Origin of the sequence: Brevundimonas sp. (assembly GCF_036676055.1) — a bacterium.
GTDB lineage: Bacteria > Pseudomonadota > Alphaproteobacteria > Caulobacterales > Caulobacteraceae > Brevundimonas.
The window spans coordinates 1-83,886 of record NZ_JAKFDS010000049.1; the positions used below are offsets into that span (position 1 = coordinate 1).

Annotated in this window: 79 protein-coding genes, 1 tRNA gene and 1 pseudogene; 42 read left to right on the plus strand and 39 right to left on the minus strand. The window is 70.2% G+C overall.

Annotation, left to right across the window (positions count from 1 at the left end; translation table 11 throughout):
* A pseudogene (locus V6M45_RS07830) lies at positions 1-625 on the plus strand (translational GTPase TypA); the annotation flags it as partial.
* Between the two features lie 136 nt (positions 626-761).
* The gene (locus V6M45_RS07835) at positions 762-1,454 is read left to right on the plus strand and encodes a hypothetical protein (protein WP_332655254.1); all 693 of its coding nucleotides are present in this window, start codon (positions 762-764) and stop codon (positions 1,452-1,454) included.
* A gap of 74 nt (positions 1,455-1,528) precedes the next feature.
* On the opposite strand, the gene V6M45_RS07840 is transcribed toward V6M45_RS07835, so the two are convergent.
* Complete coding sequence (locus V6M45_RS07840) at positions 1,529-1,786, minus strand: GlsB/YeaQ/YmgE family stress response membrane protein (RefSeq protein WP_332655255.1); 258 nt, start codon at positions 1,784-1,786, stop codon at positions 1,529-1,531.
* A 183-nt stretch (positions 1,787-1,969) separates the two neighbouring features.
* Between V6M45_RS07840 and V6M45_RS07845 the strand changes: the two genes are divergently transcribed.
* Both V6M45_RS07845 and hisN read left to right on the plus strand, forming a co-directional pair.
* On the plus strand, positions 1,970-2,347 hold the full coding sequence (locus tag V6M45_RS07845; RefSeq protein WP_332655257.1) for a helix-turn-helix domain-containing protein: 378 nt from the start codon (positions 1,970-1,972) through the stop codon (positions 2,345-2,347).
* Positions 2,348-2,399: 52 nt separating this feature from the next.
* Positions 2,400-3,185, plus strand: coding sequence for a histidinol-phosphatase (hisN, locus tag V6M45_RS07850; RefSeq protein ID WP_332655258.1), 786 nt, complete (start codon positions 2,400-2,402; stop codon positions 3,183-3,185).
* On the opposite strand, the gene V6M45_RS07855 is transcribed toward hisN, so the two are convergent.
* From V6M45_RS07855 to V6M45_RS07865, 3 genes are all read right to left on the minus strand, one after another.
* Positions 3,182-4,219, minus strand: coding sequence for an alpha/beta hydrolase (locus tag V6M45_RS07855; protein WP_332655259.1), 1,038 nt, complete (start codon positions 4,217-4,219; stop codon positions 3,182-3,184). The genes hisN and V6M45_RS07855 overlap by 4 nt on opposite strands.
* Positions 4,216-5,118 (minus strand): class I SAM-dependent methyltransferase, encoded by a 903-nt coding sequence (locus V6M45_RS07860; RefSeq protein ID WP_332655260.1) that lies wholly within the window; start codon positions 5,116-5,118, stop codon positions 4,216-4,218. The genes V6M45_RS07855 and V6M45_RS07860 overlap by 4 nt, the downstream gene beginning before the upstream one ends.
* Before the next feature lie 105 nt (positions 5,119-5,223).
* Positions 5,224-6,051 carry a class I SAM-dependent methyltransferase gene (locus V6M45_RS07865; protein WP_332655261.1) on the minus strand — a complete coding sequence of 276 codons (828 nt, stop codon included), beginning with the start codon at positions 6,049-6,051 and terminating at the stop codon, positions 5,224-5,226.
* A 287-nt stretch (positions 6,052-6,338) separates the two neighbouring features.
* On the opposite strand from V6M45_RS07865, the gene V6M45_RS07870 reads away from it, so the two are divergent.
* Complete coding sequence (locus tag V6M45_RS07870; RefSeq protein ID WP_332655263.1) at positions 6,339-6,803, plus strand: Hsp20 family protein; 465 nt, start codon at positions 6,339-6,341, stop codon at positions 6,801-6,803.
* A gap of 58 nt (positions 6,804-6,861) precedes the next feature.
* On the opposite strand, the gene V6M45_RS07875 is transcribed toward V6M45_RS07870, so the two are convergent.
* The 3 genes from V6M45_RS07875 to gpmA all read right to left on the minus strand — a co-directional run bounded on the left by V6M45_RS07875 (position 6,862) and on the right by gpmA (position 9,563).
* Positions 6,862-8,136, minus strand: a complete 1,275-nt coding sequence (locus V6M45_RS07875; protein ID WP_332655264.1) for a pentapeptide repeat-containing protein — start codon at positions 8,134-8,136, stop codon at positions 6,862-6,864.
* A 66-nt stretch (positions 8,137-8,202) separates the two neighbouring features.
* Complete coding sequence (locus V6M45_RS07880; RefSeq protein WP_332655265.1) at positions 8,203-8,841, minus strand: bifunctional diaminohydroxyphosphoribosylaminopyrimidine deaminase/5-amino-6-(5-phosphoribosylamino)uracil reductase RibD; 639 nt, start codon at positions 8,839-8,841, stop codon at positions 8,203-8,205.
* 2 nt (positions 8,842-8,843) lie between these two features.
* Positions 8,844-9,563: a 2,3-diphosphoglycerate-dependent phosphoglycerate mutase gene (gene gpmA, locus V6M45_RS07885; protein WP_332655266.1), complete on the minus strand. Its 720-nt coding sequence runs from the start codon at positions 9,561-9,563 to the stop codon at positions 8,844-8,846.
* Between the two features lie 188 nt (positions 9,564-9,751).
* Here gpmA and V6M45_RS07890 point away from each other — a divergent pair, with 188 nt between their 5' ends.
* The 3 genes from V6M45_RS07890 to V6M45_RS07900 all read left to right on the plus strand — a co-directional run bounded on the left by V6M45_RS07890 (position 9,752) and on the right by V6M45_RS07900 (position 13,118).
* Entirely contained in the window at positions 9,752-11,251 is a 1,500-nt protein-coding gene (locus tag V6M45_RS07890; protein WP_332655267.1) for a phosphomannomutase/phosphoglucomutase, read from the plus strand.
* Positions 11,252-11,415: 164 nt separating this feature from the next.
* Positions 11,416-12,738, plus strand: a complete 1,323-nt coding sequence (locus V6M45_RS07895; protein ID WP_332655269.1) for an FAD/NAD(P)-binding protein — start codon at positions 11,416-11,418, stop codon at positions 12,736-12,738.
* Positions 12,735-13,118: a YkvA family protein gene (locus V6M45_RS07900; protein WP_332655270.1), complete on the plus strand. Its 384-nt coding sequence runs from the start codon at positions 12,735-12,737 to the stop codon at positions 13,116-13,118. Before V6M45_RS07895 ends, V6M45_RS07900 begins: the two co-directional genes overlap by 4 nt.
* A gap of 3 nt (positions 13,119-13,121) precedes the next feature.
* Here V6M45_RS07900 and V6M45_RS07905 read toward each other — a convergent pair whose 3' ends face one another.
* Positions 13,122-14,174 (minus strand): YeiH family protein, encoded by a 1,053-nt coding sequence (locus V6M45_RS07905; RefSeq protein ID WP_332655272.1) that lies wholly within the window; start codon positions 14,172-14,174, stop codon positions 13,122-13,124.
* Positions 14,175-14,182: 8 nt separating this feature from the next.
* Positions 14,183-15,532 carry a phosphoglucosamine mutase gene (gene glmM / locus V6M45_RS07910; RefSeq protein ID WP_332655274.1) on the minus strand — a complete coding sequence of 450 codons (1,350 nt, stop codon included), beginning with the start codon at positions 15,530-15,532 and terminating at the stop codon, positions 14,183-14,185.
* A gap of 174 nt (positions 15,533-15,706) precedes the next feature.
* On the opposite strand from glmM, the gene glmS reads away from it, so the two are divergent.
* Positions 15,707-17,521, plus strand: a complete 1,815-nt coding sequence (glmS, locus tag V6M45_RS07915; protein ID WP_332655276.1) for a glutamine--fructose-6-phosphate transaminase (isomerizing) — start codon at positions 15,707-15,709, stop codon at positions 17,519-17,521.
* 55 nt (positions 17,522-17,576) lie between these two features.
* Positions 17,577-18,455 (plus strand): UTP--glucose-1-phosphate uridylyltransferase GalU, encoded by an 879-nt coding sequence (gene galU, locus V6M45_RS07920; protein WP_332655278.1) that lies wholly within the window; start codon positions 17,577-17,579, stop codon positions 18,453-18,455.
* A gap of 58 nt (positions 18,456-18,513) precedes the next feature.
* Here the strand turns inward: galU and V6M45_RS07925 are convergent, their stop codons facing one another.
* Both V6M45_RS07925 and V6M45_RS07930 read right to left on the minus strand, forming a co-directional pair.
* Complete coding sequence (locus V6M45_RS07925) at positions 18,514-18,738, minus strand: hypothetical protein (RefSeq protein WP_332655280.1); 225 nt, start codon at positions 18,736-18,738, stop codon at positions 18,514-18,516.
* Between the two features lie 19 nt (positions 18,739-18,757).
* Positions 18,758-19,516 carry an alpha/beta fold hydrolase gene (locus V6M45_RS07930; protein ID WP_332655282.1) on the minus strand — a complete coding sequence of 253 codons (759 nt, stop codon included), beginning with the start codon at positions 19,514-19,516 and terminating at the stop codon, positions 18,758-18,760.
* Positions 19,517-19,587: 71 nt separating this feature from the next.
* On the opposite strand from V6M45_RS07930, the gene V6M45_RS07935 reads away from it, so the two are divergent.
* From V6M45_RS07935 to pheT, 10 genes are all read left to right on the plus strand, one after another.
* Positions 19,588-20,547, plus strand: a complete 960-nt coding sequence (locus tag V6M45_RS07935) for a glycosyltransferase family 9 protein (protein ID WP_332655284.1) — start codon at positions 19,588-19,590, stop codon at positions 20,545-20,547.
* Between the two features lie 123 nt (positions 20,548-20,670).
* Positions 20,671-21,192 carry a translation initiation factor IF-3 gene (infC, locus tag V6M45_RS07940; RefSeq protein ID WP_332655285.1) on the plus strand — a complete coding sequence of 174 codons (522 nt, stop codon included), beginning with the start codon at positions 20,671-20,673 and terminating at the stop codon, positions 21,190-21,192.
* 134 nt (positions 21,193-21,326) lie between these two features.
* Complete coding sequence (locus tag V6M45_RS07945; protein ID WP_332655287.1) at positions 21,327-22,577, plus strand: MFS transporter; 1,251 nt, start codon at positions 21,327-21,329, stop codon at positions 22,575-22,577.
* Positions 22,578-22,653: 76 nt separating this feature from the next.
* Complete coding sequence (locus tag V6M45_RS07950; protein ID WP_332655289.1) at positions 22,654-24,606, plus strand: alpha/beta hydrolase family protein; 1,953 nt, start codon at positions 22,654-22,656, stop codon at positions 24,604-24,606.
* A gap of 161 nt (positions 24,607-24,767) precedes the next feature.
* Positions 24,768-24,965, plus strand: coding sequence for a 50S ribosomal protein L35 (gene rpmI / locus V6M45_RS07955; RefSeq protein WP_003166435.1), 198 nt, complete (start codon positions 24,768-24,770; stop codon positions 24,963-24,965).
* A 54-nt stretch (positions 24,966-25,019) separates the two neighbouring features.
* Positions 25,020-25,379, plus strand: coding sequence for a 50S ribosomal protein L20 (gene rplT / locus V6M45_RS07960; RefSeq protein WP_332655291.1), 360 nt, complete (start codon positions 25,020-25,022; stop codon positions 25,377-25,379).
* 142 nt (positions 25,380-25,521) lie between these two features.
* Positions 25,522-25,725 (plus strand): dodecin family protein, encoded by a 204-nt coding sequence (locus V6M45_RS07965; protein WP_332655294.1) that lies wholly within the window; start codon positions 25,522-25,524, stop codon positions 25,723-25,725.
* A gap of 75 nt (positions 25,726-25,800) precedes the next feature.
* Positions 25,801-26,877 (plus strand): phenylalanine--tRNA ligase subunit alpha, encoded by a 1,077-nt coding sequence (gene pheS, locus V6M45_RS07970; protein ID WP_332655296.1) that lies wholly within the window; start codon positions 25,801-25,803, stop codon positions 26,875-26,877.
* 5 nt (positions 26,878-26,882) lie between these two features.
* Positions 26,883-27,308 carry a hypothetical protein gene (locus V6M45_RS07975; protein WP_332655298.1) on the plus strand — a complete coding sequence of 142 codons (426 nt, stop codon included), beginning with the start codon at positions 26,883-26,885 and terminating at the stop codon, positions 27,306-27,308.
* The gene (pheT, locus tag V6M45_RS07980) at positions 27,305-29,728 is read left to right on the plus strand and encodes a phenylalanine--tRNA ligase subunit beta (RefSeq protein WP_332655300.1); all 2,424 of its coding nucleotides are present in this window, start codon (positions 27,305-27,307) and stop codon (positions 29,726-29,728) included. The genes V6M45_RS07975 and pheT overlap by 4 nt, the downstream gene beginning before the upstream one ends.
* A gap of 4 nt (positions 29,729-29,732) precedes the next feature.
* On the opposite strand, the gene V6M45_RS07985 is transcribed toward pheT, so the two are convergent.
* From V6M45_RS07985 to V6M45_RS08005, 5 genes are read right to left on the minus strand one after another with little or no spacing between them, the layout of a single operon-like run.
* Entirely contained in the window at positions 29,733-30,167 is a 435-nt protein-coding gene (locus tag V6M45_RS07985; RefSeq protein WP_332655302.1) for a DUF1801 domain-containing protein, read from the minus strand.
* An 18-nt stretch (positions 30,168-30,185) separates the two neighbouring features.
* Positions 30,186-30,602 carry a DUF1801 domain-containing protein gene (locus tag V6M45_RS07990; RefSeq protein ID WP_332655304.1) on the minus strand — a complete coding sequence of 139 codons (417 nt, stop codon included), beginning with the start codon at positions 30,600-30,602 and terminating at the stop codon, positions 30,186-30,188.
* A gap of 3 nt (positions 30,603-30,605) precedes the next feature.
* Positions 30,606-30,824, minus strand: a complete 219-nt coding sequence (locus V6M45_RS07995) for a hypothetical protein (protein ID WP_332655306.1) — start codon at positions 30,822-30,824, stop codon at positions 30,606-30,608.
* Positions 30,825-30,853: 29 nt separating this feature from the next.
* Positions 30,854-31,288: an SRPBCC family protein gene (locus V6M45_RS08000; protein ID WP_332655308.1), complete on the minus strand. Its 435-nt coding sequence runs from the start codon at positions 31,286-31,288 to the stop codon at positions 30,854-30,856.
* Entirely contained in the window at positions 31,285-31,608 is a 324-nt protein-coding gene (locus V6M45_RS08005; protein ID WP_332655310.1) for an ArsR/SmtB family transcription factor, read from the minus strand. Before V6M45_RS08005 ends, V6M45_RS08000 begins: the two co-directional genes overlap by 4 nt.
* A 215-nt stretch (positions 31,609-31,823) precedes the next feature.
* Here V6M45_RS08005 and V6M45_RS08010 point away from each other — a divergent pair, with 215 nt between their 5' ends.
* Entirely contained in the window at positions 31,824-32,435 is a 612-nt protein-coding gene (locus V6M45_RS08010; RefSeq protein ID WP_332655312.1) for a DUF1134 domain-containing protein, read from the plus strand.
* An 8-nt stretch (positions 32,436-32,443) separates the two neighbouring features.
* Here the strand turns inward: V6M45_RS08010 and V6M45_RS08015 are convergent, their stop codons facing one another.
* From V6M45_RS08015 to thpR, 4 genes are all read right to left on the minus strand, one after another.
* On the minus strand, positions 32,444-33,364 hold the full coding sequence (locus V6M45_RS08015) for an SDR family NAD(P)-dependent oxidoreductase (RefSeq protein WP_332655314.1): 921 nt from the start codon (positions 33,362-33,364) through the stop codon (positions 32,444-32,446).
* A 10-nt stretch (positions 33,365-33,374) separates the two neighbouring features.
* On the minus strand, positions 33,375-34,610 hold the full coding sequence (locus tag V6M45_RS08020) for an NAD-dependent epimerase/dehydratase family protein (RefSeq protein WP_332655316.1): 1,236 nt from the start codon (positions 34,608-34,610) through the stop codon (positions 33,375-33,377).
* A 93-nt stretch (positions 34,611-34,703) separates the two neighbouring features.
* On the minus strand, positions 34,704-35,243 hold the full coding sequence (locus V6M45_RS08025; RefSeq protein WP_332655318.1) for a GNAT family N-acetyltransferase: 540 nt from the start codon (positions 35,241-35,243) through the stop codon (positions 34,704-34,706).
* Positions 35,240-35,779 carry an RNA 2',3'-cyclic phosphodiesterase gene (gene thpR / locus V6M45_RS08030; RefSeq protein ID WP_332655320.1) on the minus strand — a complete coding sequence of 180 codons (540 nt, stop codon included), beginning with the start codon at positions 35,777-35,779 and terminating at the stop codon, positions 35,240-35,242. The genes V6M45_RS08025 and thpR overlap by 4 nt, the downstream gene beginning before the upstream one ends.
* Positions 35,780-35,905: 126 nt before the next feature.
* Between thpR and V6M45_RS08035 the strand changes: the two genes are divergently transcribed.
* The gene (locus V6M45_RS08035) at positions 35,906-36,667 is read left to right on the plus strand and encodes a Bax inhibitor-1/YccA family protein (RefSeq protein ID WP_332655321.1); all 762 of its coding nucleotides are present in this window, start codon (positions 35,906-35,908) and stop codon (positions 36,665-36,667) included.
* Positions 36,668-36,720: 53 nt separating this feature from the next.
* Here the strand turns inward: V6M45_RS08035 and V6M45_RS08040 are convergent, their stop codons facing one another.
* The 5 genes from V6M45_RS08040 to V6M45_RS08060 all read right to left on the minus strand — a co-directional run bounded on the left by V6M45_RS08040 (position 36,721) and on the right by V6M45_RS08060 (position 44,474).
* A complete protein-coding gene (locus V6M45_RS08040; RefSeq protein ID WP_332655323.1) occupies positions 36,721-37,053 on the minus strand; it encodes a DUF2794 domain-containing protein in 333 nt (110 codons plus the stop codon).
* 340 nt (positions 37,054-37,393) lie between these two features.
* On the minus strand, positions 37,394-38,722 hold the full coding sequence (locus V6M45_RS08045) for a S1C family serine protease (protein ID WP_332655325.1): 1,329 nt from the start codon (positions 38,720-38,722) through the stop codon (positions 37,394-37,396).
* Between the two features lie 28 nt (positions 38,723-38,750).
* Positions 38,751-40,184, minus strand: coding sequence for a sensor histidine kinase (locus tag V6M45_RS08050; RefSeq protein WP_332655327.1), 1,434 nt, complete (start codon positions 40,182-40,184; stop codon positions 38,751-38,753).
* A 7-nt stretch (positions 40,185-40,191) separates the two neighbouring features.
* A complete protein-coding gene (locus tag V6M45_RS08055; RefSeq protein WP_332655329.1) occupies positions 40,192-41,010 on the minus strand; it encodes a response regulator transcription factor in 819 nt (272 codons plus the stop codon).
* 122 nt (positions 41,011-41,132) lie between these two features.
* Positions 41,133-44,474: an amidohydrolase family protein gene (locus V6M45_RS08060; protein WP_332655330.1), complete on the minus strand. Its 3,342-nt coding sequence runs from the start codon at positions 44,472-44,474 to the stop codon at positions 41,133-41,135.
* A 228-nt stretch (positions 44,475-44,702) separates the two neighbouring features.
* Between V6M45_RS08060 and V6M45_RS08065 the strand changes: the two genes are divergently transcribed.
* The 8 genes from V6M45_RS08065 (at position 44,703) to V6M45_RS08100 (ending at position 55,078) form a co-directional block, all read left to right on the plus strand.
* Entirely contained in the window at positions 44,703-46,145 is a 1,443-nt protein-coding gene (locus V6M45_RS08065) for an aldehyde dehydrogenase family protein (RefSeq protein WP_332655332.1), read from the plus strand.
* A gap of 304 nt (positions 46,146-46,449) precedes the next feature.
* Complete coding sequence (locus tag V6M45_RS08070; protein WP_332640023.1) at positions 46,450-46,536, plus strand: potassium-transporting ATPase subunit F; 87 nt, start codon at positions 46,450-46,452, stop codon at positions 46,534-46,536.
* Between the two features lie 13 nt (positions 46,537-46,549).
* A complete protein-coding gene (kdpA, locus tag V6M45_RS08075) occupies positions 46,550-48,259 on the plus strand; it encodes a potassium-transporting ATPase subunit KdpA (protein WP_332655334.1) in 1,710 nt (569 codons plus the stop codon).
* A gap of 15 nt (positions 48,260-48,274) precedes the next feature.
* Entirely contained in the window at positions 48,275-50,344 is a 2,070-nt protein-coding gene (kdpB, locus tag V6M45_RS08080) for a potassium-transporting ATPase subunit KdpB (RefSeq protein ID WP_332655336.1), read from the plus strand.
* A 14-nt stretch (positions 50,345-50,358) separates the two neighbouring features.
* A complete protein-coding gene (locus V6M45_RS08085) occupies positions 50,359-51,108 on the plus strand; it encodes a TorF family putative porin (RefSeq protein ID WP_332655337.1) in 750 nt (249 codons plus the stop codon).
* A gap of 12 nt (positions 51,109-51,120) precedes the next feature.
* A complete protein-coding gene (gene kdpC / locus V6M45_RS08090; RefSeq protein WP_332655339.1) occupies positions 51,121-51,699 on the plus strand; it encodes a potassium-transporting ATPase subunit KdpC in 579 nt (192 codons plus the stop codon).
* A gap of 1 nt (position 51,700) precedes the next feature.
* Entirely contained in the window at positions 51,701-54,382 is a 2,682-nt protein-coding gene (locus V6M45_RS08095; RefSeq protein ID WP_332655341.1) for a sensor histidine kinase KdpD, read from the plus strand.
* A gap of 6 nt (positions 54,383-54,388) precedes the next feature.
* Positions 54,389-55,078 (plus strand): response regulator transcription factor, encoded by a 690-nt coding sequence (locus tag V6M45_RS08100; protein ID WP_332655343.1) that lies wholly within the window; start codon positions 54,389-54,391, stop codon positions 55,076-55,078.
* 175 nt (positions 55,079-55,253) lie between these two features.
* On the opposite strand, the gene V6M45_RS08105 is transcribed toward V6M45_RS08100, so the two are convergent.
* Positions 55,254-55,330: transfer RNA gene (locus V6M45_RS08105), tRNA-Arg, on the minus strand.
* A 162-nt stretch (positions 55,331-55,492) separates the two neighbouring features.
* Between V6M45_RS08105 and V6M45_RS08110 the strand changes: the two genes are divergently transcribed.
* Entirely contained in the window at positions 55,493-57,304 is a 1,812-nt protein-coding gene (locus V6M45_RS08110) for a gamma-glutamyltransferase family protein (RefSeq protein ID WP_332655345.1), read from the plus strand.
* A 66-nt stretch (positions 57,305-57,370) separates the two neighbouring features.
* On the opposite strand, the gene V6M45_RS08115 is transcribed toward V6M45_RS08110, so the two are convergent.
* Both V6M45_RS08115 and V6M45_RS08120 read right to left on the minus strand, forming a co-directional pair.
* Positions 57,371-58,243 (minus strand): lipid A-modifier LpxR family protein, encoded by an 873-nt coding sequence (locus V6M45_RS08115; RefSeq protein ID WP_332655346.1) that lies wholly within the window; start codon positions 58,241-58,243, stop codon positions 57,371-57,373.
* 110 nt (positions 58,244-58,353) lie between these two features.
* Positions 58,354-59,385, minus strand: a complete 1,032-nt coding sequence (locus V6M45_RS08120) for a 2'-deoxycytidine 5'-triphosphate deaminase (protein ID WP_332655348.1) — start codon at positions 59,383-59,385, stop codon at positions 58,354-58,356.
* A 103-nt stretch (positions 59,386-59,488) separates the two neighbouring features.
* Between V6M45_RS08120 and apaG the strand changes: the two genes are divergently transcribed.
* A complete protein-coding gene (gene apaG / locus V6M45_RS08125; protein ID WP_332655350.1) occupies positions 59,489-59,896 on the plus strand; it encodes a Co2+/Mg2+ efflux protein ApaG in 408 nt (135 codons plus the stop codon).
* A gap of 222 nt (positions 59,897-60,118) precedes the next feature.
* On the opposite strand, the gene gcrA is transcribed toward apaG, so the two are convergent.
* Entirely contained in the window at positions 60,119-60,634 is a 516-nt protein-coding gene (gene gcrA, locus V6M45_RS08130) for a cell cycle sigma 70 cofactor GcrA (protein WP_332655351.1), read from the minus strand.
* Positions 60,635-60,960: 326 nt separating this feature from the next.
* On the opposite strand from gcrA, the gene V6M45_RS08135 reads away from it, so the two are divergent.
* The 4 genes from V6M45_RS08135 (at position 60,961) to argF (ending at position 65,020) form a co-directional block, all read left to right on the plus strand.
* Entirely contained in the window at positions 60,961-61,782 is an 822-nt protein-coding gene (locus tag V6M45_RS08135) for an ABC transporter permease (RefSeq protein ID WP_332655352.1), read from the plus strand.
* Between the two features lie 66 nt (positions 61,783-61,848).
* Positions 61,849-62,778 (plus strand): M28 family metallopeptidase, encoded by a 930-nt coding sequence (locus tag V6M45_RS08140; protein ID WP_332655353.1) that lies wholly within the window; start codon positions 61,849-61,851, stop codon positions 62,776-62,778.
* Between the two features lie 117 nt (positions 62,779-62,895).
* Positions 62,896-64,089 carry an aspartate aminotransferase family protein gene (locus V6M45_RS08145; protein WP_332655355.1) on the plus strand — a complete coding sequence of 398 codons (1,194 nt, stop codon included), beginning with the start codon at positions 62,896-62,898 and terminating at the stop codon, positions 64,087-64,089.
* A gap of 16 nt (positions 64,090-64,105) precedes the next feature.
* A complete protein-coding gene (gene argF / locus V6M45_RS08150) occupies positions 64,106-65,020 on the plus strand; it encodes an ornithine carbamoyltransferase (RefSeq protein ID WP_332655357.1) in 915 nt (304 codons plus the stop codon).
* A 3-nt stretch (positions 65,021-65,023) separates the two neighbouring features.
* Here the strand turns inward: argF and V6M45_RS08155 are convergent, their stop codons facing one another.
* Together V6M45_RS08155 and V6M45_RS08160 are read right to left on the minus strand one after the other, a co-directional pair.
* Positions 65,024-65,530 (minus strand): pyridoxamine 5'-phosphate oxidase family protein, encoded by a 507-nt coding sequence (locus tag V6M45_RS08155; protein ID WP_332655358.1) that lies wholly within the window; start codon positions 65,528-65,530, stop codon positions 65,024-65,026.
* Between the two features lie 60 nt (positions 65,531-65,590).
* Positions 65,591-65,797, minus strand: coding sequence for a hypothetical protein (locus tag V6M45_RS08160; RefSeq protein WP_332655383.1), 207 nt, complete (start codon positions 65,795-65,797; stop codon positions 65,591-65,593).
* Positions 65,798-66,017: 220 nt separating this feature from the next.
* On the opposite strand from V6M45_RS08160, the gene V6M45_RS08165 reads away from it, so the two are divergent.
* The 3 genes from V6M45_RS08165 to V6M45_RS08175 all read left to right on the plus strand — a co-directional run bounded on the left by V6M45_RS08165 (position 66,018) and on the right by V6M45_RS08175 (position 70,644).
* Positions 66,018-68,810 carry a hypothetical protein gene (locus V6M45_RS08165; RefSeq protein ID WP_332655360.1) on the plus strand — a complete coding sequence of 931 codons (2,793 nt, stop codon included), beginning with the start codon at positions 66,018-66,020 and terminating at the stop codon, positions 68,808-68,810.
* A gap of 104 nt (positions 68,811-68,914) precedes the next feature.
* A complete protein-coding gene (locus V6M45_RS08170; RefSeq protein ID WP_332655362.1) occupies positions 68,915-69,838 on the plus strand; it encodes a sulfite exporter TauE/SafE family protein in 924 nt (307 codons plus the stop codon).
* Positions 69,835-70,644 carry a TIGR02186 family protein gene (locus V6M45_RS08175; RefSeq protein ID WP_332655363.1) on the plus strand — a complete coding sequence of 270 codons (810 nt, stop codon included), beginning with the start codon at positions 69,835-69,837 and terminating at the stop codon, positions 70,642-70,644. The genes V6M45_RS08170 and V6M45_RS08175 overlap by 4 nt, the downstream gene beginning before the upstream one ends.
* A gap of 10 nt (positions 70,645-70,654) precedes the next feature.
* Here the strand turns inward: V6M45_RS08175 and hisC are convergent, their stop codons facing one another.
* Genes hisC through V6M45_RS08195 form a run of 4 tightly spaced genes read right to left on the minus strand, consistent with a single transcriptional unit; the run spans position 70,655 to position 76,356 of the window.
* Entirely contained in the window at positions 70,655-71,743 is a 1,089-nt protein-coding gene (gene hisC, locus V6M45_RS08180; protein WP_332655365.1) for a histidinol-phosphate transaminase, read from the minus strand.
* Positions 71,744-71,759: 16 nt separating this feature from the next.
* Positions 71,760-72,443, minus strand: a complete 684-nt coding sequence (locus V6M45_RS08185; protein ID WP_332655367.1) for a hypothetical protein — start codon at positions 72,441-72,443, stop codon at positions 71,760-71,762.
* Complete coding sequence (locus V6M45_RS08190) at positions 72,443-73,483, minus strand: DUF2125 domain-containing protein (protein WP_332655368.1); 1,041 nt, start codon at positions 73,481-73,483, stop codon at positions 72,443-72,445. The genes V6M45_RS08185 and V6M45_RS08190 overlap by 1 nt, the downstream gene beginning before the upstream one ends.
* Positions 73,480-76,356, minus strand: a complete 2,877-nt coding sequence (locus V6M45_RS08195) for an ATP-dependent DNA helicase (protein ID WP_332655370.1) — start codon at positions 76,354-76,356, stop codon at positions 73,480-73,482. Before V6M45_RS08195 ends, V6M45_RS08190 begins: the two co-directional genes overlap by 4 nt.
* Positions 76,357-76,414: 58 nt before the next feature.
* Here V6M45_RS08195 and V6M45_RS08200 point away from each other — a divergent pair, with 58 nt between their 5' ends.
* Entirely contained in the window at positions 76,415-79,096 is a 2,682-nt protein-coding gene (locus V6M45_RS08200; RefSeq protein WP_332655372.1) for a ligase-associated DNA damage response DEXH box helicase, read from the plus strand.
* The gene (gene pdeM / locus V6M45_RS08205) at positions 79,093-79,824 is read left to right on the plus strand and encodes a ligase-associated DNA damage response endonuclease PdeM (RefSeq protein ID WP_332655374.1); all 732 of its coding nucleotides are present in this window, start codon (positions 79,093-79,095) and stop codon (positions 79,822-79,824) included. The genes V6M45_RS08200 and pdeM overlap by 4 nt, the downstream gene beginning before the upstream one ends.
* Here pdeM and V6M45_RS08210 read toward each other — a convergent pair.
* The 4 genes from V6M45_RS08210 to V6M45_RS08225 are packed head-to-tail and all read right to left on the minus strand — an operon-like array spanning position 79,821 to position 82,787.
* Complete coding sequence (locus V6M45_RS08210) at positions 79,821-80,561, minus strand: lysophospholipid acyltransferase family protein (protein ID WP_332655376.1); 741 nt, start codon at positions 80,559-80,561, stop codon at positions 79,821-79,823. The two genes, pdeM and V6M45_RS08210, sit on opposite strands and share 4 nt — an antisense overlap.
* Position 80,562: 1 nt before the next feature.
* The gene (locus V6M45_RS08215) at positions 80,563-81,192 is read right to left on the minus strand and encodes a YdcF family protein (protein WP_332655377.1); all 630 of its coding nucleotides are present in this window, start codon (positions 81,190-81,192) and stop codon (positions 80,563-80,565) included.
* Between the two features lie 9 nt (positions 81,193-81,201).
* A complete protein-coding gene (locus tag V6M45_RS08220; protein WP_332655378.1) occupies positions 81,202-82,080 on the minus strand; it encodes a cell division protein FtsX in 879 nt (292 codons plus the stop codon).
* Positions 82,077-82,787, minus strand: a complete 711-nt coding sequence (locus V6M45_RS08225; RefSeq protein WP_332655379.1) for a cell division ATP-binding protein FtsE — start codon at positions 82,785-82,787, stop codon at positions 82,077-82,079. The genes V6M45_RS08220 and V6M45_RS08225 overlap by 4 nt, the downstream gene beginning before the upstream one ends.
* Before the next feature lie 70 nt (positions 82,788-82,857).
* Here V6M45_RS08225 and V6M45_RS08230 point away from each other — a divergent pair, with 70 nt between their 5' ends.
* Entirely contained in the window at positions 82,858-83,808 is a 951-nt protein-coding gene (locus V6M45_RS08230; protein ID WP_332655381.1) for an MJ0042-type zinc finger domain-containing protein, read from the plus strand.
* Positions 83,809-83,886 lie beyond the last annotated feature (78 nt).

Genomic DNA, 83,886 nt, shown 5'->3' on the forward strand with positions numbered 1-83,886 from the left:
GCTGGAGCCGATCGAGGACGTCGTCATCGACGTCGACGACGAATACACCGGCGTGGTCATCGAGAAGCTGTCGGCCCGCAAGGCCGAGCTGAAGGACATGGGCCCGTCGGGCGCCGGCAAGACGCGTCTGACGCTGAAGTCGCCGTCGCGCTCGCTGATCGGCTACCAGGGCGAGTTCCTGACCGACACCCGCGGTTCGGGCGTGCTGAACCGCGTGTTCAGCCACTATGAGCCGCACAAGGGCGCCATCGAGGGCCGTCTGAAGGGCGTGCTGGTCTCGAACGGCGATGGCGAGACCGCCGCCTTCGCCCTGTGGAACCTCGAGGAGCGCGGCGTCATGTTCGTCGGCGCCGGCGAGAAGACCTACCAGGGCATGATCATCGGCGAGAACGCCCGCTGGGACGACCTCGACGTCAATCCGATGAAGGCCAAGCAGCTGAACAACATCCGCGCCGCCGGCAAGGATGAAGCCGTTCGCCTGACCCCGCCGCGCCGCCCCAGCCTCGAACAGGCTATCGCCTATATCGAGGAGGACGAGCTGGTCGAGGTGACGCCCAAGTCGATCCGCCTGCGCAAGCAGGTGCTGAACCCGTCGTTCCGCAAGAAGCGCGTCCGCGAGGACTAAAGACGACGCTCCGGGAGCGGGAATCGGCCAATTCCGGCAGGCCCAAGGTGATTTCGGGGCAGGCGGAACGGCCGGGAGCATGACCGGTTGCCACATCGGTGCGAGCGCCAGGCTCGCGTAGATTTGAGGCAATCCCATGCGAAAGACCGCGCTCCTCACGGGTGTCGCCGGCCTGTTCCTGATGTCCGCTCCGGCGTTCGCGCAGGACGGCACGGCCCCGCAGACCCCTCCGTCGACGACGGCTGAAGCGCCGACCCTGTCCCTGCAGCCCGGCGCCACTGTGCGCGGCTCGGATGGGGAACTCGGCGTCCTTGTTGGCGCCCGCCTGAACGGCGGTCGCCAGCAACTGACGGTTCAGGGCGCTGACGGCGTCGTGCGCGCCGTGCCGATCGACGGGATCCGCCAGGAAGGCGATGTCGTCGTCGTCGACTTCACCCTCGAACAGTACGGCGCAGCCGACACCGTGACCCAGCCCGCGACCCCCGCCACGCCGGCGGAGCCGGGCGTGACGCCGGCGACCCCGGCGACGCCGGCCGTCCCGGGCGTCCGCAACCAGGACGATGCGGACGACGCCATGGACGAGGACATGGATGCTGACATCGACGACGGCGCGGAAGCCGACGAGGGCGAGGTCCGGGGCGCCACGCCAGCCACGCCGGCCGTTCCGGCCACTCCCGCCGAGCCGGGCGTGAGCCCCGCCGTCCCGGCCACGCCGGCTGAACCGGCGAGCCCGCCGGAGCCGACGCCGCCGACCCTGCCGCCGGAGACTCCGGCCTCGCCGAAGCCGGGCGAAGGCCCGGGCGCTGCTCCCGGCAAGCCGAACGGCTGATCGCACGAAGCGCAAAAGAGAAGGGCGGCTCCTTGCGGAGCCGCCCTTTTTTTTGTGCCTGAAGAGGCGGACCGTCAGGCCCGGCGTTTCACCAGACCCAGCAGGAACAGCAGGACGATCGCGCCGAGCGTGGCGACGATGATGCCGATGATCCAGTTGCCGCCTGCGTCTCCCCCGAGGAGGGTGTTGTAGAGGAAGCCGCCGATCAGGGCGCCGACGATGCCGACGATCAGATTGGTCAGGAGGCCGTGGTTGCGCCCCATGATCTGTTCAGCCAGCCAGCCGGCGATAATGCCGATGACAATCCACGCAATCCATCCAAAACCGCTCATAGTTCGCTCCTTCCAGCGATGGTCGATGGCCGTTTAATGCGCTGGAAGCGCAACGGTTGCCGAGGGTCCGTCGAACGGGGTTCGGCGGTTATCCCCTGCTGCGGGAAGGCGGCACGGCCCTTGCCCCCGGAAGGGCGAGCCGTCCCGCATCGGGACAGGTTGATAACCAGGGGACTTGGAGCCATGGCCACCGACATCGACCTTCATCTCGGACGCCGCCTCCGCCGTCGGCGGCGCCTGCTTGGCCTGACGCAGCAGCAGCTGGCCACCCAGGTCGGCATCCGCTTCCAGCAGATCCAGAAATACGAATGCGGCGCCAACCGCATCTCGGCCGCCCGCCTGTGGCAGCTGTCCGAGGCGCTGGAATCGCCGGTCAGCTATTTCTACGACGGGCTGGAAGAGGCCATCGAGCGCCGCGAGGCGGCCAACCAGGGCGGCGAGATGTTCTCCCGCAAGGAAACCCTCGACCTGATCCAAGCCTATTACCAGCTGGACGAAAAGCCGCGTCGCCGGCTGCTGGACCTCGCCAAATCGCTCCACGCGGATGGCCAGACCGCCTGAGCCGCGACAATGACACGGTGACATGAGGGCGGGGCGTGAGTATCCCGCCTGCATGACCGAGTATGAAGCGTTCGCCGTCGAACTGGCCCGCGAGGCCGCCCGCGTGTCCCTGCCGTATTTCCGGGGGGCGTACGAGCAGACGGACAAGGGCGGAGCCGCCGGTTTCGACCCCGTCACCCAGGCCGACCGCGAGGCCGAGGCGGCGATCCGGCGTCTGATCGCCGACCGCTATCCGGACCACGGCGTCATCGGCGAGGAATATGGCGAGGACCGGCCCGACGCCGAACACGTCTGGATCCTGGATCCGATCGACGGCACCCGAGCCTTCATCGCGGGCCTGCCGCTGTGGACCAATCTGATCGCCCTGAGAACGGCGGGGCGGCCGATCGTCGGCGTGATCGGCCAGCCGTGTCTCGACGAGATCTTCCTGGGCGGCCCGTCCGGCGCGCGCCTGCTGAAGGCGGGCGGCGAGACGCCGCTTGCGGTGCGGTCCTGCGCCCACCTCAATGAGGCCCTGATCGCCACCACCGACCCGGACCTGTTCACCGGCGCCGAACTGGGCGCCTGGACCCAGGTGCGCGCCGCCTCCCGGCTCGCCCGGCTGGGTTGCGACGCCTACGCCTACGCCATGGTCGCCGCGGGGCGGATCGACCTGGTCGCCGAGAGCGCGCTGAAGGTGTGGGACTGGTCGGCGCTGGTTCCGGTGATCGAAGCCGCGGGCGGCGAAGTCACCAACTGGCGCGGCGGAGTCCCCGACCACGACGGACAGATCCTGGCCGTGGGGGATGCGCGTCTGCGGGATCAGGCGCTGGTCGCCCTGCGCCGGGCGGCCGCCTAGGCGGCCTCTGTAGGCTCGCGCTCGACGAGGGGGCCGGGGATCGGCGACAGATCCTCGACCGGGGAGACATAGGCCCCCATGGCGTCGAACTCGTCGAGGAAGACCGCGCGCAGTTCGTCGGTCTCCATGATCACCTCGTGCTTCGCCCCGGGGATCTCGACGTAACGGCCGCGGCCCAGCCGCCGGGCGGCCCATTTGTTGGTCTGTTTCCAGACGCGGTCGTCCTCGCCGGCCTGCACGATCGCCACCGGGACCCGCACAGCCTTCAGGGCCTTGGGCTTGAGCGCCCGCTCGCCCGCATCCAGGGCAAAGGCTAGCCAGCCCCAGGTCGGCCCGCCGACGGCCAGATGGGGGCAGGCGTAAAGCTGCTGCCGCCACTGCTCGTAGCGGCTCTCGTCGGTGGTCAGGGCGTCCTTTTCGAAGGTGTGGTCGAACGGATCGTCGGGATTGTCGAGCACGTAGTCGCCGGCCTTGCCGTGACGCAGGTTCCACCGGACCGCCAGCTTGACCGACCACATCGACCGCTTGCCGGTCCTGATGCGCAGCATCGGACTGGTCAGCAGGGCGCCCGAAAAGCGTTCCTCACCGGCCTGCAGGGTCATCAGGTTGAGGACCCCGCCCATCGAGTGGCCGACCATGATCCACGGCTTGGGGGCGCGGGCCTCCCAAGCGTCGAGCAGGCGGGCGTAGTCGTCGAGGAATTCCTCGACCGCCCGTGCGTGGCCCTTGAGCCGGTCCGGCAGCAGCCGCGCCGAGAGGCCCTGACCACGCCAGTCGTGGGCCAGAACGCACCAGCCTCGGGCGAGGAAATTGCCGATGACCTCGAAATATTTCTCGATCGGCTCGGTGCGGCCCGGGCTGATCACCACGGTGCCGCGCGGCTTGCCGGTAAGGGCCGACGGCGTCCAGAAGGCGGCGCGCAGGCGCAGGCCGCCGGCTCCGCGGAACCACTCTCCGGTCCCGCCCGGAGGCGCGGACGCGCCCGGAACCCCCATCAGGGGGGCGTTGGCGGCGTAGGCGGCGGCTCGGCTCACTCGGGTTTCCTGAATCTCAAGGTCATGCGGTCGCTTTCGCCAATCTCATCGTATTTCGACCGGTCGAAGGTCGGGTCCGGCGGCGATCCTCTCGGGGCGGTCAGACCCATCGGCGGCAGGGTCTCGACGCCGAACGGATGATCCTTGGTATCCCTTTCATTCGCGTTGATTTCCGAGGCCGCGACGAAGGCGAACCCGGCCTCGGCCGCCAGCTGTTTGACGAACGCTTCCTGGACGTATCCGTTCGCCGCCGTCGGATCCTGATCCTTGTCAGGCCCCAGACGGTGCTGCTCGATCCCGAGCACGCCGCCGGGCCGCAGCGCGGCATAGGCGTCGGCGAAGGCCTTTTCCGCGATGCCCGCCGCCATCCAGGCGTGGATGTTGCGCATGAACAGGACCAGGTCCGCCGTGCCGGCCGGGGCCACGGGACCCGAGGAGGCGCCGAATTCGGCCAGTTCGATCTCCCCGTAGAGACGGCGATCGTTGGTGAAGCGCTTCTGGAAGGCCGCCATCAGTTGGGTCTGCGCCGGATCGGCGCCGGCTCCGGTCTGGAAGCCCGCGGCGATGTAGCGGCCGTCGCCCTCGGCCAGATAGGGCGCGAGGATCTCGGTCCACCAGCCGCTTCCGGGCCAGAACTCGATCACTGTCATGCGCGGCTGCAGGCCGAAGAAGCGCAGGGTCTCCATCGGGTGACGCCAGACATCCCGGGCGCGGTCCTGGGCGCGCCAGGGCCCGGCGACGGCCCACTCCAATGATCCCTTGGGGGGACCGTCCGGCTGGGGCGGCGGTTCGGCGGTCTTCTCGCGATTGCAGCCGGCGAGGACAAGCAGGGCCGCGCCGCCGGAAAGCACGCTCCGGCGCGACGCAAACGGTCGCCAAGCTTGTGTTTTGTCAGCCATTCACGTCCCCCGCGAGGCGACCGCGCCGTACGGTTCGTCCCCCGTCGGCGAAGGGCTTAACCCTGTTCCCGCGACCGGTCAAAGCCGTTGCGGCGGCGCTCGTCATCAGGCCGGCTTGCGGAAGCGGAGGGTCATCCGGTCGCTTTCGCCGATGGCGTCGAAGGCGGCCCGCTCGGCCTCGGTCAGCGGCGTCGGCCGGTCGGTGGCGACGCTTTCGCGCGGCGCGCTGACGCGGGTCGGGGGCAGGGTCCAGACACCGTACGGATGGTCGTGGTCGTCCTTCGGATTGGCGTTCAACTCGCTGCGCGCGTCGAGCACGAAGCCGGCGGCCAGGGCGGCCCGGATGACATAGCTCTCGGGCATGTAGCCGGTCGGCGCGGTCTGGTCGGGGTTGAGGCCGTCGACGCTGCGGTGCTGCTCCACCGCCAGCACGCCGCCGGGTTTCAGCGCCTTGAAGAAGGCGGCCATGTAGGGCTCCGTCCGGCCGGACCGATGCCAGTTGTGGAAGGCGCGGGCGACCACGATCATGTCGGCGGCTCCGTCGGCGACGCCCATGCCGTCGAGCGGCCGGTTCACCGGGACGTAGGTTCCGCCGGTGGCGGCCGCGTAGGGCTCGAGAATGTTGCGCCACCAGCCGGCCCGGCCCGGCTCGATTTCGACGACGGTCGACCCCGGCGTCAGACCCCAGAAGGTCAGGGTCTCGAACGGATGCCGATGGACGTCGCGCGCGGTGTCAGCGGCGGGGCGCGTGGGCGAGGCGACCGCCGCCTGCAGGGCCGCATCCTCCTGCAGCACGGGAGGCGTCATGGCGGCGCGGCGAGCGGTGCGCTGGGCCGGCGTCTCGTCGAGCGAAGGCAGGGCGGGCAGGGTTTGGGCGAAGGCCGTCGCCGGAAGGGCGAGCGCGGCGGTCACGGCGAGAGCGAGCAGTCGCATCGGTCGTCTCCAGGGGGAGGGGAAGAGGCGGCGGAACCCTGCGGGGTTCGGACGCGCCGGGCAAGTCATGATGGGCGCGCGGCGACAGATTGAAGCGGCCGGAAAGCCGGATCGGCGCCCCTTGACGACTTTTTCGCCAATCCCACATCTGTCCCCGAGGACGCCGGCATCGGGTCCTCCAGACCGGACGGGGCCGAACATCGGACTGTCGGGGCTGAACTCCCATCGCCGTCCCGGGCCGAAAGCGCAGGGACGGTTCAACCTTGCTGATCCTCAGGAGGATGACCATGCGTACCTATGACTTCACCCCCCTCTATCGTTCCGCCGTCGGCTTCGACCGGCTCGCCGGCCTGCTGGAAAGCGCCGCGCGCACCAGCCAGGAAAACGGCTGGCCGCCCTACAACATCGAAACCACGGGCGAGAACGCCTACCGGATCGAGATCGCCGTCGCCGGCTTCAAGCCGGACGAGCTGAACATCGAGGTGAAGGAGAACCTGCTCACCGTCACCGGGCGCAAGACCGCCAACGATGACGACGCCGGGCGGAATTTCCTGCATCGCGGTCTGGCCGAGCGTGACTTCGAGCGCCGCTTCCAGCTGGCCGACTATGTCGTCGTGAAGGGCGCGGATCTGATCAACGGTCTGCTGTCGATTGACCTGCAGCGCGAGCTTCCGGAAGCCCTGAAGCCCCGGCGCATCGAGATCGGCGGGGGCCAGGCCCTGATCGAAGGCAAGAAGGGCAAGGCGGCCTAACGGCCGGCCCTTCTCATGATCCCGAAGGGGCGGCGTTCGCGTCGCCCCTTTTTTTGTCTCAGGCGGCCGCCGCGTCGATCTCCATGCCGAGGGCGCCGGTCCGGATTGTTCCGGTCAGTTCGGCCTGTCGCAGGCAGGCCCCGCGCAGGATGGCGCGGCTCAGGTCGGCGTCGGTCAGATTGGCCCGCTTCAGGTCGGCCCCCGACAGATCGGCCCCCTTCAGGCAGGCCCCGGTCAGGTCGGCCGGCAGCAGGCGATCGGCCCCGATCATCAGCGGACCGAGCTGGGCCTGTCGCAGGTCGGCGCCGTTGAGACGGGCCCGGGTCAGCCGCGCCCCGCGCAGGTCGGCGCCCTTGAGGTTGGCCGAGCGCAGGTCCGCGCCCTCAAGATGCGCGCCCTGGAGCTGCACCCCTTCCATGTCGAGGCCGTAGAAGACCGCGCCCTTGGCGGACAGGGCCGTCAGATTGTAGCCGGTGATCGAACGCAGGGCCCGCAGGTCGACTCCGTCGAACACCGAGGGCTGGCCCGCGGCGCCGCCGGTCTCGCACCAGCGAGCGTGCTCGGCGAGCATGTCGGCGGCCGGCATCTTGTTCACGGGGCTGCCGGCGGATCGGTCGTCGGTGAGGACGCCGGTCATGTCCGCGCCGTCAGTCCGCCACATGGCCATCTTGGCCCCGACCAGCACGGCGTCACGCAGGTCGGCGCCGGTCAGGTCGGCGCCGGAAAGGTCGGCTCCGGCCATGTCGGCGCCGCGGAAGCTGGCCTGCTTCAGATTGGCCCGGACCAGCTTGCAGTCCTTCATGATGGCGTCGGAGAAGTCGGCCGCGACGGCGACGACGCCGGTCAGCTTGGACCGCTCCAGATTGGCTCCCGCCAGGCAGGCGCCGGTCGCCTGGGTGTCGTTGCGTTGTCTGGCCTCGACGACCCGGAAGCCGAGCCTGGAGTCGGCCGCGGCGATGGTCCCCTCGCGCAGGTCGGCCTCGAACAGGTCGGCTCCGGTCAGGTCGGCGCCACGCAGACAGGCCCCGCGCAGGTCGGCCCGCCGCATGCTGGCCTCGACCAGGATGCTGTCCTGCATGTCCGCGCCGAAGAAGGTGGCGTTGTCCAGCTTGGCCCCGGTCAGGTCGCAGCCGATCAGGCAGGCGGCGGCGAAGTCGGCGTCGGCCAGGTTGCGGCCGGCCAGCGACAGGCCGGCCAGGTCCAGCCAGGCGAACACGGCCCTCGCCCCGCCGGGCTTGGCCTGCCAAAGGCGGTCGTGCCGGGCGCAGATGGCGTCCAGTTCGTGTTGATCGATGCGCCTTCTGGCGGCGGTGGCGGCGGCGTTTCCCGACATGGGTCCCGCTATGGCACAGCGGCGCTTAAGGAAGACTGAAACATTTTAACCCTGTTCGCGATCCGCTCAGTCGGTCAGCAGGCCCTGGTCGGCGAGGGCCTCGGCCAGTTCGCCGGGGCCGACCCAGAGGCGGGTGTAGCCGGCCTCGCCGAGGCGTTTCAGCTCGGTGGTCAGATCGGCCTTCGGGGAGGCGGCGAAGCGGGCGTCGAAGCCTTCGCCGTCCTCGCTGATGCGGACCATCGGCCGGCCGGTCTCGACCCGGTGCAGATAGCCTTCGTAGAGGACGGCCGCGTCCTGGGCGAGCAGGCCGGTCTCGACCTGCAGCCCCGCCTTGCGCAGCCGTTCGACGCCCCGGCCCGAGGCGAAGGGGGAGGGGTCGACGGCGGCGACCACGACCCGGGCGATCCCTGCCTCCATCAGGAAGTTCGAGCAGGAGGTGCGGCCCGAGGAGCGGGCGCCGCACGGCTCCATGGTGACATAGGCGGTCGCGCCCTGCGTCCGGCCGCCGGCGGCGGGCACGGCCTGTTCCTCGGCGTGGGGGCGGCCGCCCGGCGCGGTGGCGGCCTCGGCGACCAGCTCGCCGCCGCTGACGATCACGCAGCCGACCGCCGGATTGGGCCAGGTCTGACCCATCCGGGCCCGGGCCAGGGCGATGGCGCGGCCCATGAAGCGGATGTCGTCCGAGGCCTGCTGCGCGTCGGTCATGGTCAGGCTCCCGGCAGGGGCGGCAGTTCGGTCGCCCGGGCCTGGTCGAGATAGCGGGCGGCGGTCGGCGTCAGATCGCCGTCAAGATCGATCTCCAGCGGATTGCCGGTCGGGATCTCGACCCCGACGATCCGGTCGTCGGGCACGGCGAACAGGTGTTTGACAATGGCGCGGAGCGAATTGCCGTGGGCGGCGATCAGAACGTCCTCTCCGGCCCGGAGGCGGGGCGCGACGGCCTCGTTCCAGTAGGGCAGGACGCGTTCGAGGGTGGTCTTCAGGCTTTCGGTGTCAGGGATGGCCTGGCCGGCGTAGCGGGCGTCGGAGGCGAAGTCGAACTCACTGCCGGGGGCCAGCGGCGGGGGCGGGACGTCGTAGCTGCGGCGCCAGATCTTCACCTGGTCCTCGCCGTGCTTCGCAGCGGTCTCGGCCTTGTCCAGCCCGGTCAGGCCGCCGTAGTGGCGCTCGTTCAGACGCCAGTCCTCGACGACGGGCACGTCCTTCAGCCCGGCGGAGTCGAGGGCCAGCGCCCCGGTGCGCTTCGCCCGCTTGAGCACCGAGGTGAACATCACGTCCGGGTTGAAGCCAGCTTCGGCGATCAGCTCGCCGCCCCGGCGCGCCTGGGCCTCGCCCTCGGCGGTCAGGTCGACGTCGACCCATCCGGTGAAGCGGTTCTCGAGGTTCCACTGGCTCTGGCCGTGGCGCAGCAGGATCAGGCGGGGCATTCAGGTCTCCGATGACGTCGGTCCGGGGGTAGGCCGGGGGTCGGGAAGGGTCAAGCTTTGCCCCCCGCGCCGGGTTCCCGGGACCAATCCCCGGTCTGAGGCGTTGTTGCGGCGCGATGGGACCGGGGGCTAGAAGCGTGGCCATGGCCGGGACCGTTCCGCAGCTCCCAGCCGAACGCAGAGGATCCATGCCGAAACCCCGTTCCGATCTCCGCCCCAACACCGCCGATTACGAAACCACTCCGCTGGTGAAGGCGACGGGCTTCCGCGAATACGACGCGCGCTGGATTCTCGAGAAGGAGATCAACCTGCTGGGCATTCAGGCGCTGGGCCTCGGTCTGGCGACCTATGTCCACGAGATCGGCCAGCGGCCGCGCATCGTGGTCGGCCACGACTACCGCTCCTATTCGCTGAGCGTGAAGCAGGCGCTGATCCTCGGCCTGCTGGAAGGCGGAATGGAGGTGGTCGACATCGGCCTGGCCCTGTCGCCCATGGCCTATTTCGCCCAGTTCGAACTGGACTGCCCGTGCGTGGCCATGGTCACGGCCAGCCACAACGAGAACGGCTGGACCGGGGTCAAGATGGGGGCGCAGCCGCCGCTGACCTTCGGCCCGGACGAGATCGGCCGGCTGAAGGACATCGTGCTGAACGGCGAGGGCGTGAGTCGGGACGGCGGCCGGCTGATCCGGGTCGAGGATTTCCGCGAACGCTACATCGCCGACATCGTCGCGAAGACGAAGCTGACGCGGAAGATCAAGGTGGTCGCAGCCTGCGGCAACGGCACGGCGGGCGCCTTCGCTCCCGAGGCCCTGCGCCGGATGGGGGCCGAGGTGATCGAGATGGATACGGACCTCGACTACACCTTCCCCAAATACAATCCGAACCCCGAGGACCACGCCATGCTGATGCAGATGGCGCAGAGGGTGCGGGAGACGGGCGCCGACCTGGCGCTGGGCTTCGACGGCGACGGCGATCGCTGCGGCGTGGTCGATGACACCGGCGAGGAGATCTTCGCCGACAAGATCGGCCTGATGCTGGGGCGCGACCTGTCGGCCCTGCACCCGAACGCCACCTTCGTCGTCGATGTGAAATCGACCGGCCTGTACAAGACGGACGAGGTGCTGAAGGCCAATGGCGCGACCACCGTCTACTGGAAAACCGGCCACAGCTATATCAAGCGCAAGACGGCCGAACTGGGCGCGCTGGCCGGGTTCGAGAAGTCCGGCCACTTCTTCTTCAACGCCCCGCTGGGGCACGGTTATGACGACGGCATTGTCGCGGCCGGGGCGGTTCTGGCCATGCTGGACCGCAATCCGGGGAAGAAACTCAGCGAGCTGAAGGCGGCCCTGCCGGACGCCTGGACCAGCCTGACCATGTCGCCGCATTGCGACGACGAGCTCAAGTACGAGGTGCTGGAGCGGATCGTCGCCGAGTATCAGGCGCTGGCCGACAGCGGCGGCTCGATCCTCGGCCGCAAGATCGTCGAGGCGATCACCGTCAACGGGGTGCGGGTGCATCTGGAGGACGGCAGCTGGGTGCTGGTGCGGGCCTCGTCGAACAAGCCGGAACTGGTCGTGGTGGTCGAGAGCATGCGGTCCGAGGACGACATGCGCGCCCTGTTCCGCGACGAGGTGAAGCCGCGGCTGGCGAAATACCCCGAGATCGGCGCCTACAATCAGGAAATCTGAGTCCCGGGCGACAGGGGCGGCGAAGAGCCGTCACACCCGGCTGCATCTGCGTGGGTGCGGCGCGCGCCGCACGGGATGACAGGGTTTGGCGGGGAAGGACCGGGATGGCAGGGTAGGGGATGACAGTTGTCGCGCCGGACGATGGGCCGGGAAGTGGATCAAACGTGACCCAGAACATCCGGAGCGTGGCGATCATCGGCGGCGGCTTTTCCGGCTCCATGCTGGCCGCGCGGCTGGCGGAGCGGGGTATCGGCTCGACCCTGATCGACCGGTCCGGCCGGTTCGGCCCCGGGCTGGCCTATTCCACACTGTTGGACGACCATGTGCTGAATGTCAGTTCGAACCGGATGAGCGCATTTGAGGGGCGGCCTGATGACTTCGTCGACTGGCTGGCGGCGCATCATCCCGACCACGCCCGACCGGAGGGCTTCGCCCCGCGGCGATTGTACGGCCTCTATGTCCAGGACCGGTTGGCGCGGGTGGAGAAGGCGAATCCCGGCCGGATCGAACGGCTGACTGGCGAGGCCGTCGCCCTCGAGGGCGACACGGTCCGGCTGGCCGACGGCCGGAGCGTCGAAGCGGACGTGGTGGTGCTGGCCACCGGAAACCCCCCGCCGGCGACCGCGGTCGCCGGGCCGGCCGACCGGGTCATCCGCGACCCCTGGGCCGAAGGCGCCCTCGACCGGATCGGACCCAAGGACGACGTGATCTTCATCGGCAGCGGCCTGACCATGGTCGACATGGTGCTGGGCCTGCTCGCCAGGGGCTGGCGCGGCAGCGCCGTGGCCCTCAGCCGCCGGGGGCTTGAGCCGCGAGCGCATGCTGACCGCCACGACGCAGCCGTCCGGCCGACCGCCGGCCTCATCGGGGGCGCGCTGTCCGCCCGACTGGCCGAGGGCCGCCGGCTTGCCGGGGCGAAGGGCTGGCGCGGCGTCATGGAGGGGCTGCGGCCCCTGATCGCCGACCTCTGGGTCGAGGCCGATCCAGCCACGCGCGCCCGCTTCGTGCGGCACCTGCGGCCGTGGTGGGACGCCCACCGCCACCGTATCGCGGGCTCCGTCGCCGCCAGGCTGGAGCAGCTGAAGGCCGACGGACGGCTGACCGTCGTGTCCGGTCGAGCCGCGTGGATCGAGGCGCAGCCTGATGGCGTCGCGCTGGAATGGACTCCGCGCGGGGGAGGCGCGCGCGCGCCGTTGACCGGGCGATGGTTGATCGACTGCAGCGGACCGGGGTACGACCCGGCGGCAGATCCTCTGACCGCACCGCTTGTGGCCTCGGGCCGCGCCCGCCTCGATCCGATCGGCCTCGGGCTGGAGTTGGACGCGACGGGACGGGTGCTGCACGCTGACGGCGCGCCGGACCCCCGACTGTTCATGCTCGGCCCGCCGGCCCGGGCGGCGTTCTGGGAGACCACCGCCGTACCGGATATCCGAAAGCGGCTGGAGGATGTGGCGGCGGCGGTGGCCGATGCGCCCTACCGCACATGAGCCGCCCGCTGGCCGCGCTCAGGGACTGGGCCGGGCGGCTGAAGAGGGACGTGCTGGCCCTGTGGATCGCGGCCCGGGATCCCCGTACGCCGCTGACCGCCAAACTCCTCGCCGCGGCGGTGGCGGCCTACGCCTTCAGCCCGATCGATCTGATCCCGGACTTCGTGCCGCTGCTTGGCTATCTCGACGATCTGCTGATCCTGCCCTTGGGGATCTGGCTGGCCGTGCGGCTGATCCCAAGGATGCTGATGGACGAGTTCCGGACGCGCGCCCTGTGCGGCCCCCGGCCAGCGGGGCGGGCCGCGGCGGTCGTGGTGGCGGCGATCTGGATCGCGGCGGCAGGGGCGGCCGGCTGGTGGTTGTTGAAGGCGTTCGCCTGAGACTCAGATCACCGCCAGCAGCCCGATCAGGCCCAGCGCCATGCCGATCAGGGCCAGCAGCGACAGGGTGACGACGGCGGCGATGCGTGGGCCCGCGCGGGCCACGGCCCGGGCGTCGGTGCTGAGGCCGAGGGCGGCCATGGCCAGCACGGTCAGGGCTGTGGTGATCCACCGGAGGACCGGCAGGGCGTCCGCCGGGATCAGGTCCAGGGACCGCGCGCCCATCATCAGCAGGAAGCCGACGATGAACCACGGCAGCAGGTGGCCCAGCGGCAACCGGCGCGGCGAGGCGTCGGCGGCGGGCGACCCGCCCTCTGACCGGCCCCGCAGGGCGACGGCGACCGCCAGGGCGAGGCAGACCGGGCCGAGCATCAATACCCGGACCAGCTTGATCAGAGTCCCCGCCTGGTTGGCCACCGCGCCCACGGGCACAGTCGCGGCCAGGACCTGGGGCACGGCGTAAACCGTCAGGCCCGCGAGGGTCCCGTACCGCACCTCGCTCAGCGCCAGCGCCGCGCCCAGCAGCGGCAGGACCAGGACGACGACCACGCCCAGCACGGCGGTGAAGGCGATGGCGGCGGAGACATCCCCGGCGTCGGCGTCGATCACCGGGGCCACGGCGGCGATAGCGGAATTGCCGCAGATGGCGTTGCCGCAGGCGATCAGCACCGCCATCCGCCGTGGCAGACGCAGCAGCCGGCCGATGAAGTAGCTGACGGCGATGGCGAGGGTGACGACGACGGCCGTGCCCAGAAGCAGGCCGGGTCCGATGGCGATCACGGTGGCGGCGCTGACCGAGGCGCCGAGCAGGACGACGGCAATCTCCAGCAGGGTCCGCGCGCTGAACTCGACCCCGGGGCGGACCGAGGCGGGCGGGGTCCAGGCCGAGCGGATCGCGGCCCCGATCAGGATGGCGAGGACGATGGCGTCGATCCAGCCGCGCCCGAACAGGCGCAGCTCCAGCGCCTGAACCGCGACCGCGGCCAAGGCGACGGCGGCGGAGAGGGCGAGACCGGGAATCAGGGAAAGGGCTCGCGCGCCGCGGGCGGGATTCATCGGGGAGGCTACCCCGCCGCCTTCACCGCCGCGACCACGTCGGCCACAACCGATTTCACCAGCTTCGCGTCGTCGCCCTCGGCCATGACGCGGATGAGCTTTTCCGTGCCCGACGGACGCACCAGCAGCCGACCGACGCCCGCCAGTCGCGCCTCGGCCTCGGCGATGGCGGCTTTCACCTTCGGGTCGTCCAGAGGCTTGCCGGCGGTATAGCGGACGTTCTCGAGCTTCTGAGGGACGGTGTCGAACTGGCGGGCCAGTTCGCTCATCGGCCTGCCGCTCTCGACCAGAACGGCGAGCACCTGGAGCGCCGACATCAGGCCGTCGCCGGTGGTGGCGTAGTCGTGCAGGATGATGTGACCGGACTGTTCGCCGCCGAGGTTGAAGCCGCCCTCGCGCATCCGCTCCATGACGTAGCGGTCGCCTACCTTGGTCCGCTCCAGTGTCAGGCCCTCGGCCTGGAGCCGGCGCTCGAGGCCGAGGTTGGACATGACGGTGGCGACCAGGCCGCCGCCCTTGAGCTGGCCGCGCTTCGCCCAGTCGAGCGCCACCATGGCCATGATCTGATCGCCGTCGACCACCTGGCCCTTCTCGTCGCAGATGATGACCCGGTCGGCGTCGCCGTCGAGGGCGATGCCGATGTCGGCGCCACAGGCGCGGACCGCCGCGGCCAGGGTCTCGGGATGGGTCGAGCCGCAGTCGGCGTTGATGTTCAGCCCGTTGGGTTCGACGCCGACGGCGTGGACTTCGGCCCCCAGTTCATAGAGGGCGGTCGGGGCGACCTTGTAGCCGGCGCCGTTGGCGCAATCGACGGCGATACGCAGGCCCTGCAGGCTGAGCCCCTTGGGAAAGCTGGCCTTGGCGATCTCGACATAGCGGGCCTGGCTGTCGTCGATGCGCTTGACGCGGCCGAGCCGGTCGGCGGGCGCGAGACCGGAGCCGAGCGCCTCGTCCATCATCGACTCGATCTTCAGTTCGACCGCGTCCGACAGCTTGTAGCCGTCGGGGCCGAACAGCTTGATGCCGTTGTCGAGATAGGCGTTGTGCGACGCCGAGATCATCACCCCGATGTCGGCGCGCATCGACCGGGTCATCATGGCTACGCCCGGGGTCGGCAGGGGGCCGAAGGTGCGGACGTCCATGCCGGCGGCCGAGAAACCCGCCACCAGGGCCGGCTCGATCATATAGCCGGACAGGCGGGTGTCCTTGCCGATCACCACGAGGTGGCGGCGGTCGTCCGACGACATGAACATTCGTCCCGCGGCGAGGCCGACGCGCAGCGCCACCTCGGGCGTCATCGGGTGGGTGTTGGCGCGTCCGCGGATGCCGTCGGTGCCGAAATAGCGTCTCTCGCCCAAGTCCAGTCTTCCTCGTGTCCGCCTGCATCCTTGGCGCAGAAATGTTGCGAAACCGCTTTTCAGGTGCAATTCCCGGCCCCTCTCGCCTACACCGGCGGCAGGAGTCAGGGTCGGCTTAGACCGTCCCGCGTCCCTGCGCAAAGCGCGGGAAATCACTTTCCGAGGGTCTGGTTCATGTGCGGCATCATCGGCGTCACCGGCGTCGGTCCGGCGGTTCCCCGTCTGATCGACAGCCTGAAGCGGCTGGAATATCGGGGCTATGACTCCGCCGGGGTGGCCGCCCTGGTCGACGGACGGATCGAGCGGCGCCGGGCCAAGGGCAAGATCCGCGAATTGGAAGCCGTGCTCGCGGCCGAGCCTCTGGAGGCCACGGTCGGCATCGGCCATACCCGCTGGGCCACCCACGGCGCGCCCACCACCGAGAACGCCCATCCGCACAAGGCGGGGCGGGTGACCCTTGTGCACAACGGCATCATCGAGAATTTCGCCGAGCTGAAGGCCGAGCTGGCGGCCGAGGGCCACGTCTTCGAGAGCCAGACCGACACCGAGGTGGTGGCCCATCTGCTGGACCGCGAACTGTCGCGGGCCAACGATCCGCTGGTCGCCTTCAAGACCGTTCTGGACCGGCTGACCGGGGCCTACGCCCTGGCCGTGCTGGTCGAGGGCGAGGAGGGGCTGATCATGGGCGCGCGGCGCGGCAGTCCGCTGGTGGTCGGCTGGGGCGAGGGCGAGATGTATCTCGGCTCGGACGCCCTGGCGGTCGGCCCCTTCACGACCCAGATCTCCTATCTGGAAGAGGGCGACTATGTCGGCATCGACCGGTCCGGCGCGCGGATGTTCGACGTCGACGGCAAGGCCGTCGACCGGCCGATCGTGCAGGTCTCGGCTTCCTCGGCCCTGGTCGAGAAGGGCGAGTACCGGCACTTCATGGAAAAGGAGATCCATGAGCAGCCGGACAGCGTCCAGCACACCCTGTCGGAATACCTCGACTTCGTGAACGCGAAGGCCAAGGCGGGTCCCACCGATTTCACCGCCATTGACCGCATCCAGATCGTCGCCTGCGGCACCGCCTTCTACGCCGGCCAGATCGGCCGCTACGCCTTCGAGAAGCTGGCCGGCCTGCCGTGCGACGTCGAGATCGCCTCGGAGTTCCGCTACCGCCAGCCGGCGCTGACGCCGGGGACCCTGGCGGTGGCGGTCAGCCAGTCGGGCGAGACGGCGGACACCCTGGCCAGCCTGGCCTGGTGCAAGGCCGCCGGACTGAAGACCGCGGCCCTCGTCAATGTGCATTCCTCGTCGATGGCCCGTGAGGCCGAGGTGCTGTGGCCGACCCACGCCGGACCCGAGATCGGCGTCGCCTCGACCAAGGCCTTCACCGCCCAGGTCGCGGCCCTGCTGGCGCTGGCGGTGGCGGCCGGCGTGCAGCGCGGCAAGATCGACGCGGCGAAGGAGGCCGAACTGGTCAAGGCGCTGTTCGAGGCCCCGCGCCTGATCGCCGAGGCCATGCTGATGGAAGACGACCTGAAAGCCGTCGCCCACGACGTGGCCAAGGCTACCGACGTGCTGTTCCTCGGCCGCGGGGCGATGTTCCCGCTGGCCATGGAGGGGGCGCTGAAGCTGAAGGAGATCAGCTATATCCACGCCGAGGGCTATGCCGCCGGCGAGCTCAAGCACGGGCCGATCGCCCTGGTCGACGAGCTGACCCCGATCGTGGCCCTGGCCCCGATGGACGAGGTGTTCGAGAAGACGGCGTCGAACCTGCAGGAGGTGGCGGCGCGCGGCGGGCCGGTGATCATGATCGCCCCGAGGTCGGCGCCCGATCCGCACGGCGCCGGCATCCGCCGCGTCGACGCGCCCGAATGCCACTCGCTGATCGCGCCGCTGGTCTACGCCGTGCCCGTGCAGCTGCTGGCCTACTATGTGGCGGTGCAGAAGGGCACGGACGTCGATCAACCGCGGAACCTGGCCAAGTCGGTGACGGTGGAGTGATCGCGCGACGCCGCTTATGCGTTAGGCTGTCCGCCTTCCCCTTTCAGGATCCCGCATGACCGACCAAACCCGCCGCCTTCGCAAGGCCGTCCTGCCCGTCGCCGGCCTCGGCACCCGGGTGCTGCCCGGCACCAAGACCACGCCCAAGGAACTGCTGAACGTCGTCGACCGGCCGATCCTGAGCTATATCGTCGAAGAGGCGCGCGAGGCGGGGATCGAGCACATCGTCTTCGTCACCGGTCGGTCCAAGGGGGCGATCGAGGACTATTTCGATCACCAGATCGAGCTTGAGGCCCAGCTGCTGGCCAAGGGCAAGACCGACATCCTCGACATGATGAACGCGGAGCTGGCCAGCGCCGGCGAGATGAGCTTCACCCGCCAGATGCAGCCGCTGGGCCTGGGCCATGCTGTGTGGTGCGCCCGCGATATCATCGGCGACGAGCCGTTCGCCGTGCTGTTGCCGGACGTGATCGTGGACTCCCAGCCGGGGGCGCTGAAGCAGCTGGCCGACGTCTACGCCGAGGTCGGCGGCAATGTCATTGGCGTCGAGGCCGTGCCCGAGAGCGAGACCCACAAATACGGCATCGTCGATCCGGTGAACCGGGACGGCCGGCACATCCGCATGAAGGGGATGGTCGAGAAGCCGCCGCGCGGCGAGGCTCCGTCCAACCTGTCGATCTCGGGCCGCTACATCCTGCAGCCGGAAATCTTCGGCATTCTCGAGACCCAGCCGCGCGGAGCCGGCGGGGAGATCCAGCTGACCGACGGCATGGCCCGGCTGATGAAGGATCAGAGCTTCACGGCCGTGGAGTACGAAGGGGTCACCCACGACTGCGGCGACAAGATCGGACTCCTCAGGGCCAATGTGGCGCTGGCGCTGAAGCGACCCGACCTGGGCGAGCAGGCCCGCGCGGCCCTGGCCGCGCTTCTTTAGACAAGTCCGGCGCGCAAGCGCGCCGGGGGCGCGGCGATCGCGGCTCTGCTCTGATCCGTCAGCCGCCGACGCGCGGCGACGGCTGGCCGGTGATCTTGCAGACGTTGTCGAGCTGGGGACGGCCGCTTTGCGTGCCCGTGGGCGACAGGATGCCGCCGCGGGCCTCGCACTCGGCCGTCAGCCGCTCCATTTCGGTCTGGTAGTGGCCCGGGCCCATGGCGGAGGCGCAGGCCGACAGCGTCAGGGCGAGGGCGGCGGGGGCGGCGAAAGGCACGATACGCATGGCGTTTCTCCCGGTGGTGTCACGACATTGTAGAGCTTGAGCGGCGATTCCGTTCAACCGCCTCGATCAGGCGGGCGAGATCGGCGGGCGTGGACAGGCGGTGGTCGCCGCCCTCGATCAGGTCCAGCGACACGTCGCCGCCGGTCAGGCGCTCGATCAGCAGGCTCTGGCGCCGCCACGGCACCACGTCGTCGGCCCGACCCTGCAGGATATGCACCGGGGCCGCGACCGGCAGAGGGCCGCGCAGCACCAGCCAGTCGCGGGCCTCCTCGAACATGCGCCGCGTCAGAACGTATTCGCCGAGCCCTTCCTCGACGACGAGGGTCTCGCCCTCGCGCAGGATCGCCTGACGCTCGTGGTCGGCGAGGCCCGGCCACATCAGGTCCTCGGTGAAGTCGGGCGCCGGGTTGACCAGCACCATCCCGGCCAGCCTGTCGGGCCGCGCCCGGGCCAGCAGCAGGGCGACCCAGCCGCCCATCGACGAACCGACCGGAACGACCGGGCCGTCGAGGCTGTCGATCAGGGCCACGGCGTCCTCGCGCCAGCGTCCGATGGTGGCCTTGCGCCAATCACCCGAGGACCGGCCGTGGGCGAAATGGTCGTAGCGGACGTAGTTCCAGCCGCCTTCCCGGGCCGCCGCCTCCAGCGCCAGCGCCTTGGTCCCCTCCATGTCGGAGCGAAAGCCGCCGATCCAGACGACCGTCGGGCCCGCGCCCCGGACCCGCTTCAGGGCAAGGAACTCGCCGTCCGGGCGGTCAAGGCGTTCCACGTCGTCCATCGGCGTCCCTCTCGCGAAATCGTTCGCGGACTGATAGCGAACCCGGACAAGCGAAGCGAAGGCCAATCCGCGTGTCCGAACCCAGGGTCCTTTTCGTCACCTCCAACCGCATCGGCGACTGCGTCATCTCCTCGGGCGTGATCCGGGAGATCGGCCGCCAGCTGCCCGGAGCGCGGATCACCGTCGCCTGCGGCCGGCCGCCAGCCCCCCTGTTCCGCGCCGCGCCGGGGGTCGAACGGGTCATCATTCTCGACAAGAAAAAATTCGCCGGCCACTGGGTCGCGCTGTGGAAGCAGGTCGTCGGGACCCGCTGGGACATGGTCATCGATATCCGCGGCTCGGCCCTGTCCTACCTGATCCCGGCGAAGCGCCGGGTGGTCTACAACCGCTCGTGGGAGACGGGGGTGCGCAAGGTCGAGATGGTGTCGCGGCTGATGGGGGCGGCGGGTGCGCTGGATCCCGAACTATTCCTCGACGACCACGCCCGGCGCGAGGCGGCGGCGGTGATCGACCCGCAGCTGTCCGCGGCCCCGGGGCCGATCCTCGCGCTCGCCCCGATCGCGCACCAGCCCGGCAAGAGCTGGCCGGCGGACCGGTGGGGGGCGCTGGTCGAACGGCTGAGGGCCGAGCCGCGCTTCGCCGGCTGGCGCTTCATGCTGGTCGGCGGTCCGGGCGACCATCCGCCGGCCGCTCCCGCGCTGGCGGCGGCGGGCGAGCGGGGCGTCGACTTCGTCGGCAAGGGCGACATCCTCGCCTCGGCCGCGGCGATCGACCGGGCGGCGCTGTTCGTTGGCAACGATTCCGGGCTGATGCACGTCGCCGCCGCGGCCGGGCGGCCGACGCTGGGCCTGTTCGGCCCGACGGAATGGTGGCTCTACGGTCCGTGGGGGCCGAAGACCCGCACGGTCGCCTCCAACGAGACCCGCGGCGAGTTCGCGCCCATCGAGGCGCTGACCGTGGACCACGTGTTCGAGGCCGTGCTGGGTCTGCACGACGCCTTCATCAGCGCCCCGGCCGCCGGGAAACCTTGAAGAGACGGGCGTTCGCGGTCATATAGGGCCGCCTGAGGGGAACGCCGCGATCCGCCGCGCGCTCACTCCCGTCCGGTCCGCCTCTTCGTCCACTTAAAGGAAACGACGCCCATTCGCCGTCCTATGAACCAGCCGCCCGTCAAGGACGGGCCGCCCATGAACCAAGATATCCGCGCGCCGCGCGTTCTGCTCATTGATCAGAACGGCGAGAAGCAGGGCGTCATGCCCACCTCCGCCGCGCTGGAAGCCGCCGAAGAGGCCGGCATGGATCTGGTTCAGATCGTTTCCACCTCCGAACCGCCAGTCTGCAAGATTCTGGACTACGGCAAATTCCGCTTCCAGGAGCAGAAGAAGAAGGCCGAGGCGCGCAAGCGTCAGAAGGTCGTCGAGCTGAAGGAAATCAAGCTCCGGCCCAACATCGACGTGCACGACTACGAAGTGAAGTCGCGGGCCATGCACCGGTTCTTCGAGGAGGGCGACAAGGTCAAGGTGACCCTGCGCTTCCGCGGCCGCGAGATGGCTCACCCCGAGCTGGGCATGAAGCTGCTCAACAAGGTCCAGGCCGACTTCGACGAGATCGCCAAGGTCGAATACGCCCCGCGTATGGAAGGCCGCCAGATGATCATGATCCTCGCGCCCAAATAGGTCGCTGATCGGGTCTGGAATTCGAACGCCCCGGCCCGCCAGGCCGGGGCGTTTTTCATTGCCGGTCCGTCCGGCCCTTGCGCGTCGCCGCCGGGTGACCGACAGATCGGCCTTCGTTCCTCCCGGACCTCGCCGTGACCCTGACGCCCGCCGCCCCCCAGCCCTCGCGATCCGCCCTGGCCGTGCTGTTCGGCGTCGTCTTCATCAATCTGGTGGGCTTCGGCATCGTCATTCCGCTGCTGCCCTTCTACGGCCAGACGCTGGATGCGCCGCCGTGGCAGGTGGCGCTGATGTTCTCGGCCTATTCGCTGGGACAGTTCGTGGCGGAGCCGTTCTGGGGCCGGCTGTCGGACCGGATCGGCCGCAAGCCGGTGCTGTTGATCACCATCCTGGCCAATGCGGCCGGTTATCTGGCCCTCGCCTTCGTGCCCAACATCTGGATCGCGATCGCGGTCAGGCTGTTCACGGGTCTGGGCGCCGGCAACATCTCGACGGTCCAGGGCTATGTCGCCGATGTGACGCCGCCCGAACTGCGCGCGGGGCGGATGGGGCTGATCGGCGCGGCCTTCGGACTCGGCTTCATCTTCGGTCCCGGTCTGGGCGGGCTGCTGACCCGGCCGGACCTCGGCGCCCTGGGCTACCAGCTGCCGATCTTCGTCGCGGCGGGCCTGTGCCTGCTCGCGGCCCTCGGAGTCGTCGTCCTCCTGAAGGAAAGCCGGGCCCCCGCTGATCCGGCTGCGCCGCGCCCGCCCTTCCTCGGCGGCGTGCAGGACGCCGTGGCCAATCCGGTGGTGTCGCGGGTGCTGCTCGTCACCCTGATTTACATGGCGGGCTTTTCGGGCATGGAATCGACCTTCGGCTTCTGGACCGAGGCCCGCTACGGCTGGGGCCCGCGCGAGGTCGGGCTGTGCTTCATGGCGGTCGGCGTGGTCTCGGTGATCTGCCAGGGATTCCTGGCCGGCCGTCTGGCCCGGCGCTTTGGCGAGGCGCGGGTGCTGGCGGTCGGTTGCCTGATTTTCGGAGCCGGTCTGGTGGGGCAGGTCGCGGCCAGCCGGCTGTTGCCGGACGCCGACTTCCTCGTGCCGGTGATCATGGCGCTCGGCGCCTTCGGCATGGCCGTCACCATGCCCAACATCTCGGCCCTGATCTCGCGCTCGGTCGATCCGGACCGTCAGGGCGCCATGTTGGGGCTGAACATGGCCGCCAGTTCGTCGGCGAGGATCTTCGGACCGATGGCGGCCGGCGCCATCTTCTCGGGGATCGGCCACGACTGGCCCTTCCTGATCGGCGCGGTCCTTACCGTTCCGGCCGCGGTGATGGCCGTCAATGCCGGGCGGGCCTTCCGGATCCGTCAGGCCGCTGCAGCTCCGCAGCCGGCCGAGTAGCCGGATTTTCGCCTTTGACGCTTGGCTCCCCCCGACGCCCCCCTTAAGGTTGCGTCTTCAACAGCGGGGGCTGCGTGTGACCATTCGACATTTCTTCCTCGGCCTGGCGGCCGCGATGATCGGCCTGTCAGCAGGGACGGGACAGGCTCTGGCCCAGGCGCCCCAACCGACGCCGGTAGAGGCCTATGCCGCGCTGCCCGCGGTCAGCAGCGTGGCTGTCTCGGATGACGGGACAGAGCTGGCCTATCTCAGTCGTCGAGGTGAGGTCGCCCAGGTGGTGGTCCAGGCCCGAACCGGGGAGGTGCTGGTCACGATCGATGTCAGCGACCGGCGTCCCAATCGGGTCTTCTGGGTGTCGAAAGACCATGTGGCGATCGAGTCGCTGGTCCTGAACTCCCATCTCTTCATCAGCACGAGTCATTTCCCGCAGCTGGACATCGTCAATGTTCGCACCCGCGGCGTGGCCCGGGTGCTGAGATCCGCCGACAAGGGCGTGATCAATGCGGTATTCGATCATTGGCGGGGGGACTATCGGGGGGAACCGACCCTCTATGTGCAGGCCATCACCAGCGAGGGCTACGCCTATACGCAGGACGTCTATCGTGTTGACCTGAACTCCGGCCGGGGGCGCCGGATCGCCACGGGGCTGGAAGACACGGCGGGCTATCTGGTGCGTCCGAACGGCGACATCGCGGCGCGCATCGCCCTGTCAAAAGACAGTGCCCGGACCCGATTGACGGCGCCGGCTGGCGGTGGGGGCTGGCGCACCGTGTTCGAACAGACGGCGGACCTCGATGGCCCTGGCATCTGGGGCTTCGCCGAAGATCCGGACAAGGTGATCGTCTCGACGCTGGAGGGAACGGATATTTACCTGACCGAAGTGTCGCTCTCGACCGGCGAGGTCGGCGAACGGCGCCAGCAGGAAGAACTCTCGGCGGGTCCGCTTTACGACCGGAATCAGAGGCTGGTCGGCATGGGCGTGGTCGGCGACGATGGGACCTACACCTTCTACGAGCCGAAGCTGGAGCAGGCATGGACGACCCTCGTGCAGGGTCTGCCTGGCAAGCGGCTTCGGCTGGGGTCGTTCAGCTCGGACTACCAGACAGTGGTGGTGCGCAGCGAAGGGGACACCGACGCGGGCACCTTCTATCTCTACGACGCCGCCGCGCGCTCGGTATCCGTGGTCGGCCGCGCCTACCCCGACGTCGGCCCTGAAGGCATCGCCTCGGTGTCGATGCTCACCTACACGGCTGCAGACGGCATGGAGCTCTATGGCTATCTGACCCTGCCGCGCGGACGCGCCGCGAGCGACCTGCCGCTGGTTCTGTTGCCGCACGGCGGGCCAGCGTCGAGGGATTATGCCCAGTTCGACTGGTGGGCCCAGGCGCTGGCCTCACGCGGATATGCGGTGTTTCAGCCTCAGTTCCGCGGCTCCGACGGTTTCGGAGAGGCTTACCTGCAGGCGGGCTACGGCGAGTGGGGCCGAAAGATGCAGACCGATCTCACCGACGGGATCGACCATCTGGCCGGGCTCGGGATCATTGATCCTGCGCGGGTCTGCGTGGTCGGGGCGAGCTATGGCGGGTACGCCGCGCTCGCCGGGGTGGCGATGCAGCCCGAAGCCTACCGCTGTGCGGTGTCGGTGGCCGGCGTCGCTGACCTGCGCCAGATGCTGCGCTCGGAAGCCCGCGCCGTAGGGTTCGGCAACCAGTCGCGAAATCCGGTCATCCGATATTGGAACCGGTTCATGGACGGCGCCGGCTACAATGACGCCTCGCTCGATGAGCGTTCGCCGGCCCAGCTGGTCAGCCAGATCAAGGCTCCGGTCCTGCTGCTGCACGGGCGGGACGACACCGTCGTTCCCTACGAACAGAGCGAGATCATGTCCGAGGCCATGCGTCGCGCGGGCAACGAGGTCGAAATGATTCCGCTGCAAGGCGAGGACCACTGGCTGTCCTTCCCCGACACCCGCCGGCGGATGCTGACCGAGACGATCGAATTTCTCGAGGCGCACAACCCGCCTCGCTGAGGGTTCTCTTGCTATCGGGGCCCGCTTCGACTAGAAGCCGCGCCTTCGCGTACCGAACCGCCGGGCGAACAGGCATGCCTGGGCGGTTCTTAATCAGGGTCACCATCCCCGAGGGCTCACGTCGCCCGGAGGGCGGCAGCCCGCTCAAAACGAGAGTGAAAATGCCCAAACTGAAGACGAAGTCGGGCGCCAAGAAGCGCTTCAAATTCACGGCGACTGGCAAGGTGAAGGCCGGCGTGGCGGGCAAGCGGCACCGCTTGATCAGCCACAACAGCAAATACATCCGCCAGAACCGCGGCACCTCGGTCATGGCCGACGCCGACGCCAAGAAGATCAAGTCCTACATGCCGTACGCCTGATCGGCGCGCGCAGACCTGACCTGATCTCCACACTGAATTTGAAAGGATAGCGACATGGCTCGCGTCAAACGGGGCGTAGTTTCCCACGCCAAGCACAAGAAGGTTCTGAAGCAGGCCAAAGGCTTCTACGGCCGCCGCAAGAACACCATCCGCACCGCCAAGGCCGCGGTCGACCGCGCCGGGCAGTACGCCTACCGCGACCGCCGCACCAAGAAGCGCAACTTCCGCGCCCTGTGGATCCAGCGCATCAACGCCGCCGCGCGTCTGGAAGGCTTCACCTATTCGCAGTTCATCCACGGCCTCGGCCAGGCCGGCATCGAGCTGGACCGCAAGGTTCTGGCCGCCATGGCCGCCGACGAGGGCGCCTTCAAGGCCATCGCCGACAAGGTCCGGGACGCGCTGAAGGCCGCCTGATCGCGGCTTTGACGACTGTTTCGAAACGCCCGCTCCGGTCCGCCGGGGCGGGCGTTTTCGTTTCCGGGGCAACCGCCGGCGGCCCGGCTCGTTGAGGAAGCGTCGCCATAATCCGGCGTCCGCCCCACTTCAGGAGTCCGCCATGTCCGTCGCCAAGGTCACCGAGATCACCGCCTCGTCGTCCGTCAGTTTCGAAGACGCGCTGAAACAGGGCATCGCCCGCGCCGACAAGACCCTGAAGAACGTCGAGGGCGCCTGGGTCCAGGAGCAGAAGGTCATCGTCAAGGGCGGCGAGATCGTCGAATACCGGGTCAATATGAAGGTGACCTTCGTCCTCAACGACTGAGCCGGGCCGGACAGGATCGGTCCGGCGCGAGGGCGGGGTGACGAAACAGCTGCATCCCGCTAGACGACTGCGACCATGACCGACTTGAACCAGCTCGAACTCGACCTGATCAACGCCATCGGCGGCGCGGAGACCGCAGCCGCAGTCGAGGAGCTGCGGGTGGCGGCCCTCGGAAAGTCCGGCTCGATCTCCGGCCTGCTCAAGGGCATGGGGGCGATGAGCCCCGACGAGCGACGCGAACGCGGGCCGATGATCAACGGGTTGCGCGACCGCGTGCAGGCGGCGCTGGCGGCTCGCAAGGCCGAGCTGGAGGCCGCCGAGCTGGATGCCCGGCTGAAGGCCGAACATGTCGACCTGACCCTGCCGTCGCGACCGCGTCGGACCGGCGCCGTCCACCCGACCATGCAGGTGATGGACGAGATGATCGCCGTCTTCGCCGACATGGGCTTCGCGGTGGCCGAGGGGCCGGACATTGAGGACGATTTCCACAACTTCACCGCCCTGAACTTCCCGCCCAAGCATCCGGCGCGGGAGACCCACGACACCTTCTTCCTCAAGCCCGATCCGGAGACCGGCGAGCGCAAGGTGCTGCGCACCCACACCAGCCCGGTGCAGGTGCGCACGATGATGAGCCAAAAGCCGCCGATCCGGATCATCGCGCCGGGCCGGACCTTCCGGAAGGACAGCGACGCGACCCACACGCCCATGTTCCACCAGGTCGAGGGGCTGGTGATCGACAAGGGCATCCACATGGGTCACCTGAAGTGGACGCTGGAGACCTTCGTGGCCCGCTTCTTCGAGGTGGACGACGTCGACGCCCGCTTCCGCCCCCACCACTTCCCGTTCACCGAGCCCTCGGCCGAGATGGACATCCGCTGCGACCGCTCGGGCGGCGAGCTGAAGCTGAACCAGGGCGACAGCTGGATGGAGATCCTCGGCTGCGGCATGGTCCATCCGAACGTGCTCCGGAACTGCGGCGTCGATCCGGACGAATACCAGGGCTTCGCCTTCGGCATGGGCGTCGATCGCCTGGCCATGCTGAAGTACGGCATCCCCGACCTCCGCCCGATGTTCGAGGCCGACACCCGGTGGCTGGCCCACTACGGCTTCTCGGCCTTCGCCGCCCCCAACTCCGCCTCTGGACTGAGCTGATCCCCATGACCGACCAACCCCACGCCATGTCCGCCGAGGAGGCCGCCGGCCGCGCCCTCGTGGCCCGCACCGCCTTCGACAAGGAGGCCGTCTGGCTGCCTTCGCTCGCGGTCCAGCACTGGAACGCGGGCGAGATGTTCATCGATGGCAAGACCTTCACCGACTGCGTGCTCGAGGGACCGGCGGTGGTGGCGGTGATGAACGGCACCGTCTTCGAGAGCTGCGCCATGGGCACGACCTCGGACGTCCGCAGCCTGCTCTACCGGCCCGTCAGCCAGACCAAAATGGCCGGGGTGATCGGCATGTCCAACTGCCGTTTCGTGCGTTGCCGCTTCGTCCAGGTCGGCTTCACCGGCTCGGACGATCTGATCGAGCAGCTGGCCACGGGCGTCAAACCGATGTCGGAACTCGGCGAGGAGCCGTCGGCGTGAAATTCACCCTCTCCTGGCTGAAGGAGCATCTCGAGACTGACGCGGAGGTCGCGGACGTGGCGGAGGCCATGACCATGGCCGGCCTCGAGGTCGAGGAGGTGCATGATCCGATCGCCGCCCTGGCTCCTTTCACCGTGGCCCGGATCGTTTCGGCCGCCCGGCACCCCAACGCCGACCGGCTGCAGGTCTGCCAGGTCGACACCGTCGATGGCATGAAGGAGATCGTCTGCGGCGCGCCCAACGCCCGCGCCGGCCTGACCACCATCTACGCCCCGATCGGCGCCTGGGTGCCCGGCCTCGGCGTGACCCTGGTCGAGAAGCCGGTGCGCGGCGTGGTCTCGCACGGCATGCTGTGCTCGGCCGCCGAGCTGGAGCTGGCCGGCGACAGCGACGGCATTCTCGAACTGGCTGACGATCTGGCCGTCGGGACCCCGGCCGCCGGCGTGTTCGGGGCCGAGCCCGTGATCGATTTCGAGGTCACCCCGAACCGCGCCGACTGGCTGGGCGTGGCCGGTATCGCCCGCGACCTCGCCGCCGCCAGCCTCGGCCAGCTCCGCACGCCGTCCGTGACCCCCGTGCCGGGCGCCTTCCCCTCGCCCGTGACGGTGCGGATCGATGCGCCGGAGATGTGTCCGGTGTTTGCGGGGCGGATGATTCGGGGCGTGAAGAACGGTCCGTCGCCGGCCTGGCTGCAGCACCGGCTGACGGCCATCGGCCTCAGGCCCATCAACCGGCTGGTCGATGTCACCAACCTGATCGCCTACGACCGCTGCCGGCCCCTGCACGTCTATGACATGGCCAGGCTGGTGGGCCCGGAGATCGTCGTGCGGGGCGGCCAGCTGTCCGGAGGGGCCGAGGGCATCGCCGCCGGCACGCCGGAGCATCTGATCGCCCTCGACGGCAAGACCTACGCCGTGGACCCGTCGATGTGCGTCATCGCCGACGCGGCCGGCGAGCGGCCGATCGGCCTCGGCGGGGTCATGGGCGGCGAGTCGACCGGCTGTTCCGACGAGACTGTTGACGTGTTCGTCGAGAGCGCCTGGTTCGATCCGCTGGTCACGGCCCAGACCGGCCGGACCCTGACCCTCAACTCCGACGCCCAGTACCGGTTCGCGCGCGGCGTCGACCCGGCCTTCGTGGTCCCGGGTCTGGAGCTGGCGACGAAACTGATCCTCGATCTGTGCGGCGGCGAGCCGTCGGAGATCGTGGTTGCGGGACGGGCGCCGGCCAATCCGGCCGCCTTCACCTTCGATCCCGCGCGCGTCGGGGCCCTGACCGGTCTGTCGCTGGACGACGACCGCATCGCCGAAATCTTGACCCGGCTCGGCTTTGAGATCGTGCGCGGAAGCCCGTGGACCGTGACCCCGCCGTCATGGCGGCGCGATGTCGAGGGTCCGGCCGATCTGGTGGAGGAGGTGGCCCGCATCGAGGGCTACGGCGAGCTGCCGTCGACCCCGCTGCCGGATCTCGGCGCTCCGTCGAAAGGCGTGCTCAATGCGCGTCAGGCTCGCGTGCGGCTGGCGCGCCGCGCCCTGGCGGCCATGGGCTATGCCGAGGCCGTCACCTGGTCCTTCACCAAACAGTCGACGGCGGCCCTGTTCGGCGGCGGTGACGACCGGCTGGTGGTCGAGAATCCGATCGCGGCCGACCTCGACTGCATGCGGCCCTCGGCCCTGCCCAATCTGATCCAGGCGGCGGCGCGCAACGCCGACCGCGGCCACCCCGACGCGGCCCTGTTCGAGATCGGCCCGATCTATCTGGATGACACTCCGACGGGCCAGCGCACCGTCATCGCCGGTCTGGTCGCGCCGAGATCCGCCCGGCATTGGGGCGGCGGGGCCGAGGACGCCCTGTTCGCGCTGAAGGGCGATCTGATGGCCCTGCTGGACGCGCTGGGCGCGCCGACGGCCTCGCTGCAACTGGTCCAGGGTCAGAACCGCGACTGGTGGCACCCGGGCCGTTCGGCCCGGCTGCAACTCGGTCCGAAGAACGTCATGGCCGAGTTCGGGGCCCTGCACCCGCGCGTGCTCAAGGCGCTGGACGCGGACGCGCCGATGCTGGCCTTCGAGATCGTGCTCGACGCCGTGCCGGAGCCTCGCGGCAAGACGAGCAAGGCGCGCGGTCCTGCGGTGCTGGCGCCGTTGATGCCCCTGACCCGTGACTTCGCCTTCGTGATGGAGGAGGGCCGGGCGACCGGCGACCTCGTCCGCGCCGTCGCCGGGGCCGACAAGGCCCTGATCGCCGAGGTCCGGGTGTTCGACGTCTATCGCGGCGCCGGCGTGGCTGAGGGCATGAAGTCGGTGGCGCTGGAAGTTGTCATCCAGCCGCGCGAGGCGACACTGACCGAGGCCGAGATCGAGGCCTTGTCGGCAAAGGTCGTGGCGGCGGCGGCGAAGGCGGACGCGGTGCTTCGCCGCTGAGGCTTCAGCCGCCCGCCTGCGGTTTCCGCGACCGGGCGGGCGGCCGCGACTGGTTCAGGGCGACGGCGGCGCGGATCAGCGCCTTGAACGCCGCCTCGTCGATCGTTTCGCCTTCATGGATGTCGATGGCCCGCCGGGTGGAGCCTTCGAGGCTGGCGTTGAACAGACCGGCGGGGTCCTCCAGCGCGGCGCCCCTGGCGAAGGTCAGCTTGACGGCCGCCTTGTAGGTCTCGCCGGTGGTCAGGATGCCGGCGTGCGACCACACTGGCGTGCCGCCCCATTTCACCTCCTCGACCACCTCGGGATCGGCCTCGTGGATCAGGCTCCGGAGCCGGGCCAGGGTGCGGCCCCGCCAGTCGTCCAGCGCTGCGATCCGGGCGTCGATCAGGGCGGGGGCTTCGCCTTGCGCGGGCGCTGCGCCATTCCTGCTGTTGGTCATGGCCATTGCCTCTCGTGTCTACATTCGTTCGCCGGGCAGGGCGCTGGCCTGCCGGACCCAGTCGCCCAGCTGCGTCTCGTCGATCGCTTCGTCCTGGTGGATGTGGAAATAGCGCACATCCTTCTGCTTCGAGCCGACCGGGGGCAGGGGGTCCAGCGACGCGCCGCGGAAGAAGGCGACTTTCACATAGTCGTTGAAACAGTGGAGGCTGAGGAACCAGACCCCGTCCTCGACCCCGTACATCGGCGAGTTCCATTTGACCGCCTTGCGGACGCCGGGGACGGTGCGTTCGACGATCGAGTCGACCCGGCGGCCGACCTCGCCCTTCCAGCCCGGCGCGGCGGCGATCCACGCCTGCACCGGGGCGTCGCCATAGCCCTTGGGGATCTGCGGATTGCCGCCCGGGAGCAGCGTCGGCTTCGCGCCCTTGGCCATCGCCTAGGCCTTCCCGCCCCCGCGCGGCTTCCGGACGTACGGCAGCGCGAACATGTACAGCCCCGAGACCGTCATCAGGGCCAGCGGCAACAGCGGCAGGAAATAGACCCACTCCGCCGGCTCACGGCCCAGGCCGAGGGTGGTGAAGATGCTCGCGACAATCACCGTGAAGACGATCGACAGCCAGCGGTGACCCTGACGGATCCATGCGTTCCAGTTCATTGAGTGCTCCTTTCGAACCGGGCCGGCGGTCAGCGGTCCGCCTGCGCCAGCGTCTGCTCCAGGTTTTCGAAGAACTGCCGCCAGCCGGCCCCGGCCCCGCCGAAGGCCTGCCTCTGGTCGGCCCGGAAGCCCGCCTGCTCCATGCGCAGATGCGTCCCCGTTTCAGTCGGAGTCAGGGTGAAGGTCACGACGCTGTTCAGGGCATAGGCCGGATCGTCGTGGGCGTGGTTCCAGCTGTAGGCCAGCGTCCGGTTCGGCTCGAGGGCCAGCACCTCGCAGTCCAGGACGCCGCCCCAGTCACCGCGCAGGTTGAAGCGGTGGCCGACCTCGGGCCGGAAGTCGTTCTTCATCAGCCACGCCTCGATCAGATGCGGCTGGGTCAGGGCGCGCCACAGCCTGTCCGGCGGGAAGGGGAATTCCCGCTCGACGACGACGGTGCGGGTTCCGGTCGCGGCGTCGGTCATTGGTCCATCCTTTTCATCAGATCCTCGAGGTCGTCGAATTTCGCTTCCCAGAAGCCGGCCATCCGGCTGGTCCAGTCGATCAGGGGGGCGAGGGCCCCGGGGCGGGCGCTGTAGTGGGTCAGACGGCCCTCAGGGCGGTCACGCACCAGCCCCGCCTGCTTCAGCAGTCCGAGGTGTTTCGACACCGCCGGCTGCGAGATTCCGGCCCCGGCGGTCAGGGCCCCGACGGTCTGCTCGCCCTCGCGGCACAGGCGTTCGAAGATCGCCCGCCGGGTGGGATCGGCGAGTGTTCTGAACAACGTTTCGTGGGCGTCCGTCATGGCGATAGATAACTCGATGGCTATGAGTTGACGTATAACCACTCGGATATGCGTGAGTCAAACGGGCGGTTCTGGTCGCGTGGCGTCCGCCCTTCGCCGGACCGGCAAGGTTCCGTTAACCTCGTCGCCGCAAGGCTGACGCAAAGACCGGTGACGGTGTGATCCAGCGCCCGCGCGAGTCGGGCGGACCGTCCGCGCCTGTTGGAGCCATCGCCATGCACCGCCGCCAGCTGATCCTTTCCGGTCTCGCCGCCACCGCCGGGGCCTCGGGCCTCGCCGCCTGCGCCACCAATCCGCCGGCGGATCCCAACTACCCGATCCGCTCGGATCAGCAGGCGCCCGCCTATACCGCCGACGAACTGATCGCCGCCGGCTCGCGCGAGCTGGGCATCGCCGCCGAGGCGATCGGCGCGGCTATCGAGCGCATCTTCGCCGATCAGGGCGATCGCCCGACCGCCTACATCGCCGGCGAAGAGGGTTCGGGCGCGGCCGGCGTGGGTCTGCGCTACGGCCGGGGCGCCCTGCACATGAAGGACCTGTCGGCCTCGCAGGAGGTGTTCTGGCAGGGCATTTCGATCGGGTGGGACGTCGGCGGCAACGCCAGCCGGGTCTTCACCCTCGTCTACGGCCTCTATCACCCGGACATGCTCTACCGCCGCTACCCGGGGGTCGAGGGCTCGGCCTATCTGGTCGGCGGCGTGGGCGTGAACTACCAGCGCGCAGACGGCATCGTGCTGGCCCCGATCCGCACCGGCGTCGGCCTGCGCCTCGGCGCCAACGTCGGCACCATGGCCTACAGCCGCCAGCGCAACCTGCTGCCGTTCTAGTAAGGGCGCTACCGCTCGCCGCGCGGCGGCTCGCTGCCTGAGCGCGCGGGCGACTCCGCGCCGAGCATCGCCTCCAGCCCCTCGCGCCAGGTCGGGTAGCGCGGCCGCCAGCCCAGCTCGGCCTTGGCGCGGGCGTTCGAGAGCCGCTTGGAGTCGCGATAGAAGCGCCGCATCGCCTCCGACACCGACGGGTCGTCGAGGTCGATCTCGGGCGGATGCGGCAGGCCCAGCCGGTCGGCCGCCCCCTCCATGACCACATCGGCGGGGGCGGGTTCGTCGTCGCACAGGGTGTAGGCCGCACCCGGCCGGGGGCGCGCGATGGAGGCGAACAGACCGGCGACGGCGTCGTCGACATGGATACGGTTGAACACCTGGCCGGGCTTGCGCACGATCCGGGCCGTGCCGTCGCGCAGCCGATCCAGCGGCGAGCGACCCGGACCATAAAGGGCCGGCAGGCGGAATATCTGCACCGTCAGCCCCATGCCCTGACCGGCGTCCAGCCAGTCGCGCTCGGCCCGCACGCGCCGCGCGCCTTCCAGCGAGGCGGCGTTGAGGGGATCATCCTCGAAGGACCAGCCGCCGCCCCGGTCGCCATAGACCGCGGTCGAGGAGACGTAGCCGATCCAGTCGGGAAAGGCGCCGGTGCGGGTCACGGCCGGGATGAGCCGCTTCAGTCCGGGGCAGCCGTCGCACTCGGGCGGGGCGGTGATCAGAATGGCCCCGGCCCCGGCGACGGCTCGGTCCAGCGCGGCGGCGTCGGCCGGGTCGATGGGTTCGAAGCCGGCGGCCGTCAGCGCAGCTCGCCGGGCCGGGTCCCGGCTGGTCAGGACCGCGCGGCCGCCGCGCCGCACGGCCTCGCGCGCCGCCGCCTGTCCGAGCCAGCCGCCGCCGAAAACCAGCAGCGTCGAGGGGGCGGCGTCGGGCTTCATGGGTTTGCGATCAGGCGGAACGGACGTGAGCGGGCGACGGGGTCGGCGCCACGACGACGGCCTCGTCCTTCAGGGCCTCGGCCCGCTTGCTGTTCCAGCTGGAGACGCAGGGAATCTTGGTCAGGTCGGCGCGGGCGGCGTAGCGGCGGGCGATTTCGCTGACGTCCTGCATCAGTCCCTCGGCCAGGGTGATCGGCTTCAACCCCAGTTCGCGGAACTGGTCGTTGGCCACCACCAGCTCGTTCTCGTCGGCTTCCAGACGCGGATTGGGGACGTTGTGGATCTCGGCCCCGGTCATGTCGGCGATCAGAACGGCGAGATCGCGCACCCGGCGGCTCTCCGTCATCTGGTTCAGGATCTTGACCCGCTCGCCCGACTTCGGCGGGTTCTTCAGCGCCAATTCGACACAGCGCACCGTGTCCTGGATGTGGATGAAGGCCCGCGTCTGGCCGCCGGTGCCGTGCACCGTCAGCGGATAGCCGACCGCCGCCTGCATAAGGAAGCGGTTCAGCACCGTGCCGTAGTCGCCGTCATAGTCGAAGCGGTTGATCAGCCGCTCGTCCTGGCGGGTCTCCTCGGTCTGGGCTCCCCAGACGATGCCCTGGTGCAGGTCGGTGATCCGCAGGCCGTCGTTCCGGGCGTAGAATTGGAACAGCAGGGCGTCCTGGGTCTTGGTCATGTGATAGATCGAGCCCGGGTTCGGCGGGAACAGGATTTCTTGCTCGGCCGGGCCGAAATCGGTGTCGACCGTGACTTTCAGATAGCCCTCCGGGATGCGCAGTCCCGCGGTCGTGTAGCCGTACACCCCCATCGTCCCCAGATGCGCCAGATGCACATCCAGCCCGCTTTCCACGATCGCGGCGAGCAGGTGGTTGGTGGCGTTCAGATTGTTGTCGACCGTGTACAACTTGTGCCGCGCCGACTTCATCGAATACGGCGCCGCGCGCTGCTCGGCGAAGTGGACGACGCTGTCCGGCCTCCACTCCTTGATCAGGGCTACGAGGCGGTCGAACTCCTTGCCGACCGTCATGTTGACGAACTCGATAGTCTTTCCCGAGACTTCTTTCCACGCGGCGATGCGCTCGCCCATGGTCCGGATCGGCGTCAGCGACTGGACTTCCAGCTCGTTGTCGATGTTGCGCCGGCTCAGGTTGTCGATGACCAGAACGTCCCAGCCTCTCGCCGACAGGTGCAGGGCCGTCGGCCAGCCGCAGAATCCGTCGCCGCCCAGAACCAGTACGCGCATCCGTTCGTCCCTCGTGTGATCCGCCCCCTGCCTAGCCGATGGCGGCGGCGGGTCAAAGCTTGAGCTTTGAACGCGCGAAACCGCCGGCCGGGCTCAGGCCCGTGGGCGAGCGCGCCATTCGTCCCGGCTCTGGCCCCAGCGGTCGACCCGGACGGCGTCGAACGGCGGCGGCAGCTTCGTCGGGCCGAGGTTGCGCGAGCCCAGCCGTTCGGCCAGCCGCTGCGACGGCGTATTGTCCGGGTCGATACAGTGGATGACGTCAGTCCAGCCAAAGGCGTCGAAGGCGTAGTCGATGGCGGCGGTCGCCGCCTCGACGCCGTAGCCCTTGCCCTGGGCGTCCGGATGCAGGCCCCAGCCGACCTCGGTCCCCGGCCAGCCCAGCGGCGTCCACGGCCCGATGCGGCCCAGCCACAGACCCGTCTCACGCTCGACCAGCGAGAACATGGCCACGCCGGTCAGGCTCCAGGCCCCCGCCATGGTCATGAAGCCGCGCCACGCGGCCTCGGCCGGTTGCGGCCCGCCGATGAATCTCGCGGCCTCGGGGTCGGCCATCATCTCCGCCCAACGGGGAAAGTCCTCCATCGCCTGCGGGCGCAGGGTCAGGCGGGCCGTCTCGATCACCGGTCCGGTCACAGCGGATACTCCTGTTCGAGCTGATAGTGGCTGCCATTCTGGGTCAGCACGCTGGACCACAGGCCGAAACGATCGATGCGGATCGGCGGAGAATGCAGCAGGTTATGACCCGCGATCCAGGCCCCTATCCGGTCCGGATTGGTCTGGGGTTTGAGGTAGGCCAACGTCACATGCGGACGGTACTCGCGGCGCTCCATCACCACTCCGGCCCGCTCTCCGGCGGCGCGACAGCGGCCCGCCAGCACGGACAGCCGCTCATTGGGTTCGACCCCGGCCCACAGGGTGTGGGTGCGATGGGCGTCGCCGAAGGCTCCCACGCCGCGCAGCGTGATCTCGAACGGCCCGCCGGAGGCGGCGCGGTTGAGCTCGGCCGCCAGGTCGTCGGCGCGCCGCTCCTCGATGTCGCCATAGAAGGCCAGGGTCACATGCAACTGGTCGCGCGTCCGCCACTTCGCCCCGGGCAGGCCGGACTGGCGACGTTCGAGGGTGTCGGCCACGTCATCGGGAATCGGCAGGGCGGTGAACAGCCGGATCATGCGACCGTTCGTAGCGGGTGAAACCCGAGCGCCCAAGTCCGGTTTTCCTTGCGTGAAGGGGAAGCGACCCCGATATTTGACCGGACAGCCGGGATCATCCCGGCGCACAAGGAGATCGAACTCGCGATGAGCGACTTCAACAACGGCTACGCCCGGCCGCTTCCGCAATCCGCCGACATGTCGGTGGACGCGGGCCTGCGCAGCTTCATGCTGGGCGTCTACAACAAGGTGGCGCTGGGCCTGCTGGTGTCGGCGGTCCTCGCCTATGTCACCGGCTCGGTGCCCGCGGTGCGCGACCTGCTCTTCGCGACCCAGGTCTTTCCCGACGGCGTCACCCGTCTGACCGGCTACACCATGCTGGGCATGATCGTGGCCTTCTCGCCGCTGGTCATCCTGCTGGGTTCGAACTTCGTCATGAAGAACCCGACCTCCAGCGGCGCGAGCATGCTCTACTGGCTGATCGTGGCCCTGATCGGGGCTTCGATGGGCACCGTGGTGCTGCTCTACACGGGCGCCTCTGTGGTCCAGACCTTCCTGATCACCGCCGCCGCCTTCGGCGCGCTGAGCCTGTTCGGCTACACGACCAAGAAGGACCTGACGGGCATCGGCAGCTTCCTGATCATGGGCGTGATCGGCCTGATCATCGCCTCGGTGGTCAACATGTTCCTGCAAAGCGGGATGATGCAGCTGATCATCAGCGCCGCCGGCGTGCTGATCTTCGCCGGCCTGACCGCCTATGACACCCAGCGGCTGAAGATGACCTACTACGCCCTGGGCGGAAACCAGACCGCCATGAGCGTGGCCACCAGCTATGGCGCGCTGAGCCTGTACATCAACTTCATCAACATGTTCCAGTTTCTGCTGATGCTGTTCGGCGGTCGTCGCTGATCGATCGGCCCGGTTGAAACAGAAGGCCCCGGCGGAAACGCCGGGGCCTTCTTCTATTCGACGACGCTGAAGCGGCGGCTGTCGAAGACGCGGAGCACCTGGAGCAGTTCGCGGCCGCGGCGCAGCACCACGCCGCCCTCGCCGATCACCGCCCACTGGCCCTGTTTGAGACGCAACGCCGGGCGTTTCTCGATGCGGTAGGCCGGCGCGTCGCCCGAGCGGCGGAAGACCGCGAACTCGGCCACGTCGCGATGGCCGATCATGGCGTAGTCGCGCCACTCCCCGGCCGCCACCATCCGCCCGTAGACCCTCAGGATCAGCTCCAACTCGCGCCGGTCGAAGAAGACCGGGCCCGACCCGGATTGCAAATCGGCGGCGTCGCTCATGATTCGAAGTTAGGCGCCCCTACCGGAAACGCCAGAGGTTTGAAGCGGCGGCCGCCCGGCGACCCGCGTGTCGCGAACGTCACTCGCCGAAGAAATCGCGCGGAACACGAAATAGCCGCCGTTCCGCCCATCGTCCGCCCCCTTGGGAGGCGACACCAGTCCCATCGGCCCGACGGAGTCCGGAGCGATCCCGGATCCTGAACAGCCCCCCCCAGCCCCCCTGGATCATTCCATCAAGGGCTCCGGCGGGTCGATGCTTCCTCCAAGCGAGACGCCCGCTCCGCCACCCTCCCCCCTCCGGCAGAGCGGGCGTTTTGCTGTCCGGGGTCCGGCGAGGGGCTCAGCCCCCCAGGGTCGCTGTCACATCCTCGTCCCCGCGGCGCACCGTCAGGCGATGTTCGCCGGCGGCGCCCAGCGCGCCCGCCAGACCATTCAGATCGGCGACCGCCACGCCGTCGATCTCGCGGATGATGTCGCCGGCCTGCAGGCCCGCGCCGGCCGCCGCCGAGCCGCCCTCCACCGCGAACACCTGCAATCCGTCGGCCGCGGCGCGGACGTTGAGGCCCCGGGCGATCACGACTTCAGAGCCGACCACCACCGGGCGGTCTCCCGGAGCCTCGACGGTCAGGGTGGCGCGGCCCTCGCGGCCGTCCCGCAGATAGACGACCTCGACCCGGGTGCCGGGCTCGGCGATGCCGATCGTGGCGGCGACCGTGCCGGCGTTGGAGACGGGGCGGTTCTGGATCCGGGTGATCACATCGCCGCGTTGCAGGCCCGCCGTCTCGGCCGACGAGCCGGGAGCGACGCTCTCGACCACCGCCCCCCGTACGATGCCGAGGCCGAAGTCGCGCGAGCGCTCGGCGTTGAGCGATCCGAGGATGGCGCCGGTTGAGCCCCGTTTGACCTCGCCGACCGTCCGCAGCTGATCGACCACATACATCAGGATGCGGCTGGGCACCGCGAAGGCGATGCCGTCGTTGCCGCCGCCGCCGCCCGACAGGATCGATGTGTTGATGCCGATCAGCCGGCCCCGGCTGTCCAGCAGCGGCCCGCCGGAGTTGCCGGAGTTCACCGCCGCGTCTGTCTGGATGTAATCCTCGATCCGGTCGCCCATGCCTGACCGGCCGAGGCCCGAGATCACGCCCATGGTCAGGGTCTGGTCGAGGCCGAGCGGATAGCCCACGGCGAAGGCCAGGTCGCCGGTGCGCAGCTGGTCCGAATCGACCACCTCGATCTCCGACAGGCCGGTAGCGTCGAATTTGAGCACGGCCAGGTCGGTGGCCTTGTCCGTGCCGATCAGGACCGCGTCGAAGATGCGGCCGTCGGTCAGGTCGACCGTAAACTTCCGCCCGCCCTCGACCACGTGGTTGTTGGTGACGACGATGCCTTCGCTGGCGTCGATGATGGCGCCCGAGCCGCTTGAGATCGGCCGCGGCTCGTTTTCGCCCGAGCTGGGGCCTTCCGACTGGCCGAGGGTGGTCACCTGGACCACGGCCGGCAGGGCCTGTTCCAGACCTTCGGCGAAGCTGAACACGCCGCGCCGGGCGTCGTAGGTCATCGGGCCCTGCGAGTTGGACTGGGCCATGGCGGGGGTCGCCAGCAGCATCGGAACCGCCGCCGTCAGCGCCAGGATCGACAGGCCGTGAGCCCGAATGGTGGAACGCCGCATCGCCAAACCCCTGTTGTCGCGACCGACCCTAGCGCGAGAAACGCGCCGTGACGACAGCACCCGGATGGCCGTCATCAACCGTCATGGCGGCGCCGTGTCGTTTCAGTATCGCCCGCACGAAGGCCAGCCCCATGCCGTGGCTCTCGCGGGCCTCGCCGGCGCTGTCGGCGTCCGCCCGCCGGCCGGGCGCGAAGCCCGGTCCCTGGTCGGCGACGATGAGCAGGGGCCGGCCCTCGCGCACGGCGGCGGTCAGGGTCACGACCCCGCCCTCGGGCGAGAATTTGACCGCGTTGTCGACCAGGTTGGTGACAGCGCGCTGCAGCAGGGAATGCACGCCCAGCACGGACGCCGGCTCGCCCTCGACCCGGATGACGACGCCGCGCTCTTCGGCCAGCGGCTGGTAGAGTTCGGCGGCCTGCCTCGCCAGTTCGTCCAGCCGCACGCTGTCGAACACCCAGGCCTCGCCGTCGCGCAGCGCCATCGCCTCGTTCATCGACCGGGTGATCTGGGCCAGATCCGAGCGAGCCTCGTCGATCAGCTTGCGCGCCTCGGGCGTGGCCGCTGTGGCCCGCAGCCGCTCAAGCCGGACCGCGGCGCGCGCCAGCGGGGTGCGGAAATCGTGTGCCAGCTGGTCGGCCGAATCCCTCAGCCAGCTCAGCAATTCGTCCAACCGGTCGAGGGTGCGGTTCACCTGGCGGGTCAGTTCGGTCAGCTCCGGGGCGAGGGCCGTCTCCGGCGCCCGCAGCGAGAAGTCGCCCACGGCGGCGCGGTCGAGCGCCCGGCTGACTTCGGCGACGGCCGCCGTCAGTCGTCGCCGGGCCATGGCGGCCGCGGCGAGGCCGATGACCAGCAGCAGCAGCCCGGTCCCGATCACCGCCGCCGCCGCCCAGCCCCAGGCCTCGCCCGACCGGTCGACGACCCGGCCGACGGCGATGTCCAGCGCGCCGAACGGTCGCCGGACCACGACCGCCTCGACCGCGCGCGACGGGCACAGAACGCCCTGCGCAAGCCGCACCACATAGACGTCGTCGCCCAGCCGTGCCGCGCGTTCGCCCCGCGCCGTCTCCAGCGCGGCCAGACCCGCCGGCTTGCCGACCGGGGCGCGGATGAAGCGGACGCCGGCGCCGCCACGGCCGGTTCGGCAGGTCTCCTCGAGGGTGCGCGCCTCGCGCGCCGGCCCGCTCTGGAAGGCGCTCAGCCACGCCGACAGCCAGGCCGCGTCGGCCTCGGTGATCCGGTCCGCGGACAGGCTGGCCTCCGATCCGAGCTTGGAGACCATGGCCCCGTAGTCGTCGAGCGCCGCCAGCGCCGCCTTCTCGCGCTGGTCCATCCGCACGGCCGCCCCCGTGACCAGCAGCGAGCCGGTCAGGGCGAGGGCGGCGAGCACGCCCATGGTCGCGGCCAGCTGGGTCGAGGTCCGCCGCGCCAGCCAGCCCGTCAGGCCCGGGGATCGTCCGCCCATGCCGGGCTCAGCCCGCCGCCGCCGGCAGCTCGCGGAAGATCAGGCTCTGGCTGCGCGCCGAGACGATCAGGGGGTGCAGATCCTCGCCCAGTTCGGGGGCCTGTTCCTTGAGCCGTCGGCGCAGGGCGCTGATGCGCGCGTCGATGACGTTGACGAAATTGTCGGGCAGGAATTTCCATTCCACCCAGCAGCGGTCCCACAGCATGGTCTTGGTCACCGGCTGGCCGCGCGCCGCCATCAGTTCGGCGACGATGGCGAACTCCAGGGGCGACAGGTCGATCAGACGGCTCTCGCCCTCCGGCAGGTCGAGTTTCAGCGTGCGGGCCCCCGGCGACAGGCGGAACGGTCCGTTGACCAGTTCCGCGCCCGCGGGGCGCGCCCGCCGCGCCGCCCGCCGCAGCTGGGCCGCGATCCGGGCCAGCAATTCCTCGTCGCCGACCGGCTTGGCCAGATAGTCGTCGGCGCCGCCCAGCAGCCCCTCGACCTTCTGCCGTTCGCCGCCCAGCGCGGTCAGCATCAGGGCCGGCGCGTCCGAGGAGACCCCGCCGCCGGCGCGGAGCCGCTTCAGCATCTCCAGCCCGTCCATGCCTGCGGTCAGGCGATCGAGGATCAGGATGTCGTAGGGCGCGCGGGCCGCCGCCTCGAGCGCCTTTTCGCCGGCCTCGAACCGGTCCACCGCCTCGAATCCCGCGGCGGACAGCCGCTCCGCGACGTGCTCCGACAGCGCCGGATCGTCCTCCAGAAGCAGCGCGCGGCGACCCGCGAACACGGGGCCGAGCCGGGCGAACGGATCCTCGTCCTGCATCGTCACCCTCTCTCCGTCCACGCCTGATCTCCGTCGCCGCACGATAGGACGTCGAGGCGGAATGACAACGCCCGACGCCCGTCTGCTCTAGGCCGGTCGACGGGGGAGGGGGGCTGACTGTTCCTGACAGCCCCCCATCCGGCTCAGTGACTGTCGTGCCCGTGGCCCGCTGTCTCGGCGGCGCCCGCGGCCCAGCCCTCGCCGCCGGTTTCGGCGAACCAGAACGGCGCCCGCGGCCGCTGACGCGGCGCGATCTCGTTCATGCCCGAGTCGTACACCCGGCCGTTGAGGACGGTGTAGGCGATCGAAGTGGTGTTGCGGATGTTGTCCAGCGGGTTCTCGTTCAGGACCACCATGTCGGCCAACTTGCCGGCCTCCAGCGAGCCGATGTCCCTGTCCATGCCCAGGGCCCTGGCGCCGTTCAGCGTGCCCGCGCGGATCGCCTCCAGCGGCTCCATCCCGCCTTGGGTCAGGCTCCAGACTTCCCAGTGCGCCGCCAGGCCCTCGCGCTGTCCGTGGGCGCCGATCTGGACGTTGACGCCTTCGGCGGCCAGCCGGGTCGCCTCGCGGGCCACCGAAATGTGGTTCCACTCATTGTCCGGGGCGGTGACCGGACGCCGGGCGCGGGCGTCGAGGATGCGGCGCGGCACATACTGCGTCAGGATCGGATCGTTCCAGACCTCGCTCTCCTGGTACCAGTAGTTCTCGCCATAGCTGCCGCCATAGGCGACGACGATGGTGGGGTTGTAGGCGACGTTCGTCTGGCGCCACAGCTGGTGCACGTCGTCATAGAGGCGGGCCAGCGGGATGGCGTGCTCGATGGTGGTGTGGCCGTCGACGATCATCGACATATTGTGCTGGAACAGCGAGCCGCCCTCGGGGACGACCATCATGTTCAGCTGGCGCGCCGCCTCGATGACCTGCTGGCGCTGGTCGCGGCGCGGCTGGTTGTAGCTCTTGACGCTCCAGGCGCCCGCCGCCTGCATGCGCCGCAGGGTCGACAGGGCGTCGTCGAGGTCGTCGATCTGGGCCGTGGAGGCGGTGGTCGCCCCGTACAGGATGGTCCCGGTCGAGAAGACGCGCGGGGCCACCACGCGGCCGGCGCGGGCCATCTCGCTGTGGGCGAAAATCTCGCTGGTGTCGGCGGAGGGGTTGTGGATCGTCGTCACCCCGAAGGCCAGCGAGGCGTAGTCGACCCAGCTCTGCTCGGGGATGATCTCGTCCGACCCCATGGAGCCGTGCCAGTGGGTGTCGACTAGGCCGGGCATGATGGTCTTGCCGGTCATGTCGAGGGTCGGGATGCCCGCCGGGATCGTCAAGCTGGCGGCCGAACCGATCGCCTCGATGCGGTTGCCGTCGACGACGATGATTCCGTTCTCGATCACCTCGGCGCCGTTCATGGTGATCACCCGGGCTCCGACGAGGGCCATGCGGCCCTGCGGACGGTCCGTCTCGACGCTGAAGCCGAGATTGACGCCGTGCTCGTCCGGCTTGGGCAGCTCGTCCGGCGCGCCTTCGACGAAGGCGAAGGACCGGTTCAGCTCGCGGGTGAACAGCTCCGGGCCCTGCGACCAGTGCAGGCTGCGGGAATCGCCCGACCAGCTCAGCCACTCGCCGGAGTCGCGGGTGACCCGTGCCTGCGGCAAGGACTTGCCGTCGGGGCCGACGTTGATTGGCCGGCCCGCCGCCACGAAGGGCGCGACGTAGGCGTTGAAGCGCTCGGTCCAGCCGATCCAGTTTCCGTCGGGCGAGACCGCGAATTCCGCGGCCCACTCGGACGTCAGGTGGGTCCGCTCGTCGGATCCGTCCAGGTCGACCGAGATCAGGGTGCGCTTGTCGCCGTCGCGTCCGGTCAGGAACAGGCGGTCGCCGTCGGCGCCGAACTGGGGATGTTCACCCTCGTCGGTGATCAGGACCGCTTCGCCGCCCGCGGCGGGAATGCTGTAGACGCCGGGCTCGCGGCTCCAAAGGGCGGTGGTCAGGAAGCCGTCGCTGACCTTGCGATAGACGATGGTGCGGCCGTCCGGCGAGAAGGTCGGCTCGATGTAATGGCCCGGATTTTCGGTCACGACGCGGCCGGCGCCGCCCGAAGCGGGGACCACCCGGACCGAGCCCAGCGCCTGGTCGTCCCAGGTCGTGTAGACGATCGAGCGGCCGTCGCGCGACCAGTTGGGATAGAGCTCGAAATGGTCGGTCTGCCGGGTCAGGCGACGCGCCGTCCCGGTCGGCAGGTCGCGAATCCACAGATTGCCGAGCGCCTCGAACACCACCTTCGTGCCGTCCGGCGAGGGGCGGGCCCAGCGGACCATCTTCACGTCGAAGCTGTCGGGAGCGACCTCGACCTGATGGCGGACGGCGTCCTGCACCCGGCGGGTGTCGGCGACATGGAAGGGGATGTCCGTGACGGTCTGCGAGGCCACGTCGACGCGCTGGATGCGCCCGTCGGCCCAGAACACGATCGAGCGATTGTCAGGCGTCCAGCTGATGGCCGGATAGACGCCGTGGATGGCCCAGGTTTCCTGCAGGTCGCGGTCGAGGCCCGAGAAGATCGGCGTTTCGCGCCCGGATTCGATGTCCATCACATACAGGACCGACTGGTAGCGGACACGGCGGATGAAGGCGATCGACTTGCCGTCGGGCGAGGGAGTCGGGCGGATCGAGCCGCCCGGGCCGGTGATGTAGGGATCGATCTCACCGGTCTCGCGGTCGAGCCGGCGGATGATGTAGATCTGGCCATTGACGTCCTTCGAGTATTCGAAGGTGTTCCCCGGCGTCGCGTCGTCGCTGAAATACAGATAGCGGCCGTCCGGCGAGAAGGCCGGTTCGCCGGTGTCCTTCTGGGGCGTGCGCCGCTCGGTCATCTGCACGCCGCCGCCGCCGGTGCGGTGATACATCCACAGCTCGCCGGCCCCCAGCGAGCGGGCCGAGGTGAAATGCTTGCGCGCGACGATGAACTGGCCGTCGGGGGTCCACTCCGGCTGGTTCAGCAGGCGGAAGGTCTCTTTGGACACCTGGGTCGGGTTCGAGCCGTCGGCCTCCATGATCCAGATGTTGTCGCCGCCGGCGCGGTCCGAGGTGAAGGCGATGTGGCGGCCGTCGGGCGACCATTTCGGCTGCATGTCCCAGGCCACGCCCGAGGCGATCGCCCGCGCCTCGCCGCCCGACGCCGGCATCACATAGATGTCGCCCAGCATGTCGAAGACGATGGTCCGGCCGTCCGGGCTGACGTCGAGCGACATCCAGGTGCCGCGGGTCACGTCGATCGGGATGTCGCGCGACGGTCCGGGCGGGGCCGGGACGTCCCATTTGGGCGCCTCGTCCGAAGCGGCTGCGGCGGGCGCGGCCTGGGGATCGGCCTGGGCCTGCGCCTCGACCGGAGCCGGGACGGGGGGGGCGGCGATCGGCGAGACGGGCTCCGGCGTCTGGGCCATGACCGGGCCGGCGAGCGTCAGCAGGGCGGCCGTGGCCAGGAGTTCGCGCTTCATGTTCGTCGTCCCCGAAATTGGATGGACGTCTTGCACCGCCTCACGGCTGCCGCGTCCCTTGAAAGGCAGAGAGCATTTTCACGGGCCGCAAGTCCAGCCGGGGAGACTGACTTTCGCCCCCGCGGCGCGTCCCGGGCGGCGACGGGGCTGACCCCGGGCGCGACACGGCCTATCTATCCGCTCCGTGTCCGCCACGGACCCACGCGCCGCCACCCCACAGGACCCGCCATGACCGCTGCCCTCGACCTGTCCCACTGGATCAACGGCGAAAAGGTCGCGTCCGGCCGACCCTCGGAGAGCCTGAACCCCTCCGACACCCGCGATCTCGTGGCCCGCCTCCCTGACGGCGGCGCGGACGAGGTCGACGCCGCCGTGGCCGCGGCGAAGGCGGCCTTCCCGGCCTGGTCCGAAGCCTCGCCCGAGGTCCGCTCTGACATCCTCGACCGGGCCGGGACCCTGCTTATGGAACGGCGCGAGGCGCTGGGCCGCCTGCTGTCGCGCGAGGAGGGCAAGACCCTGGCCGAGGGCATCGGCGAGACCGTTCGGGCCGGCCGCATCCTGAAGTATTTCGCCGGCGAGGCGCTGCGCCTGCACGGCCAGAACCTCGCCTCCGTCCGGCCGGGCGTGGAAATCCAGACCTATCGTCACGCCGTCGGAGTTTTCGGCCTGATCACGCCGTGGAACTTCCCCATCGCCATCCCCGCGTGGAAGGCCGCTCCGGCCCTGGCGTTCGGCAATACGGTGGTGATGAAGCCGGCCGGCCCGACCCCGGCGACAGCCGAGGCCCTGGTCGCCGTCCTGCACGAAGCCGGCCTGCCCGCCGGCGTATTGAATCTGGTGATCGGACGCGGCGGCGTCGGTCAGGCCATCGTCGACCACCCGGAAGTGGCCGGGGTCTCCTTCACCGGCTCGCAGGGCGTCGGCGCCGGCGTGGCGGCCGGGGCGGTGAAGCGTCAGGCCCGGGTGCAGCTGGAGATGGGCGGCAAGAACCCGCTGATCGTACTCGACGACGCCGATCTGGATCGGGCGGTGATGATCGCTCTGGACGGCTCCTACTACGCCACCGGCCAGCGCTGCACAGCCTCCAGCCGCCTGATCGTCCAGGACGGCATTCACGACCGCTTCGTCGCCGCCCTGGCGGACAAGGTCGCCGCCCTGCGCGTCGGCGACGCGCTCGACCCGAACACCCAGATCGGCCCGGCGGTCAGCGAGGACCAGCGCGAGACTTCTTACCGCTATATCGAGATCGCGCGTCAGGAAGGCGGCCGGGTCGTCACCGGCGGCGGGCGGCTGCAACTCGAAACGCCCGGCTGGTACGTCCAGCCGACCCTGATCGCCGACACCCACGCCGGCAGCCGGATCAACAACGAGGAGGTCTTCGGCCCGGTCGCCTCGACCATCCGGGTCAAGGATTACGAAGAGGCGCTGGAGATCGCCAACGGCGTCGAGTTCGGCCTCTCCGCCGGCCTCGTCACCACCTCGCTGAAGCACGCCCGCGATTTCCAGCGGCGCGCAAAGGCCGGCATGACCATGGTCAACCTGCCCACCGCCGGGGTCGACTACCATGTGCCCTTCGGCGGCTCGAAATCGTCCAGCTACGGCCCGCGCGAACAGGGCTTCGCCGCGGTCGAGTTCTTCACCCAGACCAAGACGTCCTATTCGGCCGGCTGAACGGGCCCGGGGCCGCGCGAACCGGTCCTGGCTCCTGTATCGCGACCGCGCGGTGTAAGGCGGGCCGGGGGGGCGGGCGTGGTCCGTTCCAGAGCTCCGGCCACCCCCGGAAAGCCGTCGTCTTTACGGGCGGCTTATGCCGGAGCCCGACTCTCGCATGGCCCCCTTACGCTCGCGGATGGTCCAATCCAGCCTCAAACTGAGCTGGAGGCGTCGGCATGGCCGATCTGATCTGTCTGGCGATCGGCGGCGGGGCATTTGTCGTCTTCGCCGTCCTCGCCGCTGTCCTGAAGCGGGTGTGACGATGCTGGTCGCCATACTCTGGGGCGTCGGCGCGGTCGTCGTCGCCGTCTACATGGTCGCGGCGCTGTTGCGCCCCGAGCGGTTCTGAAGGAGCCGCCGCCATGAACCTCCAAGGATGGGCGGAAATCGCCCTGACCCTCGGCCTCGCCGCCCTGATCGGCTGGCCGATCGGCCTCTACATGTCGCGCGTCTGGAACGGCGAGCGGACCTGGCTCGACCCGGTGATGAAGCCGGTCGAAGGCCTGTTCTACCGCGCCGCCGGGGTGAACCCGGCGCACAGCCAGGGCTGGCTCGGCTATGCCGGCGCCCTGCTGGCCTTCAACGCGGCGGGCTTCTTCCTGCTCTACGCCATCCTGCGGCTGCAGGGTGGATTGCCCCTGAACCCGCAGGGGTTCGAGGGGCTGTCGCCGCATCTGGCCTTCAACACCGCCGTCAGCTTCGTCACCAACACCAACTGGCAGTCGTATGGCGGCGAAACGACCATGTCGACGCTGACCCAGATGACCGGCCTGACGGTGCAGAACTTCCTCTCGGCCGCGACCGGGGCGACCCTGGCCGCCGCCCTGGCGCGGGCCTTCGTCGCCAATCGCGGCGAGGGGGTCGGCAATTTCTGGGCCGACATGACCCGCACCACGCTGTGGGTGCTGCTGCCCCTGTCCATCGTTCTGGCGCTGGTGCTGGTCGGCCTTGGCGTGACCCAGACCCTCGCCGCCTCGGCCACGGCCACCGGGCTGGAAGGCGGGTCCCAGACCCTGTCCCTGTTCCCGACCGCCAGCCAGCTGGCCATCAAACAGCTGGGCATCAACGGCGGCGGCGTCTTCAACGTCAACTCGGCGCATCCGTTCGAGAACCCGACCCCGCTGACCAACCTGATCACGGCGATCTCGATCAATGTGCTCGGCTGGGCCGCCTTCTTCGCCTTCGGCCGCAGCGTGCTGGCGAAGAAGGATGTGCGGGCATTGGCCATCGCCGCCCTCCTGCTGCTCGGCCTTTCGGCCGCCGCCATGTACGCCATCGAGACCCAACCGGCGCCCGCCCTGGTCGCGGCGGGGGTCGAGGCCTCGACCAATATGGAGGGCAAGGAGCTTCGGTTCGGCGTGCCTGCCTCGGTCGCCTGGGCGGTGCAGACCACCGGAGCCTCCAACGGCTCGGTCAACTCCATGCACGCCAGCTACATGCCGCTGGGCGGGGCGCTGCAGATGTTCCTGATGCAGCTGGGCGAAATCCTGCCCGGCGGGATCGGCTCGGGCATTGCGGTCATGGTCGTTATGGCCGTGCTGTCGGTCTTCGTCGCCGGCCTGATGGTCGGGCGCACGCCGGAGTATCTGGGCAAGAAGATCGAGGCGCGGGAGATCCAGTTCGCCATGATCGCGGTGCTGGTCCTGCCTATCGCCGTGCTCGGTTTCACCGCGATCGCCGCGGTCCTGCCCACGGCCCTGGCCGGGCTGCTGAATGACGGTCCGCACGGCCTGTCCGAGATGCTCTACGCCTACACTTCGGCGGCCGGGAACAACGGCTCGGCCTTCGCCGGCCTGACCGCGAACGCGCCGTGGTGGAACACGACCCTGGGTATCGCCATGCTGATGGGCCGCTTCGCGCCCGCCGTCGCGGTGCTGGCCATCGCCGGCAGCCTCGTCGTCAAGCCGAAGCTGGCGCCCAGCACCGGCGCCATGCCGACCCACGGGCCGCTGTTCATCGGCCTGCTGATCGGCGTCATTCTCATCCTGGGCGGGTTGCAGTTCTTCCCCGCCCTCGCCCTTGGCCCCCTCGTCGAGCATTTCCAGGTGCTGGGCGTGGTGGCCGGGCTCTGATCCGGGACCCCTGACATGACCTTCGCAAACCCCGAGCCCTTGGGCGAAACCCGCCGGGCCGCGCCCCGGGCCGGCGGCCTGTCAGGCCCCATGCTGGGCCGGGCGATCGGCGACGCCTTCGTCAAGCTGGACCCGCGCAAGCTGCTGCGGAATCCGGTGATCTTCACCACCTGGATCGTGGCCCTGTTGGCGACGGTGTCGGCCATAGCCGCCGTCGCCGCCGGAGAGGCAGCCGGCTTCGCCATCCAGCTGGCGGCGTGGCTGTGGGCGACGGTGCTGTTCGCCAACGTCGCCGAGAGCGTCGCTGAAGGGCGGGGCAAGGCGGCGGCGGACTCCCTGCGAGCGACGCGCGTCACCACCAAGGCCAAGCTGATCGTCGATCCGCAGACCGGCCTGACGGTGCCGACCCCCGCTCACGAACTGGAAATCGGTTCGATCGTGCTGGTCGAGGCCGGCGACCTCATCCCTTCGGACGGCGAGATCATCGAAGGCATCGCCTCGGTCAACGAGGCCGCCATCACCGGCGAGAGCGCGCCCGTGATCCGCGAAAGCGGCGGCGACCGGTCGGCCGTCACCGGCGGCACCACCGTGGTGTCCGACTGGATCAAGGTGCGCATCACCTCGGCCCCGGGCTCGACCTTCCTCGATCGCATGATTTCCATGGTCGAGGGCGCCAACCGCCGCAAGACGCCGAACGAACTGGCGCTGTCCGTGCTGCTGGCCGGCCTGACGCTGGTGTTCCTGATCGCGGTTGTGACGCTGCTGGGGCTGGGCGCCTACTCCGGCATCACGCTGGACCCCATTGTCCTCGGGGCCCTGTTCATCACGCTGATTCCGACAACCATCGGAGGCCTGCTGTCCGCCGTGGGCATCGCCGGCATGGACCGTCTCCTGAAGGTCAATGTGTTGGCCACATCAGGCCGCGCAGTCGAGGCGGCCGGGGACGTCGACACCCTGCTGCTCGACAAGACCGGCACCATCACCTTCGGCAACCGCATGGCCACGGAGGTGATCGCCGTGCCCGGCGTCCGGCCCGAGGCCGCCATGCGCGCCGCCGTCATGGCGTCCCTGGCCGACGAGACGCCCGAGGGCCGCTCGATCATCGAACTGGGCCGCAATGCCGGCCTGTCTGTCGACCTGCCCGCCGGGGCCAGGGCCATCCCCTTCTCGGCGACGACCCGCCAGTCGGGCGTGGACGCGGAAGGCAAGTCCTGGAGGAAAGGCGCGGTCGACGCCGTGCTCAGTTCGCTGAACCTGGACGAAAGGGACGCCCCGGCCGAACTCCGTCAGGCGGTGGATCGGATCGCCCGCTCGGGCGGCACCCCGCTGGCGGTGGTCGAAAACGGCGTCCTCGTCGGCATCATCCACCTGAAGGACGTGATCAAGCCCGGCATGAAGGAGCGGTTCGCCGACCTGCGCCGCATGGGCCTGCGCACGGTGATGATCACCGGCGACAACCCGGTCACCGCCGCCGCCATCGCCTCGGAAGCCGGGGTCGACGACTACCTCGCCGAGGCGACTCCCGAGGACAAGATGCGCCTCATCAAGGCGGAGCAGTCCAAGGGCCGGCTGGTCGCCATGTGCGGCGACGGCGCCAACGACGCGCCCGCGCTGGCGCAGGCCGATGTCGGGGTGGCCATGCAGACCGGCGCCCAGGCCGCGCGTGAGGCCGGCAATATGGTCGATCTCGACAGCGACCCGACCAAGGTCATCGAGATCGTCGAGGTCGGCAAACAGCTGCTGATCACGCGCGGCGCCCTGACCACCTTCTCGATCGCCAACGATGTGGCCAAATATTTCGCCATCATTCCGGCGATGTTCGTGGTCGCCCTGCCTGCGCTCGGCGCGCTCAACGTCATGGGGCTGCACAGCCCGCAGAGCGCCATCCTGTCGGCGGTCATTTTCAACGCCCTGGTGATCGTCGTCCTGATCCCCCTGGCCCTGCGCGGGGTGAAATACCGCGCCATCGGGGCCGGAGCCCTGCTGTCCCGCAACCTACTGATCTACGGCCTCGGCGGCCTCGTCGCCCCGTTCGTCGGCATCAAACTCATTGACGTCGTCATCTCCGGCTTCGGCCTCGCGTGACGAGAGAGATCTCCATGACCCGCAAGTCCCGTTTCAAGGCCGCCGGCCGCAACGACCTCTGGTTCGCCAGCGCCTGCCTGGTCGCCCTGGTTGTCTGGGGCATCGCCTCTCAGGCGGACGCCCAGACCGCCGCCGAACCCTCCAGCCCGTCAATCGCCTGGAACGTCGCCACCAGTTCCGACTACGTCTTCCGGGGAGTCAGCCAGACCGGGGAGGACGCCGCGATTTCGGGCGGCGTCGACCTGACCAGCGGAAGCTTCTACGCCGGCGCCTGGGCCTCCAACGTCGCCTTCCCCGGCGATCCCGACACCAACGCCGAGATCGATCTCTACGCCGGCGTCCGCCCCGAGTTCGCGGGCTGGGTCTGGGACTTCGGCGCGGTCGGCTATTTTTACACCGGCCAGCCCGCCGGCGCCGACTACGACTATGTGGAAGTGAAGGTCGCGGCCTCGCGCGCCATCGGCCCGGCCACTCTCGGCGCCGCCGTCTACTGGTCCCCTGACTTCTTCGCCGCCGCCGAGGACGAGGCCACATACGTCGAGGCCAACGCCGCCTTTTCGCCCGTCGACAATTGGACGATCTCGGGCGCCGTCGGACGCCAGTTCCTGTCCTCGGACTTCGATTACACGACCTGGAATCTCGGCGTGGCCCGGCGGCTGACCGACACCCTGACTCTCGATGTCCGTTACCACGACACCGACGCGCACGACTTCGGCGACATCTACGGCGGGCGCGCCGTGGCCTCGCTGAAGGCGGCCTTCTAGAGGACGACGCCCATGCTCCTTCAACTCCGCCCCGCGATCGTCATGATCGCCCTGTTCACCCTCCTGCTCGGCGTCGTCTATCCGTTGGCGATCACCGGCGTCGCCGGGCTCGCCTTCCCGTCACAGGCGAACGGCAGCCTGATCCGCGACGCGGAGGGCCGTATCGTCGGCTCGGCCCTGATCGGCCAGCCGTTCGCCGAGGCCCGCTATCTGCACCCCCGACCCTCGGCCGCCGGCGACGGCTATGACGCCTCGGCCTCGTCGGGTTCGAACCTCGGTCCGCTCAACGCCGACCTCGCCGCGCGCATCAAGACGGACGCCGACGCCATCCGCGCCGACACCGGCGCAACGGTCATCCCGGCCGACGCCGTGACCACCTCGGCCTCGGGCCTCGACCCCCACATCTCCCCGGCCTACGCTCGCCTGCAGGCGGCGCGCGTGGCGCGGGCGAGGGGAGTCGACGTGACCGCGGTGCAGCAGGTGATCGACGGGAACACCGAGGGCGCCCTTCTGGGCTTCATCGGCCAGCCGCGCGTCAACGTGCTGCTGACCAACCGGGCGCTCGACGCCCGCTTCCCCGCCGTGAGCTGACTTGCCGGAGACGCCGCCCCCGCCCGATCCCTCGAACGTCGCTCCGAAGCGACCGAAGCGCGGCCGGCTGAAGGTCTTCCTCGGCATGTCGCCGGGGGTCGGCAAGACCTATGAGATGCTGCGCGCCGCCCGACGCCGGAAGGCCGAGGGCGGCGACGTTGTTGTCGGGGTCGTCGAGACCCACGGGCGGCGCGAGACCGAGAGCCTGCTGCGCGGCATGGATGTGCTGCCGCGCCGACCCATCGACTACAAGGGCCGCGCCCTGATGGAGTTCGACATCGACGCCGCGCTGGCGCGCAAGCCCGGCCTGCTGCTGGTCGACGAATACGCCCATTCCAACGTCCCCGGCTCGCGCCACCCCAAGCGCTGGCAGGACGTGGAAGAGATCCTGTCCGCGGGCATCGATGTCTGGACGACGCTGAACGTCCAGCACCTGGAAAGCCTGTCCGACGTGGTGCTGCGCATCACGGGGGTGCGCCAGCGCGAGGCCGTGCCCGACAGCACCCTGAGCCGGGCCGACGACATCGAGGTCGTCGACATCACGCCCGACGAACTGCGCAAACGCCTGTCCGAGGGCAAGGTCTATGTGCCGGAGACCGCGCGCCTCGCCTCGGAAAACTTCTTCAAGGTCGAGAACCTGACCGCCCTGCGTGAGATGGCCCTGCGGCGCGCGGCCCAGACCATTGACGACCAGCTGCTGGCGACACTGCGTGAACGGGGCGTTGAGGGACCGTGGGCGGCGGGCGAGCGTATTCTGGTCCTGGTCGGGGGCGATGCGATGGCCGCGTCGCTGGTGCGAACCGGGCGGCGGTTGTCCGACATGATGATGGACGCGCCATGGACCGTCGCCCACGTCGAAAGACCCAACCGGCCGGTCTCCGGTCCTGACAACGCCGCCCGACTGAGTCAGGCCTTCATGCTTGCCGAGCAACTGGGCGGACGCACGCTCGTCCTCACCGGCGATGACGTGGTCAAGGCGGTGATGGACCACGCCCATCGCAACAACGTCACCCAGATCGTCATCGGCAAGGGCCGCGACAGCCGCATCAACGACCTTTTGGGCCGGTCGCTGGCCGCCGGCCTGTTGCGGGCGGCGCGGGGGGTGGCGATCCATATCGTCACCGAGCCGGGCGGGGCCCCGGTCGAGCGCCCGAAACGGGACGCGCCGGCGGCGGTCCGGTCGCTCCACTGGCGGGGCTATGCGGTCGGCGCCGGATTCATCGCCGTCGCCACGGCCCTGGCCCTGTTCCTCGACCGCACCTTCGAGCGGGTCGATCTGGGGGTGATCTATCTGTCCGCCGTGCTCGCGGCCGGAGTCCTCTACGGCCTGCGCCCGGCGCTGGCGGCGGCGACGGTCGCCTTCCTCGTCTACAACTTCCTGTTTCTGGAGCCGCGATACAGCTTCGCCATCGGCTCGCCGACAGACATCCTCACGCTCGTCGCATTCTGGGCCGTGGCCCTTGCAACGGGGAGTCTCGCCGGGCGGGTGCGGGACCAGGCGCGCAACGCCCAACGCCGCGCCTCCGCGGTCTCGGCCCTGCTCGCCGCCAGCCAGGCGCTGTCCGCCGCCGACGATCGTCTCGAAACCGCGAGGGTGCTGGCTGAACAGACCGCCGCCGCGGCCGGGGCCCGAACGATCGTCCTCCTGCCCCGGGACGGCGACATCACCCCCGTCGCGGGCGCGCCGGAAATGGAAGAGCTGGGAGCGGCGGCCATGGCGGCGGCCCGGTGGGCGTGGGAACGGGGCGAACCCGCCGGTCATGGCACCGGGACGCTGCCCCAGACCAGCTGGACCTTCCGGCCGCTTCAGGGGGTGCGCTCCCGCTCGGGCGTGGCCGGCATCGAGGCCGACGCTCTCGCCCCCGGCTCTGACGAGGAACGGCTGGCCCTGGCCTTGCTGGAACAGGGCGCGGTGGCGCTGGAACGCGCGCAACTGGCCGGCGATGCGGTCGAGACCGAGACCCTGCGCCGCACCGACCGCTTTCGGGGCGCCCTGATGAACTCGGTCAGCCACGACCTGCGCACCCCGCTCTCGACCGTGCTCGGCGCCGCCACCACCCTGATCGACTACGGCCCGACGCTGAAGCCCGAGGTGCGCAAGGACCTGCTGCTCAGCATCCGCGAGGAGGCCGAACGCCTCAGCCGCTACGTCGGCGACCTGCTGGACATGACCCGGCTTGAGGGCGGCGCACTCAACATCAAGGCCGACTGGACCGATGTTCGGGACGTCCTGAATGCGGCTGCCGGGCGGGTTTCACGCCGGCTGGGCTCGCGGCGTCTGACCCGCGACTTCCCCGCCCAGCTCAGCATGGTCAGCCTGGACCAGGGGTTGCTGGAACAGGCGCTGGTCAACATCCTCGAGAACGCCATCGCCTTCAGCCCCGACGGCTCCACCATCGAACTGGCGGCCTATGAGGATCGGGGCTCGGTGGTCATCAGCATTGAGGACGAAGGCAAGGGCATTCCCACCGCCGAACTCGAGCTGGTGTTCGACAAATTCCGCCGCATGGAAGAACAGCCGGACCGGTCCAAGGGCGCGGGCCTCGGTCTCGCCATCGCCAAGGGTTTCGTGGAGGCGATGAACGGTCGGATCGCCGCCGCCAGCCCGATCGTCGACGACCACGGCACCCGCATCCTGATCAGCCTGCCCAAGTCCATCCCCACCCACCCGGACCTGCTATAGAGCCCCATGTCGGCCGTCAGACCCCGCATCCTCGTCATCGACGATGAATCGCAGATCCACCGCTTCCTGTCGCCGGCGCTCGATGCGGCCGGTTACGAGCCGAAGCGGGCCGACAGCGGCCAGGAAGGCTTGCGCGGCATCGCCCTGTGGAGCCCGGACGCCGTGGTGCTCGACCTCGGTCTGCCCGACATGGACGGCAAGGAGGTGCTGGTTCGCGCCCGGGAGTTCTACACTGGCCCCGTCATCATCCTGTCCGCCCGGGATCGCGAGGCCGAGAAGATCGAGGCGCTGGACCTCGGCGCCAACGACTATGTCGAGAAGCCGTTCGGCGTCGGCGAACTGCTGGCCCGGATACGCGCCGGGCTGCGCCAGACGTCTGACCCGACGGCCCACAGGGGCCCCGTCGTCGCGGGTGATGTGACCATCGACCTGGAGCGCCGGCTGGTGACGCGGGGCGGCGAACCCGTTCGGCTGACGCCCAAGGAGTATGACCTGCTCGGCCACCTCGCGCGCCACGCCGGCAAACTGGTCAGCCACGCCGACCTGCTCACCGCCGTCTGGGGCGCAGCCCATGCCGCCGACACCCAGTATCTGCGCGTCGTCATCGGCCAGCTCCGGCAGAAGCTGGAGGCCGATCCCGCCCAACCAGGATTGATTGTGACCGAACCGGCTGTCGGCTACCGCCTGCAGATGTGAACGAGGCCGCTGGCGAAGGAGCCATGATCTGCGCGCCGAAGGGCTGCAGATATCTGTTGCGACCCAAAGGCTATATGAATCAGTGCGTCAGCTACCGGCAATGATCACGGGAGAGCCGCTTTTACAGTTCACCGCCCATAGGTCGGTCGATCCGGCTCTGAAAAGAAGAGAAAAATGGCGCGCCCGGAACGATTCGAACGTCCGACCCTCAGATTCGTAGTCTGATGCTCTATCCAGCTGAGCTACGGGCGCGCTTGGCCGCGAACGGCGAGGGCGGGTCTTTAGCGGACGAGGGACGGGGGGGCAAGACGGGTCGGGCGCTTTCCTGCGGTGATTTTTCGGCAGGGGGTTTCGCGATGCCCAAGGTCGCGCCAAGTTGCACGCCTCCCCGTTGACGTCCCATCCGGAACCTCCATGCGCCCAGCCTCCCCGACCGCCCCGTCGCTCGCGCGCTCGCGGGCTCCGTCGTCCGTCCTGCGGTCCCTGATCGCCCTCGCCGTCGGGGCGAGCCTCGTCCTTTCGGGATGCGCGGGCGGGGCCGGGACGACGGCGGGGGCGACGCCTCCCGGGCCGGTCGCGGCCCCGGCGCCCCAGGCGCGGGGGCCGTTCGTCGCGGCGGCCAATCCGCTGGCGGTCGAGGCCGGATTGCAGGTGCTGCGGCGCGGCGGCTCGGCGGTAGACGCGGCGGTCGCCGTGCAGGCGGTGCTGGGGCTGGTCGAGCCGCAGTCCTCGGGCCTCGGCGGCGGGGCCTTCATGATGGTGTTCGACGCCGCGACCGGCGAAGTGACCAGCTACGACGGGCGCGAGACCGCCCCGGCCGCGGCCACGCCGGAGCTGTTCTTCGAGAACGGCCGCCCGCTGCCCTTCGGCGAGGCCGTGTTGAGCGGCCGCTCGACCGGGGCTCCGGGGGCGGTCGCCATGCTGGCCATGGCGCAGAAGGCGCACGGCCGGCTGCCGTGGAGCGAGCTGTTCGCCGACGCCGGGCGGCTGGCGCGCGACGGCTTCGTCGTCAGTCCTCGGCTGGCGGGCTTCATCGCCGCGACGCGCGGACAGGCCCGCACCCCGTGGGCGGACCGTTATTTCACCAAGCCGGACGGCACCCGTTATGTCGCCGGCGACGTGCTCAGCAACCCCGCCTACGCCGCGACGGTGGCCGAGATCGCGGCGGGCGGCGCCGACGTCTTCTATCGCGGCCGGATCGCGCGCGAGATCCTCGCGACGGTCGGGGAGGGGCCTCGTCCGGGCCTCCTCACCGCGGCCGATCTCGCCGGCTACCAGCCGCTTGAGCGCGGGGCCCTGTGCCGGCCCTACCGCATCTATATCGTCTGCGCGCCGCCGCCGCCGTCCAGCGGCGTCGCGGTGCTGCAGCTCTTGGCCATGGCCGAGAAGACGCCCGACATCCTCGAGGGCCCCGCCAGCGCCGACGCCTGGACCGCCTTCGCCCAGTTGCAGCGGCTGATGTACGCCGACCGCGACCGCTACGTCGCCGATCCGGCCTTCGTCGGCGTTCCGGTGCAAGGGCTGCTGGATCCGAACTATGTCGCGGCGCGGGCGGCCCAGGCCCCGGGTCTGGTCGGGGCGGCCGAGCCCGGCTTTCCGCCCGGCGGAGTCTTCGCCGGCCCCGACGCGACGCGCGAGCCGGCGGGCACCTCCCACTTCGTCATCGTCGACGACCAGGGGAGCGCCGTCAGCATGACGACCACGGTCGAGAGCGTGTTCGGGTCGGGCCGGATGGCCGCCGGTTTCTTCCTCAACAACCAGCTGACCGATTTCTCGTTCGAGCCCCGGCGGCCCGACGGGGCGCCGGCGGCCAACGCCGTGGCGCCGGGCAAGCGGCCGCGCTCGTCGATGTCGCCGGTGATCATCCTCGACCGCGACGGGCGCTTCCTCGGCGCGCTCGGCTCGCCCGGCGGCTCGTCGATCGTGGCCTACAACGCCAGGGCCCTGATCGCGGTGCTGGACTGGGGTCTGCCGATGCAGGAGGCCTTCTCTCTGCCGAACCTCGTGGCCAAGGGAGACGGCTTCGGGGCCGACACGGAACGCTTCCCGGTCGAGCTGCGCGAGGCCATGGCGGCGCGCGGAATCGTCCTGCAGCCCAACGCCAGCGAGAACTCCGGCCTGCACGGCGCGATCTGGCGGCAGGGCCCGGACGGCGTATGGGGCTGGGATGGCGGCGCTGACGACCGCCGCGAGGGCGTGGCCCGTGGGGGCGGCGCCAGGCAGTAGGCGGAAGAAGGAGGGCAGAGGTCCGGCGTCGCTACCGCCTGATGCCTACTGCCTGATCCCTGAGCCCTACTCCGGCTTGATCGACAGCTGGAAGGCGATCAGCCCCTCCGACACGTCGGTGTCGACGCCATGGCCGGCGCGCAGGCCCTCGGCCTCGATCTCGCGATAGACCAGGCCGATCGAGCTGTGCACCGGGCCCCGGCGCAGGGCCACGCCCAGCGAGGCGTCGCCGAGGAAGGCGCCGGAGTCATGACTGACCCCCGAGCGGGCGAAGCCCCCGTCCCGGTTGCGGGCCCAGTTGTAGCCGACCGCCCGGCCCGAACCGGCGGCGTAGACATACCAGCGGGCGCGCTCCCCGAAGGCCTGCTCGCCCTCGGGCACCAGCCGGTCCAGGTCGCGGCCGATTTTCAGGGTGGCGCCCGCCTCGGTGACATCGCCCCGGCTGCCGAGGCCGACGCCCAGGTGCGGCGTCAGGGTCACGTCGAGGCCGCTCTCGGTCCGGCCGAGGGTCTCGGTCCAGCCCCGGGTCCAGGTCAGGTCGTAGTGTTCGGCCTCCCAGGCGGCATGGTCCAGCGGTCCCGGAGGCAGGGGCGAGCCGTCCGCGCGCCGCACCCGGCCCTCGGTGCGCAGCCGGACCCGGTCGCTCCAGGCCTGGCCTTCAAACCAGATGTCGCGGTTCGAGGCGGCCCAGGGCGCGGACACCTCCCGCTCCGGATCATAGCCGATCCAGCCGTCCGCGCCGGCGAAGTCCGCGCCGGCGTCGAAACGCGCATCGCGGTCGAGGCGGGTCAAAAGGTCGGAAACCGTGGTCGGACGCTCGGAGGCGACCCGCCACGGATCGGCGATCGCGTCCTGGAAGGCGGGCGAGGCCATGCCGAAGGCCGGCGCCGCACAGGCCGCCGACGCCACCACTCCCGCACAGAACGCCGTCAGACGCATCAACGGTCCCCTCAGTCCGTTAACGTCCCTGAGCCTCTCACGGGCGGGGCGGAACGCCAACCGGCAATTTCATGACCGTCGAACGTCCCCGGTATGGCGGCGGTTCCGCCTCAGCTCCAGGCGCGGAAATGCTTGGACAGCTTCAGCCCTTGGCTCTGGTAGTGACTGCCGCCCTCGCCATACAGCCGCGACGGCCGCTCGGTCAGGGGCTCATAGACCAGCCGGGCGACAATCTGGCCGTGCTCCAGCAGGAACGGGGTGTCGTGCGTCCGCACCTCCAGCACCCCCTTGGAGCCGGCCCCATGCGCCTCGTCGGTGCCGAAGCCGGGATCGAAGAAGCCGGCGTAATGGACCCGGAACTCGCCCACCGATGGATCGATCGGCGTCATCTCGGCCGCCTGCATCACCGGGATCTCGACCGCCTCGTTCGAGGCCAGGATGTAGAATTCGCCCGGGTCCAGCAGCAGCTCGCCGCGCCGCACGCCCAGCGGCTCCCAGAAGTCGCGCGGATCGTGGCCGTCGATCCGGTCCAGATCGACCACCCCGGCATGGCGCCGCCCGCGGAAGCCGACGATGGTCCCGTCGGCTCCCTCCAGATCGACGCCGACGCTGCGGGTCTCCAGCCTCGGCGGTTCGCCGGCCTTGAGCCGCAGCTGGTTCAGCCGCGTGCCCGGCCGCACCAGGATCGAGAAGGTCTGTGGCGCGATCTCCAGATACAGCGGCCCGTCATAGCCCTCGTCGACATCGTCGAAACTGGCCCCCCGGTCGGTCAGCAGTCGCACGAACACATCGACCCGGCCGGTAGAGCTCTTGGGATTGGCCCGCGCGATCAGCCCCTTGGGCAGGGTCAGCCGCTCCTGCAGCCGGGCGATGTAGACGCAGCCCTTCTCCATCACATAGCCGCCCGACAGGTCGATGGCGTGCATGGCCACGTCGGCGATCCGGTCCTCGACCTTGCGCTGTCCCGGCAGGAAGGAGGCCCGTACCCGCCAGGCCCGGTCCGACAGCCGGAGGTCGAGGCTGGCCGGCTGCACCTGGTCGGTGTCGAACGGCGTCTCCGAAACGATCGCCCCGCCGGCGATCAGGGCCTCGATGGATTGCGACGGCAGGATGCCGGGGAGGGAGGTCGAAAAGCTCTGCATGGCTTCCGATTACACGATTCCGCGTCGGGTCTCCTGCAAAGTGTGACCTCGCCTCCCGGGCGCTTGCGCTTGACCTGCGGGCCGCTTGGGGGACCATGGGCGCATGCATGATGCGCCCGCCTATGAAGCCGAGACCGACGGCGTCCTGGTCCGCGTCCGCCCCAGCTATCTGGCCGGCCAGTCCGACCCCGACGGCGGCCGCTGGGTCTGGGCCTACCAGGTCGAGATCGTCAATCTGACGCCCACACCGATCCAGCTGATGGCCCGTCGCTGGGTCATCACCGACGGACAGGGGCGGGTCGAGGAAGTGCGCGGCGCCGGCGTGGTCGGCGAGCAGCCGGTGATCAAGCCGGGCGACAGCTACACCTATGCCTCGGGCTGCCCGCTCGGCACCCCGACAGGCTCCATGGTCGGCGGCTACTATATGACCGACGCCTCGGGCCACTCGTTCGAGGCCGCCATCCCGGCCTTCAGCCTCGATGTGCCCGGCGAGCGGCGGGTGCTGAACTAGGCGATGTCGGGGGCGGGTGAGGGGCTGCGTCAACCCGGATAACCGCAGCCCCGCCCCAGTCTCTCCGCCGCGCGAACGCGGTGGGAGGCGGACGGCGGCTCCTCTAGGAGCCATTCGTGACGGTCGTTGGACCGAAAAGCGACGAGCGCGCGAAACAATGTCCGCGCGCCCGAAAACCGCGCTCAGGCGGCGAGCCGCCGCGCGGCGAGCGATAGCGCCCCTTTAGATGTACCGGCGCAGGCTGCGGGCCAGTTCGGAGGCCCCGTCCTTGCCGCCCTTGCGGACCTGCGGCTGATAGGCGACCCGGGCGTGCTCGACGCAGTAGACGCCTTCGGAAGAGCGGCGGCCGCAGAAGCTGAACTCGTTCGAGGACGGGTCGCCGATCGGCCATTTGCACATATGGGCGCCCAGCGTCATCACCGTGGCCGTGCCCGGCAGGTCGGGCATCGGGGCCGGAACCGGGGCCGCCGGACGGGGCTGCACCGCCTCGATGCGGCGCGGGGCCGACGGAGCCTGGGTCGGCGGGGCCGCCGGGCGCGGACGCGACGGGCGGAAGGTGGCGCGGGCCGGCTGCGACGGGGCGGCCCGGCCCGACAGGCCGAGGCGGTGCACCTTGCCGATCACGGCGTTGCGGGTGACGCCGCCGCCCAGCTGTTTGGCGATCTGGCTCGCCGACTGGCCTTCCAGCCAGAGTTTCTTCAGCGCGCCGACGCGGTCTTCAGTCCAGCCTGCGGTCATAGCCACCCTCCGGGTCTCGGATTCAATATATGGGGCCCAGAGGTCCCTCCCGGGCTCTCGACCTACCACTAATCGTAAACCAGACCCTAACAGACGCAATATGTGCGAATCAGTCCGTCCACAGGAACCACATGTAGGGATGGTTAACGGGAGCGAGGCATCAGGCAGCAGGCGACGGAAGGGCGGGGCTACCCTTGCCTATGGCAGTCGCCAGCCACACCGACCCCCGCCTGTTGCCTGTTGCCTGTTGCCTGTTGCCCGTTGCCCGTTGCCTGTCGCCTCCCTCGCCCCTTGCATCCCGCCGTCCCCGGCCGCATCTCCGCCCCATGACCGACCTCGCCTCGACCCGCCCGTCCGGACTCCCGCAGCCGCGCCGCTACGACGGGGTCAACTGGATCGGGGTGAAGACCCTGTACCTGCGCGAGGTGCGGCGCTTCTGGAAGGTCGGGGCCCAGACGGTCGCGGCGCCGGTGGTGACGACCCTGCTCTACATGCTGGTCTTCGTGGTGGCGCTGAAGGGGGCCCGGCCGCCGCTGCACGGCACGCCCTTCGCCGAGTTCGTGGCTCCCGGCCTGATCATGATGGCGGTGCTCAACAACGCCTTCGCCAACGCCTCGTCGAGCCTGATCCAGGCCAAGATCATGGGCACCTCGACCGACTTCCTGACCCCGCCGCTCAGCCCGCTGGAGCTGACCATCGGCTTCGCCCTCGGGGCGGCGACGCGCGGGGTGGTGGTCGGCCTCGTCACCGCCGTCTGCGTCCTGCCCTTCGCCCGCCTTGGCGTCGTCAACCTCGCCGCCATCCTGTGGTTCAGCCTGACCGCCTCGCTGATGATGGGCATGCTCGGGGTCTTCGCCGGCCTGTGGGCCGAGAAATTCGATCAGCTGGCGGCGGTGCAGAATTTCCTGATCATGCCGATGACCTTCCTCAGCGGCACCTTCTACCTGGTCGACAACCTGCCCGAGCCGTTCGCCACCATCAGCCACTTCAACCCGATCTTCTACATGATCGACGGCTTCCGTTACGGCTTCATCGGCCATGCCGAGAGCAATATCTGGATCGGCGTGGCGATGAGTGCGGTGCTGACCCTCGGCATGGCCTGGGCCTGCTGGCTGGTGTTCCGCTCGGGCTGGCGGCTGAAGAGCTGACTCAGAAGTAAGGTGCGCGGTCGCGTCGGCCGCGCTAGCCATGCGCCTTCGTCTCCAGGGGGTTTCATGCTGTTTCGTCCGATAGCCGCCGCCGCGGCCCTTCTCGTCCTCTCCACCCCGGTCGCGGCCCAGGACCTCGACCTGCGCGCCCAGGTCGCCGCCTATGTCCAGCCGACCAATGCGGCGCGGACGGAGGTCGTCGTCGCCCAGCTCCGGGCCGCGGGCTTCGAGCCCACGGTCGAGACCTTCGCCGGCGGCAATCCCCGGACTGGCGAGCTGGAAGGCCGCAACGTCGTCGTCACCCTCGGCGACGGCCCGCGCGAGATCCTGCTCACCGCCCACTACGACGCGGTGAAGCTGCGCGACGGGACGATGTCCCAAGGCGTGGTCGACAACGCCGCCTCCGTGGTCGGCGTCATCGAGGCCGCGAAGATCCTCAGGGCGAAGGACCTGAACCACCGGGTGCGCATCATCCTGTTCGACCAGGAAGAGCTGGGCCTGATCGGGGCGAAGAAATGGATCGAGGCGCACGGCCTGGCGAACGTCGCCGCCGTCGTGAACTCCGACGTCGCCGGCTACGGCGACACGATGATGTACGGCCAGAACAACGGCGCCCAGTCGGCCTTCGTGACCCGCGCCGTGCAGGAGCTGTGCGCCGAGCGCGCGATGCCGTGCGTCGGCTTCCCGGTCTATCCGCCGTCGGACGACCGCGCCTTCTCCGGCGCCGGCCTGACCGAGGCGGGCGAGGGCGGCGGACAGGACCGTGTCCCGACCGTCTCGCTCGGCTTCCAGGACCAGATCGGCGCCCACCAGATGTGGCTGGCCTTCAACGGCGGCGAGACCAACGGCCTGGCCGAGGGCTTCGTCCCCCGCGTGTTTCAGCTGATCCACTCGGCGGAGGATACGATCGAGCAGGTCGATCCGGCGACGGTCGCCCTCGCCGGAGAAGTCTACGCGGCCCTGGTCGAGCGGCTGGACGCACAACTGGCCCGTTGATCGACCCGGGGGGCGGTGTTGACTAACCCCGCCCCCCGTCCGACAAGGCCTGACCCTTTTTCAAGCGGTCCCGACGCCTTCCGCGCCGGGGCCGTCTCGCTTTTGGAGGTCCGTTCCGTGTCCACTGAACATCTGATGGGTGTCTACAACCGCGCGCCGCTGGAGGTGGATCGCGGGCAGGGCGCGCGTCTGTGGTCCAGGGACGGGACCGAATACCTCGACTGCGTCATGGGCATCTCCACCAACGCCCTCGGCCACGCCCATCCGATCCTCGTCCAGGCGGTCAAGGACCAGGCCGAGAAGCTCTGGCACGTCTCCAACATCTTCAAGATCCCGGGACAGGAAGCCCTCGCCGACGCCCTGTGCGAAAAGTCGTTCGCCGACGTCGTCTTCTTCACCAACTCCGGCACGGAAGCCGTCGAGTGCGCCCTGAAGACGGCGCGCAAGTACCACTCGGCCAACGGCCAGCCCGAGCGGATTGACATCTACGGCTTCGACGGCTCGTTCCACGGCCGCACCTACGGCGCCATCAACGCCGCCGCCAACCCCAGCTACACCAACGGCTTCGGCCCGCCGATGGAGGGCTTCCACCAGCTGGTCTGGGGCGACCGCGAGGCGCTGACCGCCGCCTTCCAGAACCCGAACACCGCCGCCATCATCCTCGAGCCCGTCCAGGGCGAGGGCGGCTGCCGCGCCACCCCGGACGAGGATCTTCGCTGGATGCGCCAGATGGCCGACGACAACGGCGTCCTGATCATCTTCGACGAGGTCCAGTGCGGCATGGGTCGCACCGGCAAGCTGTGGGCCCACGAATGGGCCGGCATGACGCCCGACATCATGGCGGTGGCCAAGGCCCTCGGCGGGGGCTTCCCCATCGGCGCCTGCCTCGCCACGGCGAAGGCGGCCACGGGGATGACGGTCGGCGTGCACGGCTCGACCTTCGGCGGCAATCCGCTGGCCATGGCCGTCGGCCAGGCCGCCTTCGCCGAGATCTCGAAGCCGGCGACCCTCGCCCACGTCAACGAGATCGCCGGCTATCTGAAACAGCAGCTGCACGGCCTCGCCCAACGCTTCCCGGATGTCATCGTCGAGGTGCGCGGCAAGGGCCTGCTGATGGGGATGAAGCTGATCCCCAACAACCGCGAGTTCATGGGCTGGGCCCGCGATGAGGCGCAGCTGCTGATCGCCGGCGGCGGAGACAACCTGGTCCGCATCCTGCCGCCCCTGAACCTGACGCTCGAGGAAGCGCGCGAGGCGGTCGAACGTCTGGAACGCACCTGCGAATTCGCGCGCGGCAAGATCGCGGCCTGATAGATCGGAGGGACCGATGGTCCGCCACTTCCTCGACCTCTACCGCCTCGACGCCGCCGACCTGCGCGCGATTCTCGACGACGCCCACGCCCGCAAGGCGGCGCGCAAGGGTTGGCCCAAGGGTCGCGTCGATGCCGACGCCCCGGCGAAGGAGCGCGTGCTGGCGATGATCTTCGAGAAGAACTCGACCCGCACCCGCTTCAGCTTCGACGCCGCCATCCGCCAGCTGGGCGGGTCGTCGATCATCGCCAACGCCGGCGACATGCAACTGGGTCGCGGCGAGCCGGTCGAGGACACCGCCCGGGTCCTGTCGCGCATGGTCGACGCGGTGATGATCCGCGCCAATGACCACGAGGACGTCGAACGCTTCGCCCGGGTCTCGACCGTGCCGGTGGTCAACGGCCTGACCGACCGCTCGCACCCGTGCCAGATCCTCGCCGACATCATGACGATCGAGGAGGCCCGTGGCCCCATCGCCGGCAAGACCGTCGCCTGGGTCGGCGACGGCAACAACGTTTGCCACAGCTTCATGCACGCGGCGCCGAAGCTGGGCTTCCACCTGAACGTCGCCTGCCCGGCCGACTACCATCCGAACCTGCACGACCTGGCCAAGGGCGGAAACCACGTCACCCTGACCGGCGACCCGCGCGAGGCGGTCGCCGGCGCCGACGTCGTCGTCACCGACACCTGGGTGTCGATGGGCGATCAGGACTACGAGGCCCGGCTCGAGGCGTTCGAGGGCTATGGCGTCGACGACGGCCTGATGGAGGCCGCCGCCTCTGACGCCGTCTTCCTGCACTGCCTCCCCGCGCACCGCGGCGAGGAGGTCACCGACGCCGTCATCGACGGCCCGCGCTCGCTGGTCTGGGACGAGGCCGAAAACCGCATCCACGCCCAGAAGGCCGTGCTGGCGTGGTGTTTCGCCGGCTAGGGCCTACTGCAGGTTGACGTCGACCACCCCGCCCGCGTCCGGCAGGGTCTTCGTCACATTGGCCTTGGCGATCTCGTAGAAGAATTTGAAGAAGCCGCCCTCGTTGACCCAGACCCGGCCGTCTCCGGCGTCGAAGCGCAGGATGGTCAGGTTCGGATCGTCCTTGCCGCCCGGATACCAGGCGGCCAGCACCGGGTTCCAGTAGCGGTCGATGATCTCGCGGTCAGGTCCATGCACCGACAGTTCGCCGTGGATGCAGGCCCAGACGTTCTGGTCCTTCGAGCCGTAGTGGAACATGGCGCTCTGCCCCCCGATGGCCGCGTCCTTCGCCAGATCGGTGTCATCGCGGGTGAAGAACCAGATCGTGCCGGTCTCCTGCTCGCGGAAGGCCGTCATCGGCTGGGCGTGGTAACCGGGCTGATCCAGACCCAGCATGCCGGTGTTGGACTTCTCGAGGTGGTTCCAGAACTCTTCCTCGGCTTCGCGGACGGTGAGGTTCCTGTCGGCCATTCGGCGTCTCCTGATATCGGGGGGTAGATCAGGAATGGCCCGTGGCCCGCGCGGTTCCCCCTATCGCGGCGGCGGCAGCACCCCGAGAAGCGCCGCGATGTGGACGATCAGCGGCAGGGCCAGGGCCGCGGCCAGGACCATCACGAAGCGCCACGGGACCATCCGCACGCCGAGATGCGGCTGGGATGGCCGCGATCCGCGCCAGCCGGCGAAGATCGACAGGCCGATGACGGCGGCGAGCAGGGCGAGGGTCACGGGCATGGTCATCGGCGCCAAGTGGCCTCTCCAGCGCCCGCGGGCAAGCCGCCGGAGTCCTTTCCGGGGCGTTAATCTTCACGAGGCGTTAACGGATGCGGCGCGAGACTCGACGCCGGTGTACGGGCTTTCCACAGGAAGTTGGGTCAGACCCTACATCTTGGGGTTAACCACGCGTTTACACCCCTGATCTGGATGGGTAGCGTCGAGTCAAAGGTCGGGAGGCGAATCAGTGAGCGCAGCCGCGCCGTGGAGCGTAAAGGGGATCGAGCCCCGGGCGCGCGAGATCGCCAAGGACCTCGCCCGTCGCTCCGGCATGACGCTGGGCGAGTGGCTCAACACCATGATCATGGAAGACGGCGAAGAGGACGGGGGCGTGGTGCCCCTGTCCCGCCGCCCGCACGCCGCCGACAGCTATGAACGTCGCTCGCGCAGCCGCCGCGTCGACGACGCCTACGGCGCCGGCGAGGAGCCGTGGCAGCGGCTGAGCGCCTCGATCGACACCATCGCCGGCCGGCTCGAGGCCGCCGAGCGCCGCTCCACCATCGCCATCCAGGGCGTGGACCAGGCTGTCTCCGGCCTCGTCCGACGGCTTGATGGACAGGAAGAGGTCGACCGCTCCTACGCCCGGCGGATCGACGACATCTCCGAGGAACTGCGCGAGGGCCATCGCCGCCTGCGCAAATTCGAGCAGGAGGTCGGCCCGAAGACGACCGAAACCCTCGGCAAGGTCGAAACGACCCTAGGCGCCCTCGCGGGCCGCCTCTACGACATCGAGGAACGCCAGCGCGGCAGCGTCAATGAGCTGCGCCAGCGGATGGACGCGGTCGAAAAGGTCGCCGGTCCCGGTGTCGGTGCCGACCTGCTCGCCCAGGTCGGACAGCGGCTGGACCTGGCCCAGAGCCGCACCACCGACGCCCTGCGCGGTCTCGAACGCTCCTTCGCCGATCTGGACCAGCGGCTGCGCGCCGCCGAGGCGCGGGTCGAGCCGGAAAGCGTCCGCGAGGCCGCCCGCTTCGAAAAGCTGGCCGAAACCCTGAGCCGCCAGGTCGAGGCCAATCGCGCCGAGATGATGCGCCGGATGGACACGGCCGAGACCGAAGGCCGGATGGACCGTATCGAGCGCGCCGTGCTGTCGATCGGCGATCAGGTCAAGGCCTCCGAGGAACGCTCCGCCCGCGCCGTCGAGGCCATGGGGCGCGAGGTTCTGCGCATCGCCCAGAATCTGAACGGCCGCGTCGGCCAGATCGAGGCCGAAGGGCCGGCCGGGCTGGAACAACTGGGCGCGACCTTGACCCGCAAGGTCGAGGCCGACATGGGCCGCTTCGCCCAGGGGCTGGAGCAGCGGCTGGTCGCCCAGGACGACCGCCACGCCCTGGCGCTGGAAAAGCTGGGCGGCGAGATCACCCGCATCTCCGACCGGCTGAGCGAGCGGATCGCCCAGTCCGAGCGCCGTTCGCAGCAGGCGCTGGAAGACATCGGCCGCCGTCTGGCCGACAGCTCGAACAAGATCGAGCAGCATTACGACCGGGCCTCGGGAGAGCTGGCCGAGCGCATGCGCCTGTCCGAAGAGCGCACCGCCGCCCTGATCGCCGAGGCGCGTGAGAACATCGGCCGCCGCACCGAGCCGGCCGCCCCCGCCCGTCAGGCCCAGCCGGACTGGCGCGCCGCCGCCTTCCCGGATGCGGCCTTCCCGGACGCCGGCTTCGACGGCGGCTTTGAAGACCCTGTCTTCGCCGAGCAGCAGGCCTGGTCCGCCGATCTGGCCCCGCCCGAGTCCGAGGCCGAGCCCACACCGTCCCTCGCCGGCGAAGTGCTGACGGCCGACACCGTGTTCGACGCGGTGATGCGCGGACCGCTCGCCGACCCTGCGCCCTCCGCCCCCTTCGGCAGCCGCACGCCCGAACCGACGCCCCCGGTGGAAGCCGGACCCGTTTCGCAGCCTCCGGTGTTCGCCACGGCGCCGACGACCGCTCCCGAGCCGAACCCGGCCCAGCCAGCCTTTGGGCAAGGCTTCGGCGGCGCCGATGTGTCCGACGCCCTCGCCGCCACCGCCCCGCCCGCCTTCGACGGCGGTCAGGAGGATTTCGCCGGCGAGACCGATTTCGTCGATCCGCGCGCGCTGCGCGCCGCCGCCGCCCAGGGCCGGGCCTCATCCACGCGGCAGGCCATCGACGCCGCGCGCGCCGCCATCTCCGAGCCGGAAGAAGCCCCGGCGCGCACCGGCTTCGGCCTCAAGCGCGGCGGCAAGTCCCTGCTGCAGGAGCGGCTCGACAAACAGGCCGCCAAGGGTGGCGACACCGTCCGCAAGGCGCTGGGCGCTTCGGCCGTGGCGATCCTGTTGACCGCCGGCGGGGCCGCGGCCTTCGGCGAACTGACCGGCGCCGGTATCGACATCCCGGGCCTGGGCGGGTCGGGCGCGAACAGCGATGTTCAGCCCATGGCGGCTCTGGCGGTCCTGCCTACGGAGCCCACTGCACAGGACAAGGCGCGGGGCGCCGACCTCTACCTTCAGGCGATCGAGCTTCTGGACGCCGAGGACGCAGCGGGCGTCGAGATGCTGAAGCAGGCGGCCGGACTGGGCCATGCCCCGGCCCAGCTGCACCTCGCCAGCCTCTACGAGAACGGGACCGCGGGGCTGAACGCGAGCCCGGCAGAGGCCCGCGTCTGGGTGCGCCGGGCGGCGGATGCGGGCGACGCCCGCGCCATGCATAACTACGGCATGTATCTGTTCGAGGGCGTCGGCGGCGCGCGCGATCGCGCCGAGGCCCTGACCTGGCTGCGCAAGGCGGCCGAACAGGGCTTGGTGGACAGCCAGTTCAATGTCGCCAAGCTGTACGAGACCGGCGACGACGGCATCCAGGCCGACCTGCCCGAGGCCTACAAATGGTACCTGATCGCGGCGCGCGCCGGGGACGGCGACGCCCAGGCGGCGGTCGAACGGCTGCGGGACGACCTGCCGGCCTCCGCGCGCGGCGCGGCCCGGGCCGCCGCGGACGCGTTCCAGACCGAGCCGCTGGCCTGACCCTTTTCCGCGCAGGCGGTGGCGGTCGCCGCGGCCTGCGTATAGGACACGATCACCGTCGCCTTCCCGGCGCCTAGCCTCAGTTCCAGCCGAAGGCGCGTCCTTTGGATATCTATCTGCCGATCGCCGAGGTTTCGGTGAACTGGCCGCTCCTGGTTCTGCTGGGAGCGACGGTTGGATTCGTCTCCGGCCTGTTCGGGATCGGCGGCGGCTTCCTGATGGCTCCGATCCTGATCTTTCTCGGCATTCCGCCTTCGGTCGCGGTGGCCAGCCAGGCCAGCCACGTCGTGGCCTCCTCGACCTCCGGCGTGATCAGCTACACCCGCCAGAAGGCGGTCGACTATCGCATCGGCGGGGTCATGGCGGCCGGCGGGGTGCTCGGCGCCCTCGCCGGGGTCGAGCTGTTCCGCTACCTGCGCCTGCTGGGTCAGGCGGACCTCGCCGTCGCCCTGTCCTACCTGCTGTTCCTCGGCGCCATCGGCACGCTGATGCTGTACGAGAGCCTCGGCCAGATCCTGCGCCGGCTCCGCGGCGAGGTCGCGCCCCACAAGGAGCGGCGCCGGCCCTTGTGGCTGTACGGCCTTCCGCTGCGGATGCGGTTCCCGCGCTCCGGCCTCTACATCAGCGCCATCCCGCCCTTCGCCCTCGGGACCTTCGCCGGCGTCCTGTCGGCCATCATGGGCGTGGGCGGCGGCTTCATCCTCGTCCCGGCCATGCTCTATGTGCTGCGGATGAGGGCCAGCGTGGTGGTCGGCACCAGCCTGTTCCAGATCATCGTCACCACCGCCATGACCACCATCCTGCAGGCGGGTCGCAACCAGACCGTCGACATCCTGCTGTCGACCATCCTGCTGCTGGGCGGCGTGGTCGGCGCCCAGTATGGAGCCCGCTGGTCGGGCCGCTTCCGGGCCGAGGAGCTGCGGGCCGTGCTGGGGCTGATCGTGCTGCTGGTCGGCATCCAGATGGGGCTGGAGCTGTTCGTGCGCCCGTCCGACCTGTTCGGCTTCGCTCCGGGAGCGGCCGAATGATCCAGGCCCTGCCGCCGCCGCCGCCCGCCGTCGAGGCCCCGGCCCCGGAACGCTCGGCCTCGACCCAGAACCAGCTGCGCGTCGCCGCCGCCCTGACGGACGCCCGCGTCAGCGTCGACTCCAGCTTCCGCGGCGCCTCGATCGTCCTCTATGGCGCGGTCTTCAATCCCGGCGACGATCCGACCGACGTCGTGGTCGTGGTCCGCGGTCCCGACGCCCCCGTTCGTCTCGTCAAGAAGACGCGCAACATGGGGATCTGGCTGAACAGCCGTCCGGTGGTGTTCGAGGGCGCGCCCGGCTTCTACATGACCGCCTCGACCCGGCCGCTGGGGGATATCGCCGACTTCGGCGAGCTGCGCCGCCTCGGCGTCGGCGTCGACCACCTGCGCATAAACGCGCCGCAGGAAAGCCGGACGGTCACCCGCTACGGCGTCCGCGACGTGGTCGTCAGCCGCCTCGGCGAGGACTACCTCGACTGGCGCCGCGCCGTGATCCGCCTGCGCGAGGCCGCCGCCCTGTACAACACCGATCCCAAGGGCGTCCGCTTCGTCGATCGCGGCCTGTTCCGCGCCGAGATCGAACTGCCCGCGGTCGCTCCCACCGGTCAGTATTTCGCCGAGGTCTGGCTGTTCCAGGACGGCGATCCCGTCTCGGTCTCCAACCTCACCCTGACCGTCGAGAAGGTCGGGCTCGAGCGCGACATCTTCGAGTTCGCCCACAATCGCCCGTGGACCTACGGCGTCCTCTGCGTCCTGCTGGCGGCCTTCACCGGCTGGGGCGCCAGCCGGATCTTCCGCCGCGACTGAGCGCTCCGGTTCAGCGCGCCGCGAACTCGCTCAGCGCGTCCAGCACCGCCCGGTTCTGATCCTCGGTGCCGATGGTGACGCGCAGGGCTTCGGGCAGGCCGTAGCCGCCGACCGGCCGCACGATGATCCCCTTCGAGTTCAGATAGTCATTGGCCGCCTGGGCCTGATCGGCGTCGCGGAAGCGGACCAGCACGAAATTGCCGGCGCTGGGCAGCACCTCGAAGCCGAAGCCGCGGATGGCCTGGGTCAGGCGCGGCCGCCAGGCGTGGATCAGATCGCGCGAGGCCTGCTGGTGCGCCTCGTCGCCCAGGGCCGCGACGGCCGCCTCGATGCCGGGCACGGAGACGTTGAACGGCAGGCGGATGCGGTCCACCGCCTCGGCCACCTTCAGCGGCGCATAGCCGAAGCCGATGCGCAGGCCGCCGAGGCCATGGATCTTGGAGAAGGTGCGGGTCACCACGATGTTCTCGCTGTCCCGCGCCAGGCCGAAGCTGGTCTCCCAGTCCGCCTCGGTGACGTATTCGGCATAGGCCTCGTCGATGACCAGCAGGATTTCCGGCCGCAGCCCCTCATGCAGGCGGCGGATCTCCTCGGCCGTGTTGTAGCTGCCGGTCGGGTTCGACGGGCTGGAGACATAGACGATGCGGGTGCGCTCATCGACCTGCGCCAGCAGGGCCTCGGGCGTCGCCTTGAACTCCGGCTCCGGCGCCAGCTTGACCGAGGCCTGGTTGGCCAGGGCGCTGATGCGATAGGCCAGGAAGCCGTACTGGCCGGTGACGATGTTGTCGCCCGGCGTCAGATAGCACTGGTTCAGCAGGGCGAAGACCTCGTCCGAACCGTTGCCGAAGATCAGCCGCTCCGGCTCCAGTCCATGGTGCTCGGCGACGGCGGCGCGCAGCTTGCTGGCCCGGCCGTCGGGATAGATGTGGATGTGGCCGACCGCCGCCTCGAACGCCTCGCGCGCCTTCTGGCCCGCGCCGAGCATGTTCTCGTTGGACGACAGCTTCATCGGCTCGGCCACGCCCTCGATGCGCGACTTGCCGCCGACATAGGGGGCGATGTCGAGGATGCCGGGCTTGGGCGCGGGGGCGTCGGTCATGGGCGGGTCCTCGGAGTCAGAATACGGGCGCGGCGCCGATGACGCCTTTCAGGGAGCCGGGGGCGTCGCTGAGCCGCCCGTCCGTGGCCTGCACATAGCCCGCCAGGGCGAACAGCTTCAACCCGCCCGCCTCGATCAGCGGATCGGCGGTCAGGCCGGCCGCCTCGAGCGCGGCCACGATGCGGCCGGGCGTCAGCGGACTGTCGGTGACCCAGAAGGTGCGGTCGTCCCCCGTCGGGCCGGAGGGCGTCCGCTGGACCATCAGGGCCCGGGGCCGCCCGGCGCCGTTGTCGGGGAGGGCGGCGACGACCCGCAGCTCGGGCTCGGCCAGAAGCCGTCCCCACCAGGCCGAGGCGGCGGTCAGGTCCATCAGCGCCCGCCCGTCCCCGCGCGCCGCCATCAGCGCCGCCTCGGGCTTGGGCGCGATCCGCGCGACGAGGCCGTAGCGGTCGGCGGCGATCACCTGGCTGGCCGGGCCCCAGACGATCAGCGGCGCGCCATGGCCGGCGTCGATCCGTCCGAGCACCGATCGCAACGCCGCGACCTCCGGAGGCGTCAATCCCTTGAGCAGGGAGCGCAGGGCGATGGCGTCGGCGTCGGGGCTCGGACGGGGGCCGCCCGCCAGTCGCGCCCGCACAGCCTTCGCCAGGGCGCGATCCAGCGCCAGCCGAACCGGATCCTCCGGGGGCTCGACCAGCATCAGAACAGCCGGGGGGCCGGCGCCAGGGCGAACGGCCCCAGCCAGGTCCGGCCCTCGCGGAACACCAGCGTCAGGTCCATCGGCCGCTCGCCCTGGACGCCCGCCGCCACCGCCGCCCCGGTCGCGCCGACGCGGTCGACGGCCCCCGATCGCGAGGACGCCAGTCCGGCGATGGCCTCGCCCGGCCGTTCCGCGGTCAGGGCCAGGTGGCCCTCCAGCCGTCCGTCGGGGCCCGCCCGCAGAGCGGCGCTTTCGATCCGGGCGGTGCTGTCGCCCGCCTGCAGCCGTCCCTTGACGGCGGTGAACCGGCCTCCCGCGGCGGTCCAGCTGGAGAAGACGCCGGCGCTGTCGACGCCGCGCAGCCGGCTGGCCTGTTCGATCGTGGCCTCGACCTCGGCCGACAACCGTCCTTCGCGCGTCGCGCCCTCGACCGGGCCGCCCGCCCGTCCGCGCCCGTCGGTCAGACGGAACAGCACGTCCATCTCGTCCGTCGCTGCCTGCCCGTCGGTCAGATGCGGCCGGGTGTAGAGTTCGATCCGCTCGGCCGAGGCCAGCGGGAAGGGCTCCGCCCCGGCCACCGGGGTGAAGGTCGGCCGGGCCAGCTCGAGCCGAAGATCCGGGAAGCGGTCGCGCAGATGGCTGATGCTCAGCCGCAGCGCCTCGCCCTCGACCGCCACCTGGCCCTTGCCGGCGCGGGTCAGGATCAGGCCGTCCGGCGCCAGCACCACCCAGTGGCCGGGGTTCCAGGCGCTGGCCTCGGCCACCAGTTCGGGGGCCGCGACGCCATGGCCCGAGGGGGCCACGATATCGGCGGCGGGAAAGGCCACCCGCGTCCGGAACGGCCAGCCCGACACGGACACGGGCAGGTGCGAGACCTGCCAACCTTGCGCCCTCAGAACCTCTGTCTGATCCGCCAGCCGGGTCTCGATCTGGTCCGCCAGCCAGAGCCACCAACCGGTCCAGGCGGCGAGCAGGAGGCCCACGATCGCGAACGGAATCACGAGACCTCGGCGGGCGTGTCGGGCAGGCGTGTCGCTCATGGGCGCTCCTTATCAGATGACAGGAACGCGCCAACCAGCTCAACGGCTTCCGCCAGCCCCATCCTTTGCACCTCGGTCCCCGGCGGCAGGCTGCCGAACAGGCGGGTCGGGGCGGCCGCGTCGAGCATGACGAACACCCCCTTGTCGTCGGCGCGGCGGATCAGCCGGCCGAACGCCTGCGCCATCTTCGCCCGCGCCAGGGCGTCGTCGAAATTGCGTCCGCCTGCGCCCTCGCCGCCGAGCCGCGCCCGTCGCGCCTTGTGCAGCAGATCGGGCCGCGGCCAGGGCACGCGATCGAAGGCGAGGATGCGCAGCGACCGCCCCGGCACGTCGACCCCGTCGCGCACCGCGTCCGTGCCCAGCAGACAGCTGTCCTGCTCGGCCCGGAACACATCGACCAGCGCCCCGACCTCCAGCGGATCGACGTGCTGGGCGTAGAGCGGGATGCCCGACTTCGCCAGATCCGGTCCCAGCCGCTCATAAACCGCCTTCAGCCGGCGGATGGCGGTGAACAGGCCCAGCCCGCCGCCGCCCGCCGCCAGGAACAGCTCGCGCATCGCCGCCGCCGTCTGGCGCGCATCGTCCTTGACCAGATCGTTGACGACGATGACCCGGGCGTTGGCCGCATAGTCGAACGGGCTCTCGACCTTCAGCGTCCGCGCCGGCTCGATCAGCCGCGCCGAGCCGGTGCGCAGCCGGGCCATGTCGAAGGGGTCATCCGAGTTCGGATCGGACAGGGTGGCGCTGGTCACCAGCACCCCGTGCGCCGGCATGATCACCGCCGCCTCCAGCGGCACGGTCGGATCGATCCAGTGCCGCCGCAGGGCCACGTCCATGATCCGGCCGAACGCCGCCTCGGCCGACAGCCAGTCGACGAAGTCCGGGTCCGGCTCGTCCGACGCGACCTCCAGCGCCGCCAGCATCGAACGCCAGCCGGGCAGGGTCATCCGCGCCCGCCGGTCCAGCCCGCGCAAGGCGCCCTCGATCCGCGACCGCTGCGACCCGTCCAGTTCCGCCGCCTCGTCGTCGAGGATGTCCTCCAGATGCCGCGCCAGCGCCAGCAGCGGCGCCTCGACCGCCGCCAGCGCCTGCGCCGCCTCGCGCGCGGTCTCCAGCACCGGATCGGTCACCGGTCTGAGGGCGCACTCCATGCCGAACTCGGTCCCGCTCCCGGACGCATTCTCGCTCGTCCGGGCCCGGAGCTGCTCCAGTCCCGCCAGCAGGAACCGCTCGATCGGCCCGACCGGATTGACCTCGCCCGAGGCCGGCGCGATCCGCCCCGACACCCCTTCGCCCGGCAGCTGGGCCGCCGCCCGCACCGCGTCCTGCAGCGCCTTCGTGGCGGCTTCGTTGTCGGCGCACAGATCGCCCAGACGCTGCTCCAGCCCGCGCCCGCGCCGCCCGCGCCCCTCCGGCCCGCGGATCCAGCGCCGCAGTTCGGCCGCCTCCTGACCCGACAGGCAGGCGGAAAAGGCGCTGTCGGCCGCGTCGAACAGATGGTGGCCCTCGTCGAAGACGATCCGCTTCAGCGCCGCCGTCTCGCCGTCCTGCTTCAGCCCGCGCGCCGATCGCGCCCCGTCGAAGGCCGCCTGGGTCATCACCAGCGCATGGTTGGCCACCACCAGATCGGCCCGGCGGCTGGCGCGGATGGTCTTCTCCACGAAACAGGTGCGGTAGTGGGGACAGGCGGCGTGGACGCACTCCCCGCGCCGGTCGACCAGATTGGACGCGCTGGCCTGATGGCTCGGCCCGACCGCGAACAGGCCCGGCAGCCAGCCGGGATAGTCGCCGCCGGTCATGTCGCCGTCGCGCGTGTGCATGGCCCAGCGGCTGGCCAGCGCCATGCCGATCAGGTCGCCGTTCCCCAGCTGCGCCGCCTGCACCATGTCCTGCAGGTTCAGCAGGCACAGGTAGTTCTCCCGCCCCTTGCGCACGACGGTCTTCTTCCGCCGCTCGACCGGATCCGGCCACAGCGCCGCGCTCTCGCGGTCGATCTGGCGCTGCAGGGCGCGGGTGTAGGTCGAGACCCAGGCCGCCCCCTGATTGCGCTCGGCCCACAGACTGGCCGGCGCCAGATAGCCCAGCGTCTTGCCCGTCCCCGTTCCCGCCTCGGCCAGCAGCACCCGCGGCCGCCCCTCCTCGTTGCGCGGCGAAAAGGCGAAGGCCGCCTCGGCGGCGTAGTCGGACTGCGTCGGCCGCGTCTCGTCCAGCCCCGAGGCCTGCAGCAGCTTCTCCAGCCGGATGCGCGCGCTCTCGCTGTCCACCGGCGCCGACCCGGCCTCGCCGCGCGGCGCCTCGTCTTCCCACTCCGCCAGCCGCGACCAGGCGTCCAGCCCGCTGCCGCGATGCTGGCGCTCCCGCACCGGCTGATGCTGAAGCGCGCCCAGCACCCGCCACCCCCACGCCCAGCCCGCGCGTCCCAACGTCTCGGCGAGGGTGAAGGCGGTTTCGCGATCCGGATAGGCCGGATCGGCCAGCTCCTTCAGCAGCCCGTCGGCGGCCTTCCGCAACGCCTCGGCCTGCGCCTCGGCCCCCTTCGGCTCGCTCATCCCCATGGCCAGCGCCAGCCCGCTCGGGGAGGGCGCGCAGAACCGCGCCGGCCGCACGAAGGCGAACAGCTCCAGAACATCCAGCAGGTCGCCCGACCGCGCTGGCGGGGCGATTCCCAGCCGCCGCGCCGTCAGGCTGGCGTGCGCCACCAGCACGGGCCCCGTCGTGAACGCCCCCTCGGCCGCCCCCCGCCCGATCTTCCGCGCCCCCTCGTCATCGCAGATCGCTCCTGCCCCCGGCGGCACGGCCAGCGCCGGCGGCAGCACAAGCCAGGGCTCGGCGCCGGTCAGGCCGGTGGAAGAGGTGAGGGAGTCGGTGGACACCGACTGCAGATAGCGCGGAAGGGCGTGAAACGGAACGGGAACATGCTATAGGCCGAGGGTGACGCCGCCGCCCGCTCCCGCAACGCTTCCGCCGCTCTTCGCCGACTGGTTCGCCTCGCGCGGCTGGGCGCCCCGGCGCCACCAGCTCGAGATGATCGCGGCGGCGCAGGCCAGCTCGCACGCCCTGCTGGTCGCCCCGACCGGCGGCGGCAAGACCCTGGCCGGCTTCCTGCCCTCCCTGATCGAGCTGGCCGAACGCGGGCCCAAGCCGGAGACCGGTCCCGGCTCCGGCGTCCACACCCTCTACCTCTCGCCGCTCAAGGCCCTGACCACCGACGTCGAGCGCAATCTGATGACGCCGATCCGCGAGATCGGGCTCAACATCCACGTCGAAAGCCGCACGGGCGACACCAAACAGTCCAAACGCCAGCGCCAGCGCGACTTCCCGCCCGACATCCTGCTGACCACCCCCGAACAGCTGGCCCTGTTCTGCGCCTGGGACGGCGCGCCGTCGTATTTCGCCGATCTCAGATGCGTCGTGCTGGACGAGGTCCACGCCATCTGGAGCGGCAAGCGCGGAGACCTGCTGAACCTCGGGCTGGGGCGGCTGCAGAAATATGCGCCGCAGATGCGGAGGGTGGCGCTGAGCGCGACGGTCGACGACCCGGAGATGATCGCGGACTGGCTGAGGCCGGGTGCGCAAGCCCTCCCCCTCGATGGGGGAGGGTTGGGAGGGGGTGTATACGCCGGTCTCACGGAAGGTGGTGCGGGAGGCTTCGACGACGCCTCTCGTTCCGTATCCGGAGACGGTCCGGCTCCACCCCCATCCCCGACCCTTCCCCCATCGAGGGGGAAGGGAGGCGCTGTCGTCACCATCGTCCGCGGCGACCCCGGCGCCCCGCCCGTCGTCGACGTCCTGATCTCCGAAGGCCACGTCCCCTGGGCCGGCCACACCGGCCAGCACGCCATCCCGGAAGTCTACGACGCCATCCGCCGCTCGGGCATGACCCTGATCTTCGTCAACACCCGCTGGCAGGCCGAGTTCGTCTTCCAGTCGCTCTGGGCCATCAACGACGACAGCCTGCCGATCGCCCTGCACCACGGCTCCCTCGCCGCGGAACAGCGGCGCAAGGTCGAGGCGGCCATGGCGCGTGGCGACCTGCGCGCCGTGGTCTGCACCTCGACCCTCGACCTCGGCATCGACTGGGGCGACGTCGACCTCGTCATCCAGCTGGCCGCCCCGAAAGGCGCCTCCCGTCTCGTCCAGCGCATCGGCCGGGCCAACCACCGCCTCGACGAGCCCTCGCGCGCCCTGATGGTCCCGGCCAGTCGGTTCGAGATGCTGGAATGCCAGGCCGCCCGCGAGGCGGTGGCCGAGAACGCCTTCGACTGGGAGCCGGTCCACACCGGCACCCTCGACACCCTCGCCCAGCACGTCATGGGCTGCGCCTGTTCCGAGCCCTTCGCCATGGAGGATCTGTATGCTGAGATCACCGGCTGCGGTCCCTATCGCGGCCTGACGTACGAACAGTTCGAGGAGGTCGTCGATCTGGTCGCCACCGGCGGCTACGCCCTGCGCACCTACGAACGGTTCGCCCGCATCGTCCGCACCCGCGACGGCAAATGGAAGGCGCGCAACGCCCAGACCGCCCAGCGCCACCGCATGAACGTCGGCACCATCGTCGCCGCCGCGACCCTCAACGTGCGCATCGCCTCGCGCCGGGGCGGCGCCTCGAAACAGCTGATCGGCGGCCGCAAGGTGGGCGAGGCCGAGGAGAACTATTTCGAGCAGATGTCGCCCGGCGACACCTTCGTCTTCGCCGGCCAGGTCTGGGCCTTCCAGGGCATCAACGGCATGGACGCCCTCGTCACCCACGCCCAGGACAAGGACCCGAAAATCCCCTCATGGGGCGGCTCCAAATTCCCCATGTCGACGTCGCTGGCCGACCGCGTCCGCGCCATGATCCAGGACCGCGACCACTGGCGCGTCCTGCCCCCCGACGTGCAGGAGTGGCTGGAGCTACAGGAGGCGAAGTCCGCCATCCCCGACGAGGCCGCCCTGCTGGTCGAGACCTTCCCGCGCGGCAGCCGCCATTTCCTCGTCGCCTATCCCTTCGCCGGCGGCCTCGCCCACGGCACCCTGTGCATGCTGCTGACCCGCCGCCTCGACCGGCTCGGCGTCGGCCCGCTGGGCTTCGTCGTCACCGACTATTCCCTCGCCATCTGGTCGATCAAGCCGATGGACCGGCTCGACCTCGACGCCCTGTTCGAGCCCGACATGCTCGGCGACGACCTCGAGAGCTGGCTGGAGGAGAGCTTCATGATGAAGCGCACCTTCCGCAATTGCGCCCTGATCTCCGGCTTGATCGAGAAGCGCCAGCCGGGCAACGAGAAGACCGGCCGGCAGGTGACCTTCTCGACCGACCTGATCTACGACGTGCTGCGCCGCCATCAACCCGATCACCTGCTGCTCAAGACCGCCCGCGCCGACGCGGCCGCCGGCCTGCTTGACGTCGCCCGCCTCGGCCAGCTGCTGGCCCGCATCCAGGGCCATATCAAGCTGATGCGCCTCGAACGCCCCTCGCCCTTCTGCGTCCCCGTCCTCGTCCAGATCGGCCGCGAGCGCGTCGGCGGCGGACAGGCCGCCGAGATGATCCTCGACGCCAGCGCCTATGGCTTCGACGAGGAAGATCTGATCGCCGAGGTCATGGGCGACGCCCCGGCGGAGACGGTCCGGTGAACGCGGCCCTGCGCACCCTGCTGTCGCCCGCCCGCTGCCCCAGCGGCGGCCTGCGCGTCTCGATCGAGGGCGAGCCCTGCGTGCTGCGCTGCTCGGGCGCCCTGTGGGTGCTGAACCACCGCACCCTGATCGCCGCCGATCTGCATCTGGAGAAGGGCTCGGCCTTCGCCGCCCGCGGCCAGATGCTGCCGCCCTACGACAGCCGCGCCACCCTCGACCGGCTGGAAGCCGAGATCGACGCCCTCCAGCCCGCCGCGGTGGTCCTGCTCGGCGACAGTTTCCACGACGCCAAGTCCATCGGGCGCATGGCCCCTGACGACAGGGCCCGCCTCGACCGCCTCGCCGCCGGCCGCGACTGGGTCTGGCTGGAAGGCAACCACGACATCGCCGCCCTCGCCGGAAGCCTCGACGCTCTCCCGGGCGAGGTGGTCGAGACCCTCTCCCTCGGGTCGCTGAACCTGATCCACGAACCCCAACCGGGCGTGCAGCCGGGCGAGATCGCCGGCCACCTCCACCCCGCCGCCCGCGTCGCCGCCCACGGCCGCGGCGTCCGCCGCCCCGCCTTCGTCACCGACGGCCGTCGCGCCGTCCTCCCGGCCTTCGGCGCCTTCACCGGCGGCCTTGACGTGCGCGATCCGGCCATCGCCGGGCTGTTCGGGGAGCCGCCGCTGGCGGCGGCGCTGGGGGAGCGCAGGGTGCACGCCCTGCCGTGGGACAGGCTGAGTTAAGCCGGGTTGCGGTCCAGAGCCGGCCGGTTCTCCGCCGCCAGCATCGCGTCCGACGCCCCCTCGATCCGCTCTTCCAGCAGGCCCATGAACTCCGCCCGCTTCAGCCCGGCCGGGATCGCCGGCAGGAACTCATAGACCACCGTCCCCGGATACCGCCGGAACCCGTGCGCCGGCCAATGCACCCCCGAGTTCGTCGCCATCGGCACGCACGGGCAGTCGAGGTCCCGGTACAGCGCCGCGATCCCCGGCTTGTAGTCCGGCGCCGCCCCGACCGGCGTCCGCGTCCCCTCCGGGAAGATCAGGATCTGCCGCCCGTCGGCGAACCGCGTCCGCGCCTGTTTGACCATCTCCTTCAGCGCCTTCGAATGGGCCGAGCGGTCGACCGCGATCATCCCGGTCTTCCACGCGAACCAGCCGAAGAAGGGCAGGGGCCGCAGCTCCTTCTTCATGATGAAGCAGTTGTCCGGAAGGATGGCGAAGGGGGCGATCACGTCCAGCATGCTCTGGTGCTTGCCGGCGATCAGGGCCGCCCCCTCGGGCCGGTGCTCCAGCCCCCGGAACTCGACCTTCACCCCGGCGATCCAGCGCAGGCCGAACAGGCAGAAGCGCGACCACCCCCGGATCACCCACATGGCCTGCCGGTAGGGCATCAGCAGCGCCGGCGACAGGCCGACGGCGAACAGGGCCATCGACAGATACAGCCAGGCGACGAAGACGAGCGAGCGAAGGGCGGTCACCTCAGGCGGCCCCTTCGACCGGCGCATCGGGGGCCGCCGCGGCGGCCTCGCCGCGGACGTTGCCGATCAGGGCCCGGCCCAGGGCCGCGAGGTATTTCATGTATTCCAGCGTCATCCGCCGCGCCGTCACCGCCGCCCGCCACCAGCCCGAATCGTCCAGCGACGGCGTCTCCACCGCATAGGGCGTCAGCTCCAGCCCGGGCGCGGCGGCCCGGATCTCGGTCAGGGCGCGCGGCATGTGATAGTCCGAGGTCACCACGATCAGGCTGTCATAGCCCTTGGCGTCGGCCCAGGCGGCGATCTCCTGGGCGTTGCCGATGGTGTCCTCGGCCTCGAAGCCGAGGTCGACGCAGCAGTTGAACAGCTTGTTCGAGCCCGGCGTCAGGGCGCGCAGCTCCTGGCGGCGCACCTCGCGATTGACGCCGGAAATCAGCACGCGCGCGCCCTTGTCCTGCTCCAGCAGGCGGATGGCGGCGTTGACCCGCTCGGCCGAGGGGCCGGTCAGGGCCACGATGGCGTCGGCCCGGGCCGGCTCGGCGGCAGGGGTGAAGCCGCGCACCCGGTCGGCGAAGGCGAACAGGCCGACCAGCCAGATCAGGGCCACGATGGCGATGAAGGTCAGAAACTTCATGGCGTTAACCTAGCGACCGCCCCGCAGTCGCGCCAGCGCGGTCATCCGCGCCGCAACAAGCGCCACCGTAGCGGCCAGCAGGGGGCATGGCGAGAGCATCAGCACGTCGCTCCACGCCACGGGCAGGGCGGGGGTGACGCCGTCGGTCCCGCCCAGCAGCCTCAACCCCGCGACCAGGGCCATGGCCGCCAGCATTCCCGCCGCCCCGCCGCCGGCCGCCAGCAGGGCGTAGCGGGTCTGGTACAGGCCGGCGACCCGTCCGTCCGTGGCGCCGTTCAGGCTCAGCGTCTCGATCAGGCCCCGCTGCGCCGCCATCCCCGCCTGGGTCGCATAGACAATGGCCGCGCCCGCGCCCCCGGCGGTCAGCAGAAAGGCTGCGACGGCCAGGGCGGTGATCAGCGCCGCCGATCGCTCGACCTCGCCGCCCCACAGGCTGTGGTCGTCCACCGTGGCGTCGACCCCGGCCTCGGCCAGGGCCCGGCTCAGGCTCACCGCGCTGGCGGGGGCGTCGCGGTCCAGCCGCACCGTGACCAGATGGGGCAGGGGCAGGTCGGGCAACACCGCGTCCCCGACCCAGGGCCGCAGCAGGGCCTCGGCCGTCTGGCGGTCCATGGCCTCCGCCTCCTCGACGCCGTCGACCCCGGCCAGGGTCTGGGCCGCGCGCGCGGCGGCCTCGGCCCCGGTCTCGTCGACGCGGGGGCGGACCTGCACCGTCGCCTCGCTGCGCAGTTGCCGGGCCCAGCCGTGCGCGGCCCGGTCCGCCGACAGGGCCCCGACCGCGGACAGGCAGGCGAGGAAGCACAGCACGGCGATCACCGCCGCCAGCCACGGCTCGCCCCCGCCGTCGCGCGGCAGGATCGGGGCCCGGCCTGTCAGCCGGCCGATCATCCTTCGCCCCCGCGCAACCGGCCGCTCTCGAGCCGCAACACCGACGCCCCGGACGCCGCCGCCAGCGCGGCGTCGTGGCTGGCGATCAGCACCGTGGTCCCGAGCCGGTTCAGCGACTGGAACAGCTTCAGCAGCCGCTCGCCCATGGCGGCGTCGACGCTGCCGGTCGGCTCGTCGGCCAGGATCAGTTCGGGCCGTGTCACCACCGCCCGGGCGATGGCCAGCCGCTGCTTTTCGCCGCCCGACAGCGTCGGCGGCCGGTCATCCATCCGGTCGCCCAGACCGACCCAGTCCAGCATCTCCCCCACGTCGCCGGCGTAGCTCTCCCGTCTCGCCCCGGCCAGCCGCAGGGGCAGGGCGACATTGTCGAAGGCGGACAGGTGATCCAGCAGCCTGAAGTCTTGGAACACCATCCCCATCCGCCGCCGGAAGCCCGGAAGCGCCGACCGCGGCGACGCGCCCGCATCCTCGCCGAACAACTCGACGCTTCCGGCCGTCGGCCGCGCCGCCAGGGTCAGCAGATTCAGCAGTGTCGACTTTCCGGCCCCGGACGGCCCGGTAAGGAAGTGGAAAGAGCCGGCGGGCAATATGAGGTTAACGTCCCTCAGCACGTCCGGGTCGTCCGCATAGCCGAAGCTCACGCCCGAAAGGCGGACAGTGTCGGTCGCGGAGTCGGTAAGGGCGGCGCGGCGGGGCTGAACGGGCATCGATTTTGGGTCAAGGACGCGGCCGTGAAGCCGCGACGGGAGGGGGCGGAACGCCTCTCAGTCAGCGCACATGATACTGACCTGCCCGTCCTGCGCCACCAGCTATTTCACCCCCGACGAGGCGATCGGCCCCGGCGGCCGCACGGTGCGCTGCAAGAGCTGCAAACACACCTGGCGGGCCACGCTCGATGAGCCGCTGGAGCTGTCGGTCTCCCCGCCGGGGCTGGAGCCGACCAGCTTCGCCCGCCGCGACGACCCGCCGGCCGATTCGGTCGCCGAGTCCCTCGCCGAGACCCCGGCGCCGGAACTGCCCCGCGCCTTCCGCGCCCGCGCCGAGCAGCAGCGTCGTCTGCGCCGCGCCGCCGCCCATGGCGCGGTCTGGGCCGGAATCGCCTCCGGCTTCGCCGCCCTGCTGACCGCCGCCTGGCTGTTCCGGGTCGAGGTGGTGGAGATGGCGCCCCGCGCCGCCGCCGCCTACGCCGCCGTCGGTCTGACGGTGAATCCGACCGGGCTCGAGTTCGAGGCCGTGTCCGCCCGCGCCGCCCCCAACGACCCCGGCAAGGTTCTGATCTCCGGCGCGCTCCGCAACGTGCGCGACGAAGAGCGTATCGCCCCCCCGGTGCGGGTCGCCCTGCTGGACCGTCAGGGGGCCGAGATCGGCCACGCCGTAGTCCGCATCGACGCCGCCCCGGTCCTGCCCGGCAAGGTCCAGGGCTTCGCCGCCGTGATCGCCGATCCGGGCGCGCGCGGCCAGGGCATCGGCGTCGATTTCGTGCTGGACGCGCCCTCCGCCCGTTCCGCCAAACCCCACGCTCCCGCGACCGTCCGGGCCGACAGCCGCCGCGCCGCGCCGCCGGCCGTTCACGAACCGACGTCAGCCCCGTTGCATGAGGCCAGCGCAGCCGGCCTGCGCCCCGCCCTGGCGCCCGGATCGGCGGCGCCGATGGATATGCAGCCGATCGATGCGGTGCCGGTGGTGGACATCCATGGGGTCGAGGCGGTATCCGCCTCGAATGGCTGACTCCCCCAAGCCCACCGTTCTCCTGCCCGAAGCCGAGGTTCAGCGCATCGTCGCCGAACTGGCGGCGCAGATCGCCCC

Bases quoted from the DNA above. Each gene is read 5' to 3' on its own strand.
- V6M45_RS08175 (WP_332655363.1), top strand. From the start codon at position 69,835: ATGATCCAGGCCCTGCCGCCGCCGCCGCCCGCCGTCGAGGCCCCGGCC.
- kdpA (WP_332655334.1), top strand. From the start codon at position 46,550: ATGAACCTCCAAGGATGGGCGGAAATCGCCCTGACCCTCGGCCTCGCC.
- V6M45_RS07900 (WP_332655270.1), top strand. From the start codon at position 12,735: ATGAGCCGCCCGCTGGCCGCGCTCAGGGACTGGGCCGGGCGGCTGAAG.
- apaG (WP_332655350.1), top strand. From the start codon at position 59,489: ATGCATGATGCGCCCGCCTATGAAGCCGAGACCGACGGCGTCCTGGTC.
- V6M45_RS08000 (WP_332655308.1), bottom strand. From the start codon at position 31,288: ATGACCGACGCCGCGACCGGAACCCGCACCGTCGTCGTCGAGCGGGAA.
- V6M45_RS07930 (WP_332655282.1), bottom strand. From the start codon at position 19,516: ATGGACGACGTGGAACGCCTTGACCGCCCGGACGGCGAGTTCCTTGCC.
- V6M45_RS07835 (WP_332655254.1), top strand. From the start codon at position 762: ATGCGAAAGACCGCGCTCCTCACGGGTGTCGCCGGCCTGTTCCTGATG.
- V6M45_RS07995 (WP_332655306.1), bottom strand. From the start codon at position 30,824: ATGAACTGGAACGCATGGATCCGTCAGGGTCACCGCTGGCTGTCGATC.
- V6M45_RS08155 (WP_332655358.1), bottom strand. From the start codon at position 65,530: ATGGCCGACAGGAACCTCACCGTCCGCGAAGCCGAGGAAGAGTTCTGG.
- gcrA (WP_332655351.1), bottom strand. From the start codon at position 60,634: ATGACCGCAGGCTGGACTGAAGACCGCGTCGGCGCGCTGAAGAAACTC.
- gpmA (WP_332655266.1), bottom strand. From the start codon at position 9,563: ATGCCCCGCCTGATCCTGCTGCGCCACGGCCAGAGCCAGTGGAACCTC.
- V6M45_RS08085 (WP_332655337.1), top strand. From the start codon at position 50,359: ATGACCCGCAAGTCCCGTTTCAAGGCCGCCGGCCGCAACGACCTCTGG.
- V6M45_RS08010 (WP_332655312.1), top strand. From the start codon at position 31,824: ATGCACCGCCGCCAGCTGATCCTTTCCGGTCTCGCCGCCACCGCCGGG.
- V6M45_RS08045 (WP_332655325.1), bottom strand. From the start codon at position 38,722: ATGCGGCGTTCCACCATTCGGGCTCACGGCCTGTCGATCCTGGCGCTG.
- glmS (WP_332655276.1), top strand. From the start codon at position 15,707: ATGTGCGGCATCATCGGCGTCACCGGCGTCGGTCCGGCGGTTCCCCGT.
- V6M45_RS07845 (WP_332655257.1), top strand. From the start codon at position 1,970: ATGGCCACCGACATCGACCTTCATCTCGGACGCCGCCTCCGCCGTCGG.
- V6M45_RS07840 (WP_332655255.1), bottom strand. From the start codon at position 1,786: ATGAGCGGTTTTGGATGGATTGCGTGGATTGTCATCGGCATTATCGCC.
- kdpC (WP_332655339.1), top strand. From the start codon at position 51,121: ATGCTCCTTCAACTCCGCCCCGCGATCGTCATGATCGCCCTGTTCACC.
- hisN (WP_332655258.1), top strand. From the start codon at position 2,400: ATGACCGAGTATGAAGCGTTCGCCGTCGAACTGGCCCGCGAGGCCGCC.
- V6M45_RS07890 (WP_332655267.1), top strand. From the start codon at position 9,752: ATGCCGAAACCCCGTTCCGATCTCCGCCCCAACACCGCCGATTACGAA.
- V6M45_RS08225 (WP_332655379.1), bottom strand. From the start codon at position 82,787: ATGCCCGTTCAGCCCCGCCGCGCCGCCCTTACCGACTCCGCGACCGAC.
- V6M45_RS08220 (WP_332655378.1), bottom strand. From the start codon at position 82,080: ATGATCGGCCGGCTGACAGGCCGGGCCCCGATCCTGCCGCGCGACGGC.
- V6M45_RS07975 (WP_332655298.1), top strand. From the start codon at position 26,883: ATGACCGACCAACCCCACGCCATGTCCGCCGAGGAGGCCGCCGGCCGC.
- V6M45_RS08015 (WP_332655314.1), bottom strand. From the start codon at position 33,364: ATGAAGCCCGACGCCGCCCCCTCGACGCTGCTGGTTTTCGGCGGCGGC.
- rplT (WP_332655291.1), top strand. From the start codon at position 25,020: ATGGCTCGCGTCAAACGGGGCGTAGTTTCCCACGCCAAGCACAAGAAG.
- V6M45_RS07875 (WP_332655264.1), bottom strand. From the start codon at position 8,136: ATGTCGGGAAACGCCGCCGCCACCGCCGCCAGAAGGCGCATCGATCAA.
- rpmI (WP_003166435.1), top strand. From the start codon at position 24,768: ATGCCCAAACTGAAGACGAAGTCGGGCGCCAAGAAGCGCTTCAAATTC.
- V6M45_RS07865 (WP_332655261.1), bottom strand. From the start codon at position 6,051: ATGCGACTGCTCGCTCTCGCCGTGACCGCCGCGCTCGCCCTTCCGGCG.
- V6M45_RS07880 (WP_332655265.1), bottom strand. From the start codon at position 8,841: ATGACCGACGCGCAGCAGGCCTCGGACGACATCCGCTTCATGGGCCGC.
- V6M45_RS08190 (WP_332655368.1), bottom strand. From the start codon at position 73,483: ATGAGCGACACGCCTGCCCGACACGCCCGCCGAGGTCTCGTGATTCCG.
- V6M45_RS08020 (WP_332655316.1), bottom strand. From the start codon at position 34,610: ATGCGCGTACTGGTTCTGGGCGGCGACGGATTCTGCGGCTGGCCGACG.
- V6M45_RS08120 (WP_332655348.1), bottom strand. From the start codon at position 59,385: ATGCAGAGCTTTTCGACCTCCCTCCCCGGCATCCTGCCGTCGCAATCC.
- V6M45_RS08050 (WP_332655327.1), bottom strand. From the start codon at position 40,184: ATGGGCGGACGATCCCCGGGCCTGACGGGCTGGCTGGCGCGGCGGACC.
- hisC (WP_332655365.1), bottom strand. From the start codon at position 71,743: ATGACCGACGCCCCCGCGCCCAAGCCCGGCATCCTCGACATCGCCCCC.
- V6M45_RS07860 (WP_332655260.1), bottom strand. From the start codon at position 5,118: ATGGCTGACAAAACACAAGCTTGGCGACCGTTTGCGTCGCGCCGGAGC.
- V6M45_RS08160 (WP_332655383.1), bottom strand. From the start codon at position 65,797: ATGACCATGCCCGTGACCCTCGCCCTGCTCGCCGCCGTCATCGGCCTG.
- V6M45_RS08185 (WP_332655367.1), bottom strand. From the start codon at position 72,443: ATGCTGGTCGAGCCCCCGGAGGATCCGGTTCGGCTGGCGCTGGATCGC.
- V6M45_RS07925 (WP_332655280.1), bottom strand. From the start codon at position 18,738: ATGCGTATCGTGCCTTTCGCCGCCCCCGCCGCCCTCGCCCTGACGCTG.
- V6M45_RS08065 (WP_332655332.1), top strand. From the start codon at position 44,703: ATGACCGCTGCCCTCGACCTGTCCCACTGGATCAACGGCGAAAAGGTC.
- infC (WP_332655285.1), top strand. From the start codon at position 20,671: ATGAACCAGCCGCCCGTCAAGGACGGGCCGCCCATGAACCAAGATATC.
- V6M45_RS08115 (WP_332655346.1), bottom strand. From the start codon at position 58,243: ATGCGTCTGACGGCGTTCTGTGCGGGAGTGGTGGCGTCGGCGGCCTGT.
- V6M45_RS08100 (WP_332655343.1), top strand. From the start codon at position 54,389: ATGTCGGCCGTCAGACCCCGCATCCTCGTCATCGACGATGAATCGCAG.
- V6M45_RS07965 (WP_332655294.1), top strand. From the start codon at position 25,522: ATGTCCGTCGCCAAGGTCACCGAGATCACCGCCTCGTCGTCCGTCAGT.
- V6M45_RS07905 (WP_332655272.1), bottom strand. From the start codon at position 14,174: ATGAATCCCGCCCGCGGCGCGCGAGCCCTTTCCCTGATTCCCGGTCTC.
- V6M45_RS08070 (WP_332640023.1), top strand. From the start codon at position 46,450: ATGCTGGTCGCCATACTCTGGGGCGTCGGCGCGGTCGTCGTCGCCGTC.
- V6M45_RS08215 (WP_332655377.1), bottom strand. From the start codon at position 81,192: ATGAAGTTTCTGACCTTCATCGCCATCGTGGCCCTGATCTGGCTGGTC.
- pheS (WP_332655296.1), top strand. From the start codon at position 25,801: ATGACCGACTTGAACCAGCTCGAACTCGACCTGATCAACGCCATCGGC.
- galU (WP_332655278.1), top strand. From the start codon at position 17,577: ATGACCGACCAAACCCGCCGCCTTCGCAAGGCCGTCCTGCCCGTCGCC.
- V6M45_RS08230 (WP_332655381.1), top strand. From the start codon at position 82,858: ATGATACTGACCTGCCCGTCCTGCGCCACCAGCTATTTCACCCCCGAC.
- V6M45_RS07870 (WP_332655263.1), top strand. From the start codon at position 6,339: ATGCGTACCTATGACTTCACCCCCCTCTATCGTTCCGCCGTCGGCTTC.
- V6M45_RS08135 (WP_332655352.1), top strand. From the start codon at position 60,961: ATGACCGACCTCGCCTCGACCCGCCCGTCCGGACTCCCGCAGCCGCGC.
- V6M45_RS08040 (WP_332655323.1), bottom strand. From the start codon at position 37,053: ATGAGCGACGCCGCCGATTTGCAATCCGGGTCGGGCCCGGTCTTCTTC.
- thpR (WP_332655320.1), bottom strand. From the start codon at position 35,779: ATGATCCGGCTGTTCACCGCCCTGCCGATTCCCGATGACGTGGCCGAC.
- V6M45_RS07990 (WP_332655304.1), bottom strand. From the start codon at position 30,602: ATGGCCAAGGGCGCGAAGCCGACGCTGCTCCCGGGCGGCAATCCGCAG.
- argF (WP_332655357.1), top strand. From the start codon at position 64,106: ATGGTCCGCCACTTCCTCGACCTCTACCGCCTCGACGCCGCCGACCTG.
- V6M45_RS08005 (WP_332655310.1), bottom strand. From the start codon at position 31,608: ATGACGGACGCCCACGAAACGTTGTTCAGAACACTCGCCGATCCCACC.
- V6M45_RS07985 (WP_332655302.1), bottom strand. From the start codon at position 30,167: ATGACCAACAGCAGGAATGGCGCAGCGCCCGCGCAAGGCGAAGCCCCC.
- kdpB (WP_332655336.1), top strand. From the start codon at position 48,275: ATGACCTTCGCAAACCCCGAGCCCTTGGGCGAAACCCGCCGGGCCGCG.
- V6M45_RS08140 (WP_332655353.1), top strand. From the start codon at position 61,849: ATGCTGTTTCGTCCGATAGCCGCCGCCGCGGCCCTTCTCGTCCTCTCC.
- V6M45_RS08035 (WP_332655321.1), top strand. From the start codon at position 35,906: ATGAGCGACTTCAACAACGGCTACGCCCGGCCGCTTCCGCAATCCGCC.
- V6M45_RS08110 (WP_332655345.1), top strand. From the start codon at position 55,493: ATGCGCCCAGCCTCCCCGACCGCCCCGTCGCTCGCGCGCTCGCGGGCT.
- V6M45_RS08060 (WP_332655330.1), bottom strand. From the start codon at position 44,474: ATGAAGCGCGAACTCCTGGCCACGGCCGCCCTGCTGACGCTCGCCGGC.